General features: G+C 75.2%; 110 protein-coding genes, 2 tRNA genes and 1 pseudogene (1 of these 113 cut by a window edge). 43 read left to right on the top strand and 70 right to left on the bottom strand.

The window, feature by feature from the left end; all coding sequences use genetic code 11:
• Window positions 1-164, bottom strand: partial view of a S26 family signal peptidase gene (locus BMZ50_RS20165; protein WP_245753764.1) — the 5' portion only. 235 nt of this gene lie to the left of the window's left edge; only the first 164 of its 399 coding nucleotides appear in the window; it begins with the start codon at window positions 162-164; its stop codon lies beyond the left edge, outside the window.
• Window positions 165-215: 51 nt separating this feature from the next.
• Here BMZ50_RS20165 and sodN point away from each other — a divergent pair, with 51 nt between their 5' ends.
• The 5 genes from sodN to BMZ50_RS20140 all read left to right on the top strand — a co-directional run bounded on the left by sodN (window position 216) and on the right by BMZ50_RS20140 (window position 3627).
• The gene (gene sodN, locus BMZ50_RS20160) at window positions 216-617 is read left to right on the top strand and encodes a superoxide dismutase, Ni (protein WP_091328796.1); all 402 of its coding nucleotides are present in this window, start codon (window positions 216-218) and stop codon (window positions 615-617) included.
• A gap of 226 nt (window positions 618-843) precedes the next feature.
• Window positions 844-1509 carry a phosphatidylserine decarboxylase gene (locus BMZ50_RS20155; protein ID WP_091328869.1) on the top strand — a complete coding sequence of 222 codons (666 nt, stop codon included), beginning with the start codon at window positions 844-846 and terminating at the stop codon, window positions 1507-1509.
• A 14-nt stretch (window positions 1510-1523) separates the two neighbouring features.
• On the top strand, window positions 1524-2351 hold the full coding sequence (gene pssA / locus BMZ50_RS20150; protein WP_091328794.1) for a CDP-diacylglycerol--serine O-phosphatidyltransferase: 828 nt from the start codon (window positions 1524-1526) through the stop codon (window positions 2349-2351).
• Window positions 2348-2848: a GNAT family N-acetyltransferase gene (locus BMZ50_RS20145; RefSeq protein WP_091328792.1), complete on the top strand. Its 501-nt coding sequence runs from the start codon at window positions 2348-2350 to the stop codon at window positions 2846-2848. The genes pssA and BMZ50_RS20145 overlap by 4 nt, the downstream gene beginning before the upstream one ends.
• Window positions 2845-3627 carry an HAD-IIA family hydrolase gene (locus BMZ50_RS20140; protein ID WP_091328790.1) on the top strand — a complete coding sequence of 261 codons (783 nt, stop codon included), beginning with the start codon at window positions 2845-2847 and terminating at the stop codon, window positions 3625-3627. The genes BMZ50_RS20145 and BMZ50_RS20140 overlap by 4 nt, the downstream gene beginning before the upstream one ends.
• Window positions 3628-3652: 25 nt before the next feature.
• On the opposite strand, the gene BMZ50_RS20135 is transcribed toward BMZ50_RS20140, so the two are convergent.
• Window positions 3653-4135, bottom strand: coding sequence for a hypothetical protein (locus BMZ50_RS20135; RefSeq protein WP_245753763.1), 483 nt, complete (start codon window positions 4133-4135; stop codon window positions 3653-3655).
• A gap of 78 nt (window positions 4136-4213) precedes the next feature.
• Here BMZ50_RS20135 and BMZ50_RS20130 point away from each other — a divergent pair, with 78 nt between their 5' ends.
• Together BMZ50_RS20130 and BMZ50_RS20125 are read left to right on the top strand one after the other, a co-directional pair.
• Window positions 4214-5236: a diacylglycerol/lipid kinase family protein gene (locus BMZ50_RS20130; protein WP_091328786.1), complete on the top strand. Its 1023-nt coding sequence runs from the start codon at window positions 4214-4216 to the stop codon at window positions 5234-5236.
• Between the two features lie 302 nt (window positions 5237-5538).
• Entirely contained in the window at window positions 5539-5829 is a 291-nt protein-coding gene (locus tag BMZ50_RS20125) for a WhiB family transcriptional regulator (protein ID WP_425432020.1), read from the top strand.
• 172 nt (window positions 5830-6001) lie between these two features.
• Here the strand turns inward: BMZ50_RS20125 and BMZ50_RS20120 are convergent, their stop codons facing one another.
• The 4 genes from BMZ50_RS20120 to BMZ50_RS20105 all read right to left on the bottom strand — a co-directional run bounded on the left by BMZ50_RS20120 (window position 6002) and on the right by BMZ50_RS20105 (window position 9935).
• The gene (locus BMZ50_RS20120; RefSeq protein ID WP_091328783.1) at window positions 6002-7486 is read right to left on the bottom strand and encodes a sensor histidine kinase; all 1485 of its coding nucleotides are present in this window, start codon (window positions 7484-7486) and stop codon (window positions 6002-6004) included.
• A 326-nt stretch (window positions 7487-7812) separates the two neighbouring features.
• Window positions 7813-8283: a hypothetical protein gene (locus BMZ50_RS20115; protein WP_143087235.1), complete on the bottom strand. Its 471-nt coding sequence runs from the start codon at window positions 8281-8283 to the stop codon at window positions 7813-7815.
• A 316-nt stretch (window positions 8284-8599) separates the two neighbouring features.
• A complete protein-coding gene (locus BMZ50_RS20110; RefSeq protein WP_218146354.1) occupies window positions 8600-8821 on the bottom strand; it encodes a biotin/lipoyl-binding carrier protein in 222 nt (73 codons plus the stop codon).
• 67 nt (window positions 8822-8888) lie between these two features.
• Complete coding sequence (locus BMZ50_RS20105; protein ID WP_091328779.1) at window positions 8889-9935, bottom strand: biotin carboxylase N-terminal domain-containing protein; 1047 nt, start codon at window positions 9933-9935, stop codon at window positions 8889-8891.
• Window positions 9936-10109: 174 nt separating this feature from the next.
• Here BMZ50_RS20105 and BMZ50_RS25315 point away from each other — a divergent pair, with 174 nt between their 5' ends.
• The gene (locus tag BMZ50_RS25315; RefSeq protein WP_014377707.1) at window positions 10110-10184 is read left to right on the top strand and encodes a 50S ribosomal protein bL37; all 75 of its coding nucleotides are present in this window, start codon (window positions 10110-10112) and stop codon (window positions 10182-10184) included.
• 114 nt (window positions 10185-10298) lie between these two features.
• Here the strand turns inward: BMZ50_RS25315 and rsrA are convergent, their stop codons facing one another.
• Together rsrA and BMZ50_RS20095 are read right to left on the bottom strand one after the other, a co-directional pair.
• A complete protein-coding gene (rsrA, locus tag BMZ50_RS20100) occupies window positions 10299-10652 on the bottom strand; it encodes a mycothiol system anti-sigma-R factor (protein WP_091328777.1) in 354 nt (117 codons plus the stop codon).
• Window positions 10649-11365, bottom strand: coding sequence for a sigma-70 family RNA polymerase sigma factor (locus BMZ50_RS20095; RefSeq protein WP_281245449.1), 717 nt, complete (start codon window positions 11363-11365; stop codon window positions 10649-10651). Before BMZ50_RS20095 ends, rsrA begins: the two co-directional genes overlap by 4 nt.
• A gap of 214 nt (window positions 11366-11579) precedes the next feature.
• Here BMZ50_RS20095 and ybaK point away from each other — a divergent pair, with 214 nt between their 5' ends.
• A complete protein-coding gene (gene ybaK / locus BMZ50_RS20090) occupies window positions 11580-12053 on the top strand; it encodes a Cys-tRNA(Pro) deacylase (RefSeq protein WP_091328775.1) in 474 nt (157 codons plus the stop codon).
• Window positions 12054-12092: 39 nt separating this feature from the next.
• Here the strand turns inward: ybaK and BMZ50_RS20085 are convergent, their stop codons facing one another.
• Window positions 12093-13643, bottom strand: coding sequence for a fused MFS/spermidine synthase (locus BMZ50_RS20085; protein ID WP_177212904.1), 1551 nt, complete (start codon window positions 13641-13643; stop codon window positions 12093-12095).
• A gap of 1 nt (window position 13644) precedes the next feature.
• On the bottom strand, window positions 13645-14391 hold the full coding sequence (locus BMZ50_RS20080) for an SOS response-associated peptidase (RefSeq protein ID WP_091328772.1): 747 nt from the start codon (window positions 14389-14391) through the stop codon (window positions 13645-13647).
• A gap of 180 nt (window positions 14392-14571) precedes the next feature.
• On the opposite strand from BMZ50_RS20080, the gene BMZ50_RS20075 reads away from it, so the two are divergent.
• The 3 genes from BMZ50_RS20075 to rsgA are packed head-to-tail and all read left to right on the top strand — an operon-like array spanning window position 14572 to window position 18377.
• Entirely contained in the window at window positions 14572-16032 is a 1461-nt protein-coding gene (locus tag BMZ50_RS20075) for an NAD-dependent succinate-semialdehyde dehydrogenase (RefSeq protein ID WP_091328770.1), read from the top strand.
• A gap of 60 nt (window positions 16033-16092) precedes the next feature.
• Window positions 16093-17361 carry a 3-phosphoshikimate 1-carboxyvinyltransferase gene (gene aroA, locus BMZ50_RS20070; protein WP_091328768.1) on the top strand — a complete coding sequence of 423 codons (1269 nt, stop codon included), beginning with the start codon at window positions 16093-16095 and terminating at the stop codon, window positions 17359-17361.
• Entirely contained in the window at window positions 17331-18377 is a 1047-nt protein-coding gene (gene rsgA, locus BMZ50_RS20065; protein ID WP_091328767.1) for a ribosome small subunit-dependent GTPase A, read from the top strand. Before aroA ends, rsgA begins: the two co-directional genes overlap by 31 nt.
• Here rsgA and BMZ50_RS20060 read toward each other — a convergent pair.
• Both BMZ50_RS20060 and BMZ50_RS20055 read right to left on the bottom strand, forming a co-directional pair.
• The gene (locus BMZ50_RS20060) at window positions 18371-19156 is read right to left on the bottom strand and encodes a hypothetical protein (protein ID WP_177212903.1); all 786 of its coding nucleotides are present in this window, start codon (window positions 19154-19156) and stop codon (window positions 18371-18373) included. The two genes, rsgA and BMZ50_RS20060, sit on opposite strands and share 7 nt — an antisense overlap.
• A 64-nt stretch (window positions 19157-19220) precedes the next feature.
• Complete coding sequence (locus BMZ50_RS20055) at window positions 19221-19757, bottom strand: DUF2087 domain-containing protein (RefSeq protein ID WP_091328764.1); 537 nt, start codon at window positions 19755-19757, stop codon at window positions 19221-19223.
• Between the two features lie 53 nt (window positions 19758-19810).
• On the opposite strand from BMZ50_RS20055, the gene BMZ50_RS20050 reads away from it, so the two are divergent.
• Both BMZ50_RS20050 and hisN read left to right on the top strand, forming a co-directional pair.
• Complete coding sequence (locus BMZ50_RS20050) at window positions 19811-19993, top strand: DUF2795 domain-containing protein (protein ID WP_091328762.1); 183 nt, start codon at window positions 19811-19813, stop codon at window positions 19991-19993.
• A 22-nt stretch (window positions 19994-20015) separates the two neighbouring features.
• A complete protein-coding gene (gene hisN / locus BMZ50_RS20045) occupies window positions 20016-20819 on the top strand; it encodes a histidinol-phosphatase (protein ID WP_091328760.1) in 804 nt (267 codons plus the stop codon).
• A 42-nt stretch (window positions 20820-20861) separates the two neighbouring features.
• On the opposite strand, the gene BMZ50_RS20040 is transcribed toward hisN, so the two are convergent.
• The 3 genes from BMZ50_RS20040 to BMZ50_RS20030 all read right to left on the bottom strand — a co-directional run bounded on the left by BMZ50_RS20040 (window position 20862) and on the right by BMZ50_RS20030 (window position 23022).
• Complete coding sequence (locus BMZ50_RS20040) at window positions 20862-21041, bottom strand: hypothetical protein (protein WP_091328758.1); 180 nt, start codon at window positions 21039-21041, stop codon at window positions 20862-20864.
• 74 nt (window positions 21042-21115) lie between these two features.
• Complete coding sequence (locus BMZ50_RS20035) at window positions 21116-22516, bottom strand: FGGY family carbohydrate kinase (RefSeq protein WP_091328756.1); 1401 nt, start codon at window positions 22514-22516, stop codon at window positions 21116-21118.
• On the bottom strand, window positions 22513-23022 hold the full coding sequence (locus BMZ50_RS20030; RefSeq protein ID WP_091328754.1) for an XdhC family protein: 510 nt from the start codon (window positions 23020-23022) through the stop codon (window positions 22513-22515). The genes BMZ50_RS20035 and BMZ50_RS20030 overlap by 4 nt, the downstream gene beginning before the upstream one ends.
• Window positions 23023-23237: 215 nt before the next feature.
• On the opposite strand from BMZ50_RS20030, the gene BMZ50_RS20025 reads away from it, so the two are divergent.
• Window positions 23238-24644, top strand: a complete 1407-nt coding sequence (locus BMZ50_RS20025) for a cystathionine beta-synthase (protein WP_091328752.1) — start codon at window positions 23238-23240, stop codon at window positions 24642-24644.
• Window positions 24645-24721: 77 nt separating this feature from the next.
• Window positions 24722-25870, top strand: a complete 1149-nt coding sequence (locus BMZ50_RS20020; RefSeq protein WP_091328750.1) for a cystathionine gamma-synthase — start codon at window positions 24722-24724, stop codon at window positions 25868-25870.
• A 7-nt stretch (window positions 25871-25877) separates the two neighbouring features.
• On the opposite strand, the gene BMZ50_RS20015 is transcribed toward BMZ50_RS20020, so the two are convergent.
• Complete coding sequence (locus BMZ50_RS20015; protein ID WP_091328748.1) at window positions 25878-26747, bottom strand: polysaccharide pyruvyl transferase family protein; 870 nt, start codon at window positions 26745-26747, stop codon at window positions 25878-25880.
• 100 nt (window positions 26748-26847) lie between these two features.
• Here BMZ50_RS20015 and BMZ50_RS20010 point away from each other — a divergent pair, with 100 nt between their 5' ends.
• Complete coding sequence (locus BMZ50_RS20010) at window positions 26848-27357, top strand: VOC family protein (protein ID WP_091328746.1); 510 nt, start codon at window positions 26848-26850, stop codon at window positions 27355-27357.
• Between the two features lie 34 nt (window positions 27358-27391).
• On the top strand, window positions 27392-28768 hold the full coding sequence (gene nhaA / locus BMZ50_RS20005) for a Na+/H+ antiporter NhaA (RefSeq protein ID WP_091328744.1): 1377 nt from the start codon (window positions 27392-27394) through the stop codon (window positions 28766-28768).
• Between the two features lie 24 nt (window positions 28769-28792).
• Here nhaA and BMZ50_RS24850 read toward each other — a convergent pair.
• The 3 genes and pseudogenes from BMZ50_RS24850 to BMZ50_RS19990 form a co-directional block, all read right to left on the bottom strand.
• Window positions 28793-29275, bottom strand: a pseudogene (locus BMZ50_RS24850) (DsbA family protein); the annotation flags it as partial.
• Window positions 29272-29412, bottom strand: coding sequence for a GNAT family N-acetyltransferase (locus BMZ50_RS24845; protein ID WP_245753762.1), 141 nt, complete (start codon window positions 29410-29412; stop codon window positions 29272-29274). The gene BMZ50_RS24845 and the pseudogene BMZ50_RS24850, both read right to left, overlap by 4 nt.
• 305 nt (window positions 29413-29717) lie before the next feature.
• Window positions 29718-29794 (bottom strand) — tRNA-Met (locus BMZ50_RS19990).
• An 81-nt stretch (window positions 29795-29875) separates the two neighbouring features.
• On the opposite strand from BMZ50_RS19990, the gene BMZ50_RS19985 reads away from it, so the two are divergent.
• Window positions 29876-30217, top strand: a complete 342-nt coding sequence (locus tag BMZ50_RS19985) for a hypothetical protein (RefSeq protein ID WP_091328742.1) — start codon at window positions 29876-29878, stop codon at window positions 30215-30217.
• A gap of 262 nt (window positions 30218-30479) precedes the next feature.
• On the opposite strand, the gene BMZ50_RS19980 is transcribed toward BMZ50_RS19985, so the two are convergent.
• Window positions 30480-31532: an LLM class flavin-dependent oxidoreductase gene (locus BMZ50_RS19980; protein ID WP_143087233.1), complete on the bottom strand. Its 1053-nt coding sequence runs from the start codon at window positions 31530-31532 to the stop codon at window positions 30480-30482.
• 291 nt (window positions 31533-31823) lie between these two features.
• On the opposite strand from BMZ50_RS19980, the gene BMZ50_RS19975 reads away from it, so the two are divergent.
• A complete protein-coding gene (locus BMZ50_RS19975; protein ID WP_091328738.1) occupies window positions 31824-32909 on the top strand; it encodes a medium chain dehydrogenase/reductase family protein in 1086 nt (361 codons plus the stop codon).
• Between the two features lie 381 nt (window positions 32910-33290).
• Here BMZ50_RS19975 and BMZ50_RS19970 read toward each other — a convergent pair.
• The 3 genes from BMZ50_RS19970 to BMZ50_RS19960 all read right to left on the bottom strand — a co-directional run bounded on the left by BMZ50_RS19970 (window position 33291) and on the right by BMZ50_RS19960 (window position 37645).
• Window positions 33291-33367: transfer RNA gene (locus tag BMZ50_RS19970), tRNA-Met, on the bottom strand.
• Window positions 33368-33478: 111 nt separating this feature from the next.
• Window positions 33479-36427 carry a UPF0182 family membrane protein gene (locus BMZ50_RS19965; protein WP_245753769.1) on the bottom strand — a complete coding sequence of 983 codons (2949 nt, stop codon included), beginning with the start codon at window positions 36425-36427 and terminating at the stop codon, window positions 33479-33481.
• 195 nt (window positions 36428-36622) lie between these two features.
• Entirely contained in the window at window positions 36623-37645 is a 1023-nt protein-coding gene (locus tag BMZ50_RS19960) for a YlbL family protein (RefSeq protein WP_177212902.1), read from the bottom strand.
• A gap of 111 nt (window positions 37646-37756) precedes the next feature.
• Between BMZ50_RS19960 and BMZ50_RS19955 the strand changes: the two genes are divergently transcribed.
• The gene (locus BMZ50_RS19955) at window positions 37757-39115 is read left to right on the top strand and encodes a zinc-dependent metalloprotease (RefSeq protein WP_091328734.1); all 1359 of its coding nucleotides are present in this window, start codon (window positions 37757-37759) and stop codon (window positions 39113-39115) included.
• Between the two features lie 35 nt (window positions 39116-39150).
• Here BMZ50_RS19955 and BMZ50_RS19950 read toward each other — a convergent pair whose 3' ends face one another.
• Window positions 39151-39792: a M48 metallopeptidase family protein gene (locus tag BMZ50_RS19950; RefSeq protein WP_245753761.1), complete on the bottom strand. Its 642-nt coding sequence runs from the start codon at window positions 39790-39792 to the stop codon at window positions 39151-39153.
• A 390-nt stretch (window positions 39793-40182) separates the two neighbouring features.
• Here BMZ50_RS19950 and BMZ50_RS24395 point away from each other — a divergent pair, with 390 nt between their 5' ends.
• From BMZ50_RS24395 to BMZ50_RS19940, 3 genes are all read left to right on the top strand, one after another.
• Window positions 40183-40335 carry a DUF5679 domain-containing protein gene (locus BMZ50_RS24395; RefSeq protein WP_176449798.1) on the top strand — a complete coding sequence of 51 codons (153 nt, stop codon included), beginning with the start codon at window positions 40183-40185 and terminating at the stop codon, window positions 40333-40335.
• A gap of 113 nt (window positions 40336-40448) precedes the next feature.
• Complete coding sequence (locus tag BMZ50_RS19945) at window positions 40449-41513, top strand: ThiF family adenylyltransferase (protein ID WP_091328732.1); 1065 nt, start codon at window positions 40449-40451, stop codon at window positions 41511-41513.
• Between the two features lie 207 nt (window positions 41514-41720).
• Window positions 41721-43043: an ABC1 kinase family protein gene (locus tag BMZ50_RS19940; protein ID WP_091328731.1), complete on the top strand. Its 1323-nt coding sequence runs from the start codon at window positions 41721-41723 to the stop codon at window positions 43041-43043.
• A 9-nt stretch (window positions 43044-43052) separates the two neighbouring features.
• Here BMZ50_RS19940 and BMZ50_RS19935 read toward each other — a convergent pair whose 3' ends face one another.
• The 5 genes from BMZ50_RS19935 to BMZ50_RS19920 form a co-directional block, all read right to left on the bottom strand.
• The gene (locus BMZ50_RS19935; RefSeq protein ID WP_218146353.1) at window positions 43053-43256 is read right to left on the bottom strand and encodes a hypothetical protein; all 204 of its coding nucleotides are present in this window, start codon (window positions 43254-43256) and stop codon (window positions 43053-43055) included.
• A gap of 93 nt (window positions 43257-43349) precedes the next feature.
• Window positions 43350-43514: a hypothetical protein gene (locus tag BMZ50_RS24390; protein ID WP_177212901.1), complete on the bottom strand. Its 165-nt coding sequence runs from the start codon at window positions 43512-43514 to the stop codon at window positions 43350-43352.
• An 86-nt stretch (window positions 43515-43600) separates the two neighbouring features.
• A complete protein-coding gene (locus tag BMZ50_RS19930; RefSeq protein ID WP_281245448.1) occupies window positions 43601-43942 on the bottom strand; it encodes a WhiB family transcriptional regulator in 342 nt (113 codons plus the stop codon).
• A 136-nt stretch (window positions 43943-44078) separates the two neighbouring features.
• A complete protein-coding gene (locus BMZ50_RS19925) occupies window positions 44079-44357 on the bottom strand; it encodes a hypothetical protein (RefSeq protein WP_091328727.1) in 279 nt (92 codons plus the stop codon).
• 180 nt (window positions 44358-44537) lie between these two features.
• Window positions 44538-46568 carry an ATP-dependent helicase gene (locus BMZ50_RS19920; protein ID WP_091328725.1) on the bottom strand — a complete coding sequence of 677 codons (2031 nt, stop codon included), beginning with the start codon at window positions 46566-46568 and terminating at the stop codon, window positions 44538-44540.
• A gap of 149 nt (window positions 46569-46717) precedes the next feature.
• Here BMZ50_RS19920 and BMZ50_RS19915 point away from each other — a divergent pair, with 149 nt between their 5' ends.
• The 3 genes from BMZ50_RS19915 (at window position 46718) to BMZ50_RS19905 (ending at window position 48371) form a co-directional block, all read left to right on the top strand.
• Window positions 46718-46981 carry a mycoredoxin gene (locus tag BMZ50_RS19915; protein ID WP_091328722.1) on the top strand — a complete coding sequence of 88 codons (264 nt, stop codon included), beginning with the start codon at window positions 46718-46720 and terminating at the stop codon, window positions 46979-46981.
• Between the two features lie 131 nt (window positions 46982-47112).
• Window positions 47113-47724, top strand: coding sequence for an ANTAR domain-containing protein (locus tag BMZ50_RS19910; protein ID WP_245753760.1), 612 nt, complete (start codon window positions 47113-47115; stop codon window positions 47722-47724).
• Between the two features lie 53 nt (window positions 47725-47777).
• Complete coding sequence (locus tag BMZ50_RS19905; RefSeq protein ID WP_245753759.1) at window positions 47778-48371, top strand: nucleoside/nucleotide kinase family protein; 594 nt, start codon at window positions 47778-47780, stop codon at window positions 48369-48371.
• Here the strand turns inward: BMZ50_RS19905 and nudC are convergent.
• The 5 genes from nudC to BMZ50_RS19880 are packed head-to-tail and all read right to left on the bottom strand — an operon-like array spanning window position 48364 to window position 54352.
• Window positions 48364-49335: an NAD(+) diphosphatase gene (gene nudC / locus BMZ50_RS19900; protein WP_091328720.1), complete on the bottom strand. Its 972-nt coding sequence runs from the start codon at window positions 49333-49335 to the stop codon at window positions 48364-48366. The two genes, BMZ50_RS19905 and nudC, sit on opposite strands and share 8 nt — an antisense overlap.
• On the bottom strand, window positions 49332-50702 hold the full coding sequence (locus tag BMZ50_RS19895; RefSeq protein ID WP_091328718.1) for a M16 family metallopeptidase: 1371 nt from the start codon (window positions 50700-50702) through the stop codon (window positions 49332-49334). The genes nudC and BMZ50_RS19895 overlap by 4 nt, the downstream gene beginning before the upstream one ends.
• Complete coding sequence (locus BMZ50_RS19890) at window positions 50699-52009, bottom strand: M16 family metallopeptidase (protein ID WP_091328716.1); 1311 nt, start codon at window positions 52007-52009, stop codon at window positions 50699-50701. Before BMZ50_RS19890 ends, BMZ50_RS19895 begins: the two co-directional genes overlap by 4 nt.
• A gap of 22 nt (window positions 52010-52031) precedes the next feature.
• Complete coding sequence (locus tag BMZ50_RS19885; protein WP_091328715.1) at window positions 52032-52910, bottom strand: DUF2510 domain-containing protein; 879 nt, start codon at window positions 52908-52910, stop codon at window positions 52032-52034.
• 23 nt (window positions 52911-52933) lie between these two features.
• A complete protein-coding gene (locus BMZ50_RS19880) occupies window positions 52934-54352 on the bottom strand; it encodes a M20/M25/M40 family metallo-hydrolase (RefSeq protein WP_091328713.1) in 1419 nt (472 codons plus the stop codon).
• A gap of 56 nt (window positions 54353-54408) precedes the next feature.
• On the opposite strand from BMZ50_RS19880, the gene BMZ50_RS19875 reads away from it, so the two are divergent.
• A complete protein-coding gene (locus BMZ50_RS19875) occupies window positions 54409-55245 on the top strand; it encodes an alpha/beta fold hydrolase (RefSeq protein WP_091328710.1) in 837 nt (278 codons plus the stop codon).
• 140 nt (window positions 55246-55385) lie between these two features.
• Here the strand turns inward: BMZ50_RS19875 and BMZ50_RS19870 are convergent, their stop codons facing one another.
• From BMZ50_RS19870 to BMZ50_RS19835, 8 genes are all read right to left on the bottom strand, one after another.
• Window positions 55386-58694: an ATP-dependent helicase gene (locus tag BMZ50_RS19870; RefSeq protein ID WP_091328708.1), complete on the bottom strand. Its 3309-nt coding sequence runs from the start codon at window positions 58692-58694 to the stop codon at window positions 55386-55388.
• Window positions 58691-61873, bottom strand: coding sequence for an ATP-dependent helicase (locus tag BMZ50_RS19865; RefSeq protein WP_091328706.1), 3183 nt, complete (start codon window positions 61871-61873; stop codon window positions 58691-58693). The genes BMZ50_RS19870 and BMZ50_RS19865 overlap by 4 nt, the downstream gene beginning before the upstream one ends.
• Before the next feature lie 55 nt (window positions 61874-61928).
• Complete coding sequence (locus tag BMZ50_RS19860) at window positions 61929-62258, bottom strand: MGMT family protein (RefSeq protein WP_091328704.1); 330 nt, start codon at window positions 62256-62258, stop codon at window positions 61929-61931.
• Window positions 62255-63163, bottom strand: a complete 909-nt coding sequence (locus BMZ50_RS19855; protein WP_091328702.1) for a hypothetical protein — start codon at window positions 63161-63163, stop codon at window positions 62255-62257. Before BMZ50_RS19855 ends, BMZ50_RS19860 begins: the two co-directional genes overlap by 4 nt.
• 94 nt (window positions 63164-63257) lie before the next feature.
• On the bottom strand, window positions 63258-63842 hold the full coding sequence (locus tag BMZ50_RS19850) for a TIGR03086 family metal-binding protein (RefSeq protein WP_091328700.1): 585 nt from the start codon (window positions 63840-63842) through the stop codon (window positions 63258-63260).
• 181 nt (window positions 63843-64023) lie between these two features.
• Window positions 64024-65184, bottom strand: coding sequence for an adenylyltransferase/sulfurtransferase MoeZ (gene moeZ / locus BMZ50_RS19845; protein WP_091328698.1), 1161 nt, complete (start codon window positions 65182-65184; stop codon window positions 64024-64026).
• A gap of 197 nt (window positions 65185-65381) precedes the next feature.
• Window positions 65382-66221 carry a DUF3152 domain-containing protein gene (locus tag BMZ50_RS19840; protein WP_245753758.1) on the bottom strand — a complete coding sequence of 280 codons (840 nt, stop codon included), beginning with the start codon at window positions 66219-66221 and terminating at the stop codon, window positions 65382-65384.
• Between the two features lie 409 nt (window positions 66222-66630).
• Window positions 66631-67707: an alpha/beta fold hydrolase gene (locus BMZ50_RS19835; RefSeq protein ID WP_091328696.1), complete on the bottom strand. Its 1077-nt coding sequence runs from the start codon at window positions 67705-67707 to the stop codon at window positions 66631-66633.
• A gap of 68 nt (window positions 67708-67775) precedes the next feature.
• On the opposite strand from BMZ50_RS19835, the gene BMZ50_RS19830 reads away from it, so the two are divergent.
• Window positions 67776-68423, top strand: coding sequence for a TetR/AcrR family transcriptional regulator (locus BMZ50_RS19830; RefSeq protein WP_091328694.1), 648 nt, complete (start codon window positions 67776-67778; stop codon window positions 68421-68423).
• Window positions 68424-68525: 102 nt separating this feature from the next.
• On the top strand, window positions 68526-68762 hold the full coding sequence (locus BMZ50_RS19825) for a DUF3107 domain-containing protein (protein WP_091328692.1): 237 nt from the start codon (window positions 68526-68528) through the stop codon (window positions 68760-68762).
• Between the two features lie 63 nt (window positions 68763-68825).
• On the opposite strand, the gene BMZ50_RS19820 is transcribed toward BMZ50_RS19825, so the two are convergent.
• Window positions 68826-69476 (bottom strand): ferritin-like fold-containing protein, encoded by a 651-nt coding sequence (locus BMZ50_RS19820; protein WP_091328690.1) that lies wholly within the window; start codon window positions 69474-69476, stop codon window positions 68826-68828.
• Between the two features lie 425 nt (window positions 69477-69901).
• Here BMZ50_RS19820 and BMZ50_RS19815 point away from each other — a divergent pair, with 425 nt between their 5' ends.
• The 4 genes from BMZ50_RS19815 to BMZ50_RS19800 are packed head-to-tail and all read left to right on the top strand — an operon-like array spanning window position 69902 to window position 74414.
• A complete protein-coding gene (locus BMZ50_RS19815) occupies window positions 69902-71416 on the top strand; it encodes a DEAD/DEAH box helicase (RefSeq protein WP_091328687.1) in 1515 nt (504 codons plus the stop codon).
• A gap of 14 nt (window positions 71417-71430) precedes the next feature.
• Window positions 71431-72567 (top strand): outer membrane protein assembly factor BamB family protein, encoded by a 1137-nt coding sequence (locus BMZ50_RS19810; protein ID WP_245753757.1) that lies wholly within the window; start codon window positions 71431-71433, stop codon window positions 72565-72567.
• Window positions 72568-72585: 18 nt separating this feature from the next.
• Complete coding sequence (locus tag BMZ50_RS19805) at window positions 72586-73560, top strand: alpha/beta fold hydrolase (RefSeq protein WP_245753756.1); 975 nt, start codon at window positions 72586-72588, stop codon at window positions 73558-73560.
• Entirely contained in the window at window positions 73557-74414 is an 858-nt protein-coding gene (locus BMZ50_RS19800) for an oxygenase MpaB family protein (protein ID WP_091328685.1), read from the top strand. The genes BMZ50_RS19805 and BMZ50_RS19800 overlap by 4 nt, the downstream gene beginning before the upstream one ends.
• On the opposite strand, the gene BMZ50_RS19795 is transcribed toward BMZ50_RS19800, so the two are convergent.
• Window positions 74404-75297 carry a LysR family transcriptional regulator ArgP gene (locus BMZ50_RS19795; RefSeq protein ID WP_091328683.1) on the bottom strand — a complete coding sequence of 298 codons (894 nt, stop codon included), beginning with the start codon at window positions 75295-75297 and terminating at the stop codon, window positions 74404-74406. The genes BMZ50_RS19800 and BMZ50_RS19795 overlap by 11 nt on opposite strands.
• A 70-nt stretch (window positions 75298-75367) precedes the next feature.
• On the opposite strand from BMZ50_RS19795, the gene BMZ50_RS19790 reads away from it, so the two are divergent.
• Window positions 75368-76000: a LysE/ArgO family amino acid transporter gene (locus BMZ50_RS19790; RefSeq protein WP_091328681.1), complete on the top strand. Its 633-nt coding sequence runs from the start codon at window positions 75368-75370 to the stop codon at window positions 75998-76000.
• A 9-nt stretch (window positions 76001-76009) separates the two neighbouring features.
• On the opposite strand, the gene BMZ50_RS19785 is transcribed toward BMZ50_RS19790, so the two are convergent.
• The 5 genes from BMZ50_RS19785 to BMZ50_RS19770 all read right to left on the bottom strand — a co-directional run bounded on the left by BMZ50_RS19785 (window position 76010) and on the right by BMZ50_RS19770 (window position 79371).
• Window positions 76010-76867, bottom strand: coding sequence for a RecB family exonuclease (locus BMZ50_RS19785; RefSeq protein ID WP_245753755.1), 858 nt, complete (start codon window positions 76865-76867; stop codon window positions 76010-76012).
• Window positions 76868-76877: 10 nt separating this feature from the next.
• On the bottom strand, window positions 76878-77762 hold the full coding sequence (locus BMZ50_RS19780; RefSeq protein WP_091328680.1) for a PHP domain-containing protein: 885 nt from the start codon (window positions 77760-77762) through the stop codon (window positions 76878-76880).
• Window positions 77762-78448, bottom strand: coding sequence for a PH domain-containing protein (locus tag BMZ50_RS19775; protein ID WP_091328678.1), 687 nt, complete (start codon window positions 78446-78448; stop codon window positions 77762-77764). Before BMZ50_RS19775 ends, BMZ50_RS19780 begins: the two co-directional genes overlap by 1 nt.
• 7 nt (window positions 78449-78455) lie before the next feature.
• Entirely contained in the window at window positions 78456-78617 is a 162-nt protein-coding gene (locus BMZ50_RS24385) for a hypothetical protein (RefSeq protein WP_177212900.1), read from the bottom strand.
• A 130-nt stretch (window positions 78618-78747) separates the two neighbouring features.
• Window positions 78748-79371, bottom strand: a complete 624-nt coding sequence (locus tag BMZ50_RS19770; protein WP_091328676.1) for a DUF6758 family protein — start codon at window positions 79369-79371, stop codon at window positions 78748-78750.
• An 80-nt stretch (window positions 79372-79451) separates the two neighbouring features.
• Between BMZ50_RS19770 and BMZ50_RS19765 the strand changes: the two genes are divergently transcribed.
• Window positions 79452-79886 (top strand): NUDIX domain-containing protein, encoded by a 435-nt coding sequence (locus BMZ50_RS19765; protein ID WP_091328674.1) that lies wholly within the window; start codon window positions 79452-79454, stop codon window positions 79884-79886.
• Between the two features lie 28 nt (window positions 79887-79914).
• Here BMZ50_RS19765 and BMZ50_RS19760 read toward each other — a convergent pair whose 3' ends face one another.
• Window positions 79915-80424 carry a MaoC family dehydratase gene (locus BMZ50_RS19760; protein WP_091328672.1) on the bottom strand — a complete coding sequence of 170 codons (510 nt, stop codon included), beginning with the start codon at window positions 80422-80424 and terminating at the stop codon, window positions 79915-79917.
• Between the two features lie 140 nt (window positions 80425-80564).
• On the opposite strand from BMZ50_RS19760, the gene BMZ50_RS19755 reads away from it, so the two are divergent.
• Both BMZ50_RS19755 and BMZ50_RS19750 read left to right on the top strand, forming a co-directional pair.
• A complete protein-coding gene (locus BMZ50_RS19755; RefSeq protein WP_245753754.1) occupies window positions 80565-81053 on the top strand; it encodes a hypothetical protein in 489 nt (162 codons plus the stop codon).
• Window positions 81050-81988 (top strand): HTTM domain-containing protein, encoded by a 939-nt coding sequence (locus BMZ50_RS19750; RefSeq protein ID WP_245753753.1) that lies wholly within the window; start codon window positions 81050-81052, stop codon window positions 81986-81988. Before BMZ50_RS19755 ends, BMZ50_RS19750 begins: the two co-directional genes overlap by 4 nt.
• 110 nt (window positions 81989-82098) lie before the next feature.
• On the opposite strand, the gene BMZ50_RS19745 is transcribed toward BMZ50_RS19750, so the two are convergent.
• A complete protein-coding gene (locus BMZ50_RS19745; protein ID WP_091328668.1) occupies window positions 82099-82395 on the bottom strand; it encodes a WXG100 family type VII secretion target in 297 nt (98 codons plus the stop codon).
• A gap of 149 nt (window positions 82396-82544) precedes the next feature.
• Here BMZ50_RS19745 and BMZ50_RS19740 point away from each other — a divergent pair, with 149 nt between their 5' ends.
• Complete coding sequence (locus BMZ50_RS19740; RefSeq protein WP_091328666.1) at window positions 82545-86810, top strand: FtsK/SpoIIIE domain-containing protein; 4266 nt, start codon at window positions 82545-82547, stop codon at window positions 86808-86810.
• Between the two features lie 22 nt (window positions 86811-86832).
• On the opposite strand, the gene BMZ50_RS19735 is transcribed toward BMZ50_RS19740, so the two are convergent.
• From BMZ50_RS19735 to BMZ50_RS19720, 4 genes are all read right to left on the bottom strand, one after another.
• Entirely contained in the window at window positions 86833-87345 is a 513-nt protein-coding gene (locus BMZ50_RS19735) for a DUF6912 family protein (RefSeq protein WP_091328664.1), read from the bottom strand.
• A gap of 72 nt (window positions 87346-87417) precedes the next feature.
• On the bottom strand, window positions 87418-88800 hold the full coding sequence (locus BMZ50_RS19730) for a WS/DGAT/MGAT family O-acyltransferase (protein WP_091328662.1): 1383 nt from the start codon (window positions 88798-88800) through the stop codon (window positions 87418-87420).
• Between the two features lie 83 nt (window positions 88801-88883).
• Window positions 88884-90173 (bottom strand): CpaE/TadZ family protein, encoded by a 1290-nt coding sequence (locus BMZ50_RS19725; protein WP_091328660.1) that lies wholly within the window; start codon window positions 90171-90173, stop codon window positions 88884-88886.
• Window positions 90173-90958 (bottom strand): SAF domain-containing protein, encoded by a 786-nt coding sequence (locus BMZ50_RS19720; RefSeq protein ID WP_091328659.1) that lies wholly within the window; start codon window positions 90956-90958, stop codon window positions 90173-90175. Before BMZ50_RS19720 ends, BMZ50_RS19725 begins: the two co-directional genes overlap by 1 nt.
• A 182-nt stretch (window positions 90959-91140) precedes the next feature.
• Here BMZ50_RS19720 and BMZ50_RS19715 point away from each other — a divergent pair, with 182 nt between their 5' ends.
• Entirely contained in the window at window positions 91141-91425 is a 285-nt protein-coding gene (locus BMZ50_RS19715) for a helix-turn-helix domain-containing protein (RefSeq protein ID WP_091328657.1), read from the top strand.
• Between the two features lie 6 nt (window positions 91426-91431).
• On the opposite strand, the gene BMZ50_RS19710 is transcribed toward BMZ50_RS19715, so the two are convergent.
• Window positions 91432-92001, bottom strand: a complete 570-nt coding sequence (locus BMZ50_RS19710; RefSeq protein ID WP_091328655.1) for a hypothetical protein — start codon at window positions 91999-92001, stop codon at window positions 91432-91434.
• A 101-nt stretch (window positions 92002-92102) separates the two neighbouring features.
• Here BMZ50_RS19710 and BMZ50_RS19705 point away from each other — a divergent pair, with 101 nt between their 5' ends.
• Entirely contained in the window at window positions 92103-92885 is a 783-nt protein-coding gene (locus tag BMZ50_RS19705) for a LysM peptidoglycan-binding domain-containing protein (RefSeq protein WP_091328653.1), read from the top strand.
• A 44-nt stretch (window positions 92886-92929) separates the two neighbouring features.
• Window positions 92930-93490, top strand: coding sequence for an Rv3235 family protein (locus BMZ50_RS19700; protein ID WP_091328842.1), 561 nt, complete (start codon window positions 92930-92932; stop codon window positions 93488-93490).
• A 72-nt stretch (window positions 93491-93562) separates the two neighbouring features.
• On the opposite strand, the gene secA is transcribed toward BMZ50_RS19700, so the two are convergent.
• The gene (gene secA, locus BMZ50_RS19695; protein WP_091328649.1) at window positions 93563-96541 is read right to left on the bottom strand and encodes a preprotein translocase subunit SecA; all 2979 of its coding nucleotides are present in this window, start codon (window positions 96539-96541) and stop codon (window positions 93563-93565) included.
• A 57-nt stretch (window positions 96542-96598) separates the two neighbouring features.
• Here secA and BMZ50_RS19690 point away from each other — a divergent pair, with 57 nt between their 5' ends.
• Complete coding sequence (locus BMZ50_RS19690; RefSeq protein ID WP_281245447.1) at window positions 96599-96991, top strand: pyridoxamine 5'-phosphate oxidase family protein; 393 nt, start codon at window positions 96599-96601, stop codon at window positions 96989-96991.
• A gap of 154 nt (window positions 96992-97145) precedes the next feature.
• On the opposite strand, the gene hpf is transcribed toward BMZ50_RS19690, so the two are convergent.
• From hpf to BMZ50_RS19625, 13 genes are all read right to left on the bottom strand, one after another.
• Complete coding sequence (gene hpf, locus BMZ50_RS19685; protein WP_091328647.1) at window positions 97146-97820, bottom strand: ribosome hibernation-promoting factor, HPF/YfiA family; 675 nt, start codon at window positions 97818-97820, stop codon at window positions 97146-97148.
• A 38-nt stretch (window positions 97821-97858) separates the two neighbouring features.
• Window positions 97859-98683 carry a ComF family protein gene (locus BMZ50_RS19680; RefSeq protein ID WP_245753752.1) on the bottom strand — a complete coding sequence of 275 codons (825 nt, stop codon included), beginning with the start codon at window positions 98681-98683 and terminating at the stop codon, window positions 97859-97861.
• Window positions 98684-98731: 48 nt separating this feature from the next.
• Window positions 98732-100438, bottom strand: a complete 1707-nt coding sequence (locus BMZ50_RS19675; protein ID WP_091328645.1) for an LpqB family beta-propeller domain-containing protein — start codon at window positions 100436-100438, stop codon at window positions 98732-98734.
• Window positions 100435-102171 carry an MtrAB system histidine kinase MtrB gene (gene mtrB, locus BMZ50_RS19670; RefSeq protein ID WP_091328838.1) on the bottom strand — a complete coding sequence of 579 codons (1737 nt, stop codon included), beginning with the start codon at window positions 102169-102171 and terminating at the stop codon, window positions 100435-100437. The genes BMZ50_RS19675 and mtrB overlap by 4 nt, the downstream gene beginning before the upstream one ends.
• A 70-nt stretch (window positions 102172-102241) precedes the next feature.
• Window positions 102242-102958 carry an MtrAB system response regulator MtrA gene (gene mtrA / locus BMZ50_RS19665; RefSeq protein WP_091328641.1) on the bottom strand — a complete coding sequence of 239 codons (717 nt, stop codon included), beginning with the start codon at window positions 102956-102958 and terminating at the stop codon, window positions 102242-102244.
• 198 nt (window positions 102959-103156) lie between these two features.
• On the bottom strand, window positions 103157-104641 hold the full coding sequence (ahcY, locus tag BMZ50_RS19660; RefSeq protein ID WP_091328638.1) for an adenosylhomocysteinase: 1485 nt from the start codon (window positions 104639-104641) through the stop codon (window positions 103157-103159).
• Between the two features lie 124 nt (window positions 104642-104765).
• Window positions 104766-105656, bottom strand: coding sequence for a GmrSD restriction endonuclease domain-containing protein (locus BMZ50_RS19655; RefSeq protein WP_091328634.1), 891 nt, complete (start codon window positions 105654-105656; stop codon window positions 104766-104768).
• A gap of 81 nt (window positions 105657-105737) precedes the next feature.
• Entirely contained in the window at window positions 105738-106916 is a 1179-nt protein-coding gene (gene manA / locus BMZ50_RS19650) for a mannose-6-phosphate isomerase, class I (RefSeq protein ID WP_091328631.1), read from the bottom strand.
• Between the two features lie 167 nt (window positions 106917-107083).
• The gene (locus tag BMZ50_RS19645) at window positions 107084-108826 is read right to left on the bottom strand and encodes a glycerol-3-phosphate dehydrogenase/oxidase (RefSeq protein WP_091328628.1); all 1743 of its coding nucleotides are present in this window, start codon (window positions 108824-108826) and stop codon (window positions 107084-107086) included.
• Window positions 108827-108864: 38 nt separating this feature from the next.
• Window positions 108865-109860 carry a cation diffusion facilitator family transporter gene (locus tag BMZ50_RS19640; protein WP_091328623.1) on the bottom strand — a complete coding sequence of 332 codons (996 nt, stop codon included), beginning with the start codon at window positions 109858-109860 and terminating at the stop codon, window positions 108865-108867.
• Window positions 109857-111002: an SIS domain-containing protein gene (locus BMZ50_RS19635; protein ID WP_091328620.1), complete on the bottom strand. Its 1146-nt coding sequence runs from the start codon at window positions 111000-111002 to the stop codon at window positions 109857-109859. The genes BMZ50_RS19640 and BMZ50_RS19635 overlap by 4 nt, the downstream gene beginning before the upstream one ends.
• A complete protein-coding gene (locus tag BMZ50_RS19630; RefSeq protein ID WP_091328617.1) occupies window positions 110999-111193 on the bottom strand; it encodes a Trm112 family protein in 195 nt (64 codons plus the stop codon). Before BMZ50_RS19630 ends, BMZ50_RS19635 begins: the two co-directional genes overlap by 4 nt.
• Window positions 111190-112587, bottom strand: coding sequence for a phosphomannomutase/phosphoglucomutase (locus BMZ50_RS19625; protein ID WP_245753751.1), 1398 nt, complete (start codon window positions 112585-112587; stop codon window positions 111190-111192). Before BMZ50_RS19625 ends, BMZ50_RS19630 begins: the two co-directional genes overlap by 4 nt.
• Between the last annotated feature and the right edge of the window lie 175 nt (window positions 112588-112762).

The following is a 112762-nucleotide window of genomic DNA, read 5'->3' as shown; positions in this document are numbered from 1 at the left end:
GCGCCGATCCGGCCGTCCGGATCCAGCCGGCGCACCAGCAGCCGGTCGCCGTGGCGGACCGTGGGAGACATCGACGGGCCGGTCACCCGGGCCATCACCCAGGGCGTGAGCAGGGCCGGAACCCCCTCCGGGGGCCCCTCCTCGGACGTGTCTCCAGCGATCACCGCGAGTAGGGTCGCAGACGACCGAAACCGACGAGATCCGGAGGCACGTCCATGCGATTCCGCATGTTGTCCACCGTGGAGGCCAGCGCGCACTGCGACCTCCCCTGCGGCGTGTACGACCCGGCCCAGGCCCGCATCGAGGCGGAGTCCGTCAAGGCCATCCAGGAGAAGTACCAGGGCAACGACGACCCCGTCTTCCGCCAGCGCGCCGTGCTCATCAAGGAGCAGCGGGCCGACCTGGTCAAGCACCACCTCTGGGTGCTGTGGACCGACTACTTCAAGCCCCCGCACTTCGAGAAGTACCCGCAGCTGCACGAGCTGTTCAACAAGGCGACGAAGCAGGCCGGCGCGGCCGGCGGCAAGGGCAGCATGGACCCCGCCGAGGGGCAGAAGCTGCTCGACTACATCGCCGAGATCGACAAGATCTTCTGGGAGACGAAGGCCGCTTCCTGAGGTCTCCCGCAGCACCGCAGCGGCCGGCGAGCTCCCCGCTCGCCGGCCGTTCGCGTCCCCGCACCGCTGGTCCGGGTGAGCGACCGCTCCGCCGTGCGCCGGCACGGTGAACATCGCCACACCCGCCGCCCCGGCTTCCCCGAACGGCCCGGTCACCGCCCGACCCGAGCCGCCGACCGGTGATCCACCGGCCGACCCGAGTGCGTCCCGGTACCGTCTCACCACGATGCGCATCGACCCGGCCGGGTGGCCCTTCATCACCGGCCCGCTGGCCTCCGCCGCCGCACTGACCGCCGCGGGCCGGCTCTCCGGGCGCCGCTGGGCCCGGATCGCGGCCTGGCCGCTGGTGGCCCTCTCGGCCTACATGGCGCTGTTCTTCCGCGACCCCGATCGCCGGTGCGACACCCGCCTGCCGGCCCCGGACGAGATCCTCGCCCCCGCCGACGGTGTGGTGATGGTCGCCGGGGAGCCGCAGGAGGACGTGGCGCCCAAGGGCGACTGGCAGCAGGTGAGCATCTTCCTGTCCGTCGTCGACGTGCACGTCAACCGCTCCCCGTACCGCGGCGAGGTCGTCGAGAGCTCCTACCGCAAGGGCAGCTTCCTGGCCGCCTACCGAAAGGAGTCGGCGCACAAGAACGAGCGCAGCGAGATCTGGCTGCGCGACGGTGACCGCACCGTCGTCTTCCGGCAGATCGTCGGGGTGCTCGCCCGGCGGATCGTCACGCGCACCGGGGTGGGCCGCCACCTGGCCACCGGCGAGCGCATGGGCCTGATGAAGTTCGGCTCGCGGATGGACGTCTTCGTCCCTCGCGAGTGCACCATCACCGTCCGGAAGGGGCAGCGCGTGCGCGGCGGCGAGACCGTCATCGCCCGCTTCCCCTCGGCCGGCTGAGGGGGGCCGCCACCATGCCCAGTTCCGCGTCCGGCGCACGGCCCCCGCAGACGCGGCGCACCGCCACCGTCGAGTTCGTCCGCGGTTCCGTCCGGGGCACCCGCCGACGGGCGCTGGCCACCCTGCCCAGCCTCTTCACCCTGGCCAACATGATGTGCGGCTTCGCCGCGATCCTGGTGTCCATCCGCGGGCAGTACACCCTCGCCGCCGTCCTGGTCGGGCTGTCGGTGGTCTTCGACATCACCGACGGCGCGGTCGCCCGGCTGGTCGGCGCGGTGACCCCGTTCGGCCTGCAGTTCGACTCGCTGGCCGACCTGGTGTCCTTCGGCCTGGCCCCGGCGCTCCTGGCGTTCACGCTGTTCTCCGAGGGCCGCGACGAGTGGGACCCGCTCGGCTGGGTGGTCTGCTTCCTCTGGGTGGCGTGCGCCGCGATCCGGCTGGCCCGCTTCAACACCACCATCGACCCGACCGCCGACAAGCGCTACTTCACCGGCATGCCCAGCCCCGGGGCCGCGGGCGTCGTCCTGGCCTCGGTCTTCGCCTTCGGCGACCAGATGCAGGGCCGCGACCGCCTGTGGGTGCTGCTGATCGTCGCCGTCCCGGCCCTGCTCATGGTCAGCCGCATCCGGTTCCGCTCGTTCCGGTCGCTGGTCAGCCCCAAGAGCGGCCGGCCCTACGGCCTGATCGCCGCCGCGCTGGCGATCGTCGTCGGCTTCGCACTCGCCCCCGTGGTCACCGGCTGCGTCCTGGCCTACGGCTACCTGCTCGCGCCGGTCCTGGTGCCGGTGCTCTCCCCGCTCTCCCGGCTGCTGCCGGACCGCCTCAAGGAGCTGCTCACATGACCGTGCGGCCCATCCGACCCGCCGACGTCCCCGTCGTGGTGGGGCTCGTCCGCGAGCTGGCCGAGTACGAGAAGGCCGCGCACGAGGTGCGGCTGACCGAGGAACAGCTCACCGCCGCCCTGTTCGGCGACTCCCCGGCGCTGTTCGGGCACGTCGCAGTGGCTGACGAGGGGGTGGCCGCCGGCGAGGTCGTGGGCATGGCGCTGTGGTTCCTCAACTTCTCCACCTGGCGTGGGACCCACGGCATCTACCTCGAGGATTTGTACGTGCAGCCCCAGCACCGGGGCAGCGGTCTGGGCCGTGAGCTGCTGCGCACGCTGGCCGAGACGTGCGTGCAGCGCGGCTACAGCCGGCTGGAGTGGTGGGTGCTGGACTGGAACACCCCGTCGATCGAGTTCTACAAGGCCGCCGGCGCCGTGCCGATGGACGAGTGGACGGTCTTCCGGCTCACCGACGAGGCCCTGTCCGAGTTCGCCGCCGACCGCCGCGCGTCATGAGCCTCGAGCGGATCCCGGCCGAGTGCTGGCTCACCGACATGGACGGCGTCCTGGTCCACGAGGGGCAGGCGCTGCCCGGCGCGGCGGATTTCCTGGAGCGCCTGGTCGAGTGCGGCCGCCGGTTCCTCGTGCTCACCAACAACTCGATCTTCACGCCGCGGGATCTCGCCGCCCGGCTCGCCCGCTCCGGCCTGACCGTGCCGGAGGAGGCGATCTGGACCTCGGCCCTGGCGACCGCGACCTTCCTGTCCGCCCAGTGCCCCGGCGGGTCGGCGTACGTGATCGGCGAGGCGGGCCTGACCACCGCGCTCTACGAGGCCGGCTACACCCTCACCGACACCGACCCGGACTACGTCGTCCTCGGGGAGACGCGCACCTACTCCTTCGAGGCCATCACCCGGGCGATCCGGCTGGTCGGTCAGGGCGCCCGGTTCATCGCCACCAACCCCGATGTCACCGGGCCCTCCCCGGAGGGCCCGCTCCCGGCGACCGGCGCGGTGGCCGCGCTGATCACCCAGGCCACCGGGGCGAAGCCCTACTTCGTGGGCAAGCCGAACCCGATGATGTTCCGCAGCGCGATGAACCGGATCGAGGCGCACTCGGAGTCCACGGTGATGATCGGCGACCGGATGGACACCGACGTCGTCGCCGGCATCGAGGCCGGACTGGAGACGATCCTGGTGCTCACCGGCTCGACCACGGCCGCCGAGGTCAGCCGCTTCCCGTTCCGGCCGGCCCGGGTCGTGGACTCCATCGCCGACGTCGTCGACCTGGTGTGAGGCCGCCGGGGCCCGGCAGCGGGGCTCAGCGGTCGTGGAAGGCCAGCCGCGCCTCGGGCGTGGCCAGCAGGTACAGCTCCAGGCCGACCAGGGCCAGGATCGGGATTCCGACGAACGCCCCGCCCCACTCGAAGGCGGAGTAGTAGCCGAAGAGCCCCAGCAGGATCTGCAGCACGATCACCGGCCCGCGCGCCCAGCCCGACACCCGCCACAGCCCGACCGCCGCCGCACCCAGCAGCACTGCGAAGAACCCCACGTAGACGACCTCGGCCAGCGCCCGCCCGGTGCTCTCGGGGGTCGAGGCGAACGTCAGGTACAGCAGCACGAGCGCCAGGACGGCGAGCCCGGCGGCCTCGACGGCAACCACCAGCGCCGCCCGGCGGACCGCGGGCGGGGCCTCCGACGCCGGCCGCGCGGGCCGCGGCGCGGCGGGCTCGGCAGCGCCGCCGAGCAGCCGCTCGGCCCGCCTGCGGCCCTGCGACGGCCGCTGTCCGCGCTCCTCGGTCACGGGCGCGAGGGTACGCGGCACCCGCCGCTGCCCGGTTCCTGACCGGACCCGGGGCCGGCGCTGGCTAGCCTGGTCACCATGCGTGCGCTCGTGGTGGCCAACCTCGCGGCGACGACCACCAGCCGCACCATGCGCGACGCCGTCCTGGGCATGCTGGCCGACGAGCTGAAGGTGGACCTCGCCGAGACCGCCCACCGCGGGCACGCCAGCGAGCTGGCCCGGCAGGCGGCCGCCGAGGGCGTCGACCTCGTCGTCGCCCTCGGCGGTGACGGGACGGTCAACGAGGTCGTCAACGGGCTGCTGCACGCCGGCCCGGGCCCCGACGTCCCGCTGCTCGCCGTGGTCCCCGGCGGTTCCACCAACGTGTTCTCGCGGGCCCTGGGCCGCTCCCGGGACCCGGTGAGGGCCACCACCGAGATCGTCGACGCGCTGCGGGCCGGGCGCACCCGCCGGGTCTCCCTGGGCACCGTCAGCGTCCGCGGTGCGAGCGCCGTCCCGGCCGCGGTCCCCGACCCCGCGCTCGCCCGGGCCGCGGCCGACGCCGGGGCCGCGGCCCATCCGGAGTGGACCGCCCCGCGCTGGTTCGCCTTCTCCGCGGGGCTGGGCTTCGACGCCGACGTCATCGGCCGGGTCGAGGCACACCGGCGCCGCGGGCGGCGCTCCACCGGCGCGCTGTACGTGTGGGAGGCCACCAGCCTGTTCGTGCTGGGTCGGGAGCGGCGGCGCCCGGCGATGACCCTGGAGGTCCCCGGCGAGCCTGCGCTGGACGGGCTCTTCCTCTGCCTGGTGTCCAACGTCGCCCCGTGGACCTACCTGGGGGCCCGGCCGGTCAACCCGTCCCCCGAGGCCTCGTTCGACACCGGCCTGGACGTCTTCGCCATGGGCCGGATGGGGGTGCCGCGGATGCTGCACCACGTGCGGCAGGTCCTGGCCCGCCGGCCGGACGCGCGGGGGCGCGGCGTGCACCGCCGGCACGACCTCGACGAGTTCACCCTGACCGCGACCCGCCCCCAGGGCTGGCAGCTCGACGGTGACCACCTGGGGACGGCGACCGGCCTGCGGGTCCGCAGCGTTCCGGCCGCACTGCGCGTCCTTCGCTGAATTCCCGAGCGAGACCCATTATTCTCGGAATTGCGGGTCTTCCCGGCGGTCATTCACGAGCAGCGAACATTGTCAACGGGAATCGCGGTCCGATCGTCCGGTCGAGTGGCACACCTAGCATGCCCGTGGTGAGCTTGCTCACGAGGGGTCGACCGATGCCCTCGTTCTGCTTGACAGGTCCCCGCACCGTGAAAACATCGCGGTAGGAAAGCAACCTGTCGGTAACAAATGCACTAAGTCGCTGTGCCATGGCGCTGGGCAACCCGGTGTCGGCCTGCGGAGCGGTCCGAGGCCGGCGACTGATGCACCACACCGTAGACGACATCGAGGAGAACACAGCCATGGACTGGCGCCACCGCGCGCTCTGCCGCGACGAGGACCCGGAGCTGTTCTTCCCCATCGGGACGACCGGCCCCGCGCTCGTTCAGATCGAGCAGGCGAAGGGTGTGTGCCGGCGTTGCCCGGTGATGGAGTCGTGCCTGGACTGGGCCCTGCGCTCGGGTCAGGACTCCGGAGTCTGGGGCGGACTGTCCGAGGACGAGCGGCGCGCCCTCAAGCGGCGCCAGGCTCGCACCCGGGTGCACACCGCCTGAGCGTCCCGCACACCGGCGGCCGGGCTTCCCCGCCCGGCCCCGCCGCACAGAACCGTCACGAGGCCGGTCCGGGTTCCCCGGGCCGGCCTCGCGGCTTGGTGCCTCGTCATCCGGCAGGGACGGCGGTGTCATCGCCCCTCAGCGGACATCGCCCCTCAGCGGACATCGCCCCTCAGCGGCGGAGGCGACCCGCGCCGGGCAGGGTCAGGACCACCTCGGTGCCCGGCCGGTCGCCGGCAGGGGGGCCCATGACCAGGGTGCCGTCGAGCTCGCTGGTGACCAGTGTGCGCACGATCTGCAGGCCCAGCCCGTCGCTGGCGACCGGGTCGAAGCCCTCCGGCAGGCCGCGGCCGTCGTCCCGCACCCGGACGACGAGGTCCTCCCCGTCCCGTTCGGCCACGAGTTCGATGCTGCCGGGCGCCCCGTCCCGGAAGGCGTGCTCCGCGGCGTTGTGCAGCAGCTCGGTGACCGCCAGCACCAGCGGCGTCGCGGTCACCGACGGCAGCTCGCCGATCTGCCCGATCCGCCGGGTCCTCGCCGCCGGGCCGACCGAGGTGAGGTCGCCCAGCATCGGCAGCACCTGGTCGAGGACGTCGTCGACGTCCACCACGTCCTCCCGGCTGCCGGCCAGCGTCTCGTGGACGACCGCGATCGAGGACACCCGCCGCACCGACTCCTCCAGCGCCTCCCGGGCGGCCGGCTCCGTCATCCGGCGGGCCTGCAGGCGCAGCAGCGCGGCCACCGTCTGGAGGTTGTTCTTCACCCGGTGGTGGATCTCGCGGATCGTGGCGTCCTTGGTGAGCAGCGCCCGGTCGCGGCGGCGGACGTCGGTCACGTCGCGGACCAGCACCAGGGCGCCGGCCTCCTCGCCGGGGGCCTGCAGGGGCAGCGCGCGCACCAGCATCGTGGCCGTCGCGCCCTCGACGTCCATGGGGTCGGGGAACCGCCCGGCCGCCGCGGCCCGGATCCCGGCCGCCACCGCCTCGCCGGCCACCCGGTCGACCGCCACGTCCCGGGTGAGCCGGGCCAGGTCGGCGCCGACGACGTCGCCGCGCACCCCGATCCGGCGGTAGGCCGACAACGCGTTGGGGCTGGCGTAGACGGCGCAGCCGGTGCTGTTCAGCCGCACCAGACCGTCACCGGCCCGCGGGCTCATCTCGGCGTCGACCAGCTTCTCCGGGGGGAAGGTGCCGGCCGACACCATGAGGCAGAGATCGGCCGCGATGTCGAGATAGGTGAGCTCCAGGGTGGACGGCGCCCGGGTCGCCGCGAGGTTCGTGTCGCGGGCCAGGACGGCGACGACCACGCCGTCGTGGCGTACCGGGACGACCTCCCGCCGGCGCGGGGTGCTGCCCGACCAGTCCGGCTCCCCCTCGGTGACCGGGCGCCCGTCCCGGTGGGCCACCACGAACGGCTCCGCGGCCGGCCCGGACACCTCGGCGCCGACCAGGTCCTCGGGCTGGCTGGTGGGGGCGGTCAGCGGCCGCACCTGCGCCACGCACCACCAGCCGCCGTCGGCGAGCGGCACCCACAGGGTGAGGTCGGCGAAGGAGAGGTCGGCCAGCAGCTGCCAGTCGGCGACCAGCCGGCGGGCGTGGTCGATCTGGGCGGGCTGGGACGCCGAGCCCCGCGTGAGGCGTTCGGAGAGGCTGCTCATGGTGCCCCGAGGGTAGGGCGGCCCCCGCCCGGGCTGCCCACCGCCGACGCGTCGTCCGTGTCCATCGAGGACGCCGGCCCGGAGGACGTCCCCCGCATCGCCGAGCTGACCATCGACGTCCACGTCGGTGGCGGCCCGCGGATTCCAGCGAGAGTGTCGCCGGTCTAACGAGCGACAGCCCTACGCCTACGTCCTCTGGCGAACGACACTGCCGCTCCGATGAACGACACTCTGAGCCCGCCGCCAGTTCGGTCTCCCACTGCCGCCGAGAGCGTCCTGACTCGTCATACGTCCGCGGCGGGTGTTCGCCAAGCGCGGCCTAGCGATCACCGAGCTGTGGCGTCGCTGACCGCGGGTTCTGCTCCGACGCAGGCCGGCGCACCCGCCCGGCGGCCGAGCCACCGGTCGGCCAGCCGGACGGTGAGAACCGGCAGCAGCGCGATCGTCGCGAAGATGGCGGCGCCGCCCGCGCCTACGCCCAGCCACTGACCGAGCCCGAATCCGGTCGTCGCGCCGATCTCCTCGCTGGCCACCCCGATCGCCGGAACGCACAGGAAGAGCGCCCCGGCCGCCGGCAGCAGCCACCGGACCCAGTGCGTGGTGAGTGCCGCGACCACGCCCCCAGGGACGAGCACGAGCGCGTAGAGCAGCAGCACAAACGACGTACCGGTCACGGAGAACGAGCTCGATCCCGATGCCGCCAACGACACCAACGACATCAGCCCGCGGGAGAGCGCGCCGAGCGCCGTCCCCACAACCAGTGCCGCCAGCACACCCGCGCCTGCCTTGATGCCCACGCTCGCCCTCTTCACGGTCGGATACCGCGGGAAGATAGCGGCGAAACCGCTGCGTGGGGGCTCAGTAGACGCCGATGCGGATGTACGGGTTCTTGGCCGGGTCCATCCACCGCGGCAGCTGCACATCGTCGTCCGACGGACCGCGACGCAGCCCCAGAAGGGTCGTTCAGCGGACGCCGTGTCGTTCAGCAGAAGGCACGGACGGGACAGTGCCGTTCAGAGGAGAACCCGCGCAGTGCCGCTCGCGGGAGAACTGCAGGTAGCGGGCTGACACTCTCGCAGGAATCCGCGCGGCCTGGCCTCCCGGAGTGCGGCGTCAGCCGTCGACGGTCGCGATGAGATCGCCCTCCTGGAGGACCTCCCCCTCGACGACGTGCAGCTCCCGCACCGTCCCGGCGTGCTCGGTGAGGACGGGGATCTCCATCTTCATCGACTCGAGGATGACCAGCGTGTCGCCGGCGTCCACCCGGGCGCCGGGCTGCACCAGCACCTTCCAGACGCTCGAGACCATCTCGGCGTGGATCTCCTCGACCAACACGGGCACCTCCCAGACCGACCTCCGCTCATCCAAGCACGACGGCAGCACGGTCCGTCCGCGCCGCGCGTCAGGCCCCCGGCGCGGGGTACCCGGCCGCCAGCCGGTCGAGCACCGGGCGGATCTCCGGGCCGTCGTGCGGCACCCCGAGGTCCGGCAGGCCGGCGAGCACCCCGCCGGCCGCGCGCGCGGCGGTGGCCGTGTCCGCGGCACCGGCGCTGACGGTGGCGAGAAGGGCGTCGTACCAGCCGTCGAGCCGGTCGCCGACGTCGTAGCCGCTCACGGCCACGACATCGGCGTCCCGCGGGCGGCGCGCTCGTGAGCCGGACTCGGGCAGCCGGCCGGTGACCCGACCCGCCGTGCCCGGCGGCAGGGTCGACCGCAGCTGGACGACGACGGCCTTGCGCGGGGCGCCTGCGGGCGTCGGGACGGTGACCGGCCGGCCGCCGGTCGCGCTGCTCACGGCGAGCTCGACCGCGTCCACGCCGTGCGCACGCTCCAGCACCGCCATGTCGAGGGAGAAGCCCGCAGCCACCTCGGCCAGCTCGCCGTCGGGGGCGATGCCGACGGTCACCAGGCCGCGCCAGCCGATGTCGGCCAGCCGCTCGGCGGCGGGCGGCAGGTCGACCGGGTCCTCGGGGGTCCAGGAGACGCGGGCGATGCCGGCCGCGCGGTCCCGGACGACGGGGGTCGTGCAGTGCAGCCCTGCCTCGGTCACCCAGGCGAGGAAGCCCCGCTCGCTGGCCGGCTCGACGCCATCGCCCCCCAGGCGCTCCAACACCGCCGCCGGCGGACCGCACCAGGCCAGCCCGGCGGCGATGACCGCGCCGGCCAGCCGGGCGTTCCCGGCCAGCGCCGGCGGGACGGGCAGCACCGCGCCCACCCCGCTGCGGCGGGCGGCCTCCACGATCCGGTCGACGGCGAGGTAGGACTCGGCCGCGGCCGCGGGGCCGAGCAGCACGGCGTCGTCGGCCAGGTGGACGTGGCGGGCGGACCGATCCGCCTCCGAGTGCACGGCCACGGTCTTGATCCCCAGCCGGGAGCAGGCCAGCACCACCGCGCAGGCAGCCGGCCCCCGCCCCGCCACGAGCACGCTCTCGACCCCGACCTGTGCCACCGCGCCGGTTCCTCCCCCAGTGGTGCCTGTGCCGCGCTCCTCGCGCTACCGCCCCAGCCTGGCCTGCCCGCCCGCACCGGCGCCACCGGGAGGCGTGAGAGGCTGGATACCCGCAGCAGCAACACGCAGCGGGCCCGGCAGGGGCCCGAGCACGAGCAGGAGAGGAGGGCAGCGATGTCCAAGCGCGGACGCAAGCGTCGCTCCCGCAAGGGGAACAAGGCGAACCACGGCAAGCGCCCCAACGCCTGAGAACGGACCCCCGGGGTCCCCTCGCACGCTCGGGGACACCACGGAGGGGGCCGGACGACGAAGCGCCCCGCCCCCGCTCGATGCGGGGGCGGGGCGCTGTTCGTCAGGGGTGGGTCAGGCGGTCGTCGGCCGCTCGCCGGAGCGCTCGACGGCGATCCGCTGCACGCTGATCCGGGTGCCGTCCTCCTCGAACGAGACGCTCGTCAGCTGCAGCTTGATCCGGTCGCGCAGTCCCGATGGCGGCTTGTCCCCGCCGCAGCGGCGGCGGACCAGCGCCTTGAACTCCTGCTCGATGCCGAACTGGCGCAGGCACGGCGAGCAGTCCTCGAGGTGCTCGGCGATCTGGTCGCGCCGGGCGTCGTCGGTCTCGTGGTCGAGGAACTCGAAGACGTGGGACAGGACGTCGTCGCAGGAGTGGATCTCGATCGGCTCACCGGCACCGGGCAGGGGACGTTCCTCGCGGCTCACGAGCGGTTCGCCTCCTCACCGGCCCCGGCGCGGACGAAGCCGCGCTCGCGGGCGTAGTCGGCCAGCAGCTTCTGCAGCCCGCGGCGACCGCGGTGCAGGCGGGACATCACCGTGCCGATGGGCGTGCCCATGATCTCGGCGATCTCCTTGTAGGCGAAGCCCTCGACGTCGGCGAGGTAGACCGCCAGCCGGAAGTCCTCCGGCAGCTGCTGGAGGGCCTCCTTGATGTCGGAGTCCGGCAGGTGGTCCAGCGCCTCGATCTCGGCCGACCGCAGCCCGCTGGAGCTGTGCTCCTCGGCGGCGTACAGCTGCCAGTCCTGCACCTGGTCGGTGGGGTACTGCTGCGGCTGCCGCTGCTTCTTGCGGTAGCTGTTGATGTAGGTGTTGGTCAGGATCCGGTACAGCCAGGCCTTGAGGTTGGTGCCCTGGGCGAACTGGTGGAAGGCCGAGTACGCCTTCACGAAGGTCTCCTGGACCAGGTCCTCGGCGTCGGCCGGGTTGCGGGTCATCCGCAGCGCCGCCGGGTACAGCTGGTCGAGATAGGGCAGGGCGTCGCGCTCGAAGCGGGCGTCCCGCTCGGCGCGGGTCTCGTCGACCTCGGTGCGGCTTCCACCCTCACGGGCCTCGGGTACCTCCACCGGGGCAGCCGTGCCCCCCTCGGGGCGCTCGGCCGGCTCGACACCGGGCGTGTGGTCCGCGGACTCCTCAGGCACCGACCGTCCTCTCTGCGGCCCCCGGAGGCGGGGCACCGCATCTGTCGATGCTAGTCGCGCGACATCCGGGCGGCCCCGGGGCCGCCGGTGCGCGGCCCGCGGACGGGCGGGAGGGGAGAGGGTGTTGCTCACGGCCCGTGCAACCCCCTCGGCGTGGCGGCGCATTCCCGGCGAGGGGGCCCGTTCCCGAAGTCACTGGATAGGCTCCGGCGCCGTGGCGGCGACCCCCGCGGTGCGGGTTCTGGAGAAGGCCCGCGTGGCCCACACCCTGCATCCCTACGACCCCGAGCACCCCACCGGCCAGGGCCACGGCGAGGCCGCGGTGGCCGCGCTCGGCGCCGATCCCCGGCAGGTGTTCAAGACCCTGGTGACCCGGGTGGACGGCGCGCTCACCGTCGCCGTCGTCCCGGTCAGCGGCAGCCTGGACCTCAAGGCGCTCGCCGCCGCCGCGGGCGGTCGCCGGGCGGCCATGGCCGATCCCGTCGACGCCGAGCGGACGACGGGCTACGTGCGGGGCGGGATCAGCCCGCTGGGCCAGCGGAAGGCGCTGCCGACCGTCGTCGACGAGTCCGCGCTGGGCCTGCCGACGGTGCTGGTCAGCGCCGGGAGGCGGGGCCTGCAGGTGGAGCTGGCGCCGGACGACCTCGTCCGCCTGACACGGGCCCGCACCGCCCCGATCAGCCGCTGACGGCCGCACCGAACGGTTCGCGCGCCCACCGTCCGACGCTCAGGTGCCCGGGGGTGCGTACGGGGTGAGCAGCTGGTCGACCGGCGCGTGGTCGTCGGTCAGCACCTCCGCGTCGCCGACGAACTCCGCCAGGCGCTCCCCTCCCGCCACGTGCCAGGCCAGGTCGTGGTCGCGCAGCGCGGCCTCGATCACCGCGGCCGGCAGCGGCGAGCGTGACGCGACCGCCACGACGTTGCCGCCGTCCTCCCCCGCCAGCACCGGCGCCCGCGCCAGCAGCAGCACGTGCGGGAACACCTCCTGCAGGGTGGCCAGCTCGGCGCGGACGAAAGCCAGCGGCGGGTGGTCGATCAGGTTGGCGGCATAGATCCCGTCGTCGGCGAGCGCCGCGTCCACCCGCTCGAGCGCCTCGACCGTGGTGAGCTGCCACGGCACCGACAGGCCCCCGAAGGCGTCGCCGACGACCAGGTCCCGCTCCCCCGGCGCCTCCTCGGCCAGGCCCACCCGGGCGTCGACGACGCGCACCTGCAGCAGCTCGGACTCGGTCAGCCCCAGCTGCTCGCGGTCGATCTCCACCACGCCCGGGTCGACCTCCAGCACCCGGTTGGCGCTGCCCGGGCGGACCTCGGCGAGGTACCGGGGCAGGGTCAGCCCGCCGCCGCCGAGATGCAGCGCCGACAGCGGCTGCCCCTGCGGCGCCATCGCGTCGGTGACCGCGGCGATCGCCCGGACGTACTCGAACTGCAGGTAGGTCGGGTCCTCGACGTCGACGTAGGAGTGCCGCAGCGTGCCGAGCACGAGCACCCGGCCGGAGTCCCGCTCGGGGTCGGCCACCACGCGGGCGCAGTGGTAGGTGGTCTCCGCCTGGCAGGGCGTCGGGGCGAGGACGGCCAGCAGCGAACCGACGACGGCGAGCACGAGCAGGCCGACCTGCACCCGGCCCGCCCGCCCGCCGGACGAGCGGCGCAGCAGCAGACCGACGCCCGCCCCGGCCAGGACGGTCACCAGCCCGGTGCCCACGAGGATCCCGCTGGTCGGGAAGATCGCGATGAGCAGGAACCCGGTCACGAACGTCGCCGCGATCCCGCCCAGCGTGCCGACGCCCGACAGCTTGCCCACCACCGAGCCGGTCTCGGCCAGGCTGGCCAGCTGCAGCTTGACCACCATGGGCGGCACGGCCGAGAGCAGGGCCGCCGGCACGACGACGGCGACCGCGGCCAGCAGCAGCACGCTGCCGGCGTCGGCCCCGGTCAGGGCCGACCCGGCGAACCGCACGGTCGGCAGGACGGCGACCACCAGCGCGCCGCCGGCGACCATGAGCGGGGCGAGCAGCCGGCGCGGGTCGGTGCGGTCGGCCACCGCGCCCCCGATCCACGCGCCGAGGGCGATCGCGGCCAGGGCGAACCCGATGATCGCGGTGTTGGTCTGCAGGGTGATGCCGACGTACGGGGCGATCAGCCGCAGCCCGGCGATCTCCAGCACCAGCACCGCGCCGGAGGCCAGGAAGGTGACCGCCACGGCGACCCACCCGGGCAGCGCGCCGGGGTGGGGCGTGCGCGCGACCGCCGGCACGGCCTCCTCGAGGTCGGCCACCTCAGAACAGCGCGGGCTGGTCGGCGGGCGCGGTGACGGTCTCCACCCGGGCCTCCAGCTGCGGGCCGTTGTTGGCCACGTGGTTCACCGCGGTGCTCACCGGCCGCAGCTCCAGGCCCTCGACCAGCTCCGGCGGGGTGGGCGCGGTCAGGTTCTCGACGTCGTCCCGCTCGGGGTCGAGCCAGTCGGCCCACCGCTCCCGGGGCAGCACCAGCGGCATCCGGTCGTGGATCCCGGTGAGCGCCCCCACGGCGGGCTCGGTGATGACGGTGCAGGTGTAGAGCCGGTCGTCCCCGCGCCCCCACACCTCCCACAGCCCGGCGAAGGCGATTCCCGAGCCGTCCGCGGGGGTGATGTAGTACGGCTGCTTGCCGGGCCTGTCCAGCCGCTTGGCCCACTCGTACCAGCCGTCGGCCGGCACCAGGCAGCGGCGGGACCGGGCGGCGGAGCGGAACGCCGGCTTCTCGGTGAGGGACTCGACCCGGGCGTTGAGCATCCGGTTGCCGATCGAGACGTCCTTGGCCCACGAGGGCACCAGCCCCCAGCGGACGGCGCGCAGCTCGCGGTGCCCGCCGCCGGTGGGGCGGCCCTCGGCGTCGCGCTCCTTCTTGTGCCGCACGACGTAGACGTCCTTGGTCGGGGCGACGTTGTAGTCGGCCGGCAGCGCCGGCTGCCCCTCGGCGCGGACCGCCTCGAACTCGAGGACGAGGTCCTCGGGACGGCGGCTGGCGGCGTAGCGGCCACACACGGCGCAACTCCCTTCCCGGGTGGACGCCGGCACGCCGGGGCGGCTGCCTGCGGGACGCGGACCCGGCGACCGCGAGCCTAGATCGGTCCGGCGGCCCGCGCCCTCCCCCGCGCGTGCCCCCGGACGCCCCGGGTAAGAGCGAGGCGGACACATCCGAGCCGTGCACGGAGGCAATCCGCAGTGACCACCACCCAGACCACCCCGGCCGGGAAGACCGCCGGTGAATCCGGTGACCGGCCCTACGCCACCGTCAACCCCACCACCGGGCGGACGGAGCAGGAGTTCCCCTTCCTCGACAGCAGCGAGATCGACGGCGTCGTCGACCGCGCCCACGCCGCGTTCCAGGAGTGGCGCCGCCGGCCGGTCGAGGAGCGCGCCGCGATCGTCGGGCGGATCGGGGAGCTGATGCGCGAGCGCCGCGAGGAGCTCGGCGCGCTCGTCACCCGGGAGATGGGCAAGCGCCTCGAGGAGGCCACCGGCGAGGCCGTGCTGGTGTCCAACATCTTCCGGTACTACGCCGAGAACGGCCCGCGCTTCCTCGAGCCCCGGCCGATCGACGTGATGCACGGCGAGGCACTCGTCGTGAACGAGCCGACCGGCGTGCTCCTGGCGATCGAGCCGTGGAACTTCCCGCTGTACCAGGTGTCCCGCGTGGCGGCGCCGAACCTGGTCCTGGGCAACGCCATCGTGCTCAAGCACGCGGAGAACAACCCGCAGACGGCGCTGGCGATCGAGCAGCTGTTCCGCGACGCCGGCCTCCCCGAGGGCGTCTACACCAACCTGTTCCTGCGCATCTCCGACGTGGAGCAGGTGATCGCGCACCCGCACGTCCGGGGCGTCACCCTGACCGGCAGCGACCGGGCCGGCAGCTCCGTGGCGGCGCTGGCCGGCAAGCACCTGAAGAAGTCGGTGCTCGAGCTGGGCGGCAACGACCCGTTCATCGTGCTCGACGCCCCCGAGGTGGGGAGGACGGTCAAGGCCGCCGCGATCTCGCGGACGATGAACTCGGGGCAGGCCTGCATCGCCGCCAAGCGGTTCATCGTCATGGACGACGTCTACGACGACTTCGTGGCCGGCCTGACCGAGACGTTCCGGAGCCTGCAGCCCGGCGATCCGACCGACCCGTCGACCTCGCTCGGCCCGCTGTCCTCCGAGCGCGCCGCGGCCGCCCTCACCGCCCAGGTCCAGGACGCGATCGACAAGGGCGCGACGGTCCTGGCCGGTGGCGGACGACCCGACCGCGAGGGCGCGTTCGTCGAGGCCACCCTGCTGGCCGACGTCACCCCGGAGATGCGCGCCTACCGCGAGGAGCTGTTCGGCCCGGTCGGGGTGGTCCACCGCGTCTCCAGCGAGGAGGAGGCGGTGCGGCTGGCCAACGACACCCCGTACGGGCTGTCGGCCACCGTGTTCAGCGGCGACACCGAGCGGGCCCGGAGAGTGGCCGACCAGGTCGAGTCCGGCATGGTGTGGATCAACTCGCCGTCCGGCACCTCCCCGGAGCTGCCCTTCGGCGGCGTGAAGCAGTCCGGCTACGGCCGGGAGCTCTCCGAGCTGGGCATGTTCGAGTTCGCCAACCGCCGCCTGGTGCGCACGGCGGGGTCCAGGCAGGCCCGGCCGGCCGACGCCGCTGTCGCCGGGTGAGGCCCGGCGGTCCGGGACGCCGTCGCGGCGACGTCCCGGACCGCCGGGCAGGATGGGCCCGTGATCCCGGTCTGGACGACGCCGCACCGCTCGGCCCCCGTCGACGCCGTCGTGGCCCTGCCCGGGTCGAAGTCCCTCACCGCCCGCGCGCTGGTCCTGGCCGCCCTGGCCGACGGGCCCGGCCGGCTGGTCCGGCCGCTGCGGGCCCGCGACACCGACCTGATGGCCGCCGCGCTGCGGGCGCTCGGCGTCCGGATCGAGGAGGACGGCGAGGACTGGGTGGTCACCGCGGGCGAGCTGCGCGGTCCGGCCGAGGTCGACGCCGGACTGGCCGGCACCGTGCTCCGCTTCCTGCCGCCGGTCGCCGCGCTGGCCACCGGGCCGGTGCGCCTGGACGGCGACCCGCGGCTGCGCGAGCGCCCGAACGCCGGGCTGCTCGCCGCGCTGCGCGACCTGGGCGTGCAGATCGAGGACGGCGGCCGCAGGCGGGCACCGTTCACCGTGCACGGCACCGGGCGGGTGCGCGGCGGCGCGGTGACCGTCGACGCGAGCGAGTCCTCCCAGATCGTCTCGGGGCTCCTGCTCGCCGCGGCCCGCTTCGACGAGGGCATCGACCTGACCCTCACCGGGGGCCTGCCGTCGATGCCGCACGTGGAGATGACCGTCGAGTCGCTGCGCGAGCGCGGCGTGGCGGTCACCGCGACCGAGCGCGGCTGGCGGGTCGGCCCGGGGCCGATCGCCGCGCGGGACGAGGTGCTCGAGCCCGACCTCTCCAACGCCGCCCCGTTCCTCGCGGCGGCCCTGGTCACCGGCGGGCGGGTGACCGTCCGCGACTGGCCGGTCGCCACCACCCAGCCCGGCGGGCAGCTCGACCGGCTGCTCGGGGAGATGGGCGCGTCGGTCGTGCGGACCGGCGAGGGCCTCCAGGTCACCGGCGGCGGCACGATCCGGCCGCTGGTCGCCGACCTGGGCGAGGTCGGCGAGCTCACCCCGGTGCTGGCCGCACTGTGCGCGCTGGCCGAGGGCACCTCCCGGTTGACCGGCATCGGGCACCTGCGCGGCCACGAGACCGACCGCCTGCAGGCGCTCGACGAGGTGCTCACCGCCGTCGGGGCGAGCGTGGAGCAGCTGCCCGACGGGCTGGTGATCACCCCGGGCCCGCGCCGCCCGGCCCGGCTGGACTCCTACGCCGACCACCGGATGGTCCACGCCGCCGCCGTCCTGGGGCTGGCCATCGACGGCGTCGAGGTCGCCGACCCGGGTGCGGTCAGCAAGACGCTGCCGGACTACGTCGACCGGTGGGCGCAGATGCTGGGGACCGCACGCTGAGCCCGCGCAGGCACGACTCCCGGTCGGACGAGGACGACGTCCGGGTCCGGCCCAGCCGTCGCGGCTCGCGGCCGCGCACCCGCACCCGGCCGGCCCACGCCGATGCGCTCCCTGGGCTGGTGATCGCGGTCGACCGCGGGCGCATGACCGTGCGGGTGGAGGACCCGGGCGCCGGCCAGGTCGAGCTCACCGCGATGCGCGCCCGCGAGCTCGGCAAGCACGGGGTCGTGGTCGGCGACCAGGTGCGCGTGGTCGGCGACACGAGTGGGCGCACCGACTCACTGGCGCGCATCGTGGCCATCGAGGAGCGGACGACGTCGCTGCGCCGCACCGCCGACGACACCGACCCCACCGAGCGGGTCGTGGTGGCCAACGCCGACCAGCTGGTCATCGTCACCGCGGTCACCGACCCCGAACCGGCGCTGGGCTTCCTCGACCGCTGCCTGGTCGCCGCCTACGCCGGTGGGCTCGAACCGCTGCTGTGCCTCACCAAGACCGACCTGGCCAGCCCGCAGCCGCTGCTCGACCGCTACGCGGGCCTGGGCGTCGACGCCGTCCCCATGTCGCGGGAGGCCCCGCTGGACCCGCTGCTCGACCGGCTGGCCGGGCGGATGAGCGTGCTGGTCGGGCAGTCCGGTGTCGGCAAGTCGACGCTGGTGAACCGGCTGGTGCCCGATGCCTTCCGGGCCACCGGCGAGGTCACGAAGGCGGGCAAGGGCCGGCACACGTCGTCCTCCGCGGTGCTGCTGGACCTGCCCGGCGGCGGCACGGTGATCGACACCCCCGGGATCCGCTCGTTCGGGCTGGCGCACGTCACCGCCGAGGACGTCGTGGCCGCGTTCGACGACGTCGCGGAGGCCGCGCTGGACTGCCCGCCCGGGTGCGGGCACACCGCCGCCGACCCCGACTGCGCGCTGGACGCCTGGGCCGAGGCCGGTCCCCCCGCCCGCGGGGAGCGGCTGGCCAGCCTGCGCCGGCTGCTGGACGCCGTCGGCCAGCTCGGCCCCGGCTATTGACAGGGCCCCGTCCTCCTCACCGCTCGCAGGCTCGCGGCGAGCCTCTGGACAGGGCCGACCCCGCGTCGGGGCCGAGACTCGCCGAACAGCGCGTCGGCCATCGGCTCGTCGACCGCCTCGATGCACAGGTCGTGGCCGTTGCCCGCCCAGGTTCCGTCCAGGACCTCCGTCCACACGCAGACCCCGGTCGCCACGTCGAGCCGGACGGCCTGGCGCGTCGGGTAGGTCGCGCCGGCGAAGGCGTCCGCGCCCCACTCGAGGACGTCGATCTCCCGCGAGCGCAGCAGCGAGCAGCACCCGCACCGGGGCTCGTAGCCGGGCGTCGTCCGGACGACGGCCTCCCACGCCGGCCGTCCCGCGTGCTGGCCCCCGGTCACCGTGCCGACGACGACGCCGTCGGCGAGCTCGACGGGGTCCAGCATCGCCACCCAGCGGTAGTCCTGGTACATCGGCGCGTCGTAGGACACGTCGCTCTCGCCCGGCCGCCGCGCCACCAGCCCGTCGGGGCGGAGTTCCGGTTCCGGGACGTTCCCGGGCCGGGGCAGCTCCGTCTCGTAGCCGCCGTCGGAGGAGAGCACCGTCACGCGCCGCGGGCTTTCCCGGACCACCTGCAGCAGCTGCCCGTCGAGGGTCTCCACCCGCACCACGTCCGGCCGGCGAAGCCACGCCCGCACAGGCCCTCCGGCGCGCTCGCGGCGGTCGTGCAGGGTGAACCGCAGCGTCGACCAGCGCCACGGGGAGGAACGGGCCAGCGCGCGGAAGGCGTCGGCGTCGGGCACGGGCCGAGTGTGCGCGTCGCGCCCGGGCCCGTCGAACGGATTCAGCGACCTGCCACCCCGGATCTCAGATGTCCACCCAGCCGCCGCTGCGCCAGTACACCCCCGGCTCGCGGCTGAGCAGCCCCTCGTCGACCAGGTAGCGGCGCAGCGCGGCGGTGTCGGGGTGCCACACCGCCAGCAGCGCGTTCACCTCGCGCTCGGGATAGCGGACGCCGACGTCGAACACCCGCACCAGGTGTTCGAGCACCACCCGGCGCTTGCTCCGCTGGGCGGGGATGGAGACCAGCCGGCCGTCGCGGACGAACGCCGACAGGACGGCGGCCTCGGACGGGTCCGCGGACAGCGGCTCCGGTGCGGGCGCGGACGCCGCGGCGGCGCGGGCGGCGGCGCCGAAGCGGTCGGTCAGCAGTTCCAGCTGGTGCAGGTCACGGCGCACGAGACCGGCCCGGGCCAGGCGCCGGGCGGCGAGCGCGACGTCCTTGAGCGAGAGCCCGGCGGCTGCTGCCACCTCCTCGATCGTGCCGGCCCCCAGAGCGAGGGCGGCGACGACCTTCAGGCGCGCCGGATCGGCCAGCAGCCCGGCGATCGTCGCGGCGTCCACGCCTGCGACGGTAGGCCGCGCATCCCCGGCAGCGCCCGGGGTACGTCCGGGACATGGTCAGTCCCATCGACGTCCAGAAGGCCCTGTCCGGCATGGACTACCCGGCCCGCAAGGACGACATCATCAGGCACGCCGAGCAGCACGGCGCCTCCCAGGAGGTCCTGGACGCGCTGAGGAAGATCCCCGACCGGGAGTACGAGGGGCCCAGCGGGGTCAGCTCCGCGGTCTTCGACTGAGCGGGCAGTAGGTTCGGTGCCCATGACGCCGGACCGGGACTACACGGGGGACATGCACCTGGCGCACGTGCTCGCCGACCAGGCCGACTCGATCAGCCTGGACCGGTTCCGTGCGCAGGACCTCCAGGTCGACACCAAACCCGACCTCACGCCGGTCACCGACGCCGACCGGGCGGTCGAGGAGCAGCTGCGCGTCACGCTGGCCCGCGCCCGCACCCGCGACGCGGTGCTCGGCGAGGAGATGGGCATGACCGGGCACGGGCCGCGCCGCTGGGTGCTCGACCCGATCGACGGGACGAAGAACTTCGTCCGTGGGGTGCCGGTGTGGGCCACCCTCATCGCCCTGTTCGACGGCGACGAGCCGGTGGTCGGGCTGGTGTCGGCGCCGGCGCTCAACCGCCGCTGGTGGGCGGCCAAGGGGGTGGGCGCCTGGACCGGTCGCCGGCTGGAGTCGGCCACCCGCTGCACCGTCTCGCAGGTGGGCGCGCTCGGCGACGCGAGCCTGTCCTACTCCAGCCTGTCCGGCTGGGAGGAACGCGGCCTGCTCGGCGGCTTCCTCGACCTCACCCGGGCGATGTGGCGCACCCGGGCCTACGGCGACTTCTGGAGCTACGTGCTGCTGGCCGAGGGCGCGGTGGACATCGCGTGCGAACCCGAGGTCTCGGTGTGGGACCTCGCCGCGCTCGACATCATCGTCCGCGAGGCCGGCGGCCGGTTCACCGATCTCACCGGGAAGCCGGGCCCGGCCGGGGGCAGCTCACTGGCGACCAACGGCCTGCTGCACGACGCCGCGCTCGACCTGCTCCGGCCCCGCGACCTGGGCTGAGCGCCGCCGGCCGGACCGCTGCGGTCCGGCCGGCGCGACGGCTCAGTGCCCGGAGGTGCCGTGCCCGCGGCCGCCCTGGAAGCGGCGCCGGGCCTCGTCGATCTTCGCCCTGGTCTTCGGGTCCTTGGCGAACTGCTGGGCCTTCTCGGTCACCTGCTGGATCGCCTGCTTGCCCCTGGGGCTGTTGGCGAGCTGGCCGAGCTTGGTGAACAGCGACGCCATGTCGCGGTTCCTCCCTTCCTCGTGCGGTCCTTGCGACCGCTCAACGGTCGGTGCGCAGCGACCGTTCCGCGCGGTCACTCCCCCTGCCAGCGGGCGGCCGCCGCGCGCAGCTCCGCGGTCGGCCGCGGCTGCACCGGGCGGCCGGCGTCCCGCCGCGGGACGACGTCCACGCCGGTCCCCCGCCCGGCGAGCAGCGCCGCACCGACCGCGGAGGCGCTGCGGATCGGCAGGTACCGCACCGGGACGCCGAGGACGTCGGCCAGCAGCCGCTGGACGACCGGCGAGCGGCCGCCTCCCCCGGTCAGGACGACGGGGTCGTGCCCCTCGGGTGGACCGGCGGCCCCGTGGAGCAGGCGGGCGGCCGCGGCCACCGCGAACACCACCCCCTCCACCGCTGCCCGGGCCAGGTCGGCGCGGGTCGTGCCCGCGTGCAGGCCGGTCCAGGCGCCGCGGTCGCCAGGCCCGGCGACGCCGCCCCGCTCGCCGGTGAGGAAGGGCCGGAACACCACTCCCCCGGCTCCGGCCGGCGTGGCCGCCGCGGCCTCGAACAGCTCTGCCGCCGACAGGCCCAGCACGCCGCCGGCCCACGACCAGGCCAGCCCGCCGTTCTGCAGGGCGGCCATCGCGTACCAGCCGTCCTCGACGTCGGCGTAGCAGTGCACCGGCGGGTCGTCGGCCGGCGCCGGCTCCTGACCGGGCCGGAGCACCTGCGCGCCGGTGCCCAGGTTCACCTGCCGCCCGGAGCGGGTGCCCGCGGCGAGCAGCGCCAGCGGGGTGTCGGCGCCGCCGACGACGACCGGCACCTCCCCGCCCGGCAACGCGGCCACCCCGATGACCGCCGCGGAGGCGCGCACATCCGGCAACTGGTCCGGGGCGATACCGGCGGCCGCCGTGGCCTCGGCCGACCAGCCGTCGGCGACGACATCCCACAGCAGGGTGGCCGAGGCGTCGCTGCGGTCGGTGACCCGTGCGTCGGCGTCCGGCACGAGCGCCGCCCGCAGCGCGTCCTTGGGCAGCAGCACCGCCGCGGTGCGGGCCAGCACCCCCGGCTCGGCGGCGGCCAGCCAGGCCAGCACCGGCCCGGTCATGCCCGGCACCAGCGGGTTGGCCAGCGCGGCGCGCGCCCCGGCCGGCAGCTCCCGCCAGCAGGCCAGCTCCGCGGTCGCGCGCCCGTCCGGCCACAGCACGGCCGGGCGCAGCGGCTCACCGGCGGCGTCGACGAGGACGGTGCCGTGCATCTGGCCGGCGAGGCCGAGCCCCGCGACCGGGCGGCCCGCCAGCACCGGCAGCACCCGGGCCAGTGCATCGTCGAACGCCCGCCGCCAGACGGCCGGATCGATCTCGGCCCATCCCGGCGCGGGCCGGTCGACGGCGTACCCGGCCTCGCCCTCGGCCAGGAGCGCGCCGGCCTCGTCGAGGGCGACCAGCTTGAGCCCGCTGGTGCCGAGGTCGGCACCGAGCAGGACGCCGGTCACCGTGGGCGGTGGGAGAAGCCGCCGCTGCGGCCGTTGCGGTCGGCCAGCAGCCCGGCCAGCGTGCTCAACGCGATCTCGGCCGGCGTCCGGGAGCCGATGTCCAGGCCGATCGGCCGCTGCACGCGGGCGATCTCCTCGGCCGGGACCCCCAGGGCGGTCAGCGCCGCGACGTGCGGGCCCTCGTGGCGCGGGTTGCCCATGACGCCGACCCAGCGGGCGCCCAGGGCCAGCGCGTCGCGCAGCACCCCGCCCAGCTCGGGCCGGTGGTGGTCGGTGACGACGACGTCGGCGTCCGCGAGCTCGCCGTCCACCGCGGCGAAGCCGGTCACCGCGACGCCCCGCTCCGGGTCGGGGTCGAGCAGCACGGTCCGGAACCCCAGCTCGGCTCCCCAGCGCAGCAGCACCTCGGCCACCGGTGAGGCGAAGACGGCGACCAGGACCCGCCCGGTGCCCTCGGGTGGGAGGGCGCCGTGGGCGACCCCGCAGTTCGGGTCGGATTCGGTCATGCCCGCATCCTGGCCGTCGCCGTCCGTGCGCCGCCAGCCGCCCCGGAACCGTGGTGCGGGTCAGCGGTCCAGGAGAACCGCGCGTGCCCTCGCGGATCCCGCTGTCGACGACTCGCATGCCGGGAGGGCCGGGGGAACGGGAGGAACTCATCGCCGGTCTGGTGGGATGGGCGGGTCCAGGGCGCCGGGGTCGGTGCCCGCCGAGGAGGGCACCCGTGCAGTACGCCGAGTCCGTCGTCGACCTCATCGGCTCCACGCCGCTGGTCCGGCTGACGTCCGTCACCCGCGCCCTGGGGCCGGACGCGCCGCTGGTCCTGGCCAAGGTCGAGTACGTCAACCCGGGTGGCTCGGTGAAGGACCGCATCGCCGTGCGGATGGTGGACGCCGCCGAGGCCAGCGGGGCGCTGCAGCCGGGCGGCACGATCATCGAGCCGACCAGCGGGAACACCGGGATCGGCCTGGCCCTGGTGGCCCAGCAGCGCGGCTACCGGTGCATCTTCGTCTGCCCCGACAAGGTCAGCCAGGACAAGATCGACACCCTGCGGGCCTACGGGGCGGAGGTGGTGGTCTGCCCGACCGCGGTCGACCCGGCCGATCCGCGCTCCTACTACTCGGTGTCCGACCGGCTGGCCCGCGAGACCCCGGGCGGCTGGAAGCCCGACCAGTACTCCAACCCGGCTAACCCGCAGTCGCACTACGAGACCACTGGCCCGGAGATCTGGGAGCAGACCGACGGCCGGGTCACCTGCTTCGTCACCGGCGTCGGCACCGGCGGGACGATCAGCGGCACCGGCCGCTACCTCAAGGAGGCCTCGGGCGGGCGGGTGCGCGTGGTCGGCGCGGACCCCGAGGGCTCGGTCTACTCCGGCGGCACCGGGCGCCCCTACCTGGTCGAGGGCGTGGGCGAGGACTTCTGGCCGGCCGCCTACGACCGCGGGATCGCCGACGAGATCATCGCCGTCAGCGACGCCGACTCCTTCGCCATGACCCGGCGGCTGGCCCGCGAGGAGGGGCTGCTGGTGGGCGGCTCCTGCGGCATGGCGGTCGCCGCCGCGCTGCGCGCAGCCGAGAAGCTGACCCGGGACGACGTCGTCGTCGTCCTGCTGCCCGACGGCGGCCGCGGCTACCTCGGGAAGATCTTCAACGACCGGTGGATGGCCGACTACGGCTTCCTGGAGGAGACCAGCGGCGTGACCGTCGGGGAGCTGCTGGCGGCCAAGACCGGCACCACCCCGGAGCTGGTGCACACCCACCCCAACGAGACCGTCCGCGAGGCGATCGACATCCTCCGCGAGTACGGCGTCAGCCAGCTGCCGGTCGTCCGGGCCGAACCCCCGGTCACCGCGGGCGAGGTCGTCGGCTCCGTCGAGGAGAAGGCGCTGCTCGACGCCCTGTTCGCCGGTCGGGCCAGCCTGTCCGACCGGGTGGAGCGGCACATGTCGCCGCCGCTGCCGATCATCGGCTCGGGCGAGGCGGTCAACGCCGCGGTCGCGGCCCTGGAGACCGCCGACGCGCTGCTGGTGCACGTGGACGGCAAGCCGGCCGGCGTCGTCACCCGGCAGGACGTGCTGGGTCACCTCGCCGGGGTCGGCGCGGGCAACGCGCCTACGGTCGGGGCATGACCGCCGAAGACGGCGCCCGAGCGAGCATCGCAGCGAGCGCCAGCGACCGAGGAGCGGAACGAGGGCGCGGTCCAGCGATGGACACCGCCGGCCCCGGCTTCAACACCCGCGCGATCCACGCCGGGCAGGATCCCGACCCGGCCACCGGGGCGGTCATCCCGCCGTTGCACCTGACGACGACCTACAAGCAGGACGGCGTCGGCGGGCTGCGCGGCGGCTACGAGTACAGCCGCAGCGGCAACCCGACCCGGACGGCGCTGCAGGAGGCGCTCGCGGCGCTGGAGCAGGGCACCACCGGCCTGGCCTTCGCCTCCGGCCTGGCCGCCGAGGACACCCTGCTGCGCACCGTCTGCGCGCCCGGCAGCCACGTCGTCCTGGCCGGGGACGCCTACGGCGGCACCTTCCGGCTGCTCTCGAAGGTGGCGGCGCGCTGGGGCGTCGAGCACACCCCTGTCGACCTGGGCGACCCCGAGGCGCTGCGGGCGGCGCTGCGGCCCAGCACGCGGGTCGTCTGGTGCGAGACGCCGACCAACCCGCTGCTGAACATCGCCGACATCGCGCTGCTCGCCGGGATCGCCCACGACGCCGGCGCGCTGCTCGTCGTCGACAACACCTTCGCCTCGCCGTACCTCCAGCAGCCGCTGACCCTCGGCGCCGACGTCGTGGTGCACTCGACCACCAAGTACCTGGGCGGTCACTCCGACGTCGTCGGCGGCGCGCTCGTGGTCTCCGACCCCGAGCTGGCCGAGCAGCTGGCCTTCTCCCAGAACGCGATGGGCGCGGTCGCCGGCCCCTTCGACGCCTGGCTGGTGCTGCGCGGTCTCAAGACGCTGGGCGTGCGGATGGACCGCCACCAGGCCAACGCCGCCCGGATCGCCGAGTTCCTGCTCGGGCACCCGGCGGTGGGCGCGGTGCTCTACCCGGGCCTGCCCGACCACCCGGGGCACGAGATCGCGGCCAAGCAGATGTCCGGCTTCGGCGGCATGCTCTCCTTCCGGCTCGCCGGCGGCGAGCCGGCGGCCCTGCGGGCCTGCGAGCGGGCCCGCGTCTTCACCCTCGCCGAGTCCCTCGGCGGGGTGGAGTCGCTGATCGAGCACCCGGCGCGGATGACCCACGCCAGCGCCGCCGGCTCCCCCCTCGAGGTGCCCGCCGACCTGGTCCGGCTGTCGGTCGGCATCGAGGACGTCGAGGACCTGCTGGCCGACCTGGACCAGGCGCTGGGCTGACCGTCGCTCAGCCGGCCAGTCGCTCCTCGAACCACGCGCGGGCGCGGGCGGCGCCCTCCCGGCCCCGCTCCCCCGCCGCGCGCACCTGCCCGGCCAGGGCACCGGACAGGCAGCGCTCCAGCGCGGCGTCCAGCGCCTCCGGGGTGAGCTTCTCGGCGGCGAGGACCACCGGCCAGCCCAGCGCCGCCGCCTGGGCGGTCACCTTCGCCCCGCCCGCGATCGGGTCACAGGCGATCACCGGCCGGTCGTGCTTCACCCCGAGCACCAGCGCGTGCAGCCGCATGCTGACGACGACGTCGGCCCGCTGCAGCAGCGCCTCGACCTGGACCGGGCTGCGCCGGTGGGGCTTCTCGTACAGGTCCATCGACACCTCGAACCAGGGCAGCGCCCGGCCGGCCAGCCACTCCTCGATCGTCCCGCGCACCCGGTCGGCCCGGCTGCGCTCGCCGTACTCGCCCTGCGGCGGGGCGAAGGCCACGGCCACCACGGGCGCCGCCGGCCGGGCCCCCTCGACGGCGAGGTCCGGGCGGGCGAGCCCGGGCGCGTCGCGCTCCCGCACCTCGTCGAACAGCGCTCGGCCGGCGTCCTCCACCACCGAGACGTTGACCGCCCACCGCCGGCACCCGGCGAAGGTCGCGCACAGCTCGCGCAGCAGCGGCGAGTCGCGGATCGGGCCGCTGACGAACACCAGGTGCGTGTAGCCGGCCGGGTCCACGTCGCGCCAGTGCACCCCGCCCCCCAGGTAGGGCGCCTCGGCCACGTCGTGCTCGACGCCCATCTCGCGCAGCCAGCCGGTCACCGTGCCGGCGCCCAGCTCGTCACCGACCGTGGCGATCACCTCGTCGAAGCTGAACCACCCGGCCACGAGCACCCGCATGCGCCCAGCCTCGCAGCCGGGGTAGAGCTCGGCGCGGGGGAAGGAGATCCTGACGGCAGCGGTTGTTCCCTTCCGTCGCCGCATCCCGAGGAGGATCCCCGTGAGCACCACCGACGACGCCCTCGACCTGCCGGCCTTCGAGCGCGAGCGGTCCCGCATCCGGGACACCCACCTCCGGCCCGCCGGCGAACGGCCGCCCTCCACCGCCCGCGGCCTGCACCACACCGCGCTGATCAGCAGCGACGTCGAGCGGACCGTGCGCTTCTACCAGGACGTGCTCGGCTTCCCGCTCACCGAGCTCATCGAGAACCGGGACTACCCGGGCTCCTCGCACTTCTTCTTCGACATCGGCCACGGCAACCTGCTGGCCTTCTTCGACTTCCCCGGCCTGGACGTCGGGCCGTACGCGGAGGTCCTCGGCGGCCTGCACCACGTGGCCATCAGCGTGGACCCGGAGCGGTGGGAGACGCTGGTGCAGCGGCTGGCCGAGGCCGGCGTCGAGCACGTGGTGCACAGCGGCGTCTCGGTCTACTTCCGCGACCCCGACGGCGCGCGTATCGAGCTGATCGCCGACCCGCTGGGCGAGATGTACGGCCACCAGGTCCTCTGACCACCCGCCGCACCCGGCCCCGACCGGCGCCGCCGTGACCCTGCCACCCCGCCCCGGCCCACCCCGCCGGGTGACGCTGCCGACCCTCTCGCCGTCCTCCCGGCTCTACGTGGGGACCGAGGCGGGCGGCTCGGCGCTGCTCCTGGTCGCCACGCTCTGCGCGCTCGGCTGGGCGAACTCGCCGTGGGCGGCGAGCTACGAGAGCTTCTGGACCACGCCCGTGACGATCGGCGGCGGCGACCTCACCCTCACCCTGGACCTGCGGAGCTGGGTGAACGACGCTGCCATGGCGCTGTTCTTCCTGGTGGTGGGCCTGGAGCTCACCCGCGAGGTGAGCACCGGGGAACTGCGCGACCGCCGCACCGTGGCCACTCCCGCCCTGGGCGCGCTCGGCGGCCTGATCGTGCCGGCGCTGATCTACCTGGCGTTCAACCCCACCGGGGAGGCGCGCGCCGGCTGGGGTGTGGTCATCTCGACCGACACCGCGTTCGTCCTCGGCGTCCTGGCCCTCTTCGGTCCCCGCTGCCCCGACCGGCTGCGCCTGTTCCTGCTGACCCTCTCGATCGTGGACGACATCGGCGCGATCACCGTGCTGGCGCTGTTCTACAGCGGCGACCTGTCGCTCCCGGCCCTGGCGGTCGCCGGCCTGCTGGTCGCGCTGCTGATCGGGTTGCGCTGGGCGGGGGTCTGGCGCCTGCCCCCGTACGTGCTCACCGGGACGGCGCTGTGGCTGGCCGTGCACGAGTCCGGCGTGCACGCCACGCTCGCCGGCGTCCTCATGGGCCTGCTGCTGCCCTCCCAGCGGCCCGACCCCGCCGAGCTGCACCGGATCGACGCCTACGGGCGGGCCCTGCGCGAGCAACCCGACGCCGAGCGGGCCCGGCTGGCGGGGCTCGCCACCGCCGCGACCGTATCGCCCAACGCCCGGCTCGAGTACGCGCTGCACCGCTGGACCGCCTACGTGATCGTCCCGGTGTTCGGCCTGGCCAACGCCGGCGTCCGGATCGACGCCGAGACGCTGCGGGAGGCGGCGGCCTCACCGGTCACGATCGGCGTCGCCGTGGCGCTGCTGGTCGGCAAGACCGTCGGCATCACCCTGGGCGCGGGGATCGCCCTGCGGACCGGCTGGGGCGTGCTGCCCGGCGGGGTGCGCTGGTCACACCTGATCGCCGGATCGACGCTGGCCGGCATCGGCTTCACCATCTCGCTGTTCATCGCCGACCTGGCGTTCAGCGATGACGCGCTCCGGGTGCAGGCGATCATCGGCGTCCTGGCCGGCTCGCTCACCTCCGCCGTCCTGGGCGTGACGCTGCTGCGCGTCCTCGGCGAGCGCTTTCCGCTGTGCACGCCGGAGGCGGAGGGGCCACCGGCGCTCCCGCCGCGACCGTGGCTGGAGCCCGTTCGGGTCTGACCCCCGCGCGGCGATCATCCGGCGCAGGGCGTCCAGCTCCACCCGGCCCTCGTACCGGCGGCCGTCGACGAAGACCGTGGGCGTGCCGGCGACCCCGGCCACCAGCCCGGCGGCGAAGTCGGCCTCGACCTTGTCCCCGAAGGGCTGGGCCGTCTCCCCCACCACCCGGTCACCGTCGAGCCCGAGCGACTCGGCGTAGGCGCGCAGCGCGGCGTCGGTGAGCAGGCCCTGGCGGCGGAACAGCAGCTCGTGCATGGGCCAGAACCCGCCCTGCGCCCCCGCGGACTCCGCGGCGAGGGCGGCGGTCAGCGCATAGGGGTGCACGTCGGCGAGCGGGAAGTTGCGGAACACCAGCCGCACGCCGCCGTCGGACTCCTCCACCAGGCGGCGGAGCACCGGCGCGGCCGCGGCGCAGTACGGGCACTCGTAGTCGCCGTACTCGAGCACGGTGACCGGTGCGTCCGGGTTGCCCAGGACGTGATCGCCGGGCCGGGGCGCCTCGGTCACAGCCCCGGGGGATCCACGAGATCGGCGTACGCGGGGTGCCGCTCGATCCAGCCGCGGACGAACGGGCCCAGCGGCACCACGCGCAGCCCCCGCCTGCGGACGTCGTCCAGCGCTTCCCGCTCCAGCGTGCTGCCCACGCCGCCCCCCCCTCCTGATCGGGGTCGACCTCGGTGTGCGTGAACACCACGTGGTGGTCGCGGCGCCGGTAGGCAGCCAGCCCGAGCACCCGCTCGCCCTCGCGGATCTCGTAGCGGCCGACGTCCGGCACGTCGCGCACGGTGAGTTCCATGGTGTCCGGCAACCGCCCCCGCCGCGCCCCTGTTCCGGCGAACGGTCGGCTCCTGCGAGCCTACCGTCGGCACCCGCCACGGCGGCCCGGACGGCCGGCCGCGGCCCGGCATGACGAAGGGCCGGTCACCTCTCGGTGACCGGCCCTTCGTGGTGGTAGCGGGGACAGGATTTGAACCTGTGACCTCTGGGTTATGAGCCCAGCGAGCTACCGAGCTGCTCCACCCCGCGTCGCAGTCACCACCATACACGCCCACGCAGGGTGTGCGTGCCTCACCCTGGGTCGCCACTCCGACGCCTACAGTCGCCGCCGTGACGGCGGAGGTGGCGACCAGCAGCTTCCGCGGCAATCCGCCGCCGGTGGAGGTCCTTCACGCCGGCGTCTGGCTTGCCGGTGAACTGCTCGGCTGGCGCCACGACGAGGCGGGGAGCTGCCGGGTGCGCGTCCGGTGCGTCGTCGGAGGACTGCGCCACACCGCCTGGACCGACCTCACCCACCTGCGCCTGCCGGCACCCGCCCCGGACGACGCCGCGTCCACCGGCCCCGCGACCCCGTGCCCGGCCGACCACGACGCGCCGACCGACCGTTTTCCGCCGGCCTCGGACATCCCCCGGCCGCGGCGGGCGGGCCTCGTCGAGTGGATCGGCGGCTGATCTCCCGCACGCGCGCAGAACCCCCGTTTCCGGATCCGGGCCGACACGGAACCGTCCGTTGACGAGCCGGCGAGCACCGACGCGCCTGCGCGTGTGCACCCGGATCGTCGGGCGAGGGTGGCGGAGCAGGCCCGCTCGATCCCGGCGGGCTGGCCGCCGCCGCTGCTCAGCACCGCGCTCCGGTTCCACCTCGACCAGCGACGGGCGCCCGGTCACGAGACCGGGCGCCCGTCGTCGTGGTGGCGGCCGAACCCGGCGGGGATCAGCCGGCGGCCAAGGCGGCGGCGCCGGCCTGGATGCGGAACGCGTCCCGGGTGTTGTGCAGGTTCTCGACCCGCTCCTCGGCCGACAGCCCGATCGTCGTCGGGACCAGCACCACCTCGTCGAGGTCGCCGTACACCGCGAGCCGGGAACGACACTCCTCCGGCGTCCCGGCGATCGCGTATGTCGCGACCATCTCGTCGCTCACCGCTCTCGTCTGCGCCTCGACGTCACCGCGCGCCGCAGCCTCGCGCGCGGCCGCGGCCTCACGCTCGAACCCGTAGATCCTGAAGGTCGTGTCGAAGTAGGGCTGGACGGAGTACCAGGCGATCGTCTGCCGGGCCCACTCGCGCGCACGGTCGCCGTCGTCACTGATCGAGGTCAGCACCACGCAGGCCTTGTCCAGGTCCTCCAGGGACCGGCCGCGCTCGGCCGCCCCCGCGGCGAGGTGCTCGAAGGCGTACTCGTGCAGGTACCGGGGCGCGGTCAGCACGTTGAGGAGCACGCCCTCGGCCGTCGCGCCGGCCACCCGCAACATGCCCTGCCCGACGGCGGCGAGGTAGATGGGGATGTCCTCGCGTTCCTGCGGGACGGTGCGCGGGAAGCCGCCGATCCGGAAGCGCTCCACCGAGCCCTCGTGCGTGGCCGCTCCGCCCGAGTGGGCGCGCCAGACACTGCGGATCGCCGCGATGTACTCGCCCATCGACTGCGCCGGGCGCTCGTAGGGAAGCCCGTAGAACAGCTCGTTGAAGAGCTTCGGCGACGTACCGAGCCCGAAGCGGAACCGGCCGCCGGACAGCTCGTCGAGGTTCGCCGCCGTCAGCGCAGCCGTCACCGGGCTGCGCGTCCAGACGGCCACACCCGTGCCGATCCGGATGCGCGTCGTACGGGCCGCGATGGCCGCGAGCGGCACGATCGGGTCCACCTGGACCTCGGCGTGCCAGACGCTGTCGAAGCCGGCGTCCTCGAGGGAGACGCCGAAATCGATGGCCTCCGCCAGTGACATGTTCTCGCCGTTGAGAAGAACTCCCAGTCGCGGCCGACGATCGTCCACTTCTTCTCCTTCACCGTGGGGGCGGCGAAGTTAGCACGCGTTCACGTGACCTCCGTCACGGCCGCCCGGCAGGTGTCGCTCCGGACACGGCGGGGGGCGGTGGACGCCGTTCCCCAGGACCCCACTGGTGTCGCACGGTTCGATGGCGACCGGCGCCACGACCGGTGCCGTTCGCCCCTGGGGGGGTGCCCGCCGGCGACTACCCCTGCAGACAAGGCATCTCACCAGTCGGCGGAAATCGCAGTGGGCCTCAGAGGAGGGGCCGATCAGCCGTGGGGAGGCCTCAGAGCGATGAAGCGTGTCGTGGTGGATCGCTACGGCGGACCCGAGGTGCTACGGGTGGTGGAGGACGAGATTCCCCGGCCGGGTCCGGGCGCGGTGCGCGTTCGCGTCCTGGCCGCGGGGGTGTCGCTGACCGATGCGCAGCTGCGCGCCGGCACGTACCTGGGCGTGCCGAGGCCGCCGTTCACCCCTGGCTACGACCTGATCGGCGTCGTCGACGAGCTCGGCCCGGAATGCTCGCGGCTGCACGTCGGGAACCGGGTTGCCGCGCTGACGGTCTACGGCGCCTACGCCGAGCACGTCTGCGTGCCCGAGGCGGAGGTCGTCGAGGTGCCCGAGGGCCTCGACCCGGCAGAGGTCGCGGGCCTGGTCCTGACCTACACGACCGCCTACCAGATGCTGCACCGCAGCGCGCACGTGCGGACCGGTGAGCGGGTGCTGGTGCACGGCGCGGCCGGCCGGGTCGGCGTCGCGGTCCTCGAGCTCGGCGCGCTGGACGGGCTGCGCCTGTACGGCACCGCGTCGGCCCGCGACCGCGCCGCGGTCGAGCGGCTCGGCGCGGTGGCGATCGACTACCGCACCGAGGACTTCGTGACCCGCATCAAGCAGCTGACCGGCGACGGCGTCGACGTCGTCCTCGACGGGATAGGGGGCACGACCTCGATCCGCTCCTTCCGGGCGCTGCGGCCTGGCGGCCGGCTGGTCGTCTACGGGCACTACGCGATGCTCGCGCGCGGTCGTGCAGCCCTGCGTCGGTGGGCCGCCGGCTGGGCCGAGTGGTATGGCACGACTGCCACCGTCGCGCTGTGGGGCCTGCTCGATCCGCGCCGGAAGACGATGGCGTACCGGATCCAGCGGATGCGTGACAGCCGCCAGTGGCTGCCGGTGTCCGGACGCCGGCCGGCCCGGCTGGTGGGCGGCGGCCCGCGGAACCCGCAGTGGTTCCGCGAGGACCTCGGCGTGCTCCTCGAGCTGCTCGCCGCCGACAAGATCCACCCGGTGGTGGCCGAGCGCCTGCCGCTGTCCGAGGCCCGACACGCGCACGAGCTGCTCGAGTCCTCCGCGGCGAAGGGCAAGCTCGTGCTCGTGCCGTGACTCAAGGATTGCTGTCATGTCCGGGAAGGGTGCGCGGCGCACTACCTGCCCATCGCCAGCACGGCCTGATCGGTGATCTGCACACCGTCGCCCTGGTCGGCACGGACGGCACGATCGACTGGTACTGCTGCCCACGGTTCGATTCGCCCAGCGTCTTCGCGGGCGGGCCAACCTGGCGACTGACCCCAGGCTCGCGGGCACCCGATTCAGCTGACCTGCCGGCGGCGGACCGAGCGAGCCCCTGGTTTCTGCGACCGGCCTCGCTGACTCGGGGACCCGTGGCTTGCCTGGCGGAAGTGATGCACCTATCCGCGGCTGTGCTCACAGATCCTTGCACGAACGACAGGGGCCCTCACAGTCACTGCGAGGGCCCCTGTCGGTTGGTAGCGGGGGCAGGATTTGAACCTGCGACCTCTGGGTTATGAGCCCAGCGAGCTACCGAGCTGCTCCACCCCGCGTCGGTAGGACCAGCCTACCCCCTTGCGGACCGGGCGTGCACCCGGCCCCGGGGTGGGCCCGGACACACCCCGCCGGGGCAGGACACAGAGTGGTCCCGCCCCGGCCCGGGCTCAGTCCCCCGGCGTCGCGGGCTGCGCGGCCACCGCGGCGTTGTAGGCCTCGACCGCGGCTTCGAGGTCGGCCAGCGCGTCGCCCTGGCCCCGGAAGTCGCCGTCGCGCTGCGCGGCCTGCAGCCGGGCGAGTGCGGCGGTGATGTTGGCGACCGCCTCGTCCAGCGCCGCGTTGCCCGACGACCCGCCAGCGTCGGACGGCGGCGCCGGTGCGGCCGGCTCCTCGGCCGGGGGCGCCGGCTCCCCGGCCGGCTGATCCGCGGGCGTCCCGCCGCTGTCGGTGGCCGCCTCACCGGCCCCGGCGCCGAACACCTGGTCCAGCGCCTCGGCGAGGGTGTCGGCGTACCCGACCCGGTCGCCGTAGTTCACCAGCACCTTCTGCAGCAGCGGGAAGGAGTTCTCCCCCGTCCCCTCCACGTACAGCGGCTCGACGTAGAGCAGGCCGTCCTCACCGATCGGCAGGGTGAGCAGGTTGCCGAACACCGCCCGCGACTCGGCGCTGTTGAACAGCGTGAGGTCCGGGCGCACCTGGTTGTTCGTGATGAACGACTGCTGCACCTGCTGCGGCCCGCGGAACGGGGTGTTGCCGGGCAGCCGCAGGACCTGGATCTGCCCGTAGGTCGCCGGATCGCTGGACGCGGAGATGAACGAGGACAGGTTCTCCCGGCGGAAGGCGTTGAGCGCGCTGGTGAGCTGGAAGCTCGCCGACGGGTCACCGGGCCGCTGCGCCAGGATGTAGTACGGCGGCTGCGCCGCCTGGGTCTCCTGGGTGGGATCGGCCGGCACCTGCCACCGGTCGTTCTGGTTGTAGAAGTCGACCGGGTCGCTCACGTGGTAGCGGGTGAGGATGTCCCGCTGGAGCTTGAACAGGTCCTCCGGGTAGCGCACGTGGCTGACCAGCTCCTCGGGCATCTGCTCGCGCGGCTGCACGATGCCCGGGAAGGCCCGCATGTAGGCCTTCAGGACCGGGTCCTTCTGGTCCCACTCGTAGAGGGTCACCGTGCCGTCGTAGGCGTCGACGGTGGCCTTGACCGAGTTGCGGACGTAGTTGAACTGCTCGTTCGGCAGCGCGGTCGTCCCGGTCCCGGTGAGCGCGTCGGACGCCGCCTCGCCCAGCTCCATCGACTCGGAGTAGGGGAAGGAGTCCGAGGTCGTGTAGCCGTCGAGGATCCAGGTCACCCGCCCGTCGATCACCGCCGGGTACGGGTCGCCGTCCACCTCGAGGAACGGCGCGGCCTTCTCCACCCGGTCCCGGGGGTCGCGCACGTAGAGGACCTTCGACGCGTCGTTGACGGCGCTGGAGAGCAGGAAATTGCGCTCCCGGTAGTAGATCGCGAACGTCAACTGCCGGAAGAAGCTGCCGATCGAGACGCCACCCTTGCCGTCGTAGGTGTTGTTGATCTGGCCCTGGTCGGAGCCGTCCTCGGGCTGGTCGAACTCGCGCGGCGTGGCGCTCTCGGGCGCGCCGACGACGGAGTAGTCGTCGATCAGCTCGCCGTAGTAGATCCGCGGCTGCTCGACGGGGATGTTGCCGACGGTCGGCAGGTCCCGGGTGGTGAAGTTCGGCTCGCCGCCCTCCTGCCCGGCGACCACCTCGTTGGCCGGGGCGGCGACGAAGCCGTTGCCGTGGGTGTAGACGGTGTGCCGGTTGATCCAGGTGTCCTGGTTCTCCGACAGCCCGGCGCTGTTGAGTTCCCGGACCGCGACGACGTAGTCCCGCGTCTCGCCGTTGATCGTGTAGCGGTCGATGTCGAGCTTGTCGGGGAAGCCGTACACGTTGCGGATCTGCTGCCGCGCGGTGAACGTGTCGGACAGGACGTTGGGGTCCAGCAGCCGCGCGTTGGGGATCGTCTCGGTGTCGTTGCGCAGCTCGGCCAGCGCTGCGCCGGTGTCGACCTCCTCGCCGGTGCTCTGCTGCGCGTAATCGACGTACTCCACGTCCGAGAGCCCGTAGGCGTCGCGGGTCGCGGCAATGGCCCGCTCGATGTAGTCGGCCTCCCGCTCGTTGGCGCTGGGCCGGACGACGAACTGCTGCACGATCGCCGGATAGGCCACGCCGATGACCAGGCTGGACAGCAACAGCAGGACCAGCGCCGCGGCCGGCAGCCGGAAGTTGCGGACGACGACGTTGGCCAGGAAGGCGATCGCGCAGACGGCCGCGGCGAAGACCAGGATCGTCTTGGCCGGCAGCAGCGCGTTGACGTCGGTGTAGCTCGCACCCGCGAACAGCTCACCGCGGTCGGAGTAGACCAGCCCGTACCGGTCCAGCCAGTACGCCACCGCCTTGAGCGCGACGAACAGGCCGAGCAGCACCGACAGCTGGATCATCGCCGCCGAGGTGAGCTTCTGCCCCGGCGTCTGCAGCCGCAGCCCGCCGAAGACGTAGTGGGTCAGCAGCGAACCGATCAGCGCCAGCAGCACGATCGCGAAGCCGAAGCCGAGCAGCAGCCGGTAGAACGGGTAGTCGAAGACGAAGAAGGACAGGTCCAGCCCGAACTGCGGGTCGGTCCGGCCGAAGTCGTTGGCGTTCCGGAACCGCAGCCAGGTCTCCCAGTTGCCCTGCGCGGTGAACCCGGCGAACAGGCCGAGCACGACGGCCACGGCCGTGAGAACCAGCGTGCGCCGCGGCTCGAGGGACTGGCGGTAGCGCTCGAGGTTCTGCTGCTCGAGCGACATCGGCCGGAAGGTGGGCCGGAACCGGTAGGCCAGGTAGATGGCCAGCGCGGTCAGGCCACCGGTGGCGACCCCGGCGACGGCGAACAGCAGGGCGCGGGTCTGCAGCTCGGTCCAGAAGACCTCGGTGTACCCGGTCTCGTCGAACCAGAGGTAGTCGACGTAGACGTTGGTCAACGTCCCGATGACCGTGAACAGGACCAGCAGCACGCCGATGGCCCCGATGACCACCTTCGCGCGCCGGGAGAGGGTCGGCACGGACACGGGGGGCCGCATGGCCACGAGCGGTCTCCTTCAGGTGCGGTCGTGGCGGGAGCCACGGTGGTACCGGCCGGACAATTCCGGATCGGGTCGTTCCGATGTCGGTCCGGTCAACCCAGACCAACGCGTGGGAGCGCCCGGGGTTCCCGGTCGCCGGACCTGGGTCCAGCTTCGCTGGCCGAGCGGGTGCACCGCCTCCCGGGGCGGCCCTCAGCAGGCATCCGGGGTCCGTCCGGCGCGGAGGTCGGCGAGCGCGTCGAGGGCGTCGTCCAGGGTGGCGACCCGGGCGATCGTCAGCCCCGGCTGGGGGGCGGCGACGGCGTCGGCGCAGTTGTCGGCGGGCACGAGGAACAGCTCGGCACCGATGTCGGAGGCGGCCACCATCTTCAGCTGGATGCCGCCGATCGGCCCCACGGCGCCCTCCGCGTCGATGGTGCCGGTGCCGGCCACCTTGGCCCCACCGGTCAGGTCGGTGTCGCCGACCAGGTCGAGGATGCCGAGGGCCAGCATCAGTCCGGCGGAGGGACCGCCGACGTCCTCCACCCGGATGTCGACGTCGAAGGGTGCCGACGGCTGCTCCCTGACGAGCACGCCGAGCATTGAGCCGGGGCGGTCCTGCGCCGGGCGGGTGGTGACCGACGCCGTCCCCGGCTGCCCCAGCCGCGTGTAGCCGACGGGGACTGTCGAGCCGCCGGGGATGGCGCTGAGGACCTCGTCCAGCGTCTCGGTGTCCGGGGTCGGCCGGCCGTCGACGCTCTCGATCGCGTCCCCCTCCTCCAGGAGGCCCTCGGACGGCGAGTCCTCCGCCAGCCCGCGGACGACGACTTTCACCGGGTAGCCCAGCTCGCCCAGCGCCGCGGCCTCGGCCGCCTCCTCGGAGGTCAGGAACGCCTGCCGGTTGGCCTCCCGGGTCTCCTCCTCGGTGCGATCGGGCGGATAGACCGACTCCTCCGGGACGACGCTCACCTCGCTGTCGAACCAGCCCTGCACGGCCTCGACCAGGCTCAGCCCCGCCCGGCTCACCCCGACGGTGGTGAGGGTCAGCTCGCCCTCGGTCTCGTTGCGCTCCCGGCCCTCGACGCTGATGATCGGCTCGCCGTCGACCTCGCCGAGCGTGTTGAACGTCGGTCCCGGGACCTGCGCGACGTACGGCACCGGCACGACGGCGCCGAGCACGCCGAAGACGACGAGCAGCACGACACCGACGCTGAGGACGGCGATGCGACGGGTCACGACCGGCGAGCTTAGGTGGCCGGGCTGGCAGTCCGGCCCGGCACCGGCGCCGGTGTCCGCCCGGAGCGGACACGACCTCCGGCGGGAAGATCACGCGTCTACCGTGGTGACATGAGCGATCTGCCGTTCGGTTTCGGCCCCCCCGATCGCGACCCCGAGCGTCGCAACGAGCCGGGATCGGGTGCCGGCAACGACCCCTTCGGATTCGGCGCGCTGTTCGGCGGCGCGGGTGCGGGTGGGGGCACGCCGGAGGAGCTGCTGGCCAAGATGCCGCTGTTCGCAGAGCTGCAGAAGCTGATGAGCTGGTCCGGCGGCCCGGTGAACTGGGACCTCGCCCGGCAGGGTGCGATCAGCTCCCTGGCGGCCGGGTCCCAGCCGACGTCCGACGCCGAGCGGTCCGCCGTGGCCGAGGCGCTGCGCCTGGCCGACCTGTGGCTGGACCCGGTCACCGACCTGCCCTCGGGGATCGACCGGACGCTGGCCTGGTCCCGGGTCGAGTGGGTGGAGCAGACGCTGCCGGCCTGGAGCGCGCTCATCGACCCGCTGGCCGAGCGGGTGGTGGGTGCGATGACCGGCGCGCTGCCGGCCGAGGCGGCCGCGATGGCGGGTCCGCTGGCCGGGATCATGGACCGGATGGGCGGCCTGATGTTCGGCGCCCAGATCGGCCAGGCCCTCGGCCGGGTCTCCGGCGAGGTGCTCACCGGCACCGAGGTGGGCATCCCGCTGGCCCCGGCGGGTGCCGGTGTGCTCCTGCCGCAGAACGTCGCCGAGTTCGCCGAGGGCCTCGACCGCCCGGCCGACGAGGTGCGGCTGTTCCTGGCGCTGCGCGAGGCGGCGTCGCAGCGGTTGTTCGCGCACGTGCCCTGGCTGCGCCAGCAGCTGCTCGACGCCGTCCACGCCTACGCGCGGGGGATCACCGTCGACCGCGAGGCGATCGAGCGGGGCATCAACGAGGCGATGGGCTCGATGGGCGGGATCGACCCGAGCAACCCGGAGAGCATCCAGGCGCTGCTCGGCAGCGGCCTGCTCGAGCCGGAGGAGACGCCCGAGCAGCAGATGGCGCTGCGCCGGCTGGAGACCCTGCTGGCCCTGGTGGAGGGCTGGGTGGATGCCGTGGTGGCGGCGGCCGCCGCGGAGCGGCTGCCCGGGCACGGGGCGCTGGCCGAGACGATGCGCCGGCGGCGCGCCTCCGGTGGCCCCGCCGAGCAGACCTTCGCCACGCTGGTGGGCCTGCAGCTGCGGCCGCGCCGGCTGCGGGACGCCGCCACGGTGTGGGGCGCGATGGGCCAGCGCCACGGCAGCGCGGCCCGCGACCGCCTGTGGTCGCACCCCGACCTGCTGCCCACGTCCGACGACCTCGACGAGCCGCTGGACTTCGTGGCCCGGCACGGCGCGGACGACGAGCTGCACGGCCTCACCGCCGACGGTTCCGGCGAGACCGAGACCCCGGAGGGCGACGACCGGGCCTGAGCCCGAGGAACAGGCGGCCGGAGGACCGCAACGATTCAGTCGACGAGGTCGTCCTCGCCGGCGCCCGCGGGACGGGCCTCGCTGCCGAGCTCCACGCCCTCCAGGAAGCCGCGGGCGCGCTCGGCCCGCGGATACCGGGCCACCAGGCTCCAGAAGCGCTCGTTGTGGCTGGGCTCGAGCAGGTGGGCGAGCTCGTGCACCAGCACGTAGTCGACGACGTACTCGGGCATCGCCCGCAACCGGCTGGACAACCGGATGGTGCGGTCGGCCGGCGTGCACGATCCCCAGCGCCGCTGCTGGTTGTCCACCCACCGGACGCTGGCCGGCTGCGGCATCCCGTCGAAGTGGGCGGCAGCCAGCGCCCGCGCCCGAGCCATGAGCTCGTCGTCCCCGCCCAGGGACCGCCGGCGGCGCTCCTCCCGGGTCTGCAGCTTGGCCACCATCTGCGCCACCCAGCGGCGCTCCTCGGCGGGACTGAACGCCGCCGGGATGAGCACCACCGTGCGGCCGGACTCCCGGTAGGCGGTCACCGTGCGGCGCCGGCGCGCGCTGCGCCGGACCTCCACGGCGGCGTCGTGGACCTGCACCGCGGGGACGGCACGGGACGCCCGCCGCCCACCCTGCGGGAGGGGGGTCGGGACGGGGCTGCGCGGGGTGTCGGGGGTCGATCCGGGCACGCCACGCACCGTAGCCACCGGGAGCCGCCGACGCCCCCTCTGCGACACCCGCTCGGGTGCATGTCGCACAGATGGTGGACACGGCGTCCCCCGTCGGTCCGCCCGGTGGCCGAGGTGGTCCGTCCACAGGCTCCGGATGGATGGACGCGCTGGTGGAACGGGGATTCCGGGAGCTTCCGCGGAGCACCGCGGAGAGCGCCGTCCCCGCTCTACGCACAGCGACACGCCGTCGCATCCCCACGGATTCCACAGGATCGTCCACACACTGTGGGGAGAGCGGCCCCGTCCCGCTCCGCCCCGCGGCGCCGGGGAGCCCTCCGCCCCCCGGGTAGCGTTCCCGGCCACGGCGTCCAGCGCGGACGCCGAGAGGCTCGGAGAAGGAGGAGCACCGTGGCGGACAGCTACAACGGCTACTGCGTGAAGTGCAAGGAGAAGCGCGACTTCGACGGCGAGGTCAAGGTCAGCGAGTCCGGCCGCCGCATGGCGCAGGGCACCTGCCCCGTGTGCGGCACCAAGATGAACCGGATCCTCGGCAAGGCCTGAGCTCCTCCGGCCCCGTGACGGCGGCGTCCCGCACCGCGGGCGCCGCCGTCGTCATGTCCGGGGCCTGTGGACGACGGCAGCGGGCTCGGCCGTCGGGCTGCGACCCTGCCCCGGTGAACGAGACCGCCCATCCCCTGCTCCCGCCGACCGTTCCCCTGCTCCACCTGGCCGGGCCCGGTGCCGTCGCTGCGGTCCAGGTGGGCGGGGTCGACTCCGCCGACGGCCTGCTGGTGAGCCCGGACCCCGGCGCGCTGATCACCCTGCTGCGCGGTCTGGACGGGCGCCGGGCGCAGCGTGCCGTGGTCGCCGACGCGGTCCGCGCCGGGCACGATCCGGCCGCGGTGACCGCCCTGCTCGACGGCCTGCGCGCGACCGGGCTGCTGGTCGACCTCGACCCGGCCGACCTGCTCGCCTCCGACGCCGGGCCGGCTGCGCTCGCGCGCACGTCCGCCGAACTGCCCGCCGCCGGGGATGGCCGGTGGAGCGTCCGGCGGGCGGCGACGGTGGTGGTGGACGGGGCGACCCGGGTGGGGGTGCCGCTGGCGGCGATGCTGGCGGCCAGCGGCGTGGGCCGGGTGCACGTGCGCGACACCGGCCTCGCCTCAGCCGGAGACGCCGTCGTCGGCGGGCTCACTGCGGCCGACGAGGGCCGCGCCCGCGCGCTGGCCGCTGCCGATGCCGTCCGCCGGGTCAGCCCGCTGACCGACCTGCGGCCACCGCCCGCCGGGTCCGCCGGCGACCTCGTCGTCCTCGCCGGGCCGTGGTCGGCCTCCGACCCGCTGGTGGGCGGCCTGCAGCAGGCCGGAGTGGCGCACCTGGTGGCGACCGTCCGCGGGGAGACCGGCGTGGTGGGACCGCTGGTGGTCCCGGGCGCGACCAGCTGCCTGCGCTGCGCGGACCTGCACCGGCGCGACCGCGACCCCCGCTGGCCGGCCCTGGCCGCCCAGCTCACCACGGGCCGGACGGCAGCCGCGGGCGCCACCCTCACCTGCCTGCTGACGGCGGTGGCGGCGGCCGTGCAGGTGCTGGCCTACCTCGACGGCACCGGCGCTCCCGCGGCCCTGGGGACGACGCTCGAGCTACGCCCGCCCGAGCTGACCCCGCGCACCCGCCGCTGGCCGCCGCACCCCGAGTGCGGCTGCGTGCCCGGCCCTGCCGTCCCCCTCCGGGGGGCCTGATCGCCCCTGCGACGGCGCTGCGTCACCCGCTCGGGGGACAATGGCGGCAGAGTGCGCCCGCGGGTTCCACCGCGGGCCCAGAGCCAGACTGCGACCGGCGGCCGTCGAGCCCCGGCGAGGAGGACCCGTGAGCGAGCGCGCGAGCTCACCGATGGGCACGGCAGCGCCCCGACCGCGGCCCGACGAGCGCCGGCGAGGAGGTGGCGCGTGAGCGAGCTGGGACGTGCGATCCCGCGGGGGTCGGTCTCCCGGACCGCTCGGCTGGCGTCGCTGCCGCTGGGGGCCGCCGGCCGCGCGACGCTGGGCATCGGCAAGCGCCTGTCCGGCCGGCCCGCCGACGCGGTGCAGGCGGAGCTGCAACAGCGCACCGCCGAGCAGCTGTTCGCCGTCCTGGGGCAGCTCAAGGGCGGGGCGATGAAGCTGGGGCAGACGCTGTCGGTGTTCGAGGCCGCCGTCCCCGAGGAGGTCGCCGCCCCCTACCGCGAGGCGCTGGTGAAGCTGCAGGAGGAGGCCCCGCCGATGGCGGCGCGCACCGTGCACGCGGTGCTCTCCCAGCAGCTGGGCGGCCGGTGGCGGGAGCGGTTCCGGCACTTCGACGACGCTCCGGCCGCCGCGGCCAGCATCGGGCAGGTGCACCGGGCCACCTGGCGCGACGGCCGCGACGTCGCCGTGAAGATCCAGTACCCCGGTGCGGCCACCGCCCTGATGGCCGACCTCAACCAGCTCTCCCGGTTCGCCCGGCTCTTCGCCGCGCTGTTCCCGGGCATGGACGTCAAGCCACTCATCGCCGAGCTCAAGGCGCGGGTGGTCGAGGAGCTCGACTACGGCCTGGAGGCCGATGCGCAGCGCGCGTTCGCAGCCGCCTACGCGGACGATCCGCAGATCGTCGTCCCCCGCGTGGTGGCCAGCGCGCCGAAGGTGATCGTCTCGGAGTGGCTGGAGGGCACGCCGCTGTCGAAGATCATCGCGACGGGCACCGCGGAACAGCGGAACCGCGCCGGTCACCTCATGGCCGTGCTGCACTTCTCCGGCCCGCAGCGGGCCGGCCTGCTGCACGCCGACCCGCACCCGGGCAACTTCCGGCTGCTGGCCGACGGCCGGCTGGGGGTCATCGACTTCGGGGCCACGGCCCGGCTGCCCGACGGCCATCCCGAGCCGATCGGCCGGCTCGTGCGCTGGGCGCTGGAGGGCCGCGCGGCTGACGTCCTGGCCGACCTGCGGGCCGAGGGGTTCGTCCGCCCCGGCGTGGAGGTCGACGCCCCGGCCGTGCTGGACTACCTGCGCCCGCTGCTCGAGCCGGTGGCGAGCTCGCACTTCCACTTCACCCGCGCCTGGATGCAGAAGCAGGCCACGCGCATCGCCGATCCGCGCAGCGAGGCCAGCCGGCTGGGCCGGCAGCTCAACCTGCCGCCGTCGTACCTGCTGATCCACCGGGTGACGATCGGCTCGATCGGCGTGCTCTGCCAGCTCGACGCCGCCGGCGACTACCGGAGCGTCATCGAGGAGTGGCTGCCCGGCTTCGTCGCCTGAGCGGTCCGGTCAGGGGTCGAGGCGGGCTTCGAGGTCCCGGACCGAACGCCGGGCGCACTCCGCGCACAGTGCGGTGACCCGGTCCGGTCGCGGCCGCCCGCCGTCCTGCGCCCCGGTGGCGCGCGGCGGCACGCTCAGCGACCAGCCGGAGGCGGCGTCGGCCGCCGTGCCGGTCCGCCCGCACAGGGCGCAGCGCAGTTCGTCGGTCCCCACGTCCCCAGCCTGCCCCCGGCGGACGGGCGGGACCACGGGAGGGCCGGGTCCGGACGCACCGGGAGCGTCCGGACCCGGCCCGGGGGCGCGCCGTCAGCGGACGGCGGCGCTGGCCCGCGCGGCACGCCGCGTCGCGTACTCGGCGCGACGCGCCCAGCGGCGGGCGGCGCGCAGCCGGCGGGCGCGCGCGTCGGCGTCTGCCTCGGCGCGCAGCTCGCGCAGCCGGCTGACGGCCAGGTCGTACTCGATGGAGTGCACGTCGGTTCCTCGCGTCTCTCGGAGCGGCCCGTCCCGCGGCGGGCCGGTGGGATGTGTCGTCGTCGGATGGGTGTCGGTCGGGCCGGTCATGCGGCGACCACTTTCCGGGGGCGTCCCCGGGGGCGCTTGCGGGCGATCACCACGCCGCGCTCGAAGATCTCGCCGCCCCAGACGCCCCAGGGCTCGCCGCGGTCCAGCGCGCCGGCGAGGCAGGCGTCCCGCACCGGGCAGTCCGCGCAGAGCGTCTTGGCCTGCTCGAGCTGCGCCGGGCTCTCGGCGAACCACAGGTCCGGGTCGTTCCGGCACGGCAGGGGACGCCGCACCGGCGCCGGGGCCGCCGGGGCCGCGGGCCGTCGGGGCAGGGAGCCGCCGGTCCGGGGGAGCCCGGGTCGGCGGTGGGACGTCGGGCGGTCGATCGTCTGCTGCACTGCCGCTCCTCCTCGTACTCGTCGTCTACGGCCGGCGGGGGCCCGCCGACCGGAAGTCGGGGCCGGGCGCCGCAACGAAAGAGGCCGCGGATCCCGGGGTTCGGGTTCCGCGGCCTCGAGGAGGACCTGGTGAGCGCTAGCTCAGCGGTCTCCCCGGGGAGTGGATCCCGAGGGTGGTGCCGTGGTTCGGGGTGATGCGCTTCAGGGCGCCGCCGCGCCGCGAGGCAGCGGGCACAGCGGTGCCGCCGACCCGGCCGCCGGTGAACGCGATGGCGGACACCCCGGCGGGCGCGGCGACGAGGGCGCGGAGGCGCTGCGCGACGGTCTGCTCAGCGGCGCAGGCGACCGGACGCGCGGGGAGGCGCCCCGGGCCGGAGACCCCGGCGGGGGCGAACATCGGCAGGGTGCTGATCATCGGTCCCCTCCTTCCGGGGTGGATCGCGGCCGTATGGCCGGTCTCAGGGCTGGTGCGGCTCGGGACGGTGCCCCGAGCGCGATCTTGACAGTAGGGGGGCCGGCAGGACCGGTCAACGGATTAAATTTCCGTGTCCCCCGGGCGTGCAGTCACCGGGCCGCCGTCACCGGCGGCGACCGGTCAGGAACCGACCGTCGCCAGGACGCCCTCGCCGTAGAGCTCCAGTTTCCGGGAGCCGATGCCGGGCAGCGCCGCCAGCTCGCGCAGCGACGCCGGCCTGGACTCCGCGATGGCCTGCAGCGTCGCGTCGGTGAAGACGACGTACGCGGGCACCGACGCGGACGCGGCCGTCTCGCTGCGCCACACGCGCAGCCGCTCGAACAGCTCCCCCGCCTCGCCCTCGAGCACGACCTTGGCCCGCTTGGCTTTGCGCGGCGCCGGCGCCGCCGAGGGCGTGGACTCCGGCACCAGCCCGGTGAGGAACCGGCTGCGCGGCCGCGTCCGGCGGCCGCCGGGGTTGCGGGCGAGGGACCAGGACAGCGTCAGCTGCTCCCGCGCGCGGGTGACGGCGACGTAGAGCAGCCGCCGCTCCTCCTCCACCGCCTCCGGCCTCGACAGCGACTGGGCGATGGGGACGACGCCGTCGACGAGGCCGACGACGAAGACGGCGTCCCACTCCAGGCCCTTGGCCGCGTGCATGGAGGCAAGGGTGACGCCCTGCACGGTCGGGGCGTGCTGGGCGTCGGCCCGGGCGGCGAGGTGGGCGACGAAGCCGGCGAGGTCCAGCGTCGGGGTCTCGGCGACCAGGTCGACGGCGAGGTCGACCAGCGCGGCGAGGGACTGCCAGCGGTCGCGCGCGGCCCCGCCGGGTGGCGGGCGGTGCTCGGCCCAGCCGGTGGAGGCCAGCACGTCGCGCACGGTGGGCACCAGCGCGCCGGGCTCGGACCCGCCGGCCGCGGCTCCCCGCAGCAGCAGGACGGCCTCGCGCACCTCGGGGCGCTCGAAGAAGCGCTCCCCGCCCTTGAGCACGTACGGGACCCCGGCTGCGGAGAGCGCGTTCTCGTAGACCTCGGACTGGGCGTTGATCCGGAACAGCACGGCGATCTCGGCGGCCGGCGTGCCGGCCTCGATGAGCGCCCGGCACGCCTGGGCGACGGCGGCGGCCTCGGCGGGCTCGTCGGGGTGCTCGAAGAACCGCGGCGCCGGGCCCTCGGGGCGCTGACCGAGCAGCCGCAGGCCCGGCAGGCCCTTCCGGGGCGGGGCCTGGCCGATCAGCTTGTTGGCCAGCGCGACCACCTGCGGCGTCGACCGGTAGTCCCGCTCGAGCTTGACCACCTCGGCGTCGGGATAGCGGTCGGCGAACCCGAGCAGGTAGTCGGGGTCGGCGCCGGTGAAGGAGTAGATGGTCTGGTTGGGGTCGCCGACGACGCACACGTCGGCCCGGCCGCCGAGCCAGGCGTCCAGCAGCCGCTGCTGCAGCGGGTTGACGTCCTGGTACTCGTCGACGACGAAGTGCCGGTACTGCGCCCGCACCTGGCGGGCGACGTCCGGGTGCTCCTCGAGCGCGAAGGCGGTGACCAGCAGCAGGTCCTCGAAGTCGAGCGCGCCGTCGCGCTGCTTGGCCGACTCGTAGCCGGCGTACACCTGCGCGACGACGGCGGGCTCGAACGGCGGCTCCCGGCCGGCCGCCTGCGCGCGGGCCGGGTAGTCGTCCGGCGTCGCCAGCGTCGTCTTGGCCCACTCGATCTCGCTGGCCAGGTCGCGCAGGCTGGTGCGGTCGGTGGACAGCCGGGACCTGGACGCCGCGGACGCCACGACGCGCAGCTTGTTCTCGATCAGCCCCGGCATCGGACCGCCGAGCACGCGCGGGGCGAAGTAACGCAGCTGCCGCATCGCCGCGGCGTGGAAGGTGCGGGCCTGGACCCCGCCGACGCCGAGGCCGGCGAGGCGGGCGCGCAGCTCGCCGGCGGCCCGGGCGGTGAAGGTCACCGCGAGGACCTGCTCGGGCACGAAGACACCGGTGTGCACGCCGTAGGCGATCCGGTGGGTGATCGTGCGCGTCTTGCCCGTGCCCGCACCGGCCAGGATGCACACCGGGCCGGACACCGCCTGGGCGGCGGCGCGCTGTTCGTCGTCGAGCTGGGCGAGCACCGCCTCGGCTCCGGCGCCCTCCTCCCGCTCGAGGTCCGGCGCCCCGGCGATCTGCGACATCCGGCCCCCCGTCTTCTCTCGTCGGCCGGTCCCATCCTCCCAGCCGCCGCCGACAAGGCGGGGAAGGATCCCCAGGCCTGCGGTGTTGGCTCCTTCCGGTGGCCGGGCATCCCGTGCCGAAACCCGATCGACCAGGGAGGATCCCCTCGATGACTGCTGTGACCGCTGCCGTGACCATGTACACCACGACGTGGTGCGGCTACTGCGTGCGGCTGAAGAAGCTGATGCAGCGCGAGGGCATCGCCTACACCGAGGTCGACATCGAGAACGACGCCGGCGCCGCCGAGGTCGTGATGCAGGCCAACGGGGGCAACCGCACCGTGCCCACGCTCGTCTTCGCCGACGGCACCGCGCTGACCAACCCGAGCATCGACGAGGTCAAGGCCCAGCTGGCGGAGCATCCCGGGGTGTGACGGCGAGTGTCTCCCTCAGGACGGTGCGCAACGGGGCATGATCAGCTCCCGACGGGTCGCGATCGCGCCCTGTCGAGATCCGGGCCACGTCGGGCCCGTCTCCCGAGGTGCCACCCGCGCGAGGAGGACACGTGAGCTCGAGCGTCGAGCACGCCGCCGCTGCGGCCGCCTACCCGGGCGACGCCTCTCCGCGGGACGAGGCCGCGGTGATGCTGGTCCGCACCGGCCGGGGATGGTCGGTGCTCTCCCCCGGCCGCGCCGAGGACGTCGGCGACCTCGTCGAGGGCCTGTCCCTGGCCGACCTGGTGGCCGAGGAGCTCGGGTCGCACGTCGAGCCGGACCGCACCGCCCGCCGGGCGGCCCGGGGCGCGGCCGGGGAGGCCGATCCCGAGGCCGACCCGCGCGAGGTGCGCCTGGCCGCGCTGGAACGCACCGTGTCCCAGCTCGAGCACGCCCTGGCCGCCCGGGTCGCCACCGAGCGGGCCATCGGCGTGCTGGCCGAGCGCCACGGCACGACGCCGCGCTGCGCCTTCGAGCTGCTCCGCGCCGAGGCCCGCTCGCAGGGCCGGCCGGTCCAGGAGCTGGCCCGCGAGGCGCTCGCCGGGTTGGAGACCCGCCCGGAGCTACCCGAGTTCACCGCGTCCGAGGCGCTGCCCGCCTCCCGCCCCCCGACGCCCCGCGCGCCGGTCGGCGGCGACCGCCGGACCCGCGCCCGCCGGGCCGCCGCGGAGCACCGGCGCTGACCTCTCCGCAGCCGCTCACCCCGGACGCCCTCGGCGACCGGCTGGCCGCCCTGGTGGCCGATCTTGCCCCCGAGCCCGGTGCGGCCGCGCTGCGCGTGGCCGTGGACGGGCCCGACGTCGCCGCGCCCGTCGCCCTGGCCGAGGCGCTGGCCACCCGGCTGCCGCCGCTCGGCAGGTCCGCGGTCGTGGTGCCGGCCGCCGGCTTTCTCCGCCCCGCCTCGCTGCGCCTGGAGCACGGGCGCACCGATCCCGACGCCCGGTACACCGACTGGCTCGACGCCGGGGCGCTGGCCCGCGAGGTGCTCGATCCGCTCGGGCCGGGCGGATCGGGTGAGTTCCTGCCCGTCCTGTGGGACGTCGCCCGGGACCGGGCCGCCCGCGCGCCACGCCGGCCGATGCCGCCCGGTGGTGTGCTGCTGGTGCCGGGCGCGCTGCTGCAGGGGCTCGGGCTGGCCTTCGACGTCGTCGTCCACCTGCGGGTGACCCCGGCCGCCCGCCGTCGCCGCACCCCGCCCGAGCTGGCGTGGGAGCTGCCCGCGTTCGACCGCTACGACGCCGAGGTCGACCCCGCCGCCCTCGCCGACGCCGTCGTCCTGGCCGACGCCCCCGAGCGGCCGGCGCTGGTGCTGCGGGGCCGGTTCAGCTGAGCTCGCCGGCCACCCAGCGGTCGATGATGTGGCGGGCGATCGAGACCGCCGGGGGCAGCGCCTTCGGCCCCTCCCCGGAGCGCAGCTCGTCCCGGGTGAACCAGCGGGCCTCCTCGATCTCGGTCGGGTCCAGCCGCAGGGTCGGGTCGCCCTCCACCCGGGCGGTGAACCCGAGCATCAGCGACTGCGGGAACGGCCAGGGCTGGCTGCCCACGTAGCGGACGTCGGTGACCCGGACGCCGACCTCCTCGGCGACCTCCCGGACGACCGCGCCCTCGGCGGACTCCCCCGGCTCGACGAACCCGGCGAGGATGGAGAAGCGCCCGGGTGGCCAGACCGCCTGCCGGCCGAGGATGCAGCGGTCGGCGCCGTCGTGGACGAGCATGATCACCGCGGGGTCGGTGCGGGGGAACAGCTCGGCGCCGGTCTGCGGGTCCCGCCGCACCCAGCCGGCCCGCTCGACGGTCGTCTCCGCGCCCGACAGGGGGCTGAAGCGGTGCCGCTCGTGCCACTCGAGGATGCCGATCGCCTGTGCGAGCAGGCCGGCGTCGAGGTCGTCGAGGTCGGCACCCAGCTCCCGCAGCCCGGCCCAGGCGTCCACCGGCCGGTCGGCGACCGTGAGCCGCCGGGCGCCGCGGACCACGGCGTAGGGAACGCCGTCGGCCTCACCGAGGAAGACCGCCCCGGCCGGCAGCTCCGGCCGCTCCTCCCACAGCAGCCGGGGGCCACCCTCGCCCTCCAGCACCGGCACCTCGCGCCGGTCGTCCACGGTCAGCACCCGCACCGGGCGACCACCGGTCGGATCGTCGAGCGCGCGGGCCAGGTGGCTGCGGTCGTGGGCCGAGCGGGACAGCACCGGCTGCGGGCCCGCCGGCGACGGCGTGCTCTCCGGCCAGGCGAGCGCGGCCCGCTCCTCGGCCGAGGGGTTGTCGGCCGAGGTGCTGCCCCCGGTCGGGACGCTCATCGCTGCTCCTCGGCGACCGGGGCCGCGGTGACCTCGACGGGACCGAGCGCCCCCAGGCCGTCGGTGACCCGTTCGGCGTCGCCCACGACGACGGCGGTCAGCCCGGCCGGCTGCAGGTAGCGGCGGGCCGCGGCCTGCACCTCCTCCACCGTGACGGCTTCGAGCGCGCGCTGGTGCTCGGCGAGCCAGCCGGGCGGCAGCCCGGCGCCCACGAGCGCCGACAGCGTGCTGGCCAGCCCGGCGTGGGTCGCGGTGGCCAGCGCCATGCTCCCGAGGACGTAGCGCCGGGCGCCGTCCAGTTCCTCCTCGGTGACCGGGGTGAGCGCCATGCGGGCCAGCTCGTACCAGGCCTCCAGCAGCGCCGGGCCGGTGACCTCGGTGGCGACGTCAGCCTCCACCAGGAACGAGGACGCGGCGGCCAGGTGGTCGACCGAGCTGCGCGGGCTGTAGCTGTACCCGCGCCGCTCCCGGATGTTCTCCACCAGCCGGGAGGAGAAGTAGCCGCCGTAGACCATGTTGGCCAGCCGCACGGCGGCCAGGTCGGGATCGGTGCGCGTGGGCGCCGGCCCGGCGAGCCGGAGGTTGGACTGCACCGCGCCGGGCCGGTCGACGACCTCGAGGGGGCCGGGCGGCAGCAGGGGCGCCGGCGGGGCGGTGACCGCGGTCCCCTCCCCCGTCCAGCCGGCCAGCGCCGTGCCGACCGCGTCGGCGGCGGCGGCCGGGTCCAGGTCACCGACGAGCACCAGGGTGCTGCCGGCGGGCAGCACCCGCTCGCGGTGCAGCTTGCGCAGCGCGCTGCTGCGCACGGCGCCGACGAGCTCCGGGGACGGCAACTGCTCGGCGTAGGGGTGGTTGCCGAACCGCCGCGCGGCCAGCGCGGTGCGGGCGATGACGGCGGGCTGCGACCGGGCGATCGCGATCCGCTCGGCGACCCGGGCGCGCTCGGCGGCCACCGGGTCGCTGGGATAGGCGGCGCTGGTGAGCACCTCGGCGAGGACGCCGAGCACCGGCGCGAGCCCCTCGGCCAGCAGCGTCGTGGAGAACAGCAGCCGGTCGGGGTCCGCCGACACCGACAGCTCCCCGCCGTGGGCCTGCAGCAGCTGGGCGATCTCGGTCGCGTCGTGCGCGGCGGTGCCGAGCAGGACGGCGCCGGAGAGGACCGTCGTCCGGGCGCTGTGCTGGGCGGCGGTACGGGCGCTGCGGGCGGCGAAGGGCACCCGCAGCCGCAGCTCCACCAGGGGGACGCCGGGGCGCGGCACGACGACCAGCCGCAGCCCGCTGGGCAGGGTCGACTCGGTGACCGCCAGCTCGGGCTGCGGTCGGGGCTCGCCCAGCGGCGGGACCAGATGCTGCACGGTCGCTGTCACCGTCGTCCTCCCGTGGCACGCAGTTCCAGGATCGCGGCGGTGCCCGGGTCCAGCCCGCGCGCCGCCGTCTGCACCTGCTCGGGGGTCACCCGGGCCAGTCGGGCGGCCAGCTCCCCGGCCAGCTCCGCGCGGCCGTGGATGAGCTCGGCGTTGGCGAAGGAGAGGGTGCGGCCGAGGACCGAGTCGGCCTGGCGGAGCAGCTGCGCCTCGGCGCGGGCCTGCACCCGGGCGAGCTCGTCGGGGCCCACGCCCTCGCGGGCGACCCGGCCGATCTCCTCGTTCACCGCGGTGATCACCTGCTCGGGGGCGACCGCGGCCGGGTGGTGCACCTGGGTGGTCAGCAGCGTCGCGTCGCGGACGTCGAAGGGGTCGCCGAACAGGCCGACGTAGCTGCTCTGCGCGACGGCCAGCCGGTCGTCGTGGACCAGCCGGCGCTCGAGCCGGGAGGCGTCCCCCTCGCTGAGCAGCTCGGCCAGCAGCACGGTGCCGAGGTAGGTGTCCAGGTCGCCGACCGGGTCGGGCACCCGCCAGCCGATCGCGACCGCCGGGGCCGGGGCCAGCGGGTCCTCCACCACGCCCCGCCGGACGCTGGTGGGCGAGGGCTCGCCGGTGTGCGGAGTCGGCGGGACCTCGCGGGCCTCGATGGGGCCGAACCAGCGGCGGACCAGCCGCTCGGTCTCCTCGACGTCGAGGTCACCGCCCAGGGCGAGGACGGCGTTGCCCGGCGCGTAGTAGCGGTGGAAGAAGTCGGTGGCGTCCTCGACCGTCGAGGACTCCAGGTCGACGAAGGACCCGTAGCCGTCGTGGGTGTTGGCGAAGCTCTCGAACGCGATCCGCGGCAGCTGCAGCCACGGGAAGGCCCCGTAGGGGCGGTTGAGCACGTTGACCCGGATCTCCTCCTTCACCACGTCGATCTGGTTGCGGAGGTTCTCCTCGGTGATGGCCGGCGCCGCCATGCGGTCGGCCTCCAGGAACAGGGCGCGCTCGAGCGCCTCGGCGGGCAGCGCCTGGTAGTAGTTCGTGTAGTCCTGGTGGGTCGAGCCGTTGAAGGTGCCGCCGGCGGCCTGCACCAGGCGGGCGTGCTCCATCTTGGGCACGTTGGCCGAGCCCTGGAACATGAGGTGCTCGAACAGGTGGGCGAAACCGGTGCGGCCCTGCGGCTCGTTGCGCATCCCTACGTCGTAGGAGACGGTCACGGCGACCACCGGCACGCTCCGGTCGGGCGCGAGCACCACCCGCAGGCCGTTCTCGAGTCGGAAGCGCTCCACGGGATGCCGGAGGGTGAGGTCGGCCCCAGCTGCAGTCACGTCCCGACACTAACCGCTGTGGTCACAGCACCTCGACCGCACCGATCACCCGGTCGATGACCCCGTACAGCTCCGCGTGGGTGTTGGGGATGGAGAGGTAGAGCAGCGCCGGCGCGGACCGGCCGACGTCGACCAGCAGCAGCGCGGCCCGCTCGCCCGTGGCGTCGTAGCCCTCGACGTCCCAGGACAGCTGGAACTCGAAGAGGTGCGCCGGGGTCCCGTCGACCGTGAGCCCCTCGTCGCGGAGCACCTGGCGCTCGTTGGGCGACGGGTAGTAGTTGGCGCGCACGCTGTCGGCGACCGCACCGAGCGTGCTCTGCAGGCCGGACGGGCCGGGGTAGGCGAACTCCGGCGCGAGCGGCCCGGAGGTGCACTGGGCGATGAACGTCCCACCGTCGGGGGTGAGGTCCTGCGTGGTGAAGAACTGCCCGGCGACCGCCGTCGTCTCCAGCACGACGCCGAGGTCGTACTCGTACCAGCCGTCGCCGAGGAACGGGTAGGCGATGCCGGCGGCCTCGTCGACGATCCGCACCGTGCCCGGCGGGAACGTCGGGGCGGTGATCGCCGGCCCCTCGGGGGCGGCCACCTCCTGGTCCTCCCCGCCGCCGGAGGGCCGGCCGACGAGCAGGCCGATCACCACGACGAGCACCAGGCCGAGCACCGAGAGCCCGACCGCCCAGGCGGTGCGCCGTCCCGAGGACCGCGGGGCCGGGGTGGGCTGCGGCGGCCCGGCGGGGGGCGCGGGGAGGTGCACCGGCGCGGCCTGCACCGCGACCCCCGGACCGGCCGGGGTGGTCACGTCCGACCAGCTGATCCCGTTCCACCAGCGGACCATGCCCGGCGTGCCGTCCGGGTCGGGGTACCAGCCCGCCGGCGCGCTCGATTGCCCAGCTCCCGTCACGCGGCCACCCTAGGGCGGCGGCGTCACCGGGCCGGGAACGGCACGGCCGCCAGTTCGCGCCACAGGTGCGCCGCCGCCTCGGCCCCGCGGTACAGCATCGGCAGCAGCACCCGCTCGTTCGGGGAGTGGATCCGGTCGGTGGGCAGGCCGGCGCCGAGGAAGACCAGCGGCGCGCCGAGGACGTCGACCAGGTCCGCCTCGGGGCCGCTGCCTCCCTCGCGGGTGAACAGCACGTCGGCCGGGTCGGTGTCGAAGGCCTGCCCGATGGCGGCCAGCAGGGCGGCCATCGCCGGGGAGTCCAGGTCGCTGGCGCACGGGGAGACGCCGCCGGCCGGCACGTGCACGTGGGCCTCGATGCCCTCGGGGGTGTGGGCTGCGACCCAGGCGCGGACCTGCTCGGCGAGATCGGCCGGGCGCTGGTCGGCCACGAGCCGGAAGGTGACCTTGGCGTGCGCTTCCGCCGGGATGATCGTCTTGTGGCCGGGGCCGGTGTAACCGCCCCACACGCCGTTGACCTCGGCCGTCGGCCGGGCACCGATCCGCTCCAGCGTGCTGAACCCGGCCTCGCCGGTGGCGGCCCGGGAGGCGGCCGGCCCGGCCAGCCAGGCGGCCTCGTCGAACGGCACCCGGGCCATGAGCGCGCGCTCGCGGTCGCTCAGCGGCCGCACCCGGTCGTAGAAGCCGGGCAGGGTGACCCGGCCCTGCTCGTCGTGCAGGGCCGCCAGCAGCGTGGCCATGGCGTGCAGCGGGTTGGGGACGCCGCCGCCGAAGGAGCCCGAGTGCAGGTCCACGGCGGGTCCGCGCAGGGTGATCTCGGCGTCGGCCAGCCCGCGCATGGCGACGACCGCGCTGGGCACGTCGGGGCCGGCCATGCCGGTGTCGCTGACCACCACGACGTCGCAGGCCAGCCGGTCGGCCCGCGCGCGGAGCAGGTCGGCGAAGTGCGGGGAGCCGGACTCCTCCTCGCCCTCGATCAGCAGCTTGACGGTGACCGCCGGGGTGTCCCGGCCGGTGGCGGCGAGGTGCGCGCGCATGCCCAGCAGGTGCATGGCGACGTTGCCCTTGTCGTCGATGGCGCCGCGGGCGTGCAGCTCCGGCCCGTCGGGACCGTCGATGACGGCGGGCTCGAACGGTGGGTGCTCCCACAGCTCCACCGGGTCGACCGGCTGGACGTCGTGGTGCCCGTAGACCAGCGCCACGGGGGCGTCGGGGTCGGCCGAGCGCCACTCGGCGAACACGGCGGGCGCGCCGGGGGTCGGCCAGATCTCGACGGTCGGGAAGCCGGTGCGGCGCAGCGCGTCGGCCAGCCACTCGGCGCTGGCGGCCACGCTGGGCGCGTGCGCCGGGTCCGCGGAGATCGACGGGATCCGCAACCAGGCGTCGAGGTCTGCGTGCAGGTCCTCGAGGTGGGCGGTGACGAACGCGCGCTCCGGGCTGCTCACGGCTGCCGACGGTAGCGGCGCGCGCGGAGGGGTGCCGCGCGGCTACCGTCGCGGTCATGCGCGGTGAGCTGCTGCAGGTGGACGTCGGCGACCTCACCTTCGACGTCCGGGCCGCCGGGCCTGCCGACGGCCGCCCGGTGCTCCTGCTGCACGGTTTCCCCGAGACCTCGGCGTCCTGGGCGGCGGTCACCCCGCAGCTGACCGAGGCGGGGCTGCGCACCTACGCCGCCGACCAGCTCGGTTACTCCCCCGGCGCCCGGCCGGCCGAGGTCGGGGCGTACGCGCTGCCCGCCCTGGCGCAGGTGACGGCGGACCTGCTGACCGCGCTGGAGCTCCCGCGGGTCGACGTCGTCGGCCACGACTGGGGGGCGAACGTGGCGTGGGCCCTGGGCGCGTGGCACGCCGACCGGGTGCGCTCGCTGACCGCGGTCTCGGTCCCGCACCCGACGGCGTTCACCGCGGCGTGGCGCTCGGACCCCGAGCAGCAGGAGCGCTCGGCCTACATCCGGCTGTTCTGGCAGGCGGGCAAGGCCGAGGAGGTGCTGCTGGCCGACGACGCGCGCCGGCTGCGGCGGATGTTCGGCGACGCGGTCCCGGCCGAGGCGGTCGACGAGTACGTGGCCGTGCTCTCGGCCCCGGGCGCGCTGACCGCCGCGTTGAACTGGTACCGGGCGATGAGCTCGAGCACGTCGGTGGACCCGGTGGCGGTGCCGACGGCCTACGTGTGGAGCGACGGCGATGTCGCGGTCGGGCGCACCGCCGCGGAGGCGTGCGCGCAGTTCGTCACCGGCGACTACCGGTTCGTGGAACTCCCCGGGGTCTCGCACTGGATCCCCGAGCAGGCCCCCGAGGCACTGGCCGTCGCGATCCTGGACCGCGTCGCGTCGACGTGACCACCGCCGGGGGCGTGCGGTTGCACATCCCCACGGCGGAGGACGCCGGGGTCAGCTCCTGGAGCCGATCCCGCGCTTCCCGGGTCGGGCAGGACCCGACCGGTCCGAGGAACTCCCCGGAGCGAGCGAGGGCTGCTGCGCTACGGGGCCGTGCCGGTGACCAGGGCGAGCAGCCCGGCCTCGTCCAGCAGGTCCACCGGGCGGACCGTCTCCTTGGCGGCGACGTGGTGGAAGCCGGCGCTGACCCGCTCGACCGGCACGCCGGTCAGCCGCGCCCAGCCCAGCCGGTAGGCGGCCAGCTGGACCGCCGCGGCCGACAGCTCCCCGCCGGACGGCGGCGGGCCGGTCTTCCAGTCGATGACCTCGTAGCCGCCGTCGCCGTCGGCGAAGACCGCGTCGATCCGGCCGCGCAGGGTCAGCGGCCCCAGCGGCGTCTCGAACGGGACCTCCACCTCCAGCGGCTGCCGGTCGGCCCACTCGCTGGCCAGGAAGGCCTCCTGCAGCTCGGCGAGCGCGCCGTCGGGAGCGGCGAACTCGTCCCCGGAGCCGGGCAGCTCGTCGAGGTCGACCAGGCGGGCGGCGCCGAAGCGCTCCTCCAGCCAGGTGTGGAAGGCGGTGCCGCGGCGGGCCTGCGGCGCCGGCGCGGCCGGCATGGGGCGCCGCAGCCGGCGGGCCAGCTCGGCGGGGTCGCGGCGCAGGGTCACCAGGGCCGACACCGACAGGTGCGAGGGCAGCGGGACGTCCACGGTCGGGGCGGCCGCCACCGCGCGTTCGCGCAGCAGCAGGTCGGCGTCCCGGACCCACTGCTCGACCAGCGGGTCCGGCGCGCCGAGGGTGCGCTCGGGGTCCAGCGGGTGCGGCGCGGCCCCCACGACGAGCTCCGCGGCGGCCGCCAGTGCCCGGCGCCGCCCGGGCGAGAGGGGGTCGGCCGGCCACACGCCCACCGGCCACTCGGCCAGCGCCGGGTTCTCCGCGCCCTCCTCCGGCGCCGGCGCCCAGTGCACGACCGTGCCGGCGCCGGCCTCACAGGCCTCCCGGACGGCGTGCAGCAGGGACGACGGGCCGCACGGCTTCACCCCGTCGCGCCACCAGCTGCCCGAGCAGACGAGCAGGTGGCGGGCCCGGGTGACGGCGACGTAGCCGAGCCGGATCTCCTCGCCGGTGCCGAACTCCTTCCAGTCCTCGACGTACTGCTCCAGCGCCTCCCGGACGACCGCCTGGTCGCCGGAGCCGGGTACGGGCAGCCGCAGCCGGGGCAGCTCCTCGCGGTCGACGGTGCGCAGGTCCACCGGAACCGCGCCCGGGTCCTTGATCCAGGAGTCGCTGGCGCCCGGCCGGGCCGGGAACTGGTCGACGGTCATGCCGGGCACGGCGACGACGTCCCACTCCAGGCCCTTGGCCGAGTGCCCGGTCAGCAGCTGCACCGCCTCGGGGTTGACCGCCACCTCCCCTGGTTCCAGCCCGCGCTCGCGCTCCTCGGCGTCGCGCAGGTAGCCGAGGAACGCCGGGAGGGAGGGCAGTTCGGCCAGCTCGGTGAACTCGGCGGCGACGGAGTGCAGCGCGTCGAGGTGCGCCCGCGCCCCGGCCGGGCTGACCCCCGGTGCGCTGGCCAGCTCGGTCTCCAGGCCCAGAGTGCGGGCGACGTCGTCGACCAGGTCGGGCAGCGACTCGCCGATCCGGGTGCGCAGCGCGGCGAGCTCGGCGCCCAGGCGCCGCAGCCGGCGGTGGCCCACGGGCGAGAAGGCGCCGGGGTCGCCGAGGTCGTCGAGCGCCTCGACGATGCTGCCCCGCTCGGTGGATGGCTCGGTGGCGCCGTCGGCGTCCGGCTCGGGACGGCGGGAGTGGACGAGCGCGCGGGCGCGGGCCTCCAGCGCGGCGAGGTCGCGCGGCCCGATCCGCCAGCGGGCGCCGGTCAGCAGCCGGCCCAGCGCGTCCCCGGCGGTGGGGTCGACGAGCACGGTCAGGGTGGCCACGACGTCGGACACCTCGGGCACCTCGAGCAGGCCGCCGAGGCCGACCACCTCCACCGGCAGCCCCCGCTCCCGGAGCGCCGCGGCGATGCCGGGCAGCTGCTTGCGGGTGCGGGCCAGCACGGCAACCGTGGGCGGGCGGCCGTCCGGGCGGCGGGCGACGACCGGGTCGGCGCCGTGCCAGCAGGCGGCCAGCCGGTCGGCCAGGGCCGCCGTCTCCTCGGCGACGGTCTCGTAGAGCCCCGCGGTGACCGCGCCCCGGCCGGCGATGGGCGCCGGTGCGAGGTCCGGCAGCGGCACGTCGGGCGGGGGCAGCATGCCCGAGACGGCGTTGGCGACGGCGAGCACCGCCTCGTCGTTGCGCCAGCTGGTGGCCAGCGTGAGCCGCTGCGCCGGCCGGCCGCGCACGCCCGGGAACGTCCGGGCGAAGCGCTCGATGGTGCCGGCCGAGGCGCCCCGCCACCCGTAGATCGACTGGCGCGGGTCGCCGACGGCGAGCACCGGGTGTCCGGTCTCCCGGCCGAAGAGCGCCTCGAGCATGCGCAGCTGGCCGACGCTGGTGTCCTGGTACTCGTCGAGCAGCACCACCCGCCAGCGGGCCCGCTCGCGGCGGCCGACCTCCGCGGAGGTGACGGCGATCCGCGCGGCATGGGCGACCTGGTCGGCGTAGTCGATCGAGCCCATGGCCCGCTTGCGCGCCTCGAACGCCTCCACCAGGGGCAGCAGCGCCACCCGCGCGCGCTGCCGGGCCAGCATGTCGAGGACGTCCTTGTACGGACCCTTCTTCCTCGGGGCGTCCGGGTAGCCGGCGACCTGCGCCTCCAGCCGGGCGGTCCACGTCCGCAGCGCCGGCCCGGTGACGTCGTGCTCCCCCATCTCAGCGGCGAGGGCCAGCACGTCCTCGACCGTGGTGAGCAGCGACAGCGGGACGTCGTCCATGTCGCCGGTGTAGGCGGCCACCACGGTGGCCGCCTGCCCCCAGCACATGGCCGGGCCGAGCACGCCGGCCCCGGGCTCCACCCCGATCCGCAGGCCGTGCTCGGCGACGAGGGAGGCGGCGTACCCGTGGTAGGTCGAGACGGTGGGCTGGGCGATCTCCAGCCGGTCCCGCAGCTCCTGCTCGGTGTCGGGGTGCCGGGCCAGGGCGCCGAGCCGCAGCTGGATGCGCTCGTTGAGCTCGCTGGCCGCCTTGCGGGTGAAGGTGAGCCCGAGGATCGCCTCGGGCTCGACCACCCGGTTGGCGACCAGCCAGGAGACCCGGGCGGCCATCGTCTCGGTCTTGCCCGACCCGGCGCCGGCGACGACGACGAGGGGGCGGTCGGCCGGTGCGGCCACGACCCGGGCCTGCTCCTCCGACGGCGCGTAGGACAGCCCGCAACGCGCGGCGACCTCCGCCGGGCTCAGCAGCCGCCGGGGTTCCGGCGCCGACGCGGGCGCGGCGCCGAACAGGTCCTCGAGGGAGAGCTGCTCGTCGCTCACTGGGTGACCTGCCGGCCGCGCTCGTGCAACGGGCAGCTGCGGCGGGCCGGGCAGCGCTGGCAGTGCGTGCCGGTGCGCGCCTCGAAGGCGCTCGCGCCCATCCCCTCGCCGACCGCGGCGATCAGCTCGCCGGCCGGGGTCTGCTCCACCGGGACGTCGACCGGCAGCGGCTCCTGGTGCTGCTCCTTGGCCCTGGCACCGGTGCCGACCTGCAGCAGCGCCGCCCCGCCCGGAACGATCCCGTGCGCCGCGAAGGCGCCCGCGGCGACGGCGACCTGGTAGGCGGCCAGCTGCCCGTGCTCCTCGACGTTCCGCGCCGCGCTCTTGCCGGTCTTGAGGTCGACGACGACCAGCCGGCCCTCGGCGTCCCGCTCCAGCCGGTCGACCTGGCCGCGGAGGCGGGCCCGGCCGACCACGACGTCGAAGTCCTCCTCGGCGGCGACCAGCTCGCGCCGGTTGGCCGCGTGCCAGCCGAGGAACCGGTCGAGCATCTGCTGGGCCGTGGCCCGCTGCCGCTGGTCGGACCAGCCGGGCCCGAGGTCCAGCTGGTCCAGCTCGGCGGCCAGCGCGTCCGGCGCCTCGGCCGGCGGCAGGCCCTCGGCGACCCGCTGGGCGACCGCGTGCACCGCCGAGCCGACCGTCCGGGTGGCGTCCGGCGATGCCTCGGCCCCGACGGCGCCGAGCACCCACCGCAGCGGGCAGCGCTGGAAGGTCTCGATCGCCGAGGGCCGCACCCGGACCGTGGCCTCCGCGGGCACCAGCGGGGCGTCGTCGGACAGCGGGGGCAGGCCCCACCAGCGCGCGGGAGACGCGCCCGGGACGCCCTCCTCGGCCAGTCGGCGCAGCACCGCCGCGGCCGCCGAGCGGCGAGCGGCGGGGGTGTGCGGGTCGGTGACCGCCCGGCGCAGGTCGGCCACGAGCGCGGGGAGGGTGAGGGAACGGGGCAGCTCGGTGAGCGGGCGTCCCTCCGCGGGCGGCGGGGAGACCAGGTCGAGGAACCGGGAGGCGGTCGCCCCGGCCTCAGCGCCGTCGAGGGCGCCCTGTACCGCGGTGACCACCAGCCGGCGGCGGGCCCGGGTGCAGGCCACGTAGAACAGCCGGCGCTCCTCGGCGAGCATCAGGGTGCGCCGGTCCACCGCGGTGCCGTCGATGCCCGCCGCGCGCTCCACGAGGTCCTCGGTGCCGAGCAGGGAGCCGCGCTCCCGCAGGTCCGGCCAGACCCCCTCCTGCACCCCCGCCACGCAGACGAGGTCCCACTCCAGGCCCTTGGACGCGTGCGCGGTGAGCAGCCGGACGGTCTCGTCGTTGGCGGCCCGGGCCGCCCCGATGTCGCCGGGCAGCTCCTGGGCGGAGAGGTGGTCGAGGAATGCGCGGACGTCGGCCGAGGGCAACCGGTCGACGAACCCGGCGGCCGCGTCGAACAGCGCCACGACGGCGTCGAGGTCCCGGTCGGCGACGGCCCCGGCGGCCCCGCCGGCGGCGCTGGCCCGCGCCCACCGGCCGGCCAGGCCGCTGCGCTGCCACATCGCCCACAGCACGTCCTCGGCCGTGCCGTCCTGCGCGAGGGCGAGCCGACCGGCGGCGAGGACGGCGGCGACCCGGCGGGCCGGGCGGGCCACGTGCTCGGGCAGCGAGTCCAGCAGCGGCTCGTCGGCGATCGCGGTGGCCAGCGGCGCGCCGCGCTCCGCGGCATCGACCCCCTGCTTGGCCAGCGCGACGCGGACCGCACGCCGCAGCCGGCGCAGGTCCAGCACGGTCGCCCCGCCGAGCGGGGAGGCCAGCAGCGCCTCGGCCGCCGGCTCGTCCAGGCCCGCGGGGCTGCCGTCCGAGCCGGGCAGCAGCGCGTCGAGCGCGCTGAGGATCGGCGCGACCGCCGGCTGGGCGGCCAGCGGCAGGTCGTCGGCGGAGACCGCCACCGGAACGCCGGCCGAGATCAGCGCGCGGCGCAGCGGCCCCAGCGCCAGCGCCGTCCGGACGACCACGGCCATCTGCGACCACGGGACGCCGTCGAGCAGGTGGGCGCGGCGCAGGACGTCGGCCAGGTAGGCGGCCTCGATCGCGGCGGACCCGAAGACGTGCACCTCGGCCGCGCCGTCGTCGGCGCCCTCGACCGGCTGCAGCCGCCGGTGCTCCCACGGCCCGGGCAGCCCGTCGGCGACCCGGCGGCTGATCCGCAGCAGCTCGGCGCCCGAGCGGCGGCACACCCCCAGCGAGACGCGGCCGGCCGGCCGGCCCGCGGCGTGCCGGAACCGCGCGGGGAACTCCACGATGCCGCGCGGCTCGGCGCCGCGGAAGGCGTAGATGGCCTGGTCGGGGTCGCCGACGGCGACGAGGTTCCCGCCCCGCCCGGCCAGCAGGTCGAGCAGTTCCACCTGGGCGGGGTCGGTGTCCTGGTACTCGTCGACGAACAGCCAGCGGGCCCGTTCGCGCTCCTGACGCAGCAGTTCCGGGTCCGCGGCCAGCTCGGCGATCGCCTCGCGGACCAGCTCCGCGGGGTCGTAACCCGACGCGTCCCCGCGGCCGGCGGTGGCGAAGGCGGTGACCGCCTCGTACTGCTGCTGGAAGGCGGCCGCGTGCACCCACACCTCGTGGCCGAGCTCGCGACCCCACGCGACCAGCTGCGCGGCGTCGACGCCGCGCTCGGTGGCGCGCAGCAGCAGCTCGCGCAGCTCCGTGCGGAAGCCGGCCGTGGCCAGCGCCGGGCCCAGCGCCTCCGGCCACCGGACCGCGCCGGCCTCCTCGACATCACCGCGCAGCAGCTGGGCCACGACGGCGTCCTGCTCTGCGGCGGTGAGCAACCGCGGCGGGAGCTCGCCGCGCAGGAGCGCGGCACGGCGCAGGACGCCGTAGGCGTAGGAGTGGAAGGTGCGGGCCAGAGGCTCGCGGATGGTGCGCGCCACCCGGCCGGTGATGCGGGTGCGCAGCTCCGCGGCGGCCTTGCGGCTGAAGGTCAGGACGAGGATCTGCTCGGGGTCCACGCCGCGGTCGATGCGGGCGGCGACGGCCTCCACGATCGTCGTGGTCTTGCCGGTGCCGGGGCCGGCCAGCACCAGCAGCGGGCCGGCGGGGTGGTCGACGACCGCCTGCTGCGTGGGGTCCAGCCTCGGGAGGGGGGCGGGGGCCGGATCGGTCTGGACCAACCGGTAGGCCGGTGCGCTCGCGTCCCCCCGCAGTGTCACCTGGCGATGGAAGCACGGGGCCCGGACGGTTCCCGGGCGCCGGGCGCAAGTGAGATCACGGCCACCTGACGGCGGAGAGGTCCACCCGGCCGGAGCGCATCGGCACCCCCTCGGCGGCCAGCAGCTCCAGCTGCCGCGCCCGGACCGGTTCGGCGGCCGAGCCGTCGGCCCGCACCACCCGGTGCCAGGGGACCGCTCCTCCGCCCTGGGCGAGCGCGCGGGCGACCCGGCGCGGTCCGACGCCGACCAGCGTGCCGATCGCGCCGTAGGTGCTCACCCGGCCGGGCGGGATGCGCTCGACCGCGTCGAACACCGCTTCGTCGACGTCCAGCGCCGACGCGGAGGCGCCCGGGGGCGACGAGCCCCCGGGCGCCTCCCCGGTCACAGCTGGTAGTCGCTGTTCGTCTGCCACCACTCGTACAGCGCGGCGAGCTCGGCCTGGGTGCTGCCGGGCGCGACGGCGAAGCCCTCCACCAGGGCCTCGTCGTCGGTCCAGACGATGGCCACGACGCCGCTGGCCTGGTCGATGAGGCAGGCGGCCATGCCGGCGTTGGCCCCGAAGCTCCAGCCCTGGATGCCGGTGGTGGTGCTGCAGTCCTGGCCGTCGGCGATCTCGGTCAGCCCGGCGTCGGAGGCCTCGGCGAGGAAGACCTCGTCCAGGGTGGCCTTGTCCGGATAGAGGAAGAACTCGGCCTGCTGCGGGCCGGGCTGGGTCGTGCTGGCGCCGCACGCCACGTGCGCCAGGTCGCCGTCTCCCTGCAGCTCCTCCTCCTGGCAGTCGGTGAAGTCCGACGGGAGGATCGACAGCAGGTCGCCGTCCGGCGTCGGTGCGCTGGAGGAGGTGCTGCTCGTCGTCGGGCGGGAGCTGGTGCTCGACGACGTGCTGGCCGAGGTGGATGTCGCGTCGGCGTCCGCGGTCGCCGTGTCGTCGTCCCCGCCGAGCGTGACGAACAGGATGACGGCGAGGGCCACGACGGCCACCACCGCGGCGGCGATGCCGATGATCAGACCGCGCTTGGCGCCACCACCGCCACCCGGCTGCCCGGGCTGGCCATACGGGCCGGGTTGCTGGCCGAACTGCCCACCAGGCTGACCGGGCTGCCCGTAGGGGCCAGGCTGACCGGGCTGCCCCGGCGGGCCGAACTGGCCGGGCTGCTGGCCGGGCTGCTGGCCGGGCTGCCCGTACGGAGCACCACCCGGTCCGCCCTGGGGCTGCCCCCACCCACCCGGGCCGGAGGGCTGCCCACCGGGCTGCCCGTAGGGCTCCTGGCCCGACGGCGGCTGACTCATGCGGAACCTCCACATCGACGCGAAAACCGCCCGCAGCGTAGGTCGCGCACCGGTGCGGCCCTGTGACCGACCCGCCGCCGGGGCGGTGCAACCCTCAGCTCCGGCGCCCGAACCGGGCCAGCAGGCGGGTCTGCGGGGAGACGGCGGCCGGGGTGTCCAGGGGTGGGGCGAACAGCCCCGGCACGCCCCCGTCGGGCAGCCGCTCGGCGACGATCAGGGCGGCGGTGACCAGCACGGGGTCCAGGTCGGTGTCGCCGCCGGTGGCCCGGGCCAGGTCCCAGGAGTGGACGGTCAGGTCGGCGGTCATCTCCTCGATGTACTCGGCCGCGGGCGTGGGCCCGCGCGAGAGGTGAATCGTCCGCAGCAGCGCCTTCTCCTCGGCGAACGCGGCCAGCGCCGCGTCGGCCGCGGTCTCCCAGCCGGTGAGCGGGTCGTCGCCGAGGAGGTCGGCCGTGGCGTCGGGGAACCGACCGTCCACCAGGTCGGCCGGCTCGCCGGCCATCAGCGGGGCCACCCAGAGCGCCTCGCTCACGAGGTGTGCCACGAGGTCGGCCACCGTCCAGCCGGGCAGCGCCTCGTCGTCCCACTGCCCGGGTTCTACCGCGTCCACCCGGTCGGTGAAGGACGCCTGCGCGCGCTGGAACAGTTCCAACAGCTCCCTGGGAGCGAACTCCGGCATGGCGCCAGTAGACAGCGCGAGGGCCCGGGCCGCCCCCTGCGGGGAGCGACCCGGGCCCTCGGGTGACATGCTGGAGCGGCCCGCCGCGGCCCCGTCCCGAGGCCGGCCCCGCTGCAGGGTCCCGAGCCGAGCCTGCGAGGCGCGGGGGCAGCGGGGCCCTTCGACGAAGGGGGGGGTCCGTTCAGTAGGTGGGCAGCGCCTTGTCGATCCGCGTCGCCCACGCCGTCACGCCACCCTGGACGTGGACGGCGTCGGAGAAGCCGGCGTTCTTGATCGCGGCGAGTACCTCGGCCGAGCGGACGCCGGTCTTGCAGTGGAGCACGATCGGCTTGTCCTGCGGCAGCTGCGACAGCGCGCGGCCGGAGAGGATCTCGTCCTTGGGGATGAGCGTCGCGCCGGGGATCGAGACGATCTCGTACTCGTTGGGCTCCCGGACGTCGATCAGCTCGAAGTCCTTGCCGGCGTCCATCATGTCCTTGAGCTCGTCGACGGTGATCGTCGCGCCCGCCGCGGCCTCCTGGGCCTCGGTCGACACGACGCCGCAGAAGGTCTCGTAGTCGATCAGCCCGGTGATCGGCTCGGCCTCGGGGTCCTTGCGGACCCTGATCTCGCGGAAGGTCATCTCGAGGGCGTCGTAGACCATGAGCCGGCCGAGCAGCGTCTCACCGATGCCGGTGATCAGCTTGACCGCCTCGGTGGCCTGGATCGCGCCGACGGTCGCGCACAGCACGCCCAGCACGCCGCCCTCGGCGCAGGAGGGGACCATGCCGGGCGGCGGCGGCACCGGGTAGAGGTCGCGGTAGTTGGGCCCGTGCTCGTTCCAGAAGACCGAGACCTGGCCGTCGAAGCGGTAGATCGAGCCCCACACGTAGGGCTTGTTCAGCAGCACGCACGCGTCGTTGACCAGGTAGCGCGTGGCGAAGTTGTCGGTGCCGTCGACGATCAGGTCGTACTGGCCGAAGATCTCGAGGACGTTGTCGCTGTCCAGCCGCGTCTCGTGCAGGCGGACGTCGACGTACGGGTTGATCTCCTTGATCGAGTCGCGCGCGCTCTCGGCCTTGGACCGGCCCACGTCGGACTTGCCATGGATGATCTGCCGCTGCAGGTTCGACTCGTCGACCACGTCGAACTCGACGATGCCCAGCGTGCCGACGCCGGCCGCGGCCAGGTACATCAGCACGGGCGAGCCGAGGCCGCCGGCGCCGACGGCCAGCACCTTGGCGTTCTTCAGCCGCTTCTGCCCGTCCATCCCGACGTCCGGGATGATCAGGTGCCGGCTGTAGCGGCGGACCTCGTCGATCGAGAGATCGGCGGCGGGCTCCACCAGAGGTGGCAGGGACACGATGGCTCCTCAGTCACTCGACACGGCCCGGGACGCAGGCCGACGTTCGTCGGGACAACAGCGTGGCACGCAACGGGATTCCCGCGGACGCCGGCCGTCCGAGGAGCGGGAGCCGGAGGCTCCCCGCCGAGAGTGCGGGACCCGCTCAGCGCAGGCCGGGTACGGCCCGTGGCCGCGTGTCGGCCGACCGGACGATGTCAGGGATACGGCCAGGCGTTCTTGGCGCAGCCCTTGAGGCCGAGGGTCTGCTGCTGCATGACCGGGGCGGGCTGGCCGGGACCGGGGCACGCCTGGTGCCCGTTGCCGAGGGCATGGCCGACCTCGTGGTTGACCACGTACTGGCGGTAGGTGGCGATGTCGCCCTGGTAGTCGGGGACGGCGGTCTCCCAGCGGGCCAGGTTGATGACCGCACGCTCGCCGTAGCGGCAGGAGGTGTAGCCCCCGGTGCCGACCCCGGGGCAGTAGATCTCCATGTTGCCGGGGCTGACCAGGCTGACCTTGAACTCGTAGGCGCCGGCGGCGGCCTCGTCGGGCCCGACCCGCTGGAAGGCCAGCCGCCCGCTGCTACCCCACGAGCGCGGGTCCCCGAGCGTGGCCTCCACGGCCGCGGCGAAGGAGGCACCGTCGACGCCGATGCCGTCCTCGACCTCGACGACGAAGCGCTTCAGCGGCCCGCTCCCGTACACCCCGGAGGAGCCGGGCACGACCGAGACGGTGCCGGCGCCCTGCTGCACGAACGCCGGCTGCTCCTCGGGGGCCACCGGTGCGTCGATCGGGCCGGCGTCGACCTCCACGGCGTCCGACGGCTCGGGCGCGGCGGTGCCGGTCGGGGCGGCCGGACTGCTCGAGGCGGGCACGGGGGCGGCGGAGCCGGACGGCGTCGTCCGGGTGCCGCTGACGATGAGATCGGCCAGCGTGAGCAGCGTGGCCAGGGTCAGCAGCGGGATGGCGTAGGCCCGCCATCCCCAGCGGGCGACGAACCGGCGCGCGCGGCGGGGCCGCCGGCGCGGGGAGCCCGGCGGCCGGTGCCCGTGCACCGCAGCGCGTCGGCGGGCGAGCTCCGGCCGGGCGGCCTGGAGGTGGGCCGCAGCGTGCCGGGGCGGGAGATCCCGCGGCGGGGTGCGTCGCGCGCCGGGCGGCGGGACGTGCGGCGGGACGTGCGGCAGGCCACGGGGCGGTTCACCGGGGACCGGGCGGCGCCCCCCGGGTCGGCCCTCGCCCGGCGGTGCCGCCACGGGCGGCCTCCCGGCCGGTCGCTGCTCAGCCGGTCGCCCCCCCGGGGTCCGGACGGAGCGGGACGGCGGGCTCCCCGCCGCCCGTCCCGGCACCGCGTCCCGGCGGGGAGTGGCGTCCGCGGGGCTCACCGCGCCAGGCTCTCACGGCGACCGGCCTCCCATGGAGAACCGGACACGACGGCGCGTGGCGGCCGGTCGTCCCGCCAGGTGCTCAGGACGCGCGGGCCTCCGGACCGGTGACGGCCACCTCCCCGACGGCGTCCTCGGCCAGGGCGAGCACCGCCCGGGCGGTCGGCTCCGGGGCCTCCAGCATCGCCACGTGCCCGACCCCGTCGAGCATCAGCAGCCGCCCGTCGGGAACGGCGGCGGCCAGCCGCGGAGCCAGTGCCGGGTCGACCAGGCGGTCGCGGTCCCCCCAGACCACCAGCGTCGGCGGCTGCAGGGCGCGCGCCACGCGCCAGGCGTTGGCCGCACCGACCCGCAGGTAGGAGGTGATGAGCCCGCGCATGCTGCGGGTCAGCGCCCGCAGCGCCCACGGCTGGCCGGCTCGCTCACGCATCTCCTCCACCGCCTCGTCCAGCCGCTCCCTCGGCACCCGCCGCGGGTCGCCGAAGCACATCTGCACCATCCCGCGCACCTGCTGCTCCGGGGGCACCCCGGCCAGCCGCCGCTCGGCCAGCGCGGGCACCCCCGGCAGCAGGAGCAGCGGCAACTGCCGGCTGAAGACCGGCGGCACCCGGTAGACCGGCATGGCCGGCGAGACGAGGGTGAGCGAGGCGACGAGGTCCGGCCGCCGCGCGGCGACGAACAGCGAGGCCAGGCCGCCCAGGGAGTTGCCCAGCAGGTGCACCGGCCGGCCGGCCGCCTCCCCCGGCTCGGCGGCCACCCGCTCGAGGACGTCGACGACGGTCGCCACGTGCCCGCGCAGCGAGTAGGAGCCCCGGGCCGGCGGGTGCGAGCGCCCGAACCCGGGGAGGTCGAGCGCCCAGCCGTCGAAACGCACCGCGAGCAGGGCCGCGAGATCGGTCCAGTTCGTGGAGGCCCCGCCGAGGCCGTGGACGTAGAGGGCGCGCTCGCGCGGGGCGTCGTCCCCGGGCTCTCCGGGTGGGCCGCTCCAGGGGGTCCGGCGCACGAAGACCTGACCGCCGCGCCCCTTCACCAGCTCCCCGGGCCACGGCGGCGGCACCGTGTCCAGCGGCGGCAGCGGTGCCGTGGACAGCCGGGCGCGCGGGGCGGTCGCAGGTTCGGCGCCCGAGGCGCGGTCGACGGGGCGGGACGGCTCGGGCACCGCCCGACGGTAAGCCAGCCCCGGAACCAGCGCGCTTTCGGTGACCCGCCGGTAACATCGGGCGCGTCATGCAGCTGCCACAGTCCGCTCCCCCGCCCGCCCGGCGCTCCTCGCGGCTGCCGCGCAGCGCCCGGCGGTTGCAACTGCTGCAGGCGGCGCAGGAGGTGTTCGTCGCCCAGGGCTACCACGCCGCCGCGATGGACGACATCGCCGACCGTGCCGGGGTCAGCAAGCCGGTGCTCTACCAGCACTTCCCCGGCAAGCGGGAGCTCTACCTCGCGCTTCTCGAGCAGCAGGTCGGCGAGCTCACCGCCCGCGTACGGGAGGCCATGTCCGGCACCGACGACAACCGCACCCGCGTGAACGGCGCCGTGGGGGCCTACTTCGACTTCATCGACGCCGAGGGCGAGGCCTTCCGGCTGGTCTTCGAGTCCGATCTCCGCAACGACGACGAGGTGCGCGCGCTCGCCGACCGCGGCACGCGCGCCTGCGTCGAGGCGATCGCCGAGGTGATCGAGGTGGACACGGGGCTGGACCGCGAGCGGTCACTGCTGCTGGCCTCGGGTATGACCGGGCTGGCCGAGACCAGCGCCCGCTGGTGGTTGCCGCGCAAGGGGACCGTGTCCCGCGACGAGGCCGTGGCGCTCATGACCGCCCTGTCGTGGCGGGGCATCTCCCGTTTCCCGCGGGTCGAAGGCGAGCCCACCGCGGACTGACCGCGGTCGGCATTTCGCTGACGGCGCACCTGCACCGCAGATCGGCGGCCGTGTCGCTGCACTAGCGTGGAACCAGCCGCGCAACTCGAGGAGGCATCCCCCGTGGAAGTCAAGATCGGTGTCCAACACTCCCCCCGGGAGCTGGTCATCGACAGCCCCCAGACCCCCGACGAGATCGCTGCCGAGGTGACCAAGGCCATGTCCGGCGCCACCAAGGACAGCCTGCTGACCCTCGTCGACGACCGTGGCCGGCGGGTCCTGGTCCCCGTCGACCGCATCGCCTACGTGGAGATCGCCCAGGCCGACCAGCGCCGGGTCGGATTCATCGCCGGCTCCTGACGGCGACGCCAGACCTCGGCCCGACGGGGCGTCACCGCAGCGCGGGGGCGCCCCGTCGGCGCGTCAGGGGTTGAGGCCGAGCGTGCGCATCCGCTCGGTGTGCGCAGCGGTGATCCGCTCGACGAGCCGGCCGACCCCGGCCAGGTCACCGGTGCCCTGGATGATCAGCTGCGCCAGCTGGTCGCGCTCGGCGATGACCGCCTGCGACTGGGTGATCGCCTCGCCCACCAGCCGCCGTCCCCACAGGGCCAGCCGGCCGGCGACGCTGCGGTGCACCGCGATCGCGGCGCGGACCTCCCGCACGGCGAAGTCCGCGTGCCCGGTGTCGGCGAGCACGTCGAGGATCAGCGCGCGGTCCGGGTCCGGGAGGAAGGCGGCGATCTCCCGGTAGAAGTCGGCCGCCAGCCCGTCGCCGACGTACGCCTTGACCAGGCCCTCCAACCAGGTGCGCGGCCGGGTGATCTCGTGGAAGGCGTCGAGGGCCGCGACGAACGGCGTCATCGCCGCCGTCGGGTCGGCGCCCAGCTCGGTCAGCCGCGCGGCGAGCCGCTCGTGGTGGCCGATCTCCGCGGCGGCCATCCGCGCCAGCGCCGCCCGGCCGGCCAGCGTGGGGGCGAGCCGCGCGTCCTCGGCCAGGTGGTCGAACGCGGTCAGCTCGGCGTAGGCCAACACCCCCAGCAGGTCGACGACGGCGCGATTGTCGACCGAGGACACGGGCGGCTCCTGGGCTCTGCGGAACGGGACGCGCCGGCCCCCGGACGGGTACTCGGCACGCGGCGCACGGAGGCTAACCGGTGCGCACGCTAGAATGGGAATGAGTAGGCCGTTCGGTTTGCTTGTACATCTGTGCGCTGACGACCGCTGGAGACGACGCCCCGAGGGGCTTCCTCCCGGGCCGACACCCACGTGAGGCCCGGTTCCCTGCTGGCCGCGTCGGCGCTGGAACTGATCCCGCGACAACCGACCGGGACAGGCTCGACGCAGCGGATCCCGCCGCCGAGCGCCGTCCCCCCAGCAGACCAGAGGCGAGAGCACTGACCTCCACGAAGAACTCCACCCCCGACCTCGAGCACGCCGAGACCGGCGCGCCCGACCTCGAGCAGCTCGAGCAGGCCGCCCCCGAACTGGGCGGTGCCCCCGTGACCGAGGACGCGCCGCTGTTCAGCGACTTCGACGTCCACCCCGACGTCGTGGCCGCCCTGGCCGAGGTCGGCATCACCCGCACGTTCGCCATCCAGGAGCTCACGCTCCCGCTGGCGCTGGCCGGCAACGACCTGATCGGCCAGGCCCGCACCGGCACCGGCAAGACCCTCGGTTTCGGCGTCCCGCTGCTGCAGCGCGTCACCCCGCCGGCCGAGGGCGGCGACGGCGTGCCGCAGGCGCTGGTCGTCGTCCCCACCCGTGAGCTGTGCGTGCAGGTCGCCCGAGACCTGGCCACCGCCGGCAGCAAGCGGGGCATCCGCGTGCAGGCCATCTACGGCGGGCGCGCGTTCGAGCCACAGGTGCAGGCGCTGCAGAACGGCGTCGAGGTCGTCGTCGGCACGCCCGGCCGGCTGCTCGACCTGGCCCAGCAGGGTCACCTGATCCTGGGCAAGGTCAAGGTGCTCGTCCTCGACGAGGCCGACGAGATGCTCGACCTGGGCTTCCTGCCCGACATCGAGCGGATCCTGGCGATGGTGCCGGAGAAGCGGCAGACCATGCTGTTCTCCGCGACGATGCCCGGCCCGATCGTGACGCTGTCCCGGTCGTTCATGACCCAGCCGACGCACATCCGGGCCCACGGCAACGACGAGGGCTCGACGGTCCCCCAGACCACCCAGTTCATCTACCGGGCGCACAACCTGGACAAGCCCGAGCTGCTCTCGCGCGTGCTGCAGGCCCGCGACCGCGGTCTGGTCATGGTGTTCTGCCGCACCAAGCGGACCGCGCAGAAGGTCGCCGACGAGCTCGTCGAGCGTGGCTTCGCCGCCGCCGCCGTGCACGGCGACCTCGGGCAGGGCGCCCGCGAGCAGGCACTGCGCGCCTTCCGCAGCGGCAAGGTCGACGTCCTGGTCGCCACCGACGTCGCCGCCCGCGGCATCGACGTCACCGGCGTCAGCCACGTCGTGAACTACCAGTGCCCCGAGGACGAGAAGACCTACGTGCACCGGATCGGCCGCACCGGCCGCGCGGGCAGCACCGGCGTCGCCGTCACGCTCGTCGACTGGGACGACATCCCCCGCTGGCAGCTGATCAACAAGGCGCTCGACCTCGACTTCGCCGACCCGCCGGAGACGTACTCCACCTCGCCGTGGGTGTACAGCGACCTGGACGTGCCCGAGGGCGCGACCGGCCGGCTTCCCCGCTCGCAGCGCACCCGGGAGGGTCTGGACGCCGAGACGCTCGAGGACCTCGGCGAGACCGGCAAGCGCACCCGCTCCGGTGGGCACGGCCCCGCGCGGCAGGACGGCGACGAGCCGGCCCGCGACCGCAAGAGCCGCCCGCGCCGCCGCACCCGCGGCGGGGGTGCGGCCGCCGGGGGCGAGACCCCGGCCACCGCTCCCGCCGAGGCCGGCGAGACGGGCGAGACCGGCGAGGGCGCGGCCGCCCGGCCGCGCCGCCGCCGTCGCCGCCGCGGGGGCGCCAACCGCGGCTCGGCCGAGCCGGCCGCCTGATCCGCCCGGCCGCCGTGCTGCGCCTGCGCCGTCCGCCGCTGCGGGTGTGGGTCTGGACGGCGGCCACCCTCGTGCTGGTCGTCGTCGCCGCCCTGCTGTGGCGGGGCTCGGACGCGGCGGCCACCGAGAGCACCACCGCAGCGCCGGCCGGTGTCCCCGCGGGGACACCGGCCGGCGCCGTCTCCGCGGCGTGGACCGCGGACTCCACCAGCACCCCGGACGCCGCTCCCCGCGACACCGTGCACGACGGTCGCGTGGTGCTGGTCGAGGAGCGCGGCGTGCGCACCGTCGACGCGCTCACCGGCGCCGAGGCCTGGCGCTACATCCGGACCAACGCCCGTCTCTGCGACGCCACCGTCGTCGGCGGCCTGGTGGTGGCCGTGTTCCGGACCGCCGACCGCTGCGACGAGGCGGTCGCCCTCTCCGCGGCGACCGGGATGCGGTCCTGGACGCGCAACGTCAACTTCCGCACCGACATGACCCTGGCCAGCACCGACGGCATCGTGCTGGCCACCGGCCCCACCGGGGTGGTCACGCTGGACCCGGTCGGTGACAACATCCGCTGGCGCCAGCCCACCGGGGAGGGTTGCTCGCTCCTCGATTCCGGAGTGGGGCGCGCCGGCGTCGTCGTCCTGCAGCGCTGCGCCGGCGCGGCCGCCCTGCAGCTGCGGCTCTTCGACGGCTTCGAGGGCCGGCCGGTCTGGACCCGCGACGTGGCCGACCGGTCGGCGACGCTGGCCGGGGTCGACGGCGTGGTCACCGTCGCCGGGGCCGACGGGGTGCAGTTCCTCGCCGCTGCCGACGGCGCGCCACTGGGCTCGCTGCCGCCGGCGGCCACCGTGCGCACGACCGCCCTCGGGGACACCACCCTCGTCCTGGCCGACGGCACCCTGTCCGCCGTCGACCAGGCCACCGGCACTGTGCGCTGGGCGGTCCCGGCGCGCGGCCTGCCCGCGGCCGGCGCCAAGACGCTGCCCGACCGCTCGCCCGTGCCGGTGCCCGAGGGCGGCGGGTTCGTGCTGCGCGACCTGGCGACCGGCGCGGAGCTCGACCGCTGGTCCGCACCGGATCTCCCCTCCGGCGGACTGGCCCGGGTGGTGGGCCCCGCCGTCGTCCTGCAGCCGCCCGGCCGGGTGCTCGCCTACCGCTGAACCCCGAGGAGGACACGGATGCGCGGGTCGAGGTTCACTGTGGGCATGGTCATGCCCGGCGGCCCCGACACCCGCGTCCCCCTCTCCATCGCGCCGGACGACCTGCGGCAGCTCGCCGACCACGAGGCCGGCCACCGCACCTTCGCCGGCGGCGCCGGCCCCCTCACCGCCCTGGACACCGGGGGCGACGGCGCGCGCGGCACCGTCCTGCTGGTCGCCGGGTACACCGGCAGCAAGGAGGACTTCGCGCCGCTGCTCCGGCCGCTGTCCCGGGCCGGCTACCGCGTCGTCGCCCTCGACCAGCGGGGCCAGTTCGAGTCGCCCGGGCCCGAGGACCCGGGCCGCTACACGGTCGCCGAGCTCGGCGCCGACCTGGTCACCGTCGCCCGGCAGCTGGGCGCCGGCCCCTCCGGCGGCCTGCACCTGGTCGGGCACAGCTTCGGCGGGCTGGTCAGCCGTGCCGCGGTCCTGGCCGAGCCGGCGCTGTTCACCTCGCTGACCCTGCTCGGCTCGGGTCCCTCGCGGCTGGTCGGGCCGCGCGTGGAGCTGCTGGACCACCTGGCACCCCTGCTCGACGCCGGCGGGGTGCCCCTGGTGCACGAGACGCTCGAGCGGCTGGCCATGACCGACCCCAGTGGACAGGAGGTGCCGGCCCCCACCCGGGCCTTCCTGTCCCGCCGGTTCCTGGCCAACAGCGCGGCGGGGCTGCGCGGGATGGCCGATGCGATGACCGCCGAGCCCGACCGGGTCGCCGAGCTGGCCGCCACCGGCGTGCCCGTGCTGGTGGCGCACGGCGCCGCCGACGACGCCTGGACGCCGGCCGCGCAGGCCGAGATGGCGCAGCGGCTGGGTGCCCGCTACGAGGTCATCGCCGGGGCGATCCACTCCCCCGCGATCGAGAACCCGGCCCGCACGCTGGAGATCCTCCTGGCGTTCTGGTCGTCGGTGGCGCTGGGCTCCGACGACGGCCGGCACGCCTCGGCCCGGACATGACCTCCCGGCGGGACTGGACGCCGGAGGAGGACCTCCTCGGCTTCTTCGGTCCCGACAGCGTCACGTGGCGGGTGCACGCCGACCCGGTGTTCTCCGTCGGTGGGCTCCGGGCGCTGCTGCTGCAGGCGCTGCACCCGGTCGCGATGGACGGCGTCGCGACGTTCTCGGCGGGGTTCCGCACCGATCCCTGGCCGCGGCTGGCCCGCACCGCCGCCTACGTCGACACCCTGACGTTCGGCAGCCGGCGGGAGGCGATGCGGGCGGTGCGGCGGGTGCGCGGCCTCCACCGGCGGCTGGTCGGGGTCGAGCCGCGGGGCGGGCGCGCCTACCGGGTGGACGACCCGGACCTGCTGCTGTGGGTGCACTGCTGCGAGGTGGACTCGCTGCTCGACGTCGCCCGGCGGGCCGGGGTGCTGGCGGGCGACGTCGACGCCGACCGCTACGTGGCCGAGCAGGTGATCGCGGCGGTGCTCGTCGGGTGCACCGAGGACGACGTCCCGCGGACCGCCGCCGAGCTCGCGGCGTACCTCGAGGGCATGCGGCCCTCGCTCGTGGTGACGCCCGCGGCCCGGAACGCCTGCCGGCTCGTGCTGGTGCCCCCGATGCCGGCCTGGGTCCGCTTCCTCACCCCGGCCCAGCCGGCCTGGGGGACGCTGGCGGTGCTGGCGTTCGCGACCCTGCCGGGCTGGGCCCGGCGGATGTATGCGATGCCGGGCCTCGCGCTGACCGACGTCGCCGCGACGGCGGGGCTCCGGGCGTTCCGGCAGGCGATCCTCGCGCTCCCGCACCGGGCCCGCCGCTCCCCCATCGTCCGGGCGGGGTACGAGCGGGTGGCGGCCGGGCTCAGCGCGTGACCGGCTGGTCCAGCTCGCGGCCGGCGGCCGCCAGGACCACCGCGCGGACGCGGTCGAGCGAGGCCGATCGCAGCCGCCACTGCTGCCAGTGCAGGACGACGTCGACGTCGCCGGCCGGATCGATGACGGCGAGGTCGCCCTCCCGCCCGCGGACCTGCTGGTCGGGCAGCATGCCCCAGCCGAGACCGAGGGCGACGGCGGTGAGGTAGTCCGCGGACGCGGGCACGTAGTGCATCGGCGGCTCCCCCGGCGGGATGCCCCGGCGACGCAGATAGTCGTGCTGCAGGTCGTCCTTGCGGTCGAACACCACGACCGGCGCGCGCGCCAGCGCCTCGGCCGTCGGCCCGTCGGGCAGCCACCGGGCGGCGAACCCGGGCGCGGCCATCGGCCGGTAGCGCATCGCACCCAGCCGGGTGGACGTGCACCCGGGGACCGGGTCGGCCTCCGCGGTGACCGCCGCCATGACGGTGCCCGCGCGCAGCAGGGCGCTGGTGTGCTCCTGGTCCTCCCGGTGCAGGTCGAAGCAGAACTCGGCCGACAGCGGGGCGAGCGCGGGTAGCACCCAGGTGGCCAGCGAGTCGGCGTTGACCGCGATCGGCAGGCTCGGCCGCCCCTCGGCGGACCCGGCACCACCGAGCTCGCGGGCGGCGTCGGCGCTGAGCAGCTCGACCTGGCGGGCCAACCGCAGCACCGCCTGCCCGGACTCGGTGACCTGCACCGGCCTGGTCCGCACGAGCAGCACCCGGCCGGTGGCGATCTCCAGCCCGCGCAGCCGCTGGCTGATCGCCGACGGGGTGACGCGCAGCGCGCGGGCCGCCGCCTCGAGGGTGCCCTCGCGCACGGTGGCGTCCAGCGCCCGCAACTGACCCAGGTCCAGCTCCATGCAGAAATGCTAATGATCGGTTCGAAACTTGAGCTGGACCGTTGGTGCGCCGCTTCCTACCGTCGAGACCGTGCCCGACGCCCCCGCCCTGCTGGCCGCCGCCTCCGGGGTGGCGCTGGGGCTGGGCCTGATCGTCGCGATCGGTGCGCAGAACGCGTTCGTGCTGCGACAGGGGCTGCGCGTGGAGCACGTGACCGCCGTGGTGGCGGTCTGCGCCCTGTCCGACCTGGCACTGATCGCGGCCGGCGTGCTCGGCGCGGGAGCAGCGCTGGGGCGGGTGCCGCTGCTGATCCCGGTCGTGTGCATCGCCGGGGCGGCGTTCCTGCTCGGCTACGGCCTGCTCGCCGCCCGCCGGGCGCTGCGGCCGGGCGCACTGCTGCCGGAGGCCGGCGGCGTCCGGGCCGGGCTCGCGGCGACCGTCGGCACCTGCCTGGCGTTGACCTGGCTCAACCCGCACGTCTACCTCGACACCGTGGTGCTGCTCGGCTCGATGGCCTCGACCTACGGTGCGCACCGCTGGGAGTTCGCCGCCGGGGCCGGGGCGGCCAGCGTCGCCTGGTTCACCGGGCTGGGCTATGGCGCGCGCCTGCTGCGCCCGGTGTTCGCCCGGCCGGCGGCCTGGCGGGTGCTCGACGGCGGGATCGCCGCCGTCATGGCCGCGCTCGGCGTCTCGCTCGCCGTCCGCGGGCTCACCGGCGGCTGACCGCCCGGGTCAGCCGTCGTCCTCGGCGAGGAAGCTCCAGGTCTCCCGCGGCGGCGTGGCCGCCTGCCCGGTCGGGCAGCTGGGCCGGAAGTCGCACCAGCCGCACTGGCGGCCCGGTGCGGCCGGGAAGGCGACGTCCGGGTCCTCCCCGGCGTCCCGCGCGGCGGTGGCGGCACCGATGTCCGCGGCGACGTCCTCGGCCCGGCGGACGTGGTTGGCCAGCGACCGCTCGGTGTGCTCGAACGCGGCGACGGTGCCGCTGGGCAGGTGGTGCAGCTCCACCCGGCTGCACGGCCGTCGCAGCGTCCGGCGCACGCCGAGCACGTAGGCGGCCAGCGCGGGTGAGCCGCGGGCCTCGTCGTCGGTGCTGACCGCGCGGCCGGTCTTGTAGTCGACGATCACCAGCTCGTCGCCGCGCTGGTCGATGCGGTCGATCCGGCCCGACAGCGCCAGCCGCTCGGTGGTGGCGGCCACCTGGCGCTCCGTGCCGACCGGCTCGTCGGTGGGGTCGAGGCCGGCCACGTAGTCGGTGATCCAGCCGGCGGCCCGGGCGCGCCAGCGGTCGGCCTGCTCGGCGTCGCGGAACCCGGCCGTCGACCAGTGCGAGTAGAGCAGCTGCCGGGCGGCCCCCGGCGTGCGCCGGCCGACCGGCAGCTCCCACCACGAGCGCAGCGCGGCGTGCACCGCGGCCCCGACGGAGTTGTGCGCCCAGGCCGGCCCCCGGGGTGGCGCCGGCCGGTCGACGTAGGCGTACCGGTACCGGCGCGGACAGTCGGCGAAGGTGGCCAGCTTGCTGGGCGTGGCGGCGAACAGCCGCCGCGGCATGCCGGGCAGGTCCAGCTGGGCATCCTGCTGGCGGGGGGCCATGCCGGCCACGCTATCCGGCGGCGCTGACGGCATCGGGACGGTCCTGGAAGGGCGCGCTGCCGGTGCCGCGGGCCAGCAGCTCCGCGAGCTGGTCCGGCGCGGTGGTGCAGGCGCCGATCGGCGTCGTCTTGTTGGTGCCGTGGTAGTCGCTGGAGCCGGTGACGAGCAGGCCGAGGTCGCGCGCCAGGCCGCGCAGGTGCGCGCGCTCCTGCTCGTCGTGGTCGGGGTGGTCCACCTCGAGGCCGAGCAGCCCGGCCTCGGTCATGGCCGCGATCGCCTCGTCACCGACGACGCGGCCGCGCCGGGTGGCCAGCCCGTGCGCGAACACCGGGACACCGCCGGCCGCCCGGACCAGGGCGATGCCGGCGAGCACGTCGGTGTCGGCCTTGGCCACGTAGTGGGGGCTGCGGTGGTGCAGGAGCGTGGCGAAGGCGTGGTCGACCGAGTCGACCACGCCGGCCTCGACGAGGGCGCGCGCCACGTGCGGGCGGCCCACGACCCCACCGCCGGACCGGGCGACGATCTCCTCCCAGACCACGGGATAGCCCGCCTCCGCGAGGCTCAGGGCGATGCGCTCGCCCCGGCCGAGGCGCTCGGCGCGCAACCGGGCCCGCTCGGCGGCGAACTGCGGGTGTTCGGGGTCGAACAGGTAGGCCAGCAGGTGCACGCTGATCGGCGGCGCGTCGTCGGGCAACCACCGGCAGGACAGCTCCATGCCGGGGATCACGGTGAGCCCGGCGGGCCGGGCCCGCTCGGCGGCGGCCCAGCCGGCCGTCGTGTCGTGGTCGGTGAGCGCGACGACGTCCAGTCCCGCCGCCCGCGCCGTCGCCAGGAGCTCGGCCGGGGTCTCGGTGCCGTCGGAGACCGACGAGTGGGTGTGGAGGTCGATCCGCATCAGCGTCCAGCCTCCCGCACCCGCCGCCCGGCCACCCGTCGGGCCCCGGGCCGCCGCGCGGGCAGCGGCGGGATCGGCTCGGTGTCCCGGCGTCCGGCGGATGGGGCCGCGCGGGAAGGCTCGGGGGTGCCCTCGTCGTCCCCCGCGTCGGCGCCGTCCGGGCCGAACAGCAGGCCGCTGACCCGCCGGTACAGCAGATCCGCCTGCGGCAGGTAGGTGATCTCCGACAGGGCCTGCTGCTGACCGGCCGACTCGAAGCGGAAGGTGCCGTAGCCCAGGAGCTGCCCGAGCAGCGTCTCCTTGTACGTGAGGTCGGTGATCCGGCGCAGCGGCAGCAGGGCGACCGTCCGGACGACGATGCCACTGGTCAGCAGCACCCGGCGGTTGGTCACGATGAAGTGCCGCATCCACCACTCGCCGGCCCGCACGCCCAGGTGGACCAGCGCGCCGGCGACCAGCAGGAACCCGACCGTGGCCAGGACCCGGTTGTCGGGGTCGAGCAGCAGCAGCCCGCCGCCGCCCACCAGGACGGGGAGCGACTTCAGGGCGGGCCCGATGAGCACCGCCCAGTGCCGGCGGGTGGCGACCACCGGCGGGTGCTCGTGCGCGAGCAGGTACTTGTCGGCGTCCTTGCTCCACCGCGGCCGGCGGCCGGGCGCCGGCCGGGCGCCGGTCGGGGTCGTCACGCCGCCGCTAGATGAGCGACCCGACGAAGTTCGCCAGCGAGGATGCGGCGTCGCCCAGGGCCTGACCGGCGTTGCGGACGATCTCCGCGGAGCTCTCCGGAGCCTGGATCACGTAGAAGACGACGAAGGCGACGACCAGCCAGGTGAGCACCTTCTTCAGGTTCACCATCACCTCCGCGGTGCGTGTCGGTAGGCGTGCGGACGGGTCACCCGCACGGCGAGCACCATGGGTAACACACGTCCCAGGGTCGTCCTCCGCGGACACGCCGCTGCGTTACGGACCGATCCGGTCCCGGCGGTCACCGTCCGGGCAGCAGGTGCTCGCTGGGGGGGCCCAGCGGAAGGTCGGGGTAGAGCCGCTCGCGCAGATCGAGCAGTTCCAGCTGCTCGGCCAGCAGCCAGGCCGCCGACATGGGCCACATGACCAGCCACAACCACACGCCGTAGGCCTCCCCCACGAACGCGGCCCGGTCGCGGGAGGTGGGGACCGCCCACAGCGGCGCATGCTGGCCGGCGGCCTCCACCTCGGTCGAGGACGGGCCGCTGATGACGTCCCCGGGATCCAGGCCGGGCAGGCCCGCGTACCCGCAGCCCACGCCGGTGCCCGGCTCCTCGGCGACGAGCACCAGCTCGGCCGAGCCCCCCAGCGGAGCCGGCCCGGCGCAGTCGACGACGATCGCGCGGGCGCCCGGCTCGCCGCCCCAGGCCAGGCCGGTCACCGACCAGCCCAACGGCATCGGGTCCGGCACCCAGGCCGGCACGCGGGCATCCGCGGTCACCGCCGCGATGGCGTCGTGGGCGACCAGCAGCGTGTGGTGCAGCGGCGTCACCGCGCCGTGCACGTGGCACCAGGCCTGGCCCGAGTTCCCGGGCCGGACGACCAGCCGCTCGCCGCAGCGGGGGCAGACCGTGGTGGCAGTCATCGGGGATCACCGTCCTGTGACCGGCGGGGTTCGTCAAGCGCTGGACGCGGCACGGTGCGCCCCTGCGTAGCGTGCCCGGCATGGCACCCGATCCGGCCGCCGCCGACCGGCACCCTCCGGTGGTCGCCTGCGTCGGGGCCGTGGTGCACGACGCCCAGGGCCGGCTGCTGCTGATCCGCCGTGCGCACGAGCCGAGCCGGGGGCTGTGGTCGGTGCCGGGCGGCCGGGTGGAGCCGGGCGAGGCACTGACCGCGGCGGTCGAGCGGGAGGTCCGGGAGGAGACCGGCCTGGCGGTGCGGGCCGGTGCCTCGGTGGGCCGCGTGTGGATCCCGGGCGCGGGCGTGGTCTACGACGTCGTCGACTTCACCTGCACCCTGCTGGATCCCGGCGCCGAGCCGGTGGCCGGGGACGACGCCGACGCGGTCGTCTTCGCCGACGCGGCCGAGCTGGCGCGCCTGACCTGCACGCCGCGGCTGCTGGAGACGCTGCGGGGCTGGGGCGTGCTGCCGGGGTGAGCACGGCCGGCCGCGCGCCCCGCCGGTGTCAGCTGCGCGGCGCGGGCTCCGGGCGACCGGGCTGCTCCCCGCCGCGGGCCTCGCCGTAGGAGCGCTTGGGCACCATCACCTTGCGCCGGAAGATGCAGACGACGGTGCCGTCCTGCTTGTAGCCGATGGTCTCCACGTGCACGACGCCCCGGTCGTCCTTCGACTTGGACTCGGTCTTGTCCAGGACGGTGGTCTCGCCGTAGATGGTGTCGCCGTGGAAGGTCGGCGCCACATGCCGCAGCGACTCGATCTCCAGGTTGGCGATGGCCTTGCCGGAGACGTCCGGCACGCTCATGCCGAGCAGCAGCGAGTAGATGTAGTTGCCGACGACGACGTTCTTGCCGAAGTCGGTGGTCTCCGCCGCGTAGTGGGTGTCCAGGTGCAGCGGGTGATGGTTCATCGTGATGAGGCAGAACAGGTGGTCGTCGTACTCGGTGACGGTCTTGCCGGGCCAGTGCTTGTAGACGGCCCCGACCTCGAACTCCTCGTAGTACCGACCGAACTGCATGTGCGCGCTCCCCGATGTCGACGCTGACGACGGGACACGGACGACCACGAGCACGGGCCCACGGACGACGCGGCAGGCCAGTTGCCCACCACGCGGCGTCGGTGACCCATCTGGACGGGCGCCGATCCTACGATGCCCCGGTGGTCCCGGCTCCTCCAGCACATGACACCGAGGAGCCCGGTGTCCTGACGCTCTCCTCCACCGCCCGCCGGATCCGGCTGGCCGCCTCCGCGGTCGTGCTGGCCCTGCTCCTCGGCGGCACGGTCTGGGGCAACGACTCGGAGTTCCCGTTCGGCCCGTTCCGGATGTACGCGACGCGCGCCGATCCCGACGCGCCGGTGGTGTCGACCCGTGTCGTGGGCCTGACCGCCGTCGGCGAGGAGGTCCGGCTCTCCGGCGGCGAGGTCGGGTTGCGCCGCGCCGAGTTCGAGGGGCAGCTGCCCAGGCTGGTGGAGGAACCGCAGCTGCTGGCACTGCTCGCCGAGGCCTACGCCGAGCGCCACCCCGGCGCCGAAGGCCTGGTGGAGGTGCGGGTGGTGCAGCGCCGCTACCAGCTGGAGGACGGGCGACGCACCGGCGAGGTCACCGACAGCGTCCTCGTCCAGCAGGATCTGGGAACGACCCCGTGAGCGGCACGCCGTCCTCCGGTGCGCCGGCGACCGACGTGGCCGGTGCACCGTCTGCCCGCCGGCACGGCTGGTGGTTCCGGCCCGTCCCGCTGGCGCGCATCGCGGTCTTCCGGACGATCGCCTACCTGTTCGTCCCCGTCGACGTCTTCCTGACGACGGCCTGGGTGCGGGCGCACGCCGCCGTCCCGACCGAGTACTACCAGCCGCTGACCATCGGGCAACTGCTGCCGCTGCCCACCCCGACCGCCACGGTGGTGCACGTCGTCCAGTGGGCCCTGGTACTCGCCGCGCTGGCGGCGGCCACCGGGCGGGCGCCCCGCCTGCTCGGCACCGCGGTGTTCCTCCTCTACTTCGAGTGGATGGTCATCGCGATGAGCTACGGGAAGGTGGATCACGACCGGATCGCCTATCTCGTCGCGCTCGCGGTGCTGCCGACGATCGGGCGGGCGCGCTGGCGGGACCGGCGCTCGTCGGAGGCCGCCGGCTGGGCCATGGCGGTGGTGCTGGTCACCGTCATGCTGACCTACTTCCTCGCCGCCTGGGCGAAGATCCGCTTCGGCGGCTGGGACTGGGCCACCGGCTCGACGCTGACCCGCGCGATCGTGCGCCGCGGCACCGTGTTCTCGGACTGGACCCTCGAGGTGCCGGGCCTGCTGGCCGCCGCGCAGTGGGCGATGCTGGCCCTGGAGTTCGCGGCACCGCTGATGCTGCTGGTCTGGTCGGCCCGCGCACGCATCGCCCTCGTGGTGTTCCTGCTCGGCTTCCACGTGATGGTCTTCGCCGGCGTGTCGATCATCTTCCTGCCGCACTGCGTGGCGATCCTGTCGATCGTGCCGTGGGAGCGGGTGCCCGGCGCGGCCCGCCGGCTGCGGAACCGGCCGGGCCGGCGGCCGGGGAACGCCGCGCAACCCGCCGGCGCCGCGTCGCCGGACTGACCAGCGGCACGGCCCCGCGCCTGCCGCCACGCGCGGCGATGGCGTCGTCCTCCGACGTCCTCCTGCGCTACGCCCCCACCCGCTCCTCGAACCACCAGACCGGTGCCCGCTCAGCGGAAGCTCGCGCTGATCCGCGCCGCCACGTCCGCCTCGTGCTGCTGGTAGGACACGGCCACGCCGCTGAGCAGTCCGCCCATGCCGGTGAGCGCGTCGCTGACCCCCTGCGCACTCAGCCGCCACTGCTCGTAGAGCTCGGTGAACTGCACGGCGGCCTGGCTGTCGGTCCAGCTCTCGAGCACCGAGGCGTTGACGCTGCTCGACAGGGTGGCCTGCCGTGCCGCGGTGTCGGCCGCCTCGGCACGGCACCGGTCGGCCATGGACTGCAGGGTGGCGATGTCGACCTTCACGGGTCCTCCTCCGACCGGGTCCTTCCCGGTCGCGGCGAACGCTAGGGTGCCGGCCGCAGCACGTCGTACGTGTGTCCACAACGGGGCCGTCCGTCCACAGATCCCGCCCGCGGGCCCCGGCGCCCCGAGCGGACCCGCAGGGTCGGCCCGTGCATCCCCGCTCCGGAGCCGTTCCGCACCCTCGCCGCTGCTGGACCGTCGTCACCGCCCCCCGCACCGTCGACGTGGAGGTGGCGGCGCGGGACGACGCCACCCTGGGCTCGGTGCTCCCGGTCCTCGCCACCGCGCTGGGGAGCGCCGCCACCGACCTGTGGTCGGGATCCACCCGGCTCTCCGGCGAGATGCGGCTGGACGATCCGGCGCTGGCGCACGGCGCGGTCCTGGGATGGGGCCGGCCGGCACCGCGCCGCCGCGCGGACGGGGCGAGCGCACTGGAGCTCCACGTCCTCGGCGGCCCGGACGCGGGCACCGTCCTGCCGCTGGGCACGGGCCGGCACGTGATCGGGCGCGGCGCGGAGGCCGACGTCGAACTGGACGATCCGGATGTCTCGCGCCGGCACGCGCTCGTCGAGGTCGGGGCCGGCGGTATCACCGTCCGCGATCTGGGCTCCACCAACGGCAGCCGACTCGACGGTGCCGAGCTCGGCACCATCCCCCGGGAGTGGCCGGCCGGCGCGGTGCTGCGGCTGGGCACCAGTGCCCTGGCCACCAGCGGCCCCGCGGGGATCAGCGCGGTGGCCCGGCCGGCACCGGGTGGTCGTCTCTCGTTGCGACCGCCACCCCGCATGGTGGCCGGGCGCACGGAGGTCGAGGTCCGGTTCCCCGCGGCCCCGGCTCCGCCACCGCGCCGGCGGCTCGCCTGGGTCGCGGTGGCCCTGCCCGCGGTCGCCGGGGTGACCATGGCCTGGCTCCTGGGCTCCCCGCACTTCCTGTTCTTCGCACTGCTGAGCCCGGTGGTCGCCGTGGGCACCTGGCTCTCCGACCGGTGGTCGGGACGGCGCACCGGCCGGCGCACCGCCGCCGAGCACGCCGCCGCGCTGCGCGAGGCCCAGACGCGCGTGACCGACGCGGTCCGCGCCGACGTCCGCGCGAGGGAGGCGGCGTCTCCCGACCTGGCCGCGGTCGGAACCGCGGCACGGCGTCGGTCGGTCGCCGTCTGGCAGCGGCGCCGGGGGGATGCCGACGTGCTCGCCGTCCGCGTCGGCACGGGTCCCGGCGTGTCGAGCGTGACTCGCGTGGCGGCCGACGGGGGGCGGGCCCGGGAACCGGCCGACCACCTCCCGGTCGCGGTGGAGCTGGCCGCGACCGGTGGGCTCGGGGTCACGGGTCCCCGCTCCCTGGCGGTGGGGGTCCTCGCCGGCGTCGTCGCGCAGCTGACGGCCCTGCACGCGCCCGGTGACGTCGATCTGGTGCTGGTCACGACCGCCGAACGACTGCCCGACTGGGCGTGGCTCCGCTGGCTCCCGCACGTGGCCCCGGGCAACGTGCACCCCCTTCCCGTCGCCCCGGACGCGGCAGCGTCGTCGGAGGCCGCGCTCGCCCGGCTGCGGGCGCTGCTGGCGGCACGAAGGACGACCGGAGAACGGCATCCGGGCCAGGACGGCGGTCCGGGCTGGCTGGTCGTCGTGGTCGACGGACCGGAAGACCCACGGCTGCTCGCAGCACTGCGGGAGGCCCGCCCGGCGGGCGTGATCGCCCTCGCGCCGGGCGCCTCACCCGAGCGGCTGCCGGTTGCGGTCGACGCCGTGCTGACCCTGGCGGGCGAGACGGGTGGCACCGCCACCCTGACCCGGGCGGGGGCCGCCGACCAGCCCGACATCGTGGTCGACCGGCTGCCGGCGCGGGTCGCCGACAGCCTCGCCCGGGACCTGGCGGCCCTCACCCCGGAAGTCGTCGGCGCGGCGCTGCCGCGGCGCGTGCGCCTGCTCGAGCTGCCGGCGTCAGGCACGCACATCGGGCCCGACGGCACCGCGGCCGGCGCCTGGTCGCGGTCCCGCACCTCCCTCGTCGCGACGCTGGGCCGCACCACCGACGGCACCGCGGAGATCGACCTGGTCCGGCACGGCCCGCACGCGCTGGTGGCCGGCACGACCGGCGCCGGCAAGTCCGAGCTGCTGCAGACGCTGATCGCCGGCCTCGCGCTCCGCCACCCGCCGGACCGCTGCTCGTTCCTCCTCGTCGACTACAAGGGCGGTGCCGCGTTCGCCGAGGCAGCCGGGCTCCCCCACACCGTCGGGCTGCTGACCGACCTGGACGGGGCCACGACCGCCCGTGCGCTGCGCTCCCTGACCGCCGAGCTCACCCGGCGGGAGGCGTTGCTCGCCGCGCACGGGGCCCCGGACCTCGGCGCACTGCCCGACACGGTCGAGCTCGCCCGGCTGGTCATCGTCGTGGACGAGTTCGCCGGGCTGACCGAAGAGCTGCCCTCGTTCGTGTCCGGCCTGGTCGGCATCGCCCAGCGGGGCCGCTCGCTCGGCGTGCACCTGGTCCTCGCCACGCAACGACCCAGCGGCGTCGTCTCCCCCGAGATCAGAGCCAACTGCACGCTGCGCATCTGCCTGCGCACCACGGACGAAGCCGACTCGCGGGACGTGCTGGGCACCCCGCACGCGGCGTTCCTCCCGACCGACGTCCCCGGGCGGGCCTACCTGCGTGCCGGCAGCGGCGGCCCGGTGCCGCTGCAGGTCGCCCGGGTGGCCGGCAGCCCGCCGGTCGAGCGCGAGCGGGCCCCGCAGGTCCGCCCCTGGCGCTGGCCGCACCCCCCGGAGCCGGCCTCGTCGACGCCCCCTCGCCCCGGCACCACGGACCTCGCCCGGCTCACGGCCGCCCTCGCCCGGCGCGCCGAGGAGGAGCGCATCCCGCGACCGCACCGGCCCTGGCGCCCCGCGCTGCCGGACCGCATCCGGGCGGAGGATCTGGCCCGGGCGACCCCACCCGGCCCGGAGGCGGGGGGACGCGCTGATGCGGGAGGGCGCCTGACGCTCGGGCTGCTGGACCGGCCCGACACCCAGAGCCAGGAGCCGCTGGCACTGGACCTGGCGCGCGGCGGCGGCTGGCTAGCCGTCGGCGGGGCCCGCAGCGGCCGGACGACGTTCCTGCGCACGGCGCTGGCCGAGGCCGTGACCGCGGTCCCGCCCGACCGGCTGCACGTGCACGTCCTCGACCACGGAGGGGGCGCGCTGGCGACCGCAGCTGCCCCGCTGCCGCACACCGGCACCGTCGTCGGGAGCGACGACCCGCTCCGGACGGTGCGCCTGCTGGACCGGTTGGCGCAGGAAGTGACCGCCCGGCGCGCGGGGACGAGGACGGACCGCCCACCGTCCCTGCTCCTGCTCGTCGACGGCGTGGAGGCGCTGTGCACCCAGCTCGACGAGGTCGACCCCGGCCGCGGCTCGGCAGCCCTGCTGCGGCTGGTTCGCGAGGGTGCGGCAGCCGGGCTGACCTGCCTGCTCACCGCCGACCGCGCGGTTCCGGGTGGGCGGTTGGCGAACGCGGTCGACCGGCGGCTGGTGCTGCCGCTCCCCGACCGCGCCGACTACGCCATCGCGGGCGTCCCGGCGGGCCTGGTACCCGGCCACCGCCCGCCCGGCCGTGCGCTGGTGGGCGAGCATGCCCGGGAGTGCCAGCTCGCGCTACCTCGCCCGCTGACCGCCGTCTCGTCTCCCCTCGAGGGCACGGTGGGCCGTGCCCGGCCCCTGACCATCCCCGAGCTGCCGCCCGATCCCGCGCTCCCCCTGCCCCGGTCCACGCCCCGCTCCTCGCTCCCGAGCCGGGCGCTGCACCTGCCGCTGGGCCCGGGGGGCGACGACGGATCGGTGCTGGAGGTCGACCTGTCCCGCGCGGGAGGGCTGCTGGTCGTCGGCCCGCCGGGCAGCGGCCGCAGCACCGCCCTCGGGTCCTTCGCCCGGCACCTGGCGGCCCTGGGGGTCCCGGTGTGCCGGCTGGTCCGGAGCCTGCCCCCGCCTGCAGCCGGAGACGACGCGTCGGCCACCACCTGGCTGACCGGCGCCGACGTCGTCGGCTGGCAGGCGTGGCTCGCTGCGCGCGCCGGCGGACCGGCCGTGGTCGTCGCCGACGACCACGGCGCCCTCACCGAGTCGCCGGTCCTCACCGCAGGCAGCGCCGGAGAGCCCCCGGACGACCTGCTGTTCCTGGTCGCGGGAACGGCGGCCGAGCTGGCCGGCGCCTACCGCGGACCGGTCAGCGCACTCCGGCGACGCCGCAGCGGACTACTGCTCTGCCCCGGGCCGGTGGACGCGGACCTGCTCGGTATCCGGTTGCCCCGGACGCCGGTGCCGACCCGTCCGGGCTCGGGATGGCTGGTCACCGGCGGCGTGCCGCAGCGGGTGCAGGTCGCCCGCCGGCAGGCCACCCCGGCCCCGCAGGGCGACCGATCGGCGGCACCGGTCCGATGAGCCGGCCCGGCCATGCTCACAGTCAGAGCAGCTCGAGGACCGTGCCGATCTCCTGGGTGGCGTACCAGGCGAGCTCGTGCCCCTCGGCCTGATCCACCACGAACTGCGCGTCGTCGCTGCCCAGGTCCGCCTCGAGCACGACATTGACCGCGGAGCGCACGTCGTCCTCGGCGTCGGCACCGTCGATGTGTGCGCTGGCGACGTCCCGCAGCTCGATGTCCCCGGTCACCCGGACGGCGCCGTGATCGGCGTCCGGGTCGTCGACCTCGGCGACGGCGGAGTCGGGCACGTCGGCGGCCACCACCACGCGGCGCCGGGCGGCGGTCGGGTCCACGTCGATCAGCCGCAGGCTCGCCCGCGCCGCGCCGAGCAGGGCGGCGTACTCCAGTTCCTCGCTGTCGGCCTCCGCGTCACTGGCCGCGTAGAACTCGCGCAACCGGGGGGTGACGGCGAAGGCGGTGAGCGGCCCGGCCAGGCGACCCTCGTCCACGAGGGTCCGCAGCACGGCCGTCGTCGCAGGCACATAGACACGCACCGGGCTGGCTCCTCTTCGCAGGTGGACAGGCCGACGGTATCCCGGCGCCCGGAGGCACCCGCCGGCCCGGGCTCAGCCGGCGGTCTCGACCAGCACGTCGATCTCCTGCTCGATGAGATCGGCCAGCACGTCCACGTCCCCGACGCTGTCCCGGTCGGCGTTGAGACCGAAGTACACCTGCCCGTCGTAGCTGGTGATCCCCACGGACAGGCCCTGCCCCGGGGCCAGCGGGATGACCGGGAACACCTCGAGCATGCGGCTGCCCGCCGCGTACAGCGGCATCTGCGGACCCGGCACGTTGGTGATCACCAGGTTGGACATCCGCCGCGAGAGGCCGCGGGCGGCGCGGGCACCGAGGGTGTGCAGTGTCGGCGGGGCGAACCCGGTGAGCGCGATGAGCGTCTCGGCGCCCACCGACCGGCCGTGGTGAGTGACCCCGCGCATCGCGTAGCTCAACCGCGCCAGCCGGACCCGCGGGTTGGGCTCGCCGACGGGGAGGTCGACCAGGTAGCTCGACACCCGGCTCCCGGGCGCCGCTTCCTCCTCGCCCTGGACCGAGACGGGCACCAGGGCGCGCACCGACGTCGACCCCAGCACCGCCTGCCCGCGCGACAGCAGCCAGTCGCGCACGGCACCGGCGACCACCGTGAGGAGGACGTCGTTGACCGTGCCGCCGTGAGCCTTGCGCACCCGCTTGACGGCATCGAGCTCGGCCCGGGCCACGGCGACCCGGCGCTGGCTGCCGCTGGTGCTGTTCAGCGGGCTGTGCGGAGCCGGGACGAGCGCCGAGCGGGTGGCCCGGACGACGCCACCGGCTGCGTGCGTCAGTCGCGCGCCGGTCGACCGCAGGTCGGTGACCGCGTGCCGGGCGGTCTCCACGGCGACCGACGGGCGCTGCACGTACTCCCCGACCGCCTCCCGCACCAACCGCAGCCCGCTGGGCAGACGCCGGGGCCGCCACTCCTCCCGCTGAGGGGCCGGAGCATCCGGGGAGGGGTCGAGCAGGACCTCGCCGATGTCGACCGCGCCGAGCCCGTCGACCAGCGCCGGATGCGTCTTGGTGATCACCGCGACCCGGCCGTCGGCGAGCCCCTCCACCAGGTACACCTCCCACAGCGGACGGGTCCGGTCCAGCGGCCGCGAGGTGATCCGGGAGACCAGCTCCAGCAGCTGCGCCTCGGCGCCCGGCCGCGGCAGGGCCGACCGGCGCACGTGGTACTCGACGTCGAAGTCGGGATCGTCGGCCCACACCGGGTTGGCGAGGTGCCCCGGAACCGCCAGGACCCGCTGCCGGTACCGCGGCACCAGCGGCAGTCGGGCCTCCACCAGCGCGGCGAGGGCATCCAGCCCACCGGGCGGCGGTTCCAGCACGAGGACACCCGCCACGTGCATCGGGTTGTCCGGCTTCTCCAGGTAGAGGAACGACGCGTCCAAGGTCGTCAGGCGTTCCGCCATCGATCTCCTCCCGATCCGGCGACCCACGCTACGACGGGTCGCCGTCCGGCGGCATGCCGGAGGCCCCGAGTGGGAGGGGTCACTCACCCCGCCCGCCGCCGCGCCCGGACCCGCCGCGCGGCCGGCTGCGGCACGCCCGCGAGCGAAGCCGCCATCGACCGCAGCTCGGTGCGCAGGGGCGAGCCCGCCGCCACCTCGGCCAGCGTGCGCCCGGAGGCGAGCGCGGCATCGGTGGCACGGCGGTCGGCGGGCAGGAAGAAGGCCACCTCCCGCCCGGCGAACCGCTCGAGGGCCCCCGCGATCTCCGCCCGGGGGTCACCCGGCACCGGCCCCCGGCGCACCTGGTTGACCACGACCAGCGGCTCCACCTCCGGCAGCACGTCCCGCAGGTCGCCCAGCGCGCGGATGCTGCGCTGCAACGCCACGGGATCGGCGCCGCTGACGCAGAGCACGGTGTCGGCGTCCTCGAGCACGGTCAACGTCGCCCCGTTGCGCCGCGGCGCGGCGGTGTCGAAGGAGAGCTCCTCGTCCTCCTCCAGGCTGAAGGAGCAGTCGACGACGGTGAGCCGGGCGACCCGGCGCGCCTCCTCCAGCACCGCGGCGACCCCGTGCGGTCGCAGCTCGGGCCAGCGGTCGGCGCGGGCCAGACCGGTCAGCACCCGCAGCCGCGGACGCACCGCCCACGCCAGCCGGCCGAGCGCGGCCTCGTCCAGGGTTCCCGCGCCGGCCAGCCGCGCCGCACCCGCGAGCCCAGGGGACTCGTCGAGCAGCCCGAGGACCTGCGCCACCACGCCGCCGTACACGTCGGCGTCGACGAGGAGGGTCTGCACGCCCAGGCGGGCGGCCTCGTCGGCGAGCCCGACCGCGACCGTGGTCCGGCCCGGCGCGCCGGTCGGGCCCCACACCGCGACGACGCGCCCCCGCCCCGGGGCCCGCTCCACGGAAGGCGCGCCCGGACCCGGCGCGGCCAGCGCTGCCTGCGGATCGGCGATCCCCCGCCCGGTGACCGGCCCGCCGGCAACCGCCTCGCGCAGCGCCGCCGCGATGACGTCCGGCTCGGCGTCGGCCGGCAGCACCCGCGCCACACCGAGGCCGCGCAGCCGGTCGGCGGCCCGGTCGTCACCCGGCTCCACCAGCCCGACGACGGCCACCCCGGTCGCGGCCAGCCGGGTGACCGTGTCGGCGTCCAGGCGCCGCAGGTCCGCGGACAGCAGTGCCGCCTGCCCCGTGCCGGTGGCCGCGGCGGCGAGCAGTTCGGAGACGTCGACGCAGCGGCGGACGACGGTCACCCCGTGGTCGGCGCGATCGAGCGCCCCCACCAGAGCGGACTCCCAGCCGGCGCCGGTGACCGCGGTGAAGACCTGCAGCGGCATCAGGGCGTCGGTTCCGCGGGGAAGACCGGGGAACCGGCGGTGGGCGACGGCGACGACGGCCCGGCGGACGACGGACCTTCGGTCGCCCCGGCACCGGAGGTGTCCACCGAGTCGTGCACGACGACCACCAGCGGCCGGCCGGCGATCGCCCCGAGAACCGCGGGCGCCCGGTCGGCAGCCACCGACACGACGACCTGCACGGTGGTGGTGGCCGTGGACAGCACGCCCTCGGACCGGCCGGAGAGGGCCTGGACCGGTGCGGCGCCGACGACCAGCGAGACGCCAGGGCCGTCCGCCGCGACGGCGCCCGCCACCGGGTCCGCGACGGCGTAGACGTCGACGACCTGCCCGCGCTGCAGGCCCGGCGGCACGAATCCCGCCTGCACGGGCAGCGCCAATTGCACGAGCTTCTCGGGCTCCTCCAGCGCCGACCTGGGCAGCAGCTCACCGCCGCCCACCGCGCGGGCCAGGGTGCGCCCCTCCGGGCGGGTGCTGGCGGCCAGGTAGGCAGCGGCGGCGTGGTCGAGCCGGACGTCGACGGCGACGAGGTCCTCGCCGGTGAGCACCGTGCCCGCGGACAGGTCCCCCGCGGCCGACCACACCGGCACGGTGGCGTCCGCGGCGGTCACCACCCGCGCGCCGAGCAGCACCGATCCGAGCACGAGCAGGACCCCGAGCACCAGGCGCAGGTCCAGCCAGCGGGGCGGCCGGACGCGGCGCGGCACGGGCCCCGCCGCGGGCTCGGCCGCCCCCGTGGAGCCGGGGACGGTGCGCGGTGCGCTCACAGCAGCAGCCCTCCGATCTGCGGAACGACCGTCGCCGGCCTCGAACGGCAACGGTCGGACGCAGATGATGCGACATGGATGCGGATCCGCGCATTCGCCGTCCACACGTTCGGGTGTGGACGGCGCGCATGCCACCCGGACGGGGCTGCCAGACTGTCCCCGACCGGACGGAGACCACCCCGATGCCCACACCGCGCTTCCTGACCCTCGACGACGTCGCCGAGATCCTCAACGTGTCGTGGTCGCAGGCCTATGCGCTCGTCCGCCGCAAGGAACTGATCGCCATCCAGATCGGCGGCCGCGGCCAGTGGCGCGTCGAGGTCGACGAGCTGGAGCGGTTCATCCAGCAGAAGTACGCCGAGGCCCGCGCCGGCACGGTTCCCGAGCAGCCCGCGCCTGCCGAGTCCGGCCAGCCGGCCGAGGAGGCCGCTGCGCAGGACGCCGCGCCCGGAGGGCGCCGCCGCTGAGCCGGCTCAGCCCAGGCCCGGGCTGAGCGTGCGCACCACGGCGATCGCCGGGAGAGCCAGGGCCCGCACGCCGCGGACGGCCGCCGCACGGCGCGGCAGGTCGGCCGCGTGCTCGGCCAGTTCGACGTAGTCCGCGCCCACCCGGTCGACAGTCCCGCTGTACAGGGTGCCGTCGTCGAGGATCACCTGCACCGCGCTGCGGTCACGGGCCAGGCCGCGCAGGGCCCGGCGCAGGTCGAGCCCCGTGCGGACGGATCCTTCCGGTGCGGGCAGCCCGGTGCTCAGCCCCAGCCCGGCCACCGACCGCACCGCCGCGGTGGCCACCAGCACGTCCCTGCGCGCGCCGTCGGTGAGCAGCAGCCAGTCGCTCCCCACCTCCGCCAGCACACCGGAGACGTCCCCGGCGCCCTGACAGCGCAGCGCCAGCGTCCGGCCCTGCGCACCGGCCAACCTCTCGACCAGCCGGATGGCGCCGACCTCCGCGCGCCGGCGCGATCCGTCCTCGGCCCGCTCGGCGGTCGCCTCCGCCGCCTCGAACTCGGCCTGCAGATCGGCGAACAACTGCTGCCAGCGCATCCGGCACCTCCCCGCACGAGCCTAGATCCATGCGAACTCTTGTATTTGCTTGCGTTTGATTGATTTAGTAACGACCTGCCCGCGGTTGTCGAGGAGGAGACATGTCGATACGGCGCCTGATCAGCACGACCGCGGCGATGCTGGGCGCGGCCGCCGCCCTGCGCACGGTCACGCCCGACCTGTCCTGGCTGAGCGACACCGGCGCCGACCTCCAGCGCGCTACCGACACCGTCGGGGCCGAGACCCTGCTGCTCTCCGGGGTCGCCGCCCTCGCCTGGGCCGTCTGGGCCTGGGGCCTGCTCGGCCTGCTGCTCACCGCGCTGTCGGCACTGCCGGGCGCCGCCGGGGCGCTCGCCCGCGCGGTCGCCACCCGCCTGCTCCCCGCCGGCGCCCGCCGCGCCGCCGCGCTGGCACTCGGCGTCGGGCTGGTCACCGGGGCTCCCCTGCTCGCCGGCTGCGGACCGGCACCGGCACCGGCGGCCTCCGTCGCGACCGGCGCCGCGTCGTCGGCCGGCGCCCCGGTGCCGGACTGGCCGGCCGCGGCCAGCACGCCGGCCCGCGTCCTCGACGGCCCGGTACCGGACTGGCCGGTGACGCCCCCGGCCACGGCTACCGGCACCGGCACCGGCACCGGCACCCCCGACCGCACCGCCCCGGTCCCCGACTGGTCGCGCCCGGCACCCGGTGAACACGTCGTCCTGCGCGGTCAGTGCCTGTGGGACATCGCGGCCCGGGACCTGCGCGACCGCACCGGGCAGGAGCCGACGAACGGGGCGGTCGCCGAGGCCGTCGGCGCCTGGTGGCACGCCAACGCGGCCGTGATCGGCCCCGATCCCGACGTCCTGCTGCCCGGCCAGGTCCTCCGCCACCCGACCGCGCCGTGACCGTCCGTCTCACCCCCGCCCGCACGACCGATCCGGAGCCCCCGATGACCGCGCCCTCCTCCCCCGCCCCGACGACGGAGCCCGGCCGGCTGACCGCGGCCACGCTGCGGCTGGTGGTGGTCCCGACGCCGCAGCCACCGCTCGAGGAGGAGCCGCTGCTGCGGCTGGTGGTGCCCGGGGTCCCGGTGCCGCGGCCCCCGCACCGCCCCGGTCCCCGCCCGCGCAGCGAGGACGCCGACGACGGCTTCCCGGCCGGCTTCGGTCCCACCTGGTCGGTCCGGGCCGACCTCCCGGACCCGCAGACCGCGGGGCGGCGGCTGCTCACCCTCACGCTCGAGGCGCTGGCCGGGCGCCGTCCGCTGCTCCAGGTGCAGCCGCTGACGTCGACGGGGGTCTACGCCGCGCTGACCAGCGGCCGCCGTCCCCCGTGGTGCGCCGGCGGCACCGCGCCGGTGCTGGTGGGGCCGGTTCACGTGTGCGAGCCGGTGGACGGCGTCGCGGAGGTCAGCGCGGTGGCGCGGCGGTCCGGCCGGGCGCACGCGGTCGCCGCACGGCTGGAGGGCATCGACGGGCGGTGGCGCTGCACGGCGCTGCAGATCGGCTGAGGCGGCCGGCGCCGCGGACGACGACGCCCCCGCCGGGTGGACCCGGCGGGGGCGTCGTCACGAGCGCAGTGCTCAGGAGGCGGAGGGCGCCCCGTGGCAGGCCTTGTACTTCTTGCCCGAGCCGCACGGGCACGGCGCGTTGCGGGCCGGCTCCTTGGTGCCGGTCACCGTGGCGGTCTTGGCCGCCTTGGCCGCACCGCTCTCCTTGGGCGAGGGGTCCAGGGACGGCGCCGAGTAGCTCAGCTGCTCGGTGGTCCGCCGGGACTCGTCCAGGCCCTTGACCGCCAGCTCCGGACCTGCCTCCGGGCGCGGGGCGTCGGCCACCGGGGCCGCCGGAGCAGCCTCGGCCGCCGGGGCGGCCTTCCTCGCCGCACCCGAGCGCCGCGCCGAGGGAGCCGGAGCGGGAGCAGCCGCCCGGCCGTTGCCACCCCCGTCGCCGGCGGCTGCGGCCGCCGCCTGCCGGGCCAGCACCCGCGCCGTGCCCTCCTGGGCGGCGGCGAGCGCCTGGGCCTCCGCCTCGGCCTGCTTGGCCCGGGCCTCGGCCTCCTGCTGCTCCTTGGTCTTCACCTCCAGGTGGAACAGGAAGCCGACCGACTCCTCCTTGATGCCGTCGAGCATCTGGTTGAACATGTCGTAGCCCTCGCGCTGGTACTCCACGACCGGGTCGCGGTTGGCCATGGCGCGCAGGTGGATGCCGGCCCGCAGGTAGTCCATCTCGTAGAGGTGCTCGCGCCACTTGCGGTCGAGCACCGAGAGCAGCACCCGCCGCTCCAGCTCCCGCATGACCTCCGCGCCGAGCGTGGCCTCCCGCTCCTCGTAGGCGCGGTGCACGTCCTCGAGCAGCTCGGTCTTCAGCACGTCGGCGGTCAGGGCGGCCTGCTCGCCGTCGGCGACCCGGTCCAGCAGCTCCTGGCGGTCCAGGCCCACGGGGTAGAGCGCCTTGAGGCCGGTCCACAGCTGGTCGAGGTCCCAGTCCTCGGCGTAGCCGGCCTCGGTCGCGCCGTCGACGTAGGCGCTGACGACGTCGTCGACCATGGCCTGCACCTGCTCGTGCAGGTCCTCACCGTTGAGCACCTTGCGCCGCTCGTCGTAGATGACGGTGCGCTGGCGGTTGAGCACCTCGTCGTACTTGAGGACGTCCTTGCGGACCTCGAAGTTCTGCTGCTCGACCTGCGTCTGCGCCGAGCGGATGGCCCGGGTGACCATCTTCGACTCGATCGGCTGGTCCTCGGGGACCCGCAGCGTGGTCATCATCGACTCGAGCATCGGGCCGTTGAAGCGCCGCATCAGGTCGTCGCCCAGCGACAGGTAGAAGCGGGACTCGCCCGGGTCACCCTGCCGGCCCGACCGGCCGCGCAGCTGGTTGTCGATGCGCCGGCTCTCGTGCCGCTCGGTGCCCAGCACGTAGAGCCCGCCGGCCTCGCTGACCCGCTCGTGCTCGGCCGCCACCTGCTCCTTGGCCTTGGCCAGCGCGTCGTCCCACGCGGCCTCGTACTCCTCGGGGGTCTCCGCCGGCGACAGGCCACGGGCGCGCAGCTCCTCGTCGGCGATGAACTCCGGGTTGCCGCCGAGCTGGATGTCGGTACCGCGGCCGGCCATGTTGGTGGCCACGGTGACCGCGCCCAGCCGCCCGGCCTGGGCGACGATGTGCGCCTCACGCGCGTGGTTCTTCGCGTTGAGCACCTCGTGCGGGATGCCCCGGCGGAGCAGCAGCTTGGAGAGGACCTCGGACTTCTCGACGCTCGCGGTGCCCACCAGCACCGGCTGGCCGGCTTCGTGCCGCTCGGCGATGTCCTCGATGACCGCGTCGAACTTCCCCTTCTCCGTCTTGTAGATGACGTCGGAGCGGTCCTCACGGACCATCGGCCGGTTCGTCGGGATCGGGACGACGCCCAGGTTGTAGGTCTGGGAGAGCTCGGCCGCCTCGGTCTGGGCGGTACCGGTCATCCCCGAGAGCTTCTCGTAGAGCCGGAAGTAGTTCTGCAGCGTGATCGTGGCGAGGGTCTGGTTCTCGTCCTTGATCTGCACCTTCTCCTTGGCCTCGATGGCCTGGTGCATGCCCTCGTTGTAGCGCCGCCCGGCGAGCACGCGGCCGGTGAACTCGTCGACGATGAGCACCTCGCCGTTGCTGACGATGTACTGCTGATCGCGGTGGAAGAGCTCCTTGGCCTTCAGCGCGTTGTTCAGGTAGCTGATCAGCGGCGAGTTGACCGCCTCGTAGAGGTTGTCGATGCCGAGCTGGTCCTCGACGAACTCCACGCCCTCCTCGGTGATGGCGACCGTGCGCTTGGCCTCCTCCACCTCGTAGTGGACGTCGCGCTTGAGCAGCGGCGCGATGCGGGCGAACTCGCCGTACCACTTGGCGCTCTGCTCGGCCGGGCCGCTGATGATCAGCGGGGTGCGGGCCTCGTCGATGAGGATCGAATCGACCTCGTCGACGACCGCGAAGTGGTGCCCGCGCTGGACCAGGTTGGCCTTGCTCCAGGCCATGTTGTCGCGCAGATAGTCGAAGCCGAACTCGTTGTTCGTGCCGTAGGTGATGTCGGCGGCGTACTGCTCGCGGCGGTGCTCCGGCTGCTCGCCGGAGAGGATGACGCCCACCGACAGGCCCAGGAACCGGTGCACCCGGCCCATCCACTCGGCGTCGCGCTTGGCCAGGTAGTCGTTGACCGTGATGACGTGCACGCCGTTGCCGGTCAGCGCGTTGAGGTAGGCCGGCAACACGCCGGTGAGGGTCTTGCCCTCACCGGTCTTCATCTCGGCGATGTTGCCCAGGTGCAGCGCCGCACCGCCCATGATCTGGACGCGGAAGTGCCGCTGCCCCAGGGTGCGCGTGGCAGCCTCCCGGACGACGGCGAAGGCCTCCGGGAGGAGCTGGTCGAGGGTCTCGCCGTCGGCCAGGCGCTCCTTGAACTCGTCGGTCTTGGCCCGCAGCTCCGCGTCGGTGAGCTCGGCGACGTCATCCGCCAGCGACTCGACCGCATCGGCGATCTTGTTCAGTCGTCGGAGGAGCTTGCCCTCACCGGCTCGAAGGATCTTGGAGAACACCACATACCCAGCGTAGGCGGCCGGACGGCGAGACCGGTGTCCGTGGCACACAATCCGCCGGTGGCACACGACCCGGGCACCCTGAACCCCAGCATGCTCACCTTCCTCACCGAACGGCACCTGGCCACGCTGACCACGCTGCGGGCCGACGGCAGCCCGCACGTGGTCCCGGTCGGGGTGACCTTCGACGCCGCGACGCGCACCGCCCGGGTGATCACCTCCGGCACGTCGGCCAAGGCCCACCACGTGCGGGCGGGTCAGCGGCGGGTCGCCGTCTGCCAGGTCGACGGCCGCCGCTGGGTCACCCTCGAAGGGACGGCGGTGGTGCGCGACGATCCGGCCTCGGTCGCCGACGCCGAGCGGCGCTACGCGCTGCGGTACCGGACGCCGCGGGAGAACCCGGCGCGGGTGGTGCTGGAGATCTCGGTCGACCGGGTGCTGGGGAACGCCTGACGGGCCGGGGCATGCCGGTGGCGGTCGAGGTGGACGGCCCCCGGGCCGATGCGGTGCTCTTCGGCCGGGTGGCCGGGGAGTGAACCGGGTGGCCGGGGAGTGAAGCGGTGGCCGGGGACGCGCACCGTAGGCGTCCCCGGCCACCGTGCGGGCGCTACAGCGCGGTTGCCGCGGGCTGGGCGGGCTGCCGCTCGGCGCTGCCGTCGAGCGACGGCTCGGCGAGCCGGATGAGGCCGTAGTCGTAGGCATGCCGGCGGTAGACCACCGTCGGCCGGCCGGTCTCGGCGCACAGGAAGAGGTAGAAGTCGTGGCCGACCAGTTCCATCTCGAGGAGCGCCTGGTCGACGGTCATCGGCGTGGCGGGATGCTGCTTCTCCCGGACGATCCGGCCGGGCAGGTGCTCGTCGAGATCGGTGTACTGCGTCCCCTCGGCGAGTCTGCGCTCAGCCTCCAGCGCCTCGAGGGTGTCGGCCGCGGCCGCACCGTTGAGCCGGACGCTTTCCGGGGTGCGCCGGCCGTGGTGCACCCGGCGGCGGTCGGCGGCCTTGCGGAGCCGGTTGTCGAGCTTGCCCGCGGCCATGTCCAGCGCCGCGTAGAAGTCGTGCGCGCAGGCCTCGGCCCGGACGACCGGGCCCTTGCCGCGCAAGGTGATCTCCACGCGCTGGCAGCTCGCCGACTGGCGCGGATTCTTCTCGTGGAACAGCTCCACATCCATGCGGAGCAACTTCAGCTTGCCGTCGAAGCGTTCGAGCTGGCCGACCTTGTCCTCGACATGCTGTCGATAGTGCTCAGGGACTTCGACGTTGCGGCCACGGACCACGATCTCCATGAGACCTCCCGGTAGGACGGGCTGTGATCGCTTCCACGCTAGTCGCCGGATATCGGTCTCGACAGTCGGTCCACCAGATCGGACCGGCCCGTTCCGTAGGGACTTAAGACCCTGGCCCGGAATTCCGGGGGTAATGGAGCCGGATCCCGTCGCGGGGTCGCCGCGATCACCGCCGCCAGCACCGGCGTGTCCGCCTCCGGGCGTGTCGCGCCCAGCGCCGCCGAGGCCTCGGTGAGCGTCGCGCCCGTCGTCACGACGTCGTCGACGAGCACCAGCACCGCGTCGCCGGGAACGGCGGGCAGCCGCGGGGCGAGAACGAAGGTGCCGGCCAGGTTGGCCCGCCGCTGTGCCGCCGACAGCCCGGCCGAGTCGCGGGCCCGCCCGGCGCGGCGCAGCAGCCGCGCGGTAGCCGCCGGGACGCCGGCCGCGCGCAGCTCGGCGACCGCCCGGCCGGTGAGCTCCCGCACGTGGTCGCGCCCCCGGACCCGCAGCGCCGCCCGCCCGCTGGGCACGGGGACCAGCAGGACCGGGCGCCCGGCGGCGGAACCGTCGGCGGTGCCGGAGAGGACCGCGGCGACGGCCAGCGCCAGAGCGGTGCCGAGCGGGCGGGCCAGCTCGGCCCGCCCGCGTTCCTTGAAGGCGTTGACCGCCGGGCGCACCGGGCCGGCGTAGGGGCCGGCGGCCACCGTGGGCGGGAAGCCGGAAGGGAAGCGCCGCGGCTGGGCCAGCTGCGGCCGGGTGAGCAGCGCCGCGCACCGTCGGCACAGCACCGGACCGGGCACCGCGCAGCCCGCGCAGGTGCGGGGCAGCACCAGGTCCGCGAGCGCCGCCAGCAGCCCGCCGTCCACTCCCCCAGGGTTCACCGTGGGGAGCGCCGGCCCCAGCGCTGCCGGCGATCTGTGGACGCCGGTCTACAGGGGGTAGAACGGCTCGATCCCGGGTACCGGCTGCTGGCCGCGGACCAGGGTCACCCAGGTACCGCCGGCCAGCTGCCAGATGGTGCCGCCGGCGCTGACCAGCGGGGAGCGGCCGGGCGCGGCGGCGACCCCCGTCGGCTGGCTCGGCAGCCCGGCCGTCGCCATGTCCGACAGCCCCCACCCGTCCACCCCGACCACGTACGGGGCGATGCCGTCCTGCCCCGCGTCGCCGGCCAGGACCATCAGGCTCCCGGCCGTGCGCCAGGCGACGTCCACGACCTGGGACAGCGTGGGCGCCACCTCCCGCAGGTCGCGCAGGGCCACCGGCCCCTCCTCGGAGCGCACGATCGTGCCGACGAACAGGCGCACCCCCTGGGACGTCTCGATGACCACGGCCGCCCGGACCCCGTCGGGCGAGAGCTGCAGCACCTGCGCCCGCCCCAGGCCGGCCAGCGTGGGGGCGTTGACCGCCTGCGGCGCCCCCTCCGCGGGCACCCGCACCACCGCTCCGCCGTCCCGCACCAGCCAGAACTCCGGGCGGGTGGCGGCCGTCGTCGGGGCGGTGAGGCTGGCCCCCGTGAGCACCGGCGCCAGCTCGCCCCCGTACCGCCCGGACAGCAGCGTGGCCTGACCGTCCCTCGCCACCGTGCCGGCCATCGCCGTCAGCTCTCCGGTGCGGCTGTCGACGGTGACCGCCGCGCTGGTGAGGCCGTAGGCGCCGGCACCCGCCGGTCCGGGCGCCGGGGCGTCGTCCACGGTGCGCAGGGCGCCGCCGTCGAGGTAGTGGCCGACCGCGTCGACCGGGACCGCGTCGGAGCCGAAGGACGCCCAGTCCTCGACGGTCTGCAGCATCGGGACGCCGTCGAGGCCGAGCAGCTCCCCGTCGACGCGGATCTCCACCGTGCGGGCCAGCGGGCGCAGCGTCCACACCAACTGGGCGGAGAGCTCGGACCGCTGCGCCGGGGAGGCGTCCGCCAGGCCGGTGAGGTCGACGGTGACCGTCTGACCGGTGAGCGTCACGGTGCTGCGCAGCGCCGCCCCCGACAGCGCGTTGCGCACCCCGGCGCTCAGCACCGACGACGGGCCGTCCAGCAGCCGCTCGACCAGCACGGTGGGCTGCGCCTCACCGTTGATCAGGTAGCGCGGGTCGGGCACCACGCGCTGGTTGGTCGGGTCGAGGAAGTAGAGGTCCCGCCGGTCGTAGAGCCGCTCGAAGTCCGGCTCGAGGATCAGCAACCCGTCCGGCGGGTTGGCGATGCGCCACTCCCCGTCGACCTCCTGGAGCGTGAACTCGCGGGTGAACAGGTCCTGCGGGGCCACGGTGAACACGCCCCGCTGGTCGACGGCGCCGACCAGGGTCGCGGTCACCACGACCGTGCCGGCATCGGTGGTCACGGTGGCGTAGTCCTGGCCCAGCACGGTGATGCCGGCGTCGTCCGACCACGAGACCGCCGGACCCGGCGCCAGGTGCTCGCGGGCCACCGGGTGGCCGCGCACCTCGCTCGCGGCCGCGTCGAGGAACCCGCGGACGATCTCCTCGGGGCTGGCGCCTGGCTCGGGCGGCAGCGGGTCGATGCCGACGTCGCCGTCCGGCCGGGTGGGCGCCTCCGTGATCTGCACCGGCGCCGAGCTCGACGGCACGATCGAGCAGGCGCTCAGCAGCAGGAGCAGCAGCACCAGGACACCGGCACGACTCGTCATGCGGCCCCTCCGGGCCCGCGCACGGCCGACGGACGCAGGGCCAGCGGGGAGCTGGTCAGCTCCGATCCGGAGACCAGCGGCAGCGTCAGCCGGAACTGGGCACCGGCCCCGGGCTGGCCCCACACCTGCAGCCAGCCGCCGTGCAGGCGGGCGTCCTCGAGGCTGATCGACAACCCGAGCCCGCTGCCGCCCACCGTGCGCACCCGCGAGGGGTCGGCCCGCCAGAACCGGTCGAAGACGTGCTGGGCCTCCGCGGAGCTCAGCCCCACCCCGAAGTCGCGGACGGTGACCGCGCCCGCCGTCCGGTTGGCCGCCCAGGTGACCTGCACCGGCTTGCCCGAGCCGTGCTCGATGGCGTTGCCGATCAGGTTGCGCAGGATCCGCTCGACCCGCCGCCCGTCGACCTCGGCGATGACCTTCTCCGCCGGGCCGCTGACCGTCAGCTCGCACCCGTGCCGCTCCGCCAGCGCGTTCATCGAGCCGGCCACCCGGCCGACCAGCGCGCCGAGGTCCGTGGGGGCCCAGTCCAGGACGGCGGCCCCGGCGTCGTAGCGGCTGATCTCCAGCAGGTCCGAGAGCAGCCGCTCGAACCGGTCGAGTTCGGCGTGCAGCAGCTCGGCCGAGCGGCCGACGTGCGCGGGGAAGTCGCCCCGGGACTCGTAGAGGATCTCCGCGGCCATCTGCACCGTGGTCAGCGGGGTGCGCAGCTCGTGGGAGACGTCGGAGGTGAACCGCTGCTGCAGCTGGGAGAGCCCCTCCAGCTGGGTGATCTGGCGTTGCAGGCTGTCGGCCATCGCGTTGAAGCTGGTCGCCAGCCGGGCCAGGTCGTCCTCGCCGCGCACGGCCATGCGCTCCTCCAGCTGCCCCTCGGCCAGCCGCTGGGCGGTGCCCGCGGCGCGGCGCACCGGGTCGACGACCAGCCGGGTGACCAGCACACCGATGCCGACGACGAAGAGCGTGAGGGCGATACCGCTGATGCCCACGGTGCTGCGGATCAGCGACAGGCTCTCCTCCTCCTGGTCGAGGGGAAAGGCGTAGTACAGCTCGATCCGCTCGGCCGAGGAGGCGTCGCTGGGCACCGGCGAGCCGATGAGCAGGGTCGGGCGGGGCTCGCCTGCGCCGTTGGGCAGCATCGCGTACTGGTAGGACTGCCCGCCGCCGTCGACGTCGGCGCGCAGCCCGGGCGGGATGGCCGGGTAGATCCCGCGCCGGCTGGTGGCGGTGCGGGGGGTGTCACCGCTGCGGTACACCATGGCGACGTCGAAGTCGCCGGCCGAGCCACCCCGCTCCCGCAGCTGGCGGACCGTGCGGCCCAGCGTCTCCCGGACGCTGGCCGCGTCGCCGGAAGCGATGCCGGTGACCTCGGTCTGCGCGTAGAACACCCCGGCCTGGGCCTGGTCGATGGCCGCGTCTTCCTTCACCGACAGCAGCTGGTCACGGATCTGGCTGAACAGCACCATGCTGACGATCACCACGACGGTGCCGGCGACGAGCATGGTGATCGCCCCGACGCGGATCTGCAGCGACGAGCGCCAGGCGTGCGCCGCCCGGTCGGCCAGCCGCTGCAGCAGCCGGCGGCCCCGGCCGGCCCGGCGGCGCAGCTCCCGCCGCCACGACGTGAGCTCCGCGGGCAGCCGGCGGCGCGGCGCGGCCGGCGTCCCGGCAGGGACCTCCGGCGCGGGGGGCAGGTGCTGCGGGGTCTCCGCCTCCGGGGGTGCGGGGCGGATGCTCACGGCCGGACGGGCCTCACGGTGCACTCGGGTTCACGCCCGCCCGGCGGAGCCGGCCAGGGGGCAGAGCCGCTCACGGTGGGCCGGCCTTGTAGCCGACGCCCCGGACGGTCAGCACGATCTCCGGTCGCTCGGGGTCGCGCTCGATCTTGGCCCGCAGCCGCTGCACGTGGACGTTGACCAGCCGGGTGTCGGCCGCGTGCCGGTAGCCCCACACCTGCTCGAGCAGCAGCTCGCGGGTGAACACCTGGCGCGGCTTGCGGGCCAGGGCCACGAGCAGATCGAACTCCAGCGGGGTCAGCGCGATCGGCACACCGTCCCGGGTGACCTGGTGGGCCGGGACGTCGATCTGCACGTCGCCGATGCTGAGGTTCTCCGCCTGGCTGGTCTCCCCGCGGCGCAGCTGGGCGCGCACGCGGGCGACCAGCTCCACCGGCTTGAACGGCTTGGTGACGTAGTCGTCGGCGCCGGCCTCGAGCCCCTGGACGACGTCGATCGTGTCGCCCTTGGCGGTGAGCATGACGATCGGCACGGTCGACTGGGTGCGGATGTCCTGGCAGATCTGCAGGCCGTTGCGGCCGGGCAGCATGAGGTCGAGCAGGACGATGTCGGGGCGGGTCTGCTGGAAAACCCCCACCGCGCGGTTGCCGTCGGAGACGAAGGCCGGTTCGTAGCCCTCGCGCCGGAGCACGATGCCGAGCATCTCGGCGAGGGCGGCGTCGTCGTCGACGACCAGGACTCGGCCTCTGCTGGACCCGTTCTGGGGTGCGGTGGCTGGCACGGCGCCCATTCTGCGCTGTTCAGCGCCGAAGGTGGCCCACCCGCCCGGGTGACGTGCCGGACGGGTGGGACCAACCCCGCCCTGCGCATGCGCAGGGCGGGGGGACGGACGGCCCCGCAGGGTCCCGCCGCGAGCCTGGTGACCTCCGAGGGACCACGCTTCCCCCCACGCCTCGCAAACTCGGCGCGGGACCCTGAAGCGTGGCCGTCAGTAGCGGTAGTGGTCGGACTTGAACGGGCCCTCGACCGGGACGCCGAGGTAGTCGGCCTGCACCTTGGTCAGCTCGGTGAGCTTCACCCCGAGAGCGTCGAGGTGCAGCCGGGCCACGTGCTCGTCGAGCTTCTTGGGCAGCACGGTCACCGTCGGCGCCTGGTCCTCGTAGGCGGCCCGGTTGGTCCACAGCTCGATCTGCGCCAGCACCTGGTTGGAGAACGAGTTGCTCATCACGAAGCTGGGGTGGCCGGTGGCGTTGCCCAGGTTCAGCAGCCGGCCCTCGGAGAGCACGATGATCGTGTGGCCGTCGGCGAACCGCCACTCGTCGACCTGCGGCTTGATGTTGGTCTTCGTGATGCCGGGCGTGCGGGCCAGGCCGGCCATGTCGATCTCGTTGTCGAAGTGGCCGATGTTGCCGACGATCGCCTGGTGCTTGGTCCGGCCCAGCTGCTCGGCGGTGATGACGTCGCGGTTCCCGGTGGCCGTGACGATGATGTCGGCCTGGTCGATCACGTCGTCGAGCGTGGCGACCTGGTAGCCCTCCATCGCCGCCTGCAGCGCGCAGATCGGGTCGATCTCGGTGACGATCACCCTGGCGCCCTGGCCGCGCAGCGCCTCGGCGCAGCCCTTGCCGACGTCGCCGTAGCCGCAGACCACGGCCACCTTGCCGCCGATCATCACGTCGGTGGCGCGGTTGATGCCGTCGATCAGCGAGTGGCGGCAGCCGTAGAGGTTGTCGAACTTGCTCTTGGTGACCGAGTCGTTGACGTTGATCGCCGGGAACAGCAGCCGGCCGTCGCGGGCCAGCTCGTAGAGCCGCATGACGCCGGTGGTGGTCTCCTCCGTGACGCCCTTGATCTCCTGCCCGATCCGGCTCCAGTAGCCGGGGTCCTGCGCGAGGGTGCCGCGCAGCACGTCGAGGATGACGCCGTACTCCTCGGAGTCGGCCTCGGTGGTGTCGGGGACGGCGCCGTCGGCCTCGAAGCGGGTGCCCAGGTGGACGAGCAGGGTGGCGTCACCGCCGTCGTCCAGGAGCATGTTCGGCCCGACGACCGCGCCGTTCTCGTCGCGGAACTCGAAGAGCCGCTGCGTGCACCACCAGTACTCGGGCAGCGTCTCGCCCTTCCAGGCGAACACCGGCACGCCGGTGGGCTGCTCGGGGGTGCCGTCGCCGACGACGATCGCCGCGGCGGCGTGGTCCTGGGTGGAGAAGATGTTGCAGCTGACCCAGCGGACGTCGGCGCCCAGCGCCACGAGGGTCTCGATGAGGACGGCGGTCTGCACGGTCATGTGCAGCGAGCCGGCGATCCGCGCGCCGGCCAGCGGCTGCTGGTCGCCGTACTCCTCTCGGAGAGCCATCAGGCCGGGCATCTCGTGCTCGGCGAGGGTGATCTCCTTGCGGCCGAACCCGGCCAGGGAGAGGTCGGCGACCGTGAAGTCGCCGTCGGGAAGTACACGGGTGCCGGTGGTGGCGGTCATGTCGCTCCAGGTCCGCCCGCCCGGGCGGACGGGCTCGCGTCGGTTGCCAACGGAAGAGCGAGCATGCCGAGGCTTCGGCGGGGCTCGTACCGCGGACCAGGATACGCGGCGGCCGGCGGGCCGCTCAGGACTCGCAGCCGACGCCGTCGCCGTCCCCGTCGAACGTGTCCCGCCAGCCGGGATCGCCCCGGTGGATCGGGGCGGCACCGGCCGCGCGGACCGCGGCGCAGTCGGCGTAGGCGACCTCCGTCGGCGGTGCGGGCTCCGGCGCCGGGGCGGTGACCCCGTCCGGCAGCGGCTCCTCCGGGCAGGTGCTGAGCACGGTGGCCACGGCGTTGCGCTCGGCGCGGGTCATCCACAGGCCGTACTCGACCTTGACCGCCACCTGCCGGGCGACGTAGGCGCACCGGTAGCCGGTGGCCGGGGGCAGCCAGGTGGCCGCGTCGCCGTCGCCCTTCTGCATGTTGAGCCCGCCGTCGACGGCGAGCAGGTTCAGCGGGTCGTTGTAGAAGGCGACCCGCGTGCCGGCGTCCCACTGCTGGGCACCCTTCTGCCAGGCGTCGGAGACCGCCACCACGTGGTCGATCTGCACGTCGTCGCTGGTGTCCTGGCCGCGCCGGAAGTCGATGGTGCGCCCGGAGTAGGGGTCGGCCAGTGTGCCGGTGAGGACGACGCAGTCGTTGCTGCCGGGCCGGAAGGTCTCCCCGGTCAGGTCGCGGGCGAGGATGTCGTTGCGGGCGTCGCAGCCGTTGCGGTCGGGGTCCCCCCAGCCGTCGCCGAAGAGGTCGCGCTCGTAGCCGGTGCGCGGGGCCCGCCCCTTGACCTCCACCTGGCCGACGGTGGCCAGGGCGGATCCGGGCGGCGCCGCGGCGATGGCGTCGACGGCCGCCTCGTCGGAGAGGACGCCGGTGCCGGCGTCCTGGAGCAGCTCGCAGCCGACGAGGCCGCCGGCGAGCGCGAGGGTCAGCGCGCCGGCGGCGATCCGCCGCGCGATGGAACCTGGACGGACGGACACGGAGCACTCCCGACTGGAACCGGAAGGCCCGATGCTAGGTGCTCGCGGCGGCCCGCCGGCGCCGCGGCCGGGTGGGCCCGGTCACCCGCGAAGGTTCGTGGTGGTGCGGAACAGCAGCGCCGGGCCGCGGGCGCTCACCGGCGCCCCGGCGGGGACGAACGCCGACTGCCCCTTCTCCAGCACCAGCTCGCCGTCGGCGGCGGCCAGCACCGCCCGGCCCTCGGTGCACAGCAGCACCTGCGGGCCGCGGGTGGTGAGCGTGCCGGCCTGGTCGTCGAGCTCCACGCGGGTGAGGTCGAAGTCCTCCACCGGCACCCGGTAGCGCAGCCCGCCGGGCCCGAGCACGGGGTGCAGGACGGGGATCCGGCCGTCGCTGAAGTCCAGCACCTCGATCAGCGCCGCCAGGTCGACGTGCTTGCGGGTCAGCCCGCCGCGCAGCACGTTGTCCGAGCTGGCCATCACCTCGACACCGGCGCCGGACAGGTAGGCGTGCAGGTTGCCGGCCGGCAGGAACACCGCCTCGCCCGGCGCCAGCTTGAGGTGGTTGCACATCAGCGAGATCACCACGCCGGCGTCGCCGGGATAGGACTCGGCGAGGGCGGCCGCCCACCGGTAGGTGTTGATGAACTCCGGGTCGTGCGCCGCCACGAAGGTCGCCGCCTTGCTGGCGACCGCCTCGACCAGCGCGGCGCGCCGCTTGCCCGACAGCGCCAGCAGCTGTGGGATGGCCGCGCGCAGCCCGCCGCGGGCCAGCGCCGCGATCGTCGGCTTGAGCTCGGGCACCTGCAGCTTGGCCAGGCAGTGCAGCGACTCCTCGACCGGCCGGAAGCCGCAGAGCGCCTCGAAGGTGGTCAGCGCCAGCAGCAGCTCCGGCTTGTGCCACGGGTCCTTGAAGGTCCGCGTCGGGTCGTCGTGCGGGATCCCGGCGGCCTCCTCGGCGGCGTAACCGGCCGCGGCCTGCTCCATGGTCGGGTGCGCCTGCAGCGACAGCGGGGTGTCGGCGGCGAGCACCTTCACGAGGAAGGGCAGCCGCGGGCCGAACCGCTCCACCACCGCGGGGCCCAGCAGCCGTTCGGCCTCCTCGGCGATCGCCGTGTCCAGCGAGCGGCCGTCGTCGAGCCGGCTGGGGTCGTCCGGGTGGGCTCCCATCCAGAGCTCCGCGTGGGGCCGCTCCGCCGGGCTTGGCTGGCCCAGCAGCTCGGGGATCACGGTCCGGCTACCCCACGGATAGAAGCGAATTGCGCTGGTGAGCTGCCACATCACGGAGGAGGCTACTGGCGTCGCGCGCACACCCGTCATGATCGGATCGCACGGGCCCCGGCGGATCCCCCCAAGGGGTCAGACCGCGCCTCGGGTCCGACTCCGCGCCGGACGTGCCGAGCCTGCGAGGACCGGGAGGGGGTCCATTCTCCGGGAGGGGGCCTTCCTCAGACGGCGGCGCGCACGTCCGGGGCGCCGAGCCGTGCCGCGTCGGCGGTGCGGTCGTCGGGCATCCGCTGCGACTCCCGCTCGGCCTCGACCCGGGCCCGGTAGTGCGCCACCTCGCGCTCGGTGCGTTCCCGGCCCCAGCCGAGCGTCTCCGCCATGAGCGCGGCGACCGCCGGCGCGGACCCGGTGCCGCGGTGCGGGGTCGTGATCGAGACGCGGGTGCGCCGGGTGAGGACGTCGTCGAGATGCAGCGCGCCCTCGGCGGTGACCGCGTGCACGACCTCGGCTGCCAGGTGCGCCGCGGCGCCGGGCAGCGGCCGGCCCAGCGCCGGGTCGGCGCGGACCAGGTCGAGCACCTCGCCGATGCGGTCCCCGTGCCGGTGCAGCAACCGTGCGACGGCGTCCTCGGGCAGGCCGCTGGTGGCGGCGAGCTGCGGTGCGGTGTCCCGGACGGCGTCCCAGCGGCGGGCGCCGACCAGCGGCAGATGCGCGGTGGCCGACGGCGGGACGCCGGGCAGCCCGACGGTGGCGGCGTCGACGGCGTCGGCGGCCATCACCCGGTAGGTCGTGTACTTGCCGCCGGCGACCAGCACCAGACCGGGCACCGGGGTGACGGCGGCGTGCTCGCGGGAGAGCCGGCTGGTCTGGTCGGCCTCGCCGTGCAGCAGCGGCCGCAGCCCCGCGTAGACACCGATGATCTGGTCGGCGGTGACCGGGCGGGACAGCACCCGGTTGACCTGGTCGAGCAGGTAGCCGATGTCGGCGCTGCTGGCCGCGGGGTGGTCGCGGTCCAGCTGCCACGGGGTGTCGGTGGTGCCGATGATCCACGCCTCGCCCCAGGGGATGACGAACAGCACGCTGGTCGGCGTGCGCAGGATCAGCCCCGGGCGCTCGCCGTCGGGCAGGCTGCCGCCGTCGATCGCCGACCGGGGCACCACCAGGTGCACGCCCTTGGAGGCGCGCACCCGCAGGCCGGGGGCGGCGTCGCCGAGCATCGCGCCGACGTCGTCGCTCCACACGCCGGTCGCCGCGACGACGCTGCGGGCGCGAACGGTGAACGAGGAGCCGTCGGTGAGGTCGGCGACCTGCACGCCGACCACCGGCGCCTGCGACCCGGTGCCGTCGCGCAGCAGCCCGGTGACGCGGGCGCTGGAGAGCACCCGGGCGCCGTAGCCGGCCGCCGTCCGGACGACGGCGAGGGTGTGCCGGGCGTCGTCGACCTGCGCGTCCCAGTACCGGATGGCCCCGCGGACGATGTCGGGGCGCAGCGCCGGGAACGCCTCGACGGTGGCCCGCCGCGACAGGTGCCGGTGCAGGGGCACGACCCGGTCGGCCTCCAGGGCGGCGCCCAGCGCGTCGTAGAGCGCCGCCCCGGCGCCGTAGTAGGCGCGCTGCCACGCCGGCGCGGTCAGCGGCAGCAGGAAGGGCAGCGGGCGCACCAGGTGCGGTGCGATCGTCTGCACCAGCCGGGTGCGCTCGTGCAGGGCCTCCCGGACCAGCGGGAAGGCCAGCTGCTCCAGGTAGCGCAGCCCACCGTGGATCAGCTTGCTCGACCGGCTGGAGGTGCCGGCCGCCCAGTCGCGGGCCTCGAGCAGCCCGACGGTGAGGCCACGGCTGGCCGCGTCCAGGGCGGCGCCGGCACCGGTCACGCCGCCGCCGATGACCAGCACGTCGACGACCTCGTCGGCCAGCCCGGCGCGGTCGGCCTGCCGGCGGGCCGGCGACAGGTGCGTACGGCTCATGCCCCCACTGTGCCCCGGAGCACCGACAGGTCGGCCGGTCAGGCCTCCGGGGCGCCGGTCGCGGCCGGCACCTGGGCCCGGCGGATGTCGGGCTCGAGGTAGATGACCCGGGCGATCGGCACCGAGGCGCGGATCCGCGCCTCGGCGTCGTCGATCAGCCGAGCGATGCCCTCCGCCGTCTCGTCGGGCGGCGCGGCGATCTTGGCCGCGACCAGCAGCTCGTCGGGGCCCAGGTGCAGGGTCTTCATGTGGATCACCGAGACCCCGGCCTGCTCGAGGGCGGTGACGATCTTGCGCTGGTCCTCGGGGGTGGCCGACTCGCCGAGCAGCAGGCTCTTGGTCTCGATCGCGAGGATCACGGCGATGACCACGAGCAGGAGGCCGATGGCAACGGTGCCGAGGCCGTCGAAGACGCCGTTGCCGGTGATCGTCGCCAGGCCCACGCCGAGCAGCGCCAGCACCAGACCGGTCAGCGCACCGACGTCCTCGAGCAGGATGACCGGTAGCTCCGGCGAGCGGGCGTGGCGGATGAACGACCAGTAGCTCCGCGTCGGCGGCTTGACCGCCGCGGTCTCCTTGACCGCCGTGCGCAGCGAGAAGCTCTCCAGCGCGATCGCGACCACCAGGACGCCGATCGCCCACTGCGGGGACGTCAGCTCCTCGGGGTGGGTGAGCTTGTGGTAGCCCTCGTAGAGGGCGAACAGGCCACCGAGGCTGAACAGCACGATCGCGACGATGAAGCTGTAGATGTAGCGGTCGCGGCCGAAGCCGAACGGGTGCTCGGGGGTGGCCGCCCGCCGGGCCCGCTTCCCGCCGACCAGCAGCAGCACCTGGTTGCCGGAGTCGGCGACCGAGTGGATCGCCTCGGCCAGCATCGAGGACGCACCGGTCACCACGTAGGCGACGAACTTCGCGATGGCGATCCCGAGGTTGGCCAGCAGCGCGGCGATGATCGCCTTGGTGCCGTGGCCCCCGCCGTGCTCGGCGCCGGCGTGGTCGCTCGCTTCGGGGGCCGCGGGGGTGTCGGCACTCATGAGTGGTTGGCCCTCTCCGAGTCCAGTGCCAGCGCGAGGTAGACAGCGGTGAAGTCGGCGACGGCCAGCTGCTGGGCCAGTCGTGGGAGGCGACCGTGGCGCGCCGGGTCGCCGTGCTCGGCCAGCCCGCTGACCGGCACGTTCGAGCCGGTCGCGGTGCGCAGCACCTCGTGCAGCGCCTCGCGGGCCGAGCGGGGGTCGCGCTCCCCGCCGCCGTCGTGCTCGCCCCCGTCGGTGTCGCGCACGGTGATCAGCCGCAGCCGGCGGCCGGTGTCCTCGGCGCGGTCGCGGAAGAAGTCGTCCTCGCCGCCGCGCGGGGCCAGCGGCCCGCCGAGGACGGAGCAGGCGGCCACCCGCTGGTCGGGCAGCCGGAAGGTGGTGGCCGGCAGCCCGGCGAGGGTGGCCAGCTGGTCGGCGATCCGGGTGGCGGCGGTGCCGGCCAGGGGGCCCTCGGCGGCGATGACCGGCAGCGCGTCGAGCAGCTCGAGGGCCAGCGTCTTCGCCGGGTTGACGAACGACTCCTGGGCCGGGCCGCACTCGGTGGCGACCTCGTCGAGGGCGTCGGCGATCGCCGCGAGGTCGGCCGTCGCCTCGGAGACCAGCTCCAGGTCGACGGCGAGCTTCAGCAGCGGGGTCAGCAGCGACCACAGCGTGGTGTGCCGCACCCGCGACCGCGGCAGCGGCACGTACGGCGCGCGGGCGGTGGAGCAGGCGGCGCGCAGCGGGGCGTCCTCGGCGCCGATGCCCAGCAGCGACACGCCGCGGCGGGCGGCCTCGTAGGCCGGGGCCACCGCGTACTGGCCGGCGCCGGTCCGGGTGGCGACGACGGCGATGTCGCTCGGCCCGGTCCACACCGGCAGATCCGGCCCCGGGACGATGTCGACGGTCACCGGGCTGGCCGGCCCGAGCAGCGCCCGCAGCACCTGGGCGGCCACCGCGCCCTCCCGGCGGGCGACGATGACCAGGCCGCGGGGGCGGCCGCCGCCGGTGATCCGCTCGAGGCCGGCCTCCTCGGTCAGCCGGGCGGTCTCGCGCACCTGCGCGCCGGCGCCGGCGACCGCCGGGAGCAGCCCGCGCGGGTCACGGGCGCGCAGCATGTCGAGGTCGTCGAGCACCTCCTCGGCCAGCTCGGGCGAGGTCATGCTGTCCGGTGCCTGGCCTCGTCGAGCAGCAGCACGGGGATGCCGTCGCGCACCGGGAACGCGCGGTCGCACGTCGTGCACAGCAGCTCACCGGCCTCCTCGTCCACCGTCAGCGGGCTGTGGTGGGTGTCGGGGCAGGCGAGGATCTCCAGCAGCGCCGGGTCCAGCCCCAGGGGTCCTCCAGCGGTCATGCGCGCACCATCTCCAGTACTCGGTCCCGCAGCTCGGTCATGCGCGCCGCATCGGGCGCTTCCACGTTCAACCGCAGCAGCGGCTCGGTGTTGCTGGCCCGCAGGTTGAACCAGGAGCCGTCGGGGAGGTCGACGGTCAGGCCGTCCAGCTCGTCGACGGTGACGCCGTCCTGGCCCGCGAACGCCTCGCGGACCGCCTTGGTGCGTCCCGCCGCGTCCTCCACCGTCGAGTTGATCTCGCCGGAGGCGACGTAGCGGCTGTAGGCGGCGGTGAGCTCGGACAGCGGCCGGCTCTGCTCCCCCAGCGCGGCGAGCACGTGCATGCCGGCGAGCATGCCCGTATCGGCCCGCCAGAAATCGCGGAAGTAGTAGTGCGCCGAGTGCTCGCCCCCGAAGACGGCGTCGGTGCGCGCCATCTCGGCCTTGATGAAGGAGTGCCCGACCCGCGTGCGCACCGGCCGCCCGCCGTGCTCGCGGACGATCTCGGGCACGGCGCGCGAGGTGATCAGGTTGTGGATGATCGTCGTCCCGCGGCCCTTGGCCAGCTCGCGGACGGCGACCAGCGCGGTGATCGCCGAGGGGCTGACCGGCTCGCCGCGCTCGTCGACGACGAACACCCGGTCGGCGTCGCCGTCGAAGGCCAGGCCGAGGTCGGCACCCTCGCGGCGGACCGCGGCCTGCAGGTCGACCAGGTTGGCCGGGTCCAGCGGGTTGGCCTCGTGGTTGGGGAAGGAGCCGTCGAGCTCGAAGTAGAGCGGGACGATGTCCAGCGGCAGGTCGGCGAGGACGACGGGGACGGTGTGCCCGCCCATGCCGTTGCCGGCGTCGACGACGACCTTCAGCGGGCGCACCGTGGACAGGTCGACCAGCGCACGCAGGTGCGCGGCGTACTCGGCCAGCACGTCGCGGGAGGTGACCTCGCCGATGCGGCCGGGCACCCGGTCGTAGGCGTTCCGCTCGGCCCACTCGCGGACGGTGGCCAGCCCGGACTCCTGCCCCACGGGGGCGGCGCCGGCGCGGCACAGCTTGATGCCGTTGTACCGGGCCGGGTTGTGGCTGGCGGTGAACATCGCGCCGGGGATCCCCAGGGACCCGGAGGCGAAGTAGAGCAGGTCGGTGGACCCGAGCCCGGCCTCGACGACGTCGAGGCCGCGGCCGATCACGCCCTCGGCGAACGCCCGCGAGAGGGGCACCGAGGACTGGCGCATGTCGTGGGCGGTGACGATCGCGGTCGCGCCGCTCTCGGCTGCCACGAACTCGGCAAAGGCCGCGCCGATCCGGCGGGCGACGTCCTCGTCCCACTCGTCGGGGACGACACCGCGGACGTCGTAGGCCTTGATGATCGAGGAAAGATCCGCGCTGCGTCCGTCGCGTTCGCTCGCCAGCTCGCTCACGTGTTCACCCTCGCCGGAGACCGGTCGCCGGCTCCCCGGCCGACGACGCCGGTCGACCCTATAAGGACCCCGTCCTCCTCACGCCTCGCACGCTCGGCGCGAGCCTCCGGACGGGGCCGGGCGAAACCTTCAGGGAACGCCTCGCACGCTCGGCGCGAGCCTCCGGACGGGGCCG

The organism is Geodermatophilus ruber (assembly GCF_900114385.1).
Taxonomy (GTDB): Bacteria; Actinomycetota; Actinomycetes; order Mycobacteriales; family Geodermatophilaceae; genus Geodermatophilus; species Geodermatophilus ruber.
The sequence above is the reverse complement of the archived record's forward strand: the minus strand, read 5'-3'. Positions and strand labels throughout refer to the sequence as shown.

Coding starts and splice junctions, on each gene's coding strand:
- BMZ50_RS20120 (WP_091328783.1), bottom strand. CDS start 7,486: ATGAGCAGCCTCTCCGAACGCCTCACGCGGGGCTCGGCGTCCCAGCCC.
- BMZ50_RS19925 (WP_091328727.1), bottom strand. CDS start 44,357: ATGATCAGCACCCTGCCGATGTTCGCCCCCGCCGGGGTCTCCGGCCCG.
- BMZ50_RS20145 (WP_091328792.1), top strand. CDS start 2,348: ATGACCGTGCGGCCCATCCGACCCGCCGACGTCCCCGTCGTGGTGGGG.
- manA (WP_091328631.1), bottom strand. CDS start 106,916: ATGTGGCAGCTCACCAGCGCAATTCGCTTCTATCCGTGGGGTAGCCGG.
- BMZ50_RS19725 (WP_091328660.1), bottom strand. CDS start 90,173: ATGCCGCTGCAGGTCTTCACCGCGGTCACCGGCGCCGGCTGGGAGTCC.
- BMZ50_RS20020 (WP_091328750.1), top strand. CDS start 24,722: ATGGACACCGCCGGCCCCGGCTTCAACACCCGCGCGATCCACGCCGGG.
- BMZ50_RS20050 (WP_091328762.1), top strand. CDS start 19,811: ATGGTCAGTCCCATCGACGTCCAGAAGGCCCTGTCCGGCATGGACTAC.
- BMZ50_RS19785 (WP_245753755.1), bottom strand. CDS start 76,867: ATGGCCCCCCGCCAGCAGGATGCCCAGCTGGACCTGCCCGGCATGCCG.
- BMZ50_RS19760 (WP_091328672.1), bottom strand. CDS start 80,424: ATGCAGTTCGGTCGGTACTACGAGGAGTTCGAGGTCGGGGCCGTCTAC.
- BMZ50_RS19780 (WP_091328680.1), bottom strand. CDS start 77,762: ATGCGGATCGACCTCCACACCCACTCGTCGGTCTCCGACGGCACCGAG.
- ahcY (WP_091328638.1), bottom strand. CDS start 104,641: ATGACCGCCACCACCGGCACCCGTGTACTTCCCGACGGCGACTTCACG.
- pssA (WP_091328794.1), top strand. CDS start 1,524: ATGCCCAGTTCCGCGTCCGGCGCACGGCCCCCGCAGACGCGGCGCACC.
- BMZ50_RS20130 (WP_091328786.1), top strand. CDS start 4,214: ATGCGTGCGCTCGTGGTGGCCAACCTCGCGGCGACGACCACCAGCCGC.
- BMZ50_RS19700 (WP_091328842.1), top strand. CDS start 92,930: ATGACCGCGCCCTCCTCCCCCGCCCCGACGACGGAGCCCGGCCGGCTG.
- BMZ50_RS19955 (WP_091328734.1), top strand. CDS start 37,757: ATGAGCGATCTGCCGTTCGGTTTCGGCCCCCCCGATCGCGACCCCGAG.
- BMZ50_RS19795 (WP_091328683.1), bottom strand. CDS start 75,297: ATGGAGCTGGACCTGGGTCAGTTGCGGGCGCTGGACGCCACCGTGCGC.
- BMZ50_RS19975 (WP_091328738.1), top strand. CDS start 31,824: ATGAAGCGTGTCGTGGTGGATCGCTACGGCGGACCCGAGGTGCTACGG.
- BMZ50_RS20030 (WP_091328754.1), bottom strand. CDS start 23,022: ATGACCGAATCCGACCCGAACTGCGGGGTCGCCCACGGCGCCCTCCCA.
- BMZ50_RS24385 (WP_177212900.1), bottom strand. CDS start 78,617: ATGGTGAACCTGAAGAAGGTGCTCACCTGGCTGGTCGTCGCCTTCGTC.
- BMZ50_RS19730 (WP_091328662.1), bottom strand. CDS start 88,800: ATGGCGGAACGCCTGACGACCTTGGACGCGTCGTTCCTCTACCTGGAG.
- BMZ50_RS19855 (WP_091328702.1), bottom strand. CDS start 63,163: ATGAGTCAGCCGCCGTCGGGCCAGGAGCCCTACGGGCAGCCCGGTGGG.
- BMZ50_RS20040 (WP_091328758.1), bottom strand. CDS start 21,041: ATGGCGTCGCTGTTCACCAAGCTCGGCCAGCTCGCCAACAGCCCCAGG.
- mtrA (WP_091328641.1), bottom strand. CDS start 102,958: ATGGGCGCCGTGCCAGCCACCGCACCCCAGAACGGGTCCAGCAGAGGC.
- BMZ50_RS19635 (WP_091328620.1), bottom strand. CDS start 111,002: ATGACCTCGCCCGAGCTGGCCGAGGAGGTGCTCGACGACCTCGACATG.
- BMZ50_RS19830 (WP_091328694.1), top strand. CDS start 67,776: ATGCAGCTGCCACAGTCCGCTCCCCCGCCCGCCCGGCGCTCCTCGCGG.
- BMZ50_RS20155 (WP_091328869.1), top strand. CDS start 844: ATGCGCATCGACCCGGCCGGGTGGCCCTTCATCACCGGCCCGCTGGCC.
- BMZ50_RS19710 (WP_091328655.1), bottom strand. CDS start 92,001: ATGCGCTGGCAGCAGTTGTTCGCCGATCTGCAGGCCGAGTTCGAGGCG.
- sodN (WP_091328796.1), top strand. CDS start 216: ATGCGATTCCGCATGTTGTCCACCGTGGAGGCCAGCGCGCACTGCGAC.
- hisN (WP_091328760.1), top strand. CDS start 20,016: ATGACGCCGGACCGGGACTACACGGGGGACATGCACCTGGCGCACGTG.
- BMZ50_RS19705 (WP_091328653.1), top strand. CDS start 92,103: ATGTCGATACGGCGCCTGATCAGCACGACCGCGGCGATGCTGGGCGCG.
- BMZ50_RS19770 (WP_091328676.1), bottom strand. CDS start 79,371: ATGACTGCCACCACGGTCTGCCCCCGCTGCGGCGAGCGGCTGGTCGTC.
- hpf (WP_091328647.1), bottom strand. CDS start 97,820: ATGGAGATCGTGGTCCGTGGCCGCAACGTCGAAGTCCCTGAGCACTAT.
- BMZ50_RS20140 (WP_091328790.1), top strand. CDS start 2,845: ATGAGCCTCGAGCGGATCCCGGCCGAGTGCTGGCTCACCGACATGGAC.
- BMZ50_RS19645 (WP_091328628.1), bottom strand. CDS start 108,826: ATGAGCCGTACGCACCTGTCGCCGGCCCGCCGGCAGGCCGACCGCGCC.
- BMZ50_RS20125 (WP_425432020.1), top strand. CDS start 5,539: ATGCACCACACCGTAGACGACATCGAGGAGAACACAGCCATGGACTGG.
- BMZ50_RS20015 (WP_091328748.1), bottom strand. CDS start 26,747: ATGCGGGTGCTCGTGGCCGGGTGGTTCAGCTTCGACGAGGTGATCGCC.
- BMZ50_RS19765 (WP_091328674.1), top strand. CDS start 79,452: ATGGCACCCGATCCGGCCGCCGCCGACCGGCACCCTCCGGTGGTCGCC.
- BMZ50_RS19920 (WP_091328725.1), bottom strand. CDS start 46,568: ATGTCGCAGATCGCCGGGGCGCCGGACCTCGAGCGGGAGGAGGGCGCC.
- BMZ50_RS19715 (WP_091328657.1), top strand. CDS start 91,141: ATGCCCACACCGCGCTTCCTGACCCTCGACGACGTCGCCGAGATCCTC.
- BMZ50_RS19875 (WP_091328710.1), top strand. CDS start 54,409: ATGCGCGGTGAGCTGCTGCAGGTGGACGTCGGCGACCTCACCTTCGAC.
- BMZ50_RS19805 (WP_245753756.1), top strand. CDS start 72,586: ATGCGCGGGTCGAGGTTCACTGTGGGCATGGTCATGCCCGGCGGCCCC.
- BMZ50_RS19640 (WP_091328623.1), bottom strand. CDS start 109,860: ATGAGTGCCGACACCCCCGCGGCCCCCGAAGCGAGCGACCACGCCGGC.
- BMZ50_RS19675 (WP_091328645.1), bottom strand. CDS start 100,438: ATGACGAGTCGTGCCGGTGTCCTGGTGCTGCTGCTCCTGCTGCTGAGC.
- BMZ50_RS19915 (WP_091328722.1), top strand. CDS start 46,718: ATGACTGCTGTGACCGCTGCCGTGACCATGTACACCACGACGTGGTGC.
- BMZ50_RS19965 (WP_245753769.1), bottom strand. CDS start 36,427: ATGCGGCCCCCCGTGTCCGTGCCGACCCTCTCCCGGCGCGCGAAGGTG.
- nudC (WP_091328720.1), bottom strand. CDS start 49,335: ATGAGCGTCCCGACCGGGGGCAGCACCTCGGCCGACAACCCCTCGGCC.
- BMZ50_RS19630 (WP_091328617.1), bottom strand. CDS start 111,193: ATGACCGCTGGAGGACCCCTGGGGCTGGACCCGGCGCTGCTGGAGATC.
- BMZ50_RS19850 (WP_091328700.1), bottom strand. CDS start 63,842: ATGCCGGAGTTCGCTCCCAGGGAGCTGTTGGAACTGTTCCAGCGCGCG.
- BMZ50_RS19800 (WP_091328685.1), top strand. CDS start 73,557: ATGACCTCCCGGCGGGACTGGACGCCGGAGGAGGACCTCCTCGGCTTC.